The 80807-nt window shown below is 42.0% G+C and carries 58 protein-coding genes and 1 pseudogene; 22 read left to right on the forward strand and 37 right to left on the reverse strand.

Translation table 11 applies throughout. The features are described from left to right. Positions 1–515: 515 nt before the first annotated feature. Both AB5217_RS18725 and AB5217_RS18730 read left to right on the forward strand, forming a co-directional pair. Positions 516–986: a nucleoside deaminase gene (locus AB5217_RS18725; protein WP_004297398.1), complete on the forward strand. Its 471-nt coding sequence runs from the start codon at positions 516–518 to the stop codon at positions 984–986. A 40-nt stretch (positions 987–1026) separates the two neighbouring features. After that, positions 1027–1833: a fimbrillin family protein gene (locus AB5217_RS18730; RefSeq protein ID WP_032843308.1), complete on the forward strand. Its 807-nt coding sequence runs from the start codon at positions 1027–1029 to the stop codon at positions 1831–1833. 120 nt (positions 1834–1953) lie between these two features. Here AB5217_RS18730 and AB5217_RS18735 read toward each other — a convergent pair whose 3' ends face one another. Further along, positions 1954–3627, reverse strand: coding sequence for an OmpP1/FadL family transporter (locus tag AB5217_RS18735; protein WP_070782589.1), 1674 nt, complete (start codon positions 3625–3627; stop codon positions 1954–1956). A gap of 25 nt (positions 3628–3652) precedes the next feature. After that, the gene (locus AB5217_RS18740; protein WP_032843306.1) at positions 3653–4984 is read right to left on the reverse strand and encodes a hypothetical protein; all 1332 of its coding nucleotides are present in this window, start codon (positions 4982–4984) and stop codon (positions 3653–3655) included. A 152-nt stretch (positions 4985–5136) separates the two neighbouring features. Between AB5217_RS18740 and prmA the strand changes: the two genes are divergently transcribed. After that, positions 5137–5985 (forward strand): 50S ribosomal protein L11 methyltransferase, encoded by an 849-nt coding sequence (prmA, locus tag AB5217_RS18745; RefSeq protein ID WP_032843305.1) that lies wholly within the window; start codon positions 5137–5139, stop codon positions 5983–5985. A 58-nt stretch (positions 5986–6043) separates the two neighbouring features. Here prmA and AB5217_RS18750 read toward each other — a convergent pair whose 3' ends face one another. The 10 genes from AB5217_RS18750 to AB5217_RS18795 all read right to left on the reverse strand — a co-directional run bounded on the left by AB5217_RS18750 (position 6044) and on the right by AB5217_RS18795 (position 20865). After that, positions 6044–6550 (reverse strand): flavodoxin, encoded by a 507-nt coding sequence (locus AB5217_RS18750; protein WP_032843304.1) that lies wholly within the window; start codon positions 6548–6550, stop codon positions 6044–6046. A 12-nt stretch (positions 6551–6562) separates the two neighbouring features. Continuing rightward, positions 6563–8599, reverse strand: coding sequence for a thiamine pyrophosphate-dependent enzyme (locus AB5217_RS18755; protein WP_032843303.1), 2037 nt, complete (start codon positions 8597–8599; stop codon positions 6563–6565). Between the two features lie 37 nt (positions 8600–8636). Further along, positions 8637–9950, reverse strand: coding sequence for a dihydrolipoamide acetyltransferase family protein (locus tag AB5217_RS18760; protein WP_004297390.1), 1314 nt, complete (start codon positions 9948–9950; stop codon positions 8637–8639). A 108-nt stretch (positions 9951–10058) separates the two neighbouring features. Then, positions 10059–10781, reverse strand: coding sequence for a biotin/lipoate A/B protein ligase family protein (locus tag AB5217_RS18765; RefSeq protein ID WP_080706945.1), 723 nt, complete (start codon positions 10779–10781; stop codon positions 10059–10061). A gap of 19 nt (positions 10782–10800) precedes the next feature. Beyond that, entirely contained in the window at positions 10801–12144 is a 1344-nt protein-coding gene (gene lpdA, locus AB5217_RS18770) for a dihydrolipoyl dehydrogenase (protein ID WP_032854671.1), read from the reverse strand. Between the two features lie 76 nt (positions 12145–12220). After that, the gene (locus AB5217_RS18775; RefSeq protein WP_032843718.1) at positions 12221–13114 is read right to left on the reverse strand and encodes a glycoside hydrolase family 25 protein; all 894 of its coding nucleotides are present in this window, start codon (positions 13112–13114) and stop codon (positions 12221–12223) included. 154 nt (positions 13115–13268) lie between these two features. Then, positions 13269–14915: a diphosphate--fructose-6-phosphate 1-phosphotransferase gene (locus AB5217_RS18780; protein ID WP_004307609.1), complete on the reverse strand. Its 1647-nt coding sequence runs from the start codon at positions 14913–14915 to the stop codon at positions 13269–13271. A gap of 206 nt (positions 14916–15121) precedes the next feature. Next, positions 15122–16501, reverse strand: coding sequence for an efflux transporter outer membrane subunit (locus AB5217_RS18785; protein WP_004297381.1), 1380 nt, complete (start codon positions 16499–16501; stop codon positions 15122–15124). After that, a complete protein-coding gene (locus tag AB5217_RS18790) occupies positions 16501–19605 on the reverse strand; it encodes an efflux RND transporter permease subunit (RefSeq protein WP_004297380.1) in 3105 nt (1034 codons plus the stop codon). The genes AB5217_RS18785 and AB5217_RS18790 overlap by 1 nt, the downstream gene beginning before the upstream one ends. A gap of 3 nt (positions 19606–19608) precedes the next feature. Then, positions 19609–20865 (reverse strand): efflux RND transporter periplasmic adaptor subunit, encoded by a 1257-nt coding sequence (locus AB5217_RS18795; RefSeq protein WP_004297379.1) that lies wholly within the window; start codon positions 20863–20865, stop codon positions 19609–19611. A gap of 272 nt (positions 20866–21137) precedes the next feature. Between AB5217_RS18795 and AB5217_RS18800 the strand changes: the two genes are divergently transcribed. Then, on the forward strand, positions 21138–23354 hold the full coding sequence (locus AB5217_RS18800) for a patatin-like phospholipase family protein (RefSeq protein ID WP_004297378.1): 2217 nt from the start codon (positions 21138–21140) through the stop codon (positions 23352–23354). 354 nt (positions 23355–23708) lie between these two features. Here the strand turns inward: AB5217_RS18800 and AB5217_RS18805 are convergent, their stop codons facing one another. The 4 genes from AB5217_RS18805 to AB5217_RS18820 form a co-directional block, all read right to left on the reverse strand. Then, positions 23709–25172 (reverse strand): carboxypeptidase-like regulatory domain-containing protein, encoded by a 1464-nt coding sequence (locus tag AB5217_RS18805; protein WP_004297377.1) that lies wholly within the window; start codon positions 25170–25172, stop codon positions 23709–23711. Positions 25173–25218: 46 nt separating this feature from the next. After that, positions 25219–26436: a hypothetical protein gene (locus tag AB5217_RS18810; RefSeq protein ID WP_004312016.1), complete on the reverse strand. Its 1218-nt coding sequence runs from the start codon at positions 26434–26436 to the stop codon at positions 25219–25221. Positions 26437–26442: 6 nt separating this feature from the next. After that, a complete protein-coding gene (locus tag AB5217_RS18815) occupies positions 26443–27192 on the reverse strand; it encodes a YjbH domain-containing protein (RefSeq protein ID WP_004297375.1) in 750 nt (249 codons plus the stop codon). 414 nt (positions 27193–27606) lie between these two features. Further along, positions 27607–28560, reverse strand: a complete 954-nt coding sequence (locus AB5217_RS18820) for a tyrosine-type DNA invertase cluster 3b (RefSeq protein ID WP_004312018.1) — start codon at positions 28558–28560, stop codon at positions 27607–27609. 860 nt (positions 28561–29420) lie between these two features. On the opposite strand from AB5217_RS18820, the gene AB5217_RS18825 reads away from it, so the two are divergent. From AB5217_RS18825 to AB5217_RS18860, 8 genes are all read left to right on the forward strand, one after another. Next, positions 29421–29690 (forward strand): hypothetical protein, encoded by a 270-nt coding sequence (locus AB5217_RS18825; protein WP_004306027.1) that lies wholly within the window; start codon positions 29421–29423, stop codon positions 29688–29690. A gap of 7 nt (positions 29691–29697) precedes the next feature. After that, positions 29698–30252 carry a 1-acyl-sn-glycerol-3-phosphate acyltransferase gene (locus tag AB5217_RS18830; protein ID WP_004312020.1) on the forward strand — a complete coding sequence of 185 codons (555 nt, stop codon included), beginning with the start codon at positions 29698–29700 and terminating at the stop codon, positions 30250–30252. Between the two features lie 94 nt (positions 30253–30346). Beyond that, positions 30347–31123, forward strand: coding sequence for an amidohydrolase (locus AB5217_RS18835; protein WP_004297370.1), 777 nt, complete (start codon positions 30347–30349; stop codon positions 31121–31123). 148 nt (positions 31124–31271) lie between these two features. Continuing rightward, entirely contained in the window at positions 31272–33263 is a 1992-nt protein-coding gene (locus tag AB5217_RS18840; RefSeq protein WP_004297369.1) for a glucosamine-6-phosphate deaminase, read from the forward strand. Between the two features lie 194 nt (positions 33264–33457). Beyond that, on the forward strand, positions 33458–36367 hold the full coding sequence (locus tag AB5217_RS18845; RefSeq protein ID WP_032843725.1) for a xanthan lyase: 2910 nt from the start codon (positions 33458–33460) through the stop codon (positions 36365–36367). 79 nt (positions 36368–36446) lie between these two features. Next, positions 36447–36764, forward strand: a complete 318-nt coding sequence (locus AB5217_RS18850; RefSeq protein ID WP_004297365.1) for a hypothetical protein — start codon at positions 36447–36449, stop codon at positions 36762–36764. Further along, the gene (locus AB5217_RS18855) at positions 36764–36988 is read left to right on the forward strand and encodes a sulfurtransferase TusA family protein (RefSeq protein ID WP_004306023.1); all 225 of its coding nucleotides are present in this window, start codon (positions 36764–36766) and stop codon (positions 36986–36988) included. Before AB5217_RS18850 ends, AB5217_RS18855 begins: the two co-directional genes overlap by 1 nt. 106 nt (positions 36989–37094) lie before the next feature. Then, on the forward strand, positions 37095–38981 hold the full coding sequence (locus tag AB5217_RS18860) for a YgiQ family radical SAM protein (protein ID WP_032843728.1): 1887 nt from the start codon (positions 37095–37097) through the stop codon (positions 38979–38981). A gap of 286 nt (positions 38982–39267) precedes the next feature. On the opposite strand, the gene mfd is transcribed toward AB5217_RS18860, so the two are convergent. Next, positions 39268–42642 (reverse strand): transcription-repair coupling factor, encoded by a 3375-nt coding sequence (gene mfd / locus AB5217_RS18865; protein ID WP_008774907.1) that lies wholly within the window; start codon positions 42640–42642, stop codon positions 39268–39270. Positions 42643–42828: 186 nt separating this feature from the next. Between mfd and AB5217_RS18870 the strand changes: the two genes are divergently transcribed. The 4 genes from AB5217_RS18870 (at position 42829) to AB5217_RS18885 (ending at position 46421) form a co-directional block, all read left to right on the forward strand. Continuing rightward, positions 42829–43572, forward strand: coding sequence for a polyprenol monophosphomannose synthase (locus AB5217_RS18870; RefSeq protein ID WP_004306020.1), 744 nt, complete (start codon positions 42829–42831; stop codon positions 43570–43572). Then, the gene (locus tag AB5217_RS18875) at positions 43569–44906 is read left to right on the forward strand and encodes a dihydroorotase (RefSeq protein ID WP_042994289.1); all 1338 of its coding nucleotides are present in this window, start codon (positions 43569–43571) and stop codon (positions 44904–44906) included. The genes AB5217_RS18870 and AB5217_RS18875 overlap by 4 nt, the downstream gene beginning before the upstream one ends. 25 nt (positions 44907–44931) lie before the next feature. Then, entirely contained in the window at positions 44932–45840 is a 909-nt protein-coding gene (locus AB5217_RS18880) for a vitamin B12 dependent-methionine synthase activation domain-containing protein (protein ID WP_004297356.1), read from the forward strand. A gap of 68 nt (positions 45841–45908) precedes the next feature. Next, complete coding sequence (locus tag AB5217_RS18885; protein ID WP_004297355.1) at positions 45909–46421, forward strand: RNA polymerase sigma factor; 513 nt, start codon at positions 45909–45911, stop codon at positions 46419–46421. A gap of 72 nt (positions 46422–46493) precedes the next feature. On the opposite strand, the pseudogene AB5217_RS18890 reads toward AB5217_RS18885, so the two are convergent. From AB5217_RS18890 to AB5217_RS18900, 3 genes and pseudogenes are all read right to left on the reverse strand, one after another. Further along, positions 46494–46538, reverse strand: a pseudogene (locus tag AB5217_RS18890) (hypothetical protein); the annotation flags it as partial. 509 nt (positions 46539–47047) lie between these two features. Beyond that, positions 47048–49915, reverse strand: a complete 2868-nt coding sequence (locus AB5217_RS18895) for an AAA family ATPase (protein WP_004325556.1) — start codon at positions 49913–49915, stop codon at positions 47048–47050. Beyond that, the gene (locus AB5217_RS18900; RefSeq protein ID WP_032848579.1) at positions 49912–51165 is read right to left on the reverse strand and encodes an exonuclease SbcCD subunit D; all 1254 of its coding nucleotides are present in this window, start codon (positions 51163–51165) and stop codon (positions 49912–49914) included. The genes AB5217_RS18895 and AB5217_RS18900 overlap by 4 nt, the downstream gene beginning before the upstream one ends. Positions 51166–51285: 120 nt before the next feature. Here AB5217_RS18900 and AB5217_RS18905 point away from each other — a divergent pair, with 120 nt between their 5' ends. After that, positions 51286–52044 (forward strand): lysophospholipid acyltransferase family protein, encoded by a 759-nt coding sequence (locus AB5217_RS18905; protein ID WP_004297350.1) that lies wholly within the window; start codon positions 51286–51288, stop codon positions 52042–52044. A 98-nt stretch (positions 52045–52142) separates the two neighbouring features. On the opposite strand, the gene AB5217_RS18910 is transcribed toward AB5217_RS18905, so the two are convergent. The 3 genes from AB5217_RS18910 to AB5217_RS18920 form a co-directional block, all read right to left on the reverse strand. Continuing rightward, positions 52143–52619: a hypothetical protein gene (locus AB5217_RS18910; protein WP_004306016.1), complete on the reverse strand. Its 477-nt coding sequence runs from the start codon at positions 52617–52619 to the stop codon at positions 52143–52145. A gap of 165 nt (positions 52620–52784) precedes the next feature. After that, positions 52785–54539 (reverse strand): hypothetical protein, encoded by a 1755-nt coding sequence (locus tag AB5217_RS18915; RefSeq protein WP_032848791.1) that lies wholly within the window; start codon positions 54537–54539, stop codon positions 52785–52787. A gap of 42 nt (positions 54540–54581) precedes the next feature. Further along, the gene (locus AB5217_RS18920; RefSeq protein ID WP_004306014.1) at positions 54582–55316 is read right to left on the reverse strand and encodes a DUF4369 domain-containing protein; all 735 of its coding nucleotides are present in this window, start codon (positions 55314–55316) and stop codon (positions 54582–54584) included. A gap of 157 nt (positions 55317–55473) precedes the next feature. On the opposite strand from AB5217_RS18920, the gene AB5217_RS18925 reads away from it, so the two are divergent. From AB5217_RS18925 to AB5217_RS18935, 3 genes are read left to right on the forward strand one after another with little or no spacing between them, the layout of a single operon-like run. Further along, entirely contained in the window at positions 55474–56718 is a 1245-nt protein-coding gene (locus AB5217_RS18925; RefSeq protein WP_004297342.1) for an anaerobic sulfatase-maturation protein, read from the forward strand. A gap of 32 nt (positions 56719–56750) precedes the next feature. After that, positions 56751–58910, forward strand: coding sequence for a S46 family peptidase (locus AB5217_RS18930; RefSeq protein WP_004306012.1), 2160 nt, complete (start codon positions 56751–56753; stop codon positions 58908–58910). Beyond that, the gene (locus tag AB5217_RS18935) at positions 58911–61067 is read left to right on the forward strand and encodes a S46 family peptidase (protein ID WP_004325553.1); all 2157 of its coding nucleotides are present in this window, start codon (positions 58911–58913) and stop codon (positions 61065–61067) included. 86 nt (positions 61068–61153) lie between these two features. Here the strand turns inward: AB5217_RS18935 and AB5217_RS18940 are convergent, their stop codons facing one another. After that, the gene (locus tag AB5217_RS18940; protein WP_004297339.1) at positions 61154–61336 is read right to left on the reverse strand and encodes a type II toxin-antitoxin system HicB family antitoxin; all 183 of its coding nucleotides are present in this window, start codon (positions 61334–61336) and stop codon (positions 61154–61156) included. Next, positions 61333–62460 carry a glycosyltransferase family protein gene (locus tag AB5217_RS18945; protein WP_004297338.1) on the reverse strand — a complete coding sequence of 376 codons (1128 nt, stop codon included), beginning with the start codon at positions 62458–62460 and terminating at the stop codon, positions 61333–61335. Before AB5217_RS18945 ends, AB5217_RS18940 begins: the two co-directional genes overlap by 4 nt. Positions 62461–62628: 168 nt before the next feature. Here AB5217_RS18945 and trxA point away from each other — a divergent pair, with 168 nt between their 5' ends. Then, positions 62629–62928 carry a thioredoxin gene (gene trxA, locus AB5217_RS18950; RefSeq protein ID WP_004306008.1) on the forward strand — a complete coding sequence of 100 codons (300 nt, stop codon included), beginning with the start codon at positions 62629–62631 and terminating at the stop codon, positions 62926–62928. 17 nt (positions 62929–62945) lie between these two features. Further along, on the forward strand, positions 62946–63410 hold the full coding sequence (locus tag AB5217_RS18955) for a thioredoxin domain-containing protein (protein ID WP_004306007.1): 465 nt from the start codon (positions 62946–62948) through the stop codon (positions 63408–63410). Positions 63411–63519: 109 nt separating this feature from the next. On the opposite strand, the gene AB5217_RS18960 is transcribed toward AB5217_RS18955, so the two are convergent. From AB5217_RS18960 to AB5217_RS19015, 12 genes are all read right to left on the reverse strand, one after another. Next, positions 63520–64155 carry a SagB/ThcOx family dehydrogenase gene (locus AB5217_RS18960; protein WP_004306006.1) on the reverse strand — a complete coding sequence of 212 codons (636 nt, stop codon included), beginning with the start codon at positions 64153–64155 and terminating at the stop codon, positions 63520–63522. Between the two features lie 94 nt (positions 64156–64249). After that, complete coding sequence (locus AB5217_RS18965; RefSeq protein ID WP_004297333.1) at positions 64250–64810, reverse strand: NADH peroxidase; 561 nt, start codon at positions 64808–64810, stop codon at positions 64250–64252. 22 nt (positions 64811–64832) lie between these two features. Continuing rightward, positions 64833–65261, reverse strand: a complete 429-nt coding sequence (locus AB5217_RS18970) for a Fur family transcriptional regulator (RefSeq protein ID WP_004315958.1) — start codon at positions 65259–65261, stop codon at positions 64833–64835. A gap of 209 nt (positions 65262–65470) precedes the next feature. Further along, entirely contained in the window at positions 65471–65950 is a 480-nt protein-coding gene (locus AB5217_RS18975) for a lipocalin family protein (RefSeq protein WP_032843748.1), read from the reverse strand. Between the two features lie 20 nt (positions 65951–65970). Beyond that, positions 65971–66780: a DUF1573 domain-containing protein gene (locus tag AB5217_RS18980; RefSeq protein ID WP_032843759.1), complete on the reverse strand. Its 810-nt coding sequence runs from the start codon at positions 66778–66780 to the stop codon at positions 65971–65973. A gap of 14 nt (positions 66781–66794) precedes the next feature. After that, entirely contained in the window at positions 66795–68882 is a 2088-nt protein-coding gene (locus AB5217_RS18985) for a subtilase family N-terminal domain-containing protein (RefSeq protein ID WP_032843750.1), read from the reverse strand. Between the two features lie 49 nt (positions 68883–68931). Beyond that, positions 68932–70923 (reverse strand): BACON domain-containing protein, encoded by a 1992-nt coding sequence (locus tag AB5217_RS18990; RefSeq protein WP_368112791.1) that lies wholly within the window; start codon positions 70921–70923, stop codon positions 68932–68934. Positions 70924–70940: 17 nt separating this feature from the next. Further along, positions 70941–73655 (reverse strand): DUF4458 domain-containing protein, encoded by a 2715-nt coding sequence (locus tag AB5217_RS18995; protein ID WP_032843754.1) that lies wholly within the window; start codon positions 73653–73655, stop codon positions 70941–70943. A 17-nt stretch (positions 73656–73672) separates the two neighbouring features. Continuing rightward, complete coding sequence (locus AB5217_RS19000; RefSeq protein ID WP_032854669.1) at positions 73673–75274, reverse strand: DUF5003 domain-containing protein; 1602 nt, start codon at positions 75272–75274, stop codon at positions 73673–73675. Between the two features lie 21 nt (positions 75275–75295). Next, complete coding sequence (locus AB5217_RS19005) at positions 75296–76201, reverse strand: DUF4984 domain-containing protein (protein ID WP_032844261.1); 906 nt, start codon at positions 76199–76201, stop codon at positions 75296–75298. Between the two features lie 17 nt (positions 76202–76218). Continuing rightward, positions 76219–77754 (reverse strand): RagB/SusD family nutrient uptake outer membrane protein, encoded by a 1536-nt coding sequence (locus tag AB5217_RS19010; RefSeq protein WP_032844262.1) that lies wholly within the window; start codon positions 77752–77754, stop codon positions 76219–76221. A gap of 17 nt (positions 77755–77771) precedes the next feature. Then, positions 77772–80708, reverse strand: coding sequence for a SusC/RagA family TonB-linked outer membrane protein (locus AB5217_RS19015; RefSeq protein WP_032844263.1), 2937 nt, complete (start codon positions 80706–80708; stop codon positions 77772–77774). Between the last annotated feature and the right edge of the window lie 99 nt (positions 80709–80807).

The raw sequence follows: 80807 nt of genomic DNA on the forward strand, positions 1-80807 counted from the left end.
GCTTCCGTGAATGAGATAATTGCATATTTATGCTAATTATCGTTAACCGTAGTCAGTTTTCGTATTATAGTTCATAACTCTATTTTTTATGTTGCAAAATTACTTGATATAGAGTTATTTACAGTTATGAAAATTATAGCGGAACAAAGAATAAAACCCCGGATGCCGGTAACATAACCTGTATTTCCATGAAAAACGGAAAAAAACGGTTATCTTTACGGGCAAAATATAGGGTTCTTTGCATGGTGAACGGTAAAACCGCAGGTGGTCAAGCGTTATTTTGCCGGATTATCCGGGGCTAAAAAAGGCAACGGATAAGTAGCAAATCTTTCTCTTAACCTTTCATTATCCTGCATTTTAGCGATTTGGAAAGGCATAGAAGAATTTGGCTTAACTCTCCTCAATACCAAACACTTACTTTATTTATCCAAATTTTGCCGTTTTTTTGCGAGTTCTTTCTATCTTTGTAAAAAGAAGCAAAGGGAAAATGAAACTAACAATATATTTTTTGTGCCATGACTAGAGAAGACTTAATGCGGAAAGCAATCGAGCTCTCCAAAGAAAATGTTGAAAATGGTGGAGGTCCTTTCGGTGCTGTGATTGCCACGAAAGAGGGGGAAATAGTTGCAACAGGAGTAAATCGTGTTACGGCATCTTGTGACCCCACTGCTCATGCCGAAGTGAGTGCGATACGTGCCGCAGCTGCCAAACTCGGTACTTTTAATCTTAGCGGATACGAAATCTATACTTCCTGCGAACCTTGTCCCATGTGTCTCGGTGCGATTTACTGGGCGCGATTGGATAAAATGTACTATGGAAACAATAAGACCGATGCCAAGAATATTGGCTTCGACGACTCTTTTATCTATGACGAACTGGAACTGAAGCCTGAAGACAGAAAGCTTCCTTCCGAAATCTTATTGCATAATGAAGCCCTTACTGCCTTCAAAGCCTGGGCGGCCAAAGAAGACAGAGTAGAATATTAAAAAACCTCTCACTATTATTAACCTATTAATTACCCCTCAAATGAAAAGAAAAAGCCTTTTATTTGTTATGGCATCAGTATGCCTGTTCAGTTGTCAACAGCAAGAAGAACTGCAAGATCCCAGTAAAGAAGTGATCGACTTTTCTACTTCTATTGACCAAAGTATCAACAATGCTCTTACTCGTAACAGCAGCAGTTTGACACTTCCGTTAAAGAACAATTTCGCTGCCGGAGATGTCATCTCAATGTCCGTTGCCGAGCAGGATTATCATCCGTTTGCCATAGGTATGGATAGCCAGACCTGGAACGAGGCTGGCACCGATTCCGAAACGGTTACTTTCTATGCTCATTATCCTGAATTGACCGGCGAAGCAGCTACTACCAGATCATTAAGCAGCCGCTACCGTGAAATCAAGGGTGGCTTAGAATATTTGTTCGGTACAGCTCAAGCCAACAAAGGTGCTAGAAATGTTGCTCTTACATTCAAGAGAATGACAACGCCCGTCGTTCTGCTTGACGAAAACAACCAGCCGTACGAAGGTAGAGCTATCGTTAAACTTTTCTTGAAAAACAAAGGTGTACAAGACCTGTTCAGCGGTAAAATTGAAGTTGCCCCAAATGCCAAACCGGAATACATCGATATCCGGAAAGTATCTGAAGGAATTCTGACTAACTTGATTCCGCAGATCATCAAAGCCGGCGAGAAAATAGGAACAGTTATCTTGGACGGTAAAGAAGAGCCTATTATCGCGGATGAAGATATTACCATAGAAGCCGGAACCCCTGTTGCTGTAAGAATGTATGCAAGACGCGGAATCATTGACGAACGGACTCCACTATTCAGATAAAATAAAGAATAAAAAGTGATACTAATAAAAATCCCCGGAACCGCTGTAGACACTCAGCATTCCAGGGATTTTTTACACACAAAAGTTATTATTGAAATTGAAAACTGTCTCTTTATTAGATTAGAAGCGCATACCTACGGTAAACAACACCTGACTACGCGTGTTGGTAACTTTCGTTGCTTCCGGTGAACCAATAGTTACACCACCATCTTCATTTGCATATCCATTCACAAACGGATAAAAGTCTTCCTTATACGTAGAGAATTTATAGGCTAGATCGGCATAGAACATTGATCCGCGATAACCAATACCCAATGTATAATTACTCATTGATTTAGAATTGGCAAAGTCTGTATCTGTCTGAATAGAGTTAATAGCCAAATCTTTGAAAGCATCTTGATGGAAAGCCGCAGTACTATAATTATATCCTGCCCTAAAAGCAAACTGTGGAATCACTTTATACTCCAAACCAAGACGAACAGTACTAACCCCTTTCAACATAGATGTCGTACTATTTTCAAATTCATAAGCAGAAGAATTACCTTCGGTATCTTTAAATTTCATGGAAGAATAATCTTGATACTCATACTCTGCTCCCAAAGCCAAACTCTTACCCACCGTATATCCTAAACTTACATTATAAGTCCAAGGAGTTTGAAAATCGAAAGGAAGAATCATATCCCCTTTTCCCGGAAGATTATCCCATGATCTCACGTCATATCCTTTTATTTCTCCAGTTACAACATCCATCACATCCGATATAACTTGTGCACTCGTTTTATAATCCAAACTATAGAATATTGGCGTATGTATAGCTAATCCAACTCGAAAAGGCGAATATTCAAAAGGACGAATAATAGCCCCCAACTTCACGTCAAAGCCAGACCCCTTTATTCTATTCCAACTCTGCAAACTATATCCTTCATCGTTTCCATAATCCTCATCATAAAAAGTATACTTATTATAATCTACAGAATAAGCACCCAGCGTCAACCCTAAATATACCCGATCATTAAAATTAAACGATACATTAAAATCATATTGGTCAATTCCTCCGCGTTCTTCCGAACGAAAATTTGCATATCCATTATCTAACATTCCTTCAAAATGTCCAGGAGAGATATAAAGAGGATTACCATTTATATCCTTATACTGTACCTCCTTCCCTTGTTCATCCTTATAGGTATAAGGAATATTGTTTACCCCTCCTGTTTTGTCATGTATTGTAATATCTCTAATCAGCCCAGCATCAGCTCCAAGAATAGAAAGCCACCCAATACCATTATCCGTATAAGGCGAATCTCCCCATTTTTCAATGCCAGCTGCTTGAGATGCCATTAGATAGGTTTGGGAGTAAAGCCCCAAATTACCTTCCATGCGCATGTTGTTATTAAATGATTTCGCTTTATGATAGTTAAAACCGAAATTCACAAAACGCAGCGGAGTTTCATTACCAATCTTCGAAGAAAACACAAACCCGATGTTATTAAAATCTCCTTTAGTTAAATCGGAATTAAACTTTTTCCCCAAATACTGACTTTCATTCCCATAAAGAGAAAACCCAAATGAAGTCATTACATCACTACTACGATAAAGGCCAATACCTGCCGGATTAGTCCCCATTGTAGATATGTCTCCTCCAAGAGCTCCCATAGCTCCACCCATACCCACAAATCGAGCAGTTCCATTTAAATCTTTTCCTGTTAATTTGGCACCATCATATATCGTTTGTGCCATTCCCCAAGGCGCTATCATCAACATCCCTAGAGCAATTAAAACACTTATCTTTTTCATTCTTGTAAAACCGTTTAATTAATACTTATCTTCTGGCACTGCCACTACGAGAGGAGCCTCCACCTGATGATGACCTAGAAGAACCACCACTCGAATAACTGCCCCGAGAACTACTACCACCTGACGAAGCTGGAGAATAACTACGTGAAGAAGAACGAGAAGTACCATAGGAAGAAGAACGGGTATTACTATTACTCGCTGGAGAATAACTACGCGGTGCTTCTGAACTACCACGACTATAAGTTGATCTTGCACTACTGCTCCTAGTAGTGGTTCCGGACGAACGCGAATAACCAGAAGAACCAGTCGAACGGGAAGATGAAGAACTTCCGCTACTTCTAGTACTACTTGGACGAGAATAAGTAGCACTGCTACGACTACTTGAGCCACTGCGTCCACCTGAAGTCCGTGTACCCACTACACGCCTGGAAGTAGTTCCCCTGCTATAAGTAGAACCAGAAGAACGAACAGAACTACCTTCTGAACGAACTGCAGAGCCTCCCCGAACAGAAGAACCGCTGGAACGAACGGCACTCGAACCATAACGACGAACAGTGGAAGGATTCCTGTAACTGCTTTGTCCAGAAGAACGACGGTTTGTATAGGTAGGACCTGTCCAATGACCGCTTCCACCTCCGCCCCAGCCCCAGCTAGGACCACCGTGCCAGTGGTGGTGATGTCCCCAATAACCGCCGCCATACCAGCCACCCCAGTAGCCGCCATACCAGCCGCCCCAATAACCCGGAGAATATCCCCAAGCGTAGTAAGGACGATTCCATCCCCAGCCATAGTTCCATCCCCAGCCGTAAGAGCCATAACGCCAATCCCACCAAAGTGGATTACTGAATGTCGGGAACGCATAAGCATACATACCGTCGGTATATACGTTCCAGTCCCATGAATTCGGACCGTAAACTACATCCCAATACAACGGGCTGCTGATGCTGATAGCAAAACGCGGATTGCGGAAACGGATGATACGTTCAGCGTATTCATAGTCGTCTTCCGTACCATTGAATTCGCCTGTCACCCATTCTCCGTCCAAATCCGGATTAGATTTTTCTTTTATATATAAGGTATCATTATCCATTACGAATTCATTATCACGTGCATCGTAACGGCGGTTATATTCATCCACATCCCGTGTTCTTCCCTTACGGTCCTGAACCACTACTGTAGTACCCGGTGAAGTATAGATGTTGGTCACCTGTTTCTTCGTTTCCTTCTTAACCGGAGTTTCTTTCTTCTCCTGTTTGTCTTTTGAAGGAATGAAGTAAAGGTCGTCATCAACGCTTTGTGCCATCAAGCCTATCGGGAGGCACAAGGCAAATAGCAAGAAATAAACAATCTTTTTCATATCATCTCGGTTTATGTAATTACTTAAACTTATTCATGTTACAAAGATAAGGAAGAGATTTTTCGTCCGAGGGAGATTTTCCCCAAAGGATAATAGGGAAATCCCTATTTCTAACTATCTTTGTCCATTATTCACCAGAATTAAAAACAACTATGAAGTATTTTGAGTTCACATTCCGCACCCACCCTTGCACAGAAATCGTCACTGACGTACTAGCTGCCGTACTGGGTGAAGTCGGGTTTGAAAGTTTTGTTGAGTGTGAAGGCGGACTGACCGCATATATCCAACAGACAATCTGTGATGAAAACGCCATCAAGATTGCCATCACCGAGTTCCCCCTACCCGATACGGATATTACTTATACATACACCGAAGCGGAAGATAAGGACTGGAATGAAGAATGGGAAAAGAATTTCTTTCAACCCATCATTATCGGAAACCGATGTGTGATTCACAGCACTTTCCACCAAGATGTTCCCAAAGCGGAATATGACATTGTCATCAATCCTCAAATGGCCTTCGGAACAGGACACCACGAGACTACCAGCCTCATCATTGAAGAATTGTTGGACAGCGAATTGAAAGATAAATCTCTGCTCGATATGGGCTGCGGAACTTCAATTCTTGCCATCCTCGCACGTATGCGGGGCGCACGCCCCTGTACAGCCATCGACATTGATGAATGGTGTGTACGAAACTCCATCGAAAATATCGAATTGAACCACGTAGACGATATTGCCGTTTCACAAGGAGATGCCTCGTCGCTTACAGGAAAAGGACCTTTCGACGTTATCATCGCCAACATCAACCGGAATATATTACTGAATGATATGAAGCAATATGTTGCCTGCATGCATACGGATTCCGAACTCTATATGAGTGGATTTTACGTAGACGATATTACCGCCATCCGCGAAGAAGCGGAAAAGAACGGATTGACTTTCGTTCATTATAAAGAGAAGAATCGCTGGGCAGAGGTGAAGTTTGTTTATAAAGGATAAGAGTCCTGATGGATGTAGAACAAATAGTGACGGTATCTTATAAGGAGAAACAAAGTTGTTATGCGAACTCTTTCTTTACCTGTTGACACCATGCTTTTATTTTCTTTTCCGCCTGCTCGGACTGATTATCCAAATCGACAACTAAACCGCACCACTGCTCACCACGCAAAGCTTTGGAACGTTCGAAAGTATAACCTTCGGAAGAAGTAAAACCAACTAAAGTAGCCTCATCTTCTTCAAATACCTCCGCCAACAGACCGATTCCATCTGCAAAATTCTCCGGATAACGTATCTGATCTCCCAAACCGAAAATTGCAACCTTCTTACCTTTTAATTTCATTGTCCGGAGTTCCGGCAACAGTTCGTCCCAATAAGTAGGAAGTTCTCCATCAAACCAAGTGGAAGCACCCACAATGAAGCAGTCATAAGCAGCAAAGTCATTTTGCCAAGCCTGTTCAATAGGCACTGTCTCTATCTTTTCCTTATCGAATTCTTTCTGTATTTTCTCTGCCACCCAACTCGTTCTTTCGGCTTTGGTAGCATAGAATAAACCTATCTTTTTCATAATCCACACTATTTAATATTCCAATAATCTCCGGGCAGCCTCGTATATCTTGGCCTCATCCGGCAGAATTTCCTTTTCCAAAATCGGATTAAAACCGACAGGAGTAAAAGTAGAACCGACACGCTGCACCGGTCCATCGAGATAGCGGAACATCTCTCCACTAATCATAGCAGCAAGCTCCGCACCAAAACCGGAGAATACTTTATCTTCATGAACCACCAATGCCTTGCTCGTTTTCTTGACCGATTCGAATATCGCCTCTTTATCCAACGGAATCAAGGAGCGAATATCAATGACTTCCACTTTCCAGCCACCTTCTTTTTCCAATCGTTCTGCTGCGTGCAGACAGAAATGGGTGGTATTGCCATAGGTAATAATGCTTAAATCTGATCCCTCACGACGAATACGTGCTTTTCCGAAAGGTACTTCAAAATCTTCCGGCACTACTGCCGCTGCTTCTACCGAATTATACAATGCTTTCGGTTCGAGGAACAGCGTGAAGCCTTTGGATCGCATACTGGTACGAAGTAATCCGGCAGCATCATCCGCAAAAGACGGGCAGACAATACGTGCCCCCGGTAAAGTGGTCAAAGCTCCCTCCAGGTTTTGAGAATGATACAAGCCTCCACCGATATAGCCACCGGAAGCCAGACGCAGAGTTATATTCGGAGCGAATTTCCCATTGCTACGCCAGTACTCATGTGTACACTCCACATATTGTTCTACGGCAGGCCAGAAATAATCGGCAAACTCCGCTCCCTCAATCACCACATGAATTTTAGGATCAAAGCGACTCATTCCATTGGCGGTGCCTACAATATAATCTTCCGCAATCGGTGCACTGAATACACGGGCTTCGCCGAATTCCTGCTGCATACCTTTGGTTACATTAAACACGCCTCCTTTTTCCCTGTTTGCCACATCCTGTCCCCAAATAAAGGTATCGGGATTATAGCGGAATTCAGCTTTCAATGTTTCATTAATGGCATTGACCAGAAAAGTCTTCTCCCCTTCCGCCTCATGTGTACCATCTTTATATTTCTGTGGCTGATAAGGTTCGGGCATTACAAAATCATAAATGCTTTTAGGATCGGGAGCGGGAGCAGCCAAAGCCTTCCGGTTGGCAGCAGACAATTCTTTCTTTGCATCAGTTTCTATTTGTTGCAGTTCTTCCTCGGTCAGACGTTTATAACGCAGCAGCATCCGGCGGAACTTCATCAAGGGATCAGCATCTTTCACATATTCCAATTCATTCTCATCCCGATACAAGGTGTGCTTATCTGAATTGGAGTGCGAACCGATCCGGACACAATTCGCCTGCACAATAACCGGATTACGGGTACTGATAGCATATTCCCGCGCTTCGGTCATAGCATTCATCGAATCGAATACATCCTTTCCGTTACAATAGATAATTTTCAGGTTCTTGAAGCCCGAGAAGTTCTCGGCTACTTTACGGTTGGCAGTCTGTTCCGATTTGGGTACGGAAATACCATACCCATTATCTTGTATTACAAAAATCACCGGAAGACGTTCGAGGCTGGCACCATTGATAGCTTCGTAAACGAATCCTTCGGAAGTAGCCGACTCTCCGTGAGAAGTGATGGCTACGCCTTTATGTCCATAATATACCATTGCTCTGGCCACACCTGCTGCGTGAAGGTCGTGTGTGCCAGTAGCAGAGGAGATGTTTTCAATATGCCATTCCGGTTTGGCGAAATGGTTCGACATGTGACGTCCTCCGCTACCTGGGTCCGTTGCTTTGGAAATACCGTTCAGGATAACTTCTTCAGCGGTCATTCCGGCGGAAAGCACGGTTAACATATCCCGGTAGTATGGAAACAGGAAATCTTCACCGAGAGTGAATACCTGACCGACAGCAAGTTGAATACCATCATGCCCTGCATAGGGAGCATGATAAGACCAACCCAAAGATTGCAACAGGTAAGACGGTGCCTTTTCGTCCAAGGCACGCCCCAATGTCATCAGATGATACCACTTTTTCAGGGTTTCTACATCTGTAGTCTTTATATCATATTTCTTTTTCATGAGTAATGAAGTTCTTAATGAATGAAACAATCAGTTATCAGCCTTTCCAATTTTCGAGATAGTCGGCTATAAAATGCAGGAAGTTACCTCCCAACATTCCGTCTACTACCCGATGATCGTAAGACAAAGACAAATACATTTTATGCCGGATTGCAATCGTATCACCCTCCGGAGTTTCTACAACAGCAGGTTTCTTCTCAATATACCCTACTCCCAAGATAGCAACTTGCGGCTGATTAATGATTGGCGTACCGAACAGGCTCTTGAATGTACCAAAATTGGTTATCGTAAATGTACCCCCATCAATATCTTCCGGCATTAATTTGTTATCCCTTGCTTTCAAGGCCAGAGAATCGATGGCAACAGCCAACCCGTTCAGATTCAGATGATCGGCATCATGCACCACAGGAACAATCAGATTTCCATCATTCAAAGAGACGGCAATACCGACATTAATATGCTTTTTGAAAAGAATATTGTATCCATCTACCGATACATTCACCTGTGGATAGGCAGCCAATGCTTTTGCCACGGCTTCCGTTATCACAGGCATATAAGTCAGTTTCACTCCTTCGCGACGGAAGAAAGCGTCTTTATTCTTTTCACGCCAACGTACCAATTTGGTAACGTCTACTTCTACTACATTGGTCACGTGAGGAGATACTTTCTTAGACATAACCATGTGGTCGGCAATAATCCGGCGGACACGATCCATCTCTTTTACTTCGACTCCAGGCATTGCTACAGGAGCAACCTTCGGACTTGCCTGTTCAGAAGAAACAGCAACTGATGGTTTGCTTGCGGCCGGAGCAGCAACAACAGATGCCGGCTTCGGTTCAACACTACCTCCTCTTTTCTTCTTTTCAATATAATCTTTTATATCTTTCTTACTCAATCGCCCTTCATAACCAGTTCCTTGTATAGCATCCAGCTCTTCTTTCGGAATTTTAGCTTCCCGCGCCAACTGAATCACAACAGGAGAGTACCAACGTTCTTCCTCTACAACAACAGGTTTCGATGCAGTATTCGCTGATTCGTTCCTAGCAGTTTCCGCTAACGATGGTGATGTTTCAGAAACATTTATCGGCTCCGTTCCTGAAGATTCTTCTCCATCCAAATCAATTATAGCGACTACTGTTCCTACAGCAACCGTATCGCCCTCCTTATATAAAATCTCCACCACTTTTCCCGCTACGGGAGAAGGGATCTCCGCACTTACTTTGGCAGTATTCACTTCAAAAAGCACATCGTCTTCCTGAATCATATCACCTACCTTTACAGACCAAGAGACGATTGTCCCTTCGGTTATACTCTCGCCCAACTTAGGCATTTTTATTTCGAATTTTGACATAGACAGTAAATTTATTATTCAACCTTGATATATTACAACAACGGGCTGAAATAGAAAGTTTTAAGTTAAGTAAATTTTAACCGGATGCTGACAAAGCCAGCCCGGACATCAACGACTATATATCCACTCTTTCTGAATATATTTCCCTTCCCGGAGCTGATTAACAGCCTCTATTTCCTTCCCGGTAAAAGCACTGACAGATTGGGACTTACTGAAATACTGAAAAGCCTTCTCTTTAAAATCAGTTACAGTTCCCTCCGGTAAATAACTCCGAATATTGGTTACCTCACTCCAAACGGAAGGAACGGCATATACTGACGATAAAGTTTCATCATCAACCATCGGTTCCGGATTCAAAGCTTTATGCAATGCTGTCAGATCCGTATCATACAATAAAGTGCAATGATACAACACCCGATTCTTATGTACGCATTGCGCACTCCCTGATATTTTCAATCCATTCAGATAAATCCCCAGTCGTTCGCCTCCTTTTGCCATCAGGCCTATAGAGTTCAGGAAATCCAATGTCCGTTGCAAGTACGTAACAAATTCCGGCAATCGGGGAGCCGTTTCTATAAAAGTCAGATTGATATTGCCCAAATCATGGTACACCGCTCCCCCACCCGAAAAACGACGGGCAATATGTACTCGTTCCTGTTCCGCCCATTTCTTATCGACTTCCGACCGCAACCGCTGATGCTTACCTATTACCACAGAAGGAGTATCCTGCCAAAGCATGAAAATATCTTCATTTCCCTGCTTCAACAGATACTCTTCTGCTGCCAAGTGAAAGTAAATATCAGTAAACGGACTATAGATACATCGAATCATAGATCAAGCGGAATAAGAGTTAAAACATAATTTCGTGATAGATCTCTCCAACCGTAGGATGTGGAAACACAGTCTTCTGGAATTCCTCCACCGTGTACCCTCTCTGAATAGCAATACCTACTATCACAATAAGTTCTGATGCAGGATTTCCCAACATGTGACAACCGATAATCTTCCCATCTTCATCCTGAATCAGCTTACAGAGTCCGTTTCCCTGTTCATTCTCCGCAACGAACCGTCCGGAATAAGCCATCGGTAATTTTGAAACACGGTAAGGAACTCCTGATTTTACCAGTTCTTCTTCCGTCTTTCCCACTCCCGCCACTTCAGGGTTGGTATAAACGACTCCCGGAACACAATCGTAATTCATCCGGTCTTCCACTCCTAAAATATGATTGATAGCAACTTCCGCTTCACGGATAGCAGTATGCGCCAATAAAGAGTAGCCTGTAATATCACCACACGCATATACACGAGGATGCGAAGTCAACAGATGTTCGTCTACTTTCACTCCATTCCGATGCAGTTCTATATTTAGCTTGTCCAGTCCTACCTTGGATAGATTTGCCTTACGTCCTACACTAAGCAAGATCTTCTCCGCTTCAATAGCAGACATCTTGCCTTCTTTTTCTATCACAACTCCATGAGGATTTACTTCCACCACTTTCGTATTCAAATAGAAAGTGACTCCCCGTTTGGCATATTCGGCACGAAGCATACCACTGGTTTCCTTATCCATCGCTCCCAGAATCTCCGGCATCATTTCTACCACATGTACTTTCACGCCCATACTGTTGAAGAAAGAAGCAAACTCCATCCCGATCACCCCGCCACCAATAATAACCAGTGTCTTAGGGAGTTCCTTTATCTCCAATGCCTCCTTGGAAGTCCAATAACTGATTTCTGACAGTCCCGGTATAGGAGGAATCACTGTATCAGAGCCGGTACATACCAGCAAATATTTCACGGAATAGGTTTCTCCGTCACAAGTGATTTGTATTTTCCCCTCTTTCTCTCCTTCTATCAGAGCTTCCTTTTCTATAATAGTCACTCCGTAAGAACTCACAGTCATCTTCACACCGCCCGTCAACATTTTTACTGTTTTATCTTTACGGCTCATAATCTTGGATAAATCGAACGAAGGAGATTCGGCAGAAACGCCGTATTTGGAAGCACTCTTGATGCTATCCAGTATTTTAGCAGAATATAACAAAGTTTTAGTAGGAATACACCCCTCATTGAGACATACTCCCCCCATTGCCTTTTTCTCAAAAAGAACAGTTTTTAATCCGTTGGCCCCTGCCCGTTCGGCAGCTGTGTACCCGGCCGGACCACCACCAATAATAGCTATATCAAAGTTCATAATCGTATCTTTTTTAGTAATAATACGATTATAACAAATGAGAGAAGAGATAAGTTGTTGGGAAAAGAAATACCCGTTACTTAATTGTCAGCTTTTTAAGTTCCTCTAACGAGCCATTAAACACATTCAAATCTACGTCTTCTTTAATGCCAGGGACACTTCCTACATCCGTATGTTGCCAAAAGTGCCATTTCCCCTGATACCTTACAGAGTCAACATAATAATGAGCAATCCAATAAGGATACGTATTGAAGATGGAATCGTCCAGATAACGGGTTTTAAATTTATAAGAAGTGTATAGAATAGGCTTCACCCCATAATGAGATTCCACCCGGTCCAGCCAGCGTTTGATGCCTTGCTGTAATTCCTTTTTTTCCTTCCGCCCGGTCACTTCCACATCAAGTACGGGAGGTAAATCACCGGAAACAAGTTTTACCGTGCGAATAAAGAAGTCCGCCTGTTTCAAAGCATCCGTGCTCGGAATATAAAAATGATAAGCGCCACGGATAAATCCATGATTACGGGCATTGGCAAAATTTGCCTCAAATGTGGTATCGTTATGATCTCCTCCTTCTGTGGCCTTCATAAAGACGAAATGTAAAGGAGTAGCCGTCTCCTTATTCTGCAACAGCTTCTTCCAGTCAATCTTTCCCTGATAGTGAGAAATGTCAATACCATGAATATCATATCCGTCAGGGATGCAGACACCATATTCCTTTAAGCCATGGCAAGGTTTCCATCGATAAGCATAAGGGCGGATAAAGAAATAATAGAAAGCGACGGAGAAACAACCGACAATTATCACTGCCAGAATATTACGAAGCCAGGTAGGCATCACAGTTCGATGCTTCACCTGTTCCTTTTTTGAGGTACGGGAAGTCTTGGAAGAAGAAGTCGTTCCCTTTCTTTTGGTAGTGGAAACAGTTCTTTTCTTCTGTACGGCAGACATCGGGTTGTTGCGTTGCGGCATTTACTTTAAACGATCAATGTTTTTAGAGATAGGCACGGATTACACGGAATACAGGGTTATAAGAAATAACTAAAAACCGTATTAATCCGCGTAATCCGTGCCTGAAAGAACCCTTCATTGCAGCTGTTGTATTAACAACTACTTTGAAGTGTATTTATTTAGCTTGTTCCAGTTGCAAAGTCTTAGTTGCCTGGTCGCAAACTTCTGTAGGACCGAAGTATTGGATCGGACCCGGATATACATAATCCGTTTCGATAGCCCAACGTTCGCGCTGTGAAGCAAATGCTTTGAAAGGAGCACCATCCAGTTTTACCAATGCTTTCTGGATAACCGGCTTCATTTCACCGTGACGACGTTCCATGTTCATCATCATAGTAATAGGCACACCACCAGCAATCCATTCGGCAGCAGGAGCTGTTGTGTTACGTACAGAAGACATATAACCAGTCTTACCGTTAGCAATCAACATAGAAGCTGTGTAACCCAAAGAGTAGCAATAGTCAGCGTCAAAGTTTGACGGAGCAGCACAACGTCCTTCATAACCGAAGAAGTGGTGTTGAGCAGCAAATTTACCAACATACTTGCCTTCTTCTTTCCATGCAGCCAACTTAGTAGCTACCATTTCAGACAACAGTTTTTCAGTTTCGATCAATGATACCTGAACGTTTCCGTGCGGGTCACGATCCAAAGTCAACTGACGGGCAACACCTTCCGGCAGACTAGCATAAATAGCAGAGTTTTCCGGAGAAAGTTTGCGGATGATATAATCACGTTGGTGAGATTTCTTAATCTGACCGAATTCTTCAGCATTAGCAGCCAGGAAGTCATTCAATTCAGCAATCAGACGTTTCATGGCAGGAATGAACTCTACCAATCCTTCCGGAATCAAAACTGTACCGAAGTTGTGTCCTTGTGCTGCACGGTCTGCTACCACTTTAGCGATAGATGTTACTACATCGTCCAAAGACATATCTTTTGCTTCCACTTCTTCTGAAATGATACATACGTTAGGCTGTACTTGCAAAGCACATTCCAGTGCGATGTGAGAAGCCGAACGACCCATCAATTTGATGAAGTGCCAGTATTTACGTGCAGAGTTACAGTCACGTTGGATGTTACCGATTACTTCAGCATAAGTCTTACAAGCTGTATCGAAACCGAAAGAAGTTTCAATCATATCGTTCTTCAAGTCACCGTCAATTGTTTTCGGGCAACCGATTACCTGTACACCATACTTCTTAGCAGCATAGTATTCAGCCAATACACAAGCATTTGTATTAGAGTCGTCCCCACCAATAATAACCAGTGCCTTGATGCCCAGTTGTTTGATGATTTCAAGTCCTTTTTCAAACTGGCTTTCAGCTTCCAGCTTCGTACGTCCGGAACCGATGATATCGAAACCACCTGTGTTACGGTATTCGTCGATGATATCAGCAGTCAGCTCCATATAGTTGTGATCTACCAGACCACCAGGACCCAGAATAAAACCATATAATTTGTTTTCCGGGTTCAATTTCTTGATACCATCGAACAAACCGGAGATTACATTGTGTCCGCCCGGAGCCTGACCACCGGAAAGAATTACACCTACATTCATAGCGGGAAGAGCAACAGCTTCACCAGCTTCGAATGTAATCAACGGCATTCCATACGTGTTCGGGAATAATGCTTTGATAGCTTCCTGATCGGCTACAGATTGAGTAGCAGCACCTGCTACAGCCTTAACAGCTCCTGATGCCAATGCTTTCGGAAGTTTGGGCTGGTAAGCAGCCCTTGCGATTTGCAATGCACTTTTAGTCATTTTCTTTAATTTTTTATTTAAAGGTGTTAGTAAGTTTCTTGTCAAACTTGAAAAGCGTTGCAAATTTCGCATTTTTTTCCGAATTATAAAAATTCTTCTTCTGTTGTTTTTAAGACAAAAGAAAGAAGAAAGAAAAATTAAGGCTATCTCCCGACGTAGGAGATAGCCTTTACGTTTTCTTCAGCGAGCTAATTTATAATATAATTCTAGGGATTCTGCTCCCAGCCTCCGCCAAGAGCCTTATAAAGTTGAACCACCGCAATCAACTCGTCACGAATGGCATTACTCAATCCGATTTGGGCATCAAAGTATCCACGTTGGGCATCCAACACATCCAGATAGTTGATGACTCCATTGATGTACTGTAATTGTGCCAGGTCCATGTAGCTCTTGGCTGAACGTTCCAGATTGGCACGAAGTTCGTACACTTCCTTAATCTTGTTGAAGTTGACAATCGCATTACGTGTTTCCTTGAAAGCTTCCAGTACGGATTTCTCATAACTATGTACTTCAGCCTCATAAGCAGCCTTTTTCGCTTTCAATGCCGCACGGTTCTTTCCCCAACCAAAGATAGGAGTTAATAAAGCTCCTTCCATAACTGCATAGGGAGATTTCAAGAGTTCCGACAAAGAAGTACTTTCACTACCGAAACCACCTGTCAGGGCAAGACGCGGGAACATATTCGTATAGGCCACTCCTACTTTTGCATTGGCAGCAATCAATTTCTGCTCTGCCTGACGAATGTCGGGACGGCGTTCCAACAAAGTAGACGGCAACCCTACAGGAAGTGTTTCCGGAGAATTAAACTCCTGAAGCAAACGGGAACGGGCTATCTTATTAGGATATTCACCCGCAAGATAAGCAATATCGTTCTCTTTCAGGGAGATTTTACGTTCCAAGTCAGGAACCAAAGTGGCCGTACGTGCCAACTCCACTTGTGCCTGTCGATAGGAAGTCTCGGAAGTCAATCCACCGGCAAACCGGATACGCGCCAGGCGCACCCCTTCTTCACGGGCTTTCAATGTCTGTTTGACAATATCAAGCTCTGTATCCAAAGCTACCAGTTCATAGTAAGCCTGTGCCACTTCAGCCACAATCGTCATCTGCAATGCACGTTGTGCTTCAATAGATTGCAGATACTCGGCAATGCTGGCCGAACGCGCCCAACGCAGATTTCCCCAAAGATCGACTTCCCACGAAACGAGGAATTGTGCTTCAAAGGTATCCGATCTCTTGAAAGCATCTCCTCCATGATTCTCGAGTTCGCGTTCCCCTGTCACTTTTCCTTTAATATCCGGAAGCAATGCAGCCGTAGAAATTCGTTTCTGCGCAGCCATTTCTTTCACACGGGCAGCAGCAATCAGCATATCTTTATTATGATCCAATGCACGCTCTATCAGACTTCTCAATGTAGCATCTGTATAAATATCCCTCCAGTCCTGGTCACCGAAGCTAACCGAATCCTGTGATCTTTCCAAGCTGTCGGGTAAATGAAGATCAGGACGGACATAGCTTTTCCCTACCTTGCAGGAAGTCAGTACTCCGGCAAGTAACAGGATAGCAATATATAGTTTCTTTCGTTTCATTATTTCTTATGTTTTAAGATTTTCGACTTTGTTTTATACACCATCACAAAGAAGAACGGCACAAGAATGATACCAAATACGATGGCAAATATCATTCCGAAAAATACACCTGTACCGATTGCCTGCCGGCTTGCCGAACCCGGACCACTTGCCAGTACCATCGGAAGCATACCGAGCACAAAGGCAAGAGAGGTCATCAGAATCGGACGGAAACGCAATTTGGCTGCGTATATGGCCGATTGCACCAAGTCTTCACCTTTATCTACCTGCACCTTTGCGAACTCTACAATCAAAATTGCATTCTTAGCGGCAAGTCCGACCAACATAACCAAGCCAATCTGGAAATAGACATCGTTTTCCAATCCGCAAACCCATACTCCCAAATAGGCTCCCAAAGCAGCCACAGGTAAAGAAAGCAACACAGCAATAGGCACTGTCCAACTTTCGTATTGTGCAGCAAGGAAGAGGAAAACGAACAAGAATACCAGTGCCATCACCATACCCGTCTGACCTCCCGCCTGCTTCTCCTGATAGGAAAGGCCGCTCCATTCCAGTCCGATATTATCGGGAAGATGATCGCGGGCAATCTGTTCCATGATCTCCATCGCCTGTCCGGAACTATATCCTTGCGCAGCTGCTCCACGAATAACGGCCGTAGTAAACATATTGAAACGTTTGATACTTCCCGGTCCTGTGGTATATGATGCATTTCCCAGAGAAGTCAATGGTACCATCGCTCCATTGGAGGCTTTCACAAAAAACAAATTAATATTGTCTTTGTGTTCGCGATAAGGAGCTTCTGCCTGAATATAAACCTTATATATACGGTTGAACATATTAAAGTCGTTCACATAAACCGAACCGGTATAAGCCTTCATGGTAGAAAACACATCAGCCAAAGGTACACCCAGCATCTTCACTTTGTCTCGATCCACATCAAAATAGAGTTGTGGGATTTCCGACTGCAAAGAAGATGACAAGCCCGCCAACTCTTTGCGTTTGGATGCGTAGTACATTAATGTATCTGTCGCGTCTACCAAATTATCAAAAGTGGCTTCTCCACGAGCTTCCAGCTGCATCTCAAAACCTCCCGAACTACCGAGCCCCGGAATAACCGGAGGAGTGGACAGATAGACTTTACATTCCGGATATTCCTCAAGATGTTTCTCTACCGTATGCATGATCTTCTCAATAGTGGTACTCTTCCGTTCCTCCCAAGGTTTCAGGATCACCGTCAGTTCTGCACGTCCCTGGTTACTTCCGACACGAGGACTACTTCCCGTTACATTCTGTATATACTCAATGTACGGGTTCTTTTCCAGATAAGCAATGGCACGCTCTGTCACGATACGGGTACGTTCCAGAGTAGCCCCTTCCGGCAGTTCCAATTCAATCTTGAAATATCCCTGATCTTCCACAGGTAAGAAACTGGTCGGAATAATGCGATGAATCAACATGATAGCAATCAACACCATACCAAAAGCACTCAAAACTCGACGAGGATGCTTAATTGTACGAGTTACGGCAGCTACATACTTATTACTACCGATACCCAGCCATTCATTAATCTTCCGGAAAACGATATTCTTTTTCTTCCCGCTATCCGGTTTCAGAATCAGCGAACACATCACCGGACTCAATGTCAGAGCCACGACCGTAGAAATAAGCACGGATACTACAATTGTCACCGTAAACTGGCGATACAACTGTCCTGTAATCCCACTTAAAAAGCTAACCGGGACGAACACAGCCGCCAATACCAGCGAAGTGGCAATCAAAGCACTGGCAAGTCCGTTCATCGCTTTTTTCGTAGCTTCATAAGGACTTAGGTGCTCCGTTTCCATGATATGTTCCACACCTTCCACCACCACAATCGCATCATCCACCACAATACCGATCGCAAGGATCAATCCGAGCAATGTCAGGATATTCAATGAGAAACCGAAAATCAACATGAATCCGAAAGTACCGATCAATGAAATAGGCACCGCCACTACCGGAATCAACGTTGCACGCCAGCTCTGCAAGGATAAATAAACTACCAGAACCACCAATACCAACGCTTCAAACAACGTCTTATATACTTCATGGATAGATTCGGAAATATAAGTCGTCATATCGAACGGAATCTCATAGCTCAATCCCTCCGGAAAGTTCTTACTAATCTCATCCATTGCCTCTTTTACTCTCTCGGCCACTTCCATCGCATTAGCACCCGGTAACATATAAATACCAAGCACGGCAGCATTTTCACCGTTGATACCACTCTCTGTATTATACGAAGAAGCTTCCAGCGATACACGTGCCACATCTTTCAATCGAATGATAGAACCATTCGCATTGGCACGTACTACGATATCTTCAAATTGTCCTACAGTGGAAAGACGTCCCTGTGTCGTGATAGGAATCGTGATATCCAATCCTTGTACAGGCTGTTGTCCCAGCACACCCGCTGCTGATTCACGATTCTGATCTTTCAATGCATTCTGCAAATCCTGTACGGTCAGTCCGAAGTTTGCCAGCTTATCCGGCTGCGCCCATATCTGCATGGCATAATAACGGCTACCGATATTGGATACACGTCCCACTCCGGGAATACGGCGAATCACATCGAGCACATTGATGGTAGCAAAGTTACTCAAGTAAATCTCATCGAACTTTGGGTCGGTAGAAGTCAAACAAAGCGTCATCAACTGACTGGGAGCCTGTTTTTCTACCGAAATACCATTCTGAATCACTTCCGCCGGCAAACGGGATTCTGCCAGTTTCACACGATTCTGAATCTCAACAGCTGCCAAATCCGGATCAGCAGATACATCAAAAGTAACTGTTGCCGAAAAACCTCCGGAGTTAGAACTATTTGATTCCATATAAAGCATCCCCGGAGTACCATTGATTTCCTGCTCAATCGGGGTAGCTACTGCCTGTGATACAGTAAGTGCACTCGCACCCGGATAAGAAGCACTAATCTTCACCACCGGAGGAGTAATCTGCGGGTATTGATCCACCGGAAGCATCGTCAGACCAATAATACCGACAATCACAATCACGATGGAGATTACAGCCGAAAAGACCGGCCTATCTATAAAAAAAGTAACTTTCATCGTTTATTCTCCTTTCGCGTTATCCTTCGTTCCGGTAACATTTTCTTTCGCCCCGGCCACTTCATTTTTTGTCGCAGTTATACTATCCTGGGCTTCTGCATCCGGTTGGCTCACCCGTACTTTCATACCCGGAGTCAACTTATGGAACCCTTCTACAACTACCATTTCTCCTTCTGCCAATCCTCTTTCTACCACCACATTATTCCCGACTTCCGGTCCTAATTCGATAAAACGTTTCTCTACTGCATTATCCCTGCGCATGGTATAAATATATGCTCCACCCTTTTCGATGGTAACGGCTTTCATTGGAACAACGAGTGCTCCTTCACGAACATCCAGCAACAATTTCACCTTTGTAAACTGTCCCGGCAACAATACTTGTTTCGGATTAGGCATTTCTGCACGTACAGAGAAAGTGCCGGTTTGAGGATCCACCTGGGGTTCGGCAAAATCCACGTATCCTTTGAATGGATAGACTGTGTTATCTGCCAATGTTATGGTAATATTGGGCTGCCAGGAACGGGTAGAATCCTGCTGTCCCAAATTAATATTTCTTTCTTTACTCTTCAGATAATCGAGTGCCGTCATACTAAAATCAACCAACACCGTATCACTCTTCACAATAGTAGCAAGCAATGATTTTCCCCCGGGTCCCACTAACGTACCCAAATCCACATTTCTTTCACTAATGTGTCCCGACAAAGGCGAACGGACAATGGTGTAGCCCAGCTCCAATTCAGCCTGTGCCAAATCCGCCTCACTCATGGCTACCGTTGCCTCAGCACTTTCATAAGCAGCTTCCGCATTATCCAAATCCAACTGGCTTGCAGCATTCTGCTCAAACAACGGACGGATACGTTTTAAATCACGCTCCGCCTTCAAAGCCTGCGCTTCGTCTTTTTTCAACTGCGCTCTGGCCTTATCAGCTTTGGCACGATACTGGTCCTGATTAATGACAAACAAAACCTGATTCTTATTGACATATGTACCTTCGGCAAAAAGCATATTTTCCAGATAGCCTTCCACCCGGGCACGGACTTCGACGAACTGTTGGGCACGAATACGCCCTACATACTCCCCGTATATCTCTACATCATCTTTCACTACCGGTTCTACAATGACTGTCGGCATTTCCGGCGCAGCCTTCTGAGGTCGGGTCAGTATCCAATACACACCCAACACAAGTACCACACATATAATAGCAGCAATGGTTCTCTTTCTCCTCAGTTTCAACTCATGTTTCGAAAAGAATAATCTCATATCGAATCTTATTATTTAATTTAACTTATGTTTGTTCTATACTCTTTCTTGCAATTAGTATGCCAAAATTCATTACACCTATTATTTACTGGTATTCAGTCTATTATATTTTGCCTTAAGAAATGTAGAAATGTAGAATCCACCAGATAAAATGTAGAAATTATCCACATTTCCGACTTTTGGAACATTTTTTTTAATTCCCATTTCAACAACTAAACAAATTATGCTCTACATTTGTATTATATTAAACATCAATACTAGACCATGTCCTAATGAAAAAACAAATCTTTTCAACATTAGTTTTATCAATTGGCATCTTATTGCCTTTTTCTTTGCATTCTCAGGAACAAAGAAAAAAGGTAGGTGTCGTTCTAAGCGGCGGCGGTGCTAAAGGAATGGCACACATCAAAGCACTGCAAGTGATCGAAGAAGCCGGAATTCCTATTGATTATATAGCCGGCACCAGCATGGGAGCTATCGTAGGCGGTCTTTATGCCATCGGTTATACTCCGGAACAATTGGATAGCATGGTACGAAAACAAGATTGGACATTCCTATTGAGTGACCGTATCAAAAGAAGTGCCATGTCATTAACAGATCGTGAGCGATCTGAAAAATATACAGTCTCTATTCCTTTCACCAAAACTCCCAAAGATGCCGCTACCGGAGGAATCATGAAAGGACAGAATCTGGCTAATCTATTTTCAGACCTTACCGTAGGGTATCATGACTCTATCGACTTTAATAAACTTCCCATTCCTTTTGCCTGTGTAGCAGCCAATGTTGTTAATGGAGAACAAATTGTATTCCATGACGGAATACTCTCTACTGCCATGCGTGCCAGTATGGCTATCCCCGGTGTATTTACTCCGGTACGGCAAGACAGTATGGTATTAGTGGACGGTGGCATTGTAAACAACTATCCGGCAGATGTTGTGAAAGCCATGGGGGCCGATATTATTATCGGAGTAGACGTACAGAATGCTCTGAAGAAGGCTGACAAGCTCAATAGCGTCCCCGACATTCTGGGACAAATTGTAGATATCACCTGTCAGTCTAACCATGAAAAAAATGTAGATCTCACAGATACCTATATCCGTGTCAATGTAGATGGATATTCATCCGCCAGTTTTACTCCAGCCGCCATTGATACCCTGATGCGTAGAGGCGAAGAAGCAGCAAAAGCCCAATGGGGTTCATTGCTTGCTTTGAAAAAGAAAATAGGAATAGCCGAAGATTATACCCCGAAACAACATGGTCCTTATTCTTCTCTTTCTAATGCGCGTACGGTTTATGTGACGGACATCTCATTTTCCGGTGTAGAGGTGGATGATAAAAAATGGTTGATGAAGAAATGTAATCTGAAAGAAAACAGCGATATTTCCACTCAACAAATAGAACAGGCCCTGTATCAGTTACGTGGCAGTCAGTCCTACTCCAGTGCCAGTTATACGTTGAAAGAGACACCTGAAGGTTATCACCTCAACTTCCTGTTACAGGAAAAATATGAAAGAAGAATCAACCTGGGCATCCGTTTCGATTCGGAAGAGATCGCATCTTTGTTGGTCAATGCAACAGCAGACCTCAAAACTCGTATTCCTTCCCGCCTGGCTCTTACCGGTCGGTTGGGTAAACGATATGCTGCCCGCATAGACTATACGCTGGAACCAATGCAACAGCGTAATTTCAACTTCTCGTATATGTTCCAATACAATGATATCAATATTTACGAGGAAGGCGACCGTGCCTATAATACAACTTACAAATATCATCTGGCCGAATTCGGCTTCTCTGATGTATGGTACAAGAATTTCCGTTTCGGACTCGGTCTTCGTTTTGAATATTACAAATACAAAGATTTCTTGTTCAAGAAACCTGAAATTTCCGACCTGAAAGTAGAATCCGAACACTTTCTAAGTTATTTTGCCCAAGTGCAATATAATACCTATGATAAAGGACGTTTCCCTTCTAAAGGAAGTGACTTCAGAGCCGCCTATTCACTCTATACGGATAATATGGCACAATACAACGAACACGCTCCATTTTCAGCACTGAATGCTTCGTGGGCAAGCGTCATTCCTGTAACCCGCCGTTTCTCTATCATTCCTTCCATTTATGGACGTATCCTGATCGGAAGAGATTTTCCCTACCCGCTGCAAAATGCCATTGGCGGTGACGTACCTGGTTTCTATATTCCACAGCAATTACCATTTGCCGGGGTTACCAATCTGGAATTGATGGATAACACCATTATGATTGCATCTATTAAGTTCAGACAACGCATGGGAGCCATTCATTATCTTACACTGACGGGTAACTACGGACTAACAGATAGTAATTTCTTCGATATATTGAAAGGCAAGCAATTATTCGGTATCAGTGCAGGCTATGGAATGGACAGTATCTTCGGGCCATTGGAAATATCATTGGGATATTCCAATCAGACGGACAAAGGAAGTTGCTTTGTGAATTTAGGGTATTACTTCTAATGTAATACAGTATTTTCGAAAAGCAAAAGAGGAGACCGCTTCACAGTGACCTCCTCCTTCTATACTCTATATGAACATGCCCCAAAGGGTTTATTGGAAAAGGAGCATATTCAAAAGGGTTTTATCTTAAAATGAATAATTAAAAACTTATTATACTGCCATCAACTTGACAAACGGTATCAAAGTCATATCAACGATCTTCACAGACAGTTGATATTTGGGGAAATGTGCATCAAAATAAAATCTGATGCATGGGGCCAATTAGGTAAAGAAGTACCTCTGTACTTTTTTCTAATCGACTAAGGCAGGGATTCAATGCTACAAATGAATCTAAGCCCCTTACTATAAAACATCTTAGATACTACCACCCTTACCACCGCTATGTGTCGGATTATAAGTAACCGTTTTATATTGATGGTCCGTACCGGTATAACGAGTTGCTGTAATCGAAACAGACTTTGCAGTACCCTTAAACTTTACATTAGCCGTCAACGTGGTAGTACGGACTTTTGCATAGCAAGTATAACTCATGGTAGTATATCCGTTTACATTTACAGTGTTATAAACACGTTCAGTTTCCGTAATGCCAGATACCGATCCCATTAATGAGAACATACGAGTTTTCATAAAAGCAACCATTGCATTCACCGTTTTTGTATCTTCAGCACTAGCACCAGCTCCTAATTGCGATTTAACTTCAGCAACAAGACCAGCATCATTCTTATCATAGTCCCAACCAGACTTTTCCTTATATTTCAGTTCAATGCCAGCCACCGCTTTAGCATTCTCGCTATTATCACGACTAGCTTGTCCTAGAATATTAGTTGTCACAGTTTCATTACTAATCTTGCTATATACTTTATTCTCTATAGCATAAGCAGAGAAGTGATCGACTTCGGCTGTATATGCAGTGACAGCTCCACTTTCTGTAGTAGAAGATATATTTTTAATTACATTTCCATTATTATCTTTTGCATCCCCCCATTCTCCTGTATTTGGATTCTGATAAGTAAGTATCATATCAGCATCAGCGAATGTTATTCCAGGGATAGGATTAGGAATAGAAATCGTAACAGACTTCTTAAATTTCAAACCAGACGGTTCAAATTTAGCAGCAGCTAAAGGTATGCTTTTAGGTACATCTCTATTCACGTCCTCTGCCTTTACTTCAGTAGTTACTTCTTCAGGAGCAGGAACAAAGGTTGTCACACTAATGTTGACTTTACCATCTTCAACAATTCCTGCTTGTTGTTGAGATGCCTCAATTGCATCTTCCGGTATTGTCAGTTCGACTTTCACGAGCGGTTTATCCTCTACCACTTCTTCCGGAGCAACTTCTCCCGGCTTTTCAATTGCCTGATTCGATTCACTATTATCCTCTACTTTAGTTTCTCCTGTAGCCTCTATTGACACAGCAGTTTTCGGACTCTCCTTTGTCAAAGCCAGAGCTACCGTTACCACACTACGATTCTCTGCATTATTTGCAATGACAACTGACGTTTTCTGTGAAAGATATCCATTAGAAGACGCTTCAATACTATAAGTACCTGTAGCACTTTCTGTAACAGAGAACTTACCATTCGAGTCGGTTGTGTAATTTTTACTACCCACTTTTACCTTTGCCCCATCCATTGCTGCTCCTCCGGAAGTCACCGTCCCCATAATGTAATACTCTACAACCGGTTTCGGAGTTTCAACAACTTCCCCTTCTGCCGGTTTCGGATCGTCATCATCATCGTGACAGGCTACTGTCGCAAAAGTTAACATACCCAAGGCTATCGCCATGGCACCCACATAAAACCATTTTACACTTTTCATAATGTTCAAATTTGTTAAAAATACTAGTTTAAATATCAATCATGTTTCACTTCTCACTCGTTCTAATCAAATAATATCGAATATAATCCGGCTGCCAGAAGTGTGAATTCTCTGCCGACTTAGGTTCAACACTATAACTTTCGCCCAATGAACGATGAGCGTATTCATTCCCGCTACGCATATCATACTGAAAAGCAAAATATTCGGGAAGCATCACCCGTAGCAGATGTCGCCTGCGTTTCTTTCCCGGTAATGGAATAGAGAAATTAAACCCTGCATTCGTTGCTCCATCTGTGTACATACCATATATACCTACAATATATTCGCCGAAATAGCGTGAAAGAGTTCCGCGTACTCCATAATCTCCATAAATAAAGCGGGCCCCTTCTACTTTCACCAAGGTATTCACTTCCGGCACATAATATCCTACGCTAATCTGTCCATTGACTCTTTTCCACTTACTCATTTTCCAGTCACTGCCATAGAAATGGGAAGAACCGGTAATTCCTCCTCCACCTTCTACCGTCCACCTGCCGTTTGCTGAAAAATAGCCGATTCCTGCAGCAAGTCCCTGACGGTCATTAGAGAAACTACCGCCAGTGAGGTATCCTTTCCAATGGTTAGCCAAGCGAAAATCCTGACGCAAAGCCATGAATCCCAAGCGAACGCAGTTCCACTTACCATCTTCATTACTTACAATAGGCAAAGAAACCTGCATCCGTAGCGAAGCTCCTTTCCATAATTGCATTTCCAGGGCAGGTTGCAACTCGAGTGCCGCCTTATACAACTTATAAGTTACATTATTGACTAACATCACGTTGGGATATATCACAAAATCTACCTTACCGAAAGAACTTTCTTTTCGTTTTACACCTTTCAGCTGACGCACAGCAGTTCCGGTAGAAGTAGTCATCCCCATCTTACGATACACTTCATCCAACGTACATTCACCGGACTGACATTTTTGAATCAAATCTGCAGGGATAGTTATACATAATTGTGGTAGGGCATTATCTAATATAAGTAGCTGCAAAGTCGGTATTTCCGGTATAGCAACCAAATGGCGTATAGCAATACCGATTCCATTATAAATACCTCTATAGGCAGAGGTCTCAAAAGCTGCAGTTATCGTGTCCCTTTTCTCCACAACTGAAATATTCTCCATTTCCAATTCTTTCAGTGTCTCACTCACACGAACTGGCTGTGCCTGTAACAAAGAAATACCACAGAGAAAAACAGCAGTCACACTAACAATCCTTTTCATCTTCTTTTAATGTATTAATGTACATTCATACCGCAGACCAGCGGAAACACACGTAAATTCACGAGTAAACACATTGACGGACAAATGCTTCCAAAAGCGCATGGCAGCCCCCATATTCCATCCATGCGTATCATATTCCACCATCAATTTCAATTCTTTGCAAAAAGAAGGCGTGTAACGGACACCTCCGAAAGGTCCTTTATTAAATACCCGGCAATCGCCTTGATGAATATACCATCCGGCTGTGACAGCCAATTGATCTCCTGAACGAAATCCGATAGTCTTTGTCAACACACCATAATAAGCTCCCCAATATGGAGTCTTCTTCTCAGTCAAAAGATCATCTCCACCAATCACAACAGCCGGAAAATAGCGGCTTTCTTTTATTGGACGAATGCGAATCGTATTAGAACGGTCCTGATTATGATAACCCGTTCTGCCTGTGCCGGTTGTCATTTTGAGTAATGTCATCCGATAAGTGAATTCGATAAAAGAGAAAAGAGTCATATCTACAAAATAGTTCATGGTAGGGAAACTGAAAACCGATGGAGTAACCTGTTCTGGTAAGAAATTGACTCCTCCCGTAAATGTACCGGTCTCTTGCATTTCAGCGGTAGGTATCATCAACTGCCCCGTTGTTCCCATGGAATATTGCGCATGAATCAGACCGCTCATCGGAATGAGTATCAGAAATAGAATACTACCTTTTAACGAAATAAATGGCTTATTCCTAAAAGCCGCTTTAGTTTGTTTCATCTTTATTTGTATGTTATACTTTTAAATAGAGATATTCTCAAAACTTTTTTGATTAATCCACTATTTTTACCTTATATAATTCTGTTACTTCTTAGGTAACAGTAAACACACAATCGAGACCAACCGGAATGAGAACAGAGAAAAACATCGACAATTACAGTGAGAGAAGAGCTTTTGCCTTTAGCGAAGGGGAAAATTCTTTTTAAAACAGGACATATAAATCATTGGGCATGAAGATATAATTATTTCATGTTCGGATTTTTTTTTGCCGTATGCATCAGATAAAACGAAAAAAAATGGGAGAATATTTGTTTGCTATTTATATTTTTGTCTATCTTTGCGTCATATTTGATTCCGTTACCTAAGAAGTAACAGATACATTTAAATGCTGATTATTAAAGTTTTGTCTATATATCACCTGCCTGCATTGCAATCTCTAACGTAAGATAAATTCTTTCTATTTACTTCTGTACGTTCTCTTAATCCAAAGCCTTTCAGATATATTTGTGTGGTTTTAATAGATTTGTGCCCCAACGATTCACTTATCATTTCAATAGAAACTCCGCGGTATTTGGCAGTAGTGGCCCAAGAATGTCGGAAAGTATATGAAGTGACAGGCGAATTTAAGCGCAACGCTCTCGCCAAATCCTTCAAACAATTATTAAATCTACGAAGAGCAGACTGATATTCCTTATATGCTTTTTCATCTTTTCGCTTCTTATCACTATGTAAAATATCGAATAAATAGTCGGGACAATCAGGAAGAGCAGGTTTATTGCTTCGAAGCTGATTCATCATCTCCTTTGCACTTTCGAGAATTTCCAGGCTCATTGGTGTTTTAGTCTTGATACGATTATATTGAAGCACATTCCGGTCTAAAGCCGACTTCTCTAAATGCGCCAAATCTGCGAATGACATTCCACAAAACTGAAACATTAAAGCGGCAATCGTCTGCGTACGACGCAAACGTTCGGATTTCGGATCCTCATATAGAAGTTTGTGTAACTCGGTCACAGACAATGCTTTCTTTTGCCGGATATCCACGCCTGTATAAACATCATGAAACAACCGGGGAACATAAGGGGCACTTCCCGCTTCTACTCCCCGATTGTAGATACTACGAAGCATACGCATATAAGTAGAAATCGTATTGAGCTTTAATCCGGACTCGTAAAGATGCTGTCCATAGCAACGTAAACATTCTCGCGTGACTTGCCTGAACGATATGTTCAATGTTCCACAAAACTTACTAAAAGAAAAAAGAGCATTCTTATAAACATGAGCGGTAGAATATCGCCCTTCTTTCCGCAAACGCTCAATGTACGCTCCGGCACATTGGCTAAATCCATTTTTATTAATTTTTTGCATCATTAGTTATTTTAGATTATACAATAAATTAAGAGAAAGAACAAAAATAACCTACTTTATGATTGCAGCTATTATAAAAAAGAAAAATAAGAGAAACACCGTCATTCACGTGAAAGTTATTCTTGTACTTCGGTGAGAAAACAAGTGAAACCGATACAAAAACGAGGGTATCCAAAGAGGGCTGTACAAAGCGCTGAAACGCCTGCCAGTAAAGGGGGAAAAGCCAACGAAAACCAGTAGAGTAAAGTAGAGAAGAGAAAAGTATTATTTCTGTTATAAATAATAGCAATAATATAGGGCAGAGAAAATGGCTTTGGTTGCTACCGCTGTCGGTCCGGATCACTTTGTCGGTGCCGTTTCTATTCCCGTGTCCCTCATGAGTTGTTCGTCCGGCAGATGACCGACTCTCGTCCGGCAGGTTGTTGATGCTCGTCCGGTGGGTAACGGATATTCACACGGTAGATAACGTACGTTTGTCCGTTAGGTAAATTCTATATTATTTCTCGGGCTACCGCTTCACTAAAAATAACATTTGGCTCATACATAACCAACATTGGTTAAGTAAGTGACTTACCCTATCAACTGTTGAACTAAATAAATTATTCATTAGTGATCCGAAATGAACTAAATAGGAATTTATTGAAACGCAGATTAACAAGTAAATCATATAAATACTATTCAGGATCACAATCAAACCGTTATTCCATCAATAATAGCCTGTGAAATTATTTAAATGAAGAGATAGAGTTAAGAAGATGAAGGCCTGAATAATGTTTTTCCCTATATTATTCGCTAGAATCAAAGAAAGTGCCTATCTTTACCGCAAGTATTTTTATTATTCACCATTAAATGTAAAGATTATGGCAAGTAGAAGAGAACTCAAAAAGAACGTAAACTATATCGCAGGAGAATTATTCACCGAGTGTTTAATCAACAGTATGTTTATCCCTGGCACAGACAAGGTAAAAGCAGATGAACTGATGGCAGAGGTACTGAAGATGCAGGATGAGTTTGTCACTCGCATCAGCCACACAGAACCGGGCAACGTGAAAGGTTTTTATAAGAAATTCCGTGCTGATTTTAATGCAAAGGTAAACGAGATTATTGAAGCTATAGGGAAATTGAACTAACAACAGAATGAAAAAAGCAATTTATAGCTTTATCTATTACCGCCTGTTAGGATGGAAGACAAACGTTACGGTGCCTAATTATGATAAATGCGTGATATGTGCCGCTCCACACACAACAAACCTTGATTTATTTATTGGAAAACTATTTTATGGTGCTATAGGCCGTAAGACAAGTTTCATGATGAAAAAAGAATGGTTTTTCTTTCCACTTGGAGTTTTTTTCAAAGCAGTTGGCGGAATTCCCGTCGACCGTAGCCGAAAAACTTCGCTAGTAGATCAGATGGTTCATAATTTTGCTAAATATAAAAAGTTTAATTTGGCTATCACTCCCGAAGGAACCCGCAAAGCGAATCCAAACTGGAAAAAAGGTTTTTATTTTATAGCTTTGAAAGCACAGGTTCCTATCGTCCTGATTGGTATTGATTACAGCAAGAAAACGATTTCGGCAACGAAAGCTATCATGCCGTCAGGAGATATTAATAAGGACATGAGAGAAATCAAACTTTATTTCAAGGATTTCAAAGGAAAACATCCGGAGAATTTTGCTCTTGGAGAAATATGATTTAAGTATTAGGTATTAAGTATTAATCGTAGCTTTTGATATACTTATCCGCACGGCTTAATACTTAATACTTATTACTTAATACTTAGTTATCATGGAGTCTATCCGTATTTCTATCATACAAACCGATATTGTTTGGGAAAATAAACAAGAAAATCTCCGTTTGCTCCACGAAAAGCTGCAAAGTCTTCGTGGAATAACGGAGATTGTTGTTTTACCGGAGATGTTTTCCACCGGATTCAGCATGCAGAGTAAAATGCTGGCAGAGCCGAACTCCGGAGCAACCATTACAATACTCAAACAATGGGCTGCCCAATTTCAGCTAGCCATTTGTGGAAGTTATATAGCAACTGAAAACGACCAGTTCTATAATCGGGCCTTCTTCCTGACACCGGAAGGAGAAGAATTCTATTATGACAAACGTCACCTGTTTCGTATGGGAAGGGAAGCCGAACATTTTTCGGTCGGTGACAAACGACTTATCATCCCCTATCGTGGATGGAATATCTGCCTGTTGGTTTGCTATGATCTCCGTTTTCCTGTATGGAGCCGGAACGTAAACAACGAGTACGACCTTTTAATATATGTAGCCAACTGGCCTATCCCCCGCCGTCTGGTTTGGGACACTCTGCTCCGGGCGCGTGCTTTGGAAAATCAATGCTATGTATGCGGTGTCAACAGGGTGGGTATAGACGGATATCAGCTTACATATAATGGAGGAAGTAGAGTTTATTCTGCTTTCGGAGAAGAAATCGGCTCATTTCCAGATGAAAAGGAAGGAATAGCTACTGTGAGTCTTAATCTGAACACTCTCAACCAATTCAGAGAGAAGTTCCCGGTATGGAAAGATGCAGACGAATTCCATCTGTAACATTGGCAAAATAACAAATGTTAAAAACAGATTCTTGCAGCAACAATACCTAGAACTCGGTAGTTAATTATATAGACTTCTTTTGTATCTTTGTCGTGAAAATACAGTCGTAAGGACGCTAATCTTACATAACTTAATTAACAACTTTATGAAAACAAATCTTAGTTCTCAAATCAGTCTCCACCGGGTCTCCCCCAGATACTACAGACCGGAGAATGCATTTGAAAAATCAGTCTTGACAAGACTCGAAAAAATCCCTACGGACATCTACGAATCCGTAGAAGAAGGTGCTAACTATATTGCGCGCGAAATAGCACAAACCATCCGCGAGAAACAAAAGGCAGGACGTTTCTGTGTATTGGCTCTTCCCGGAGGAGATTCACCCAGCCACGTATATACCGAGCTTATCCGTATGCATAAGGAAGAGGGACTTAGCTTCCGCAATGTGATCGTATTTAATATGTATGAGTATTATCCGTTGTCTCCCGATGCAATCAACAGTAACTTCAATGCTTTGAAGAGTATGCTGCTGGATCACATCGACATTGACAAGCAGAATATATTCACTCCCGATGGAAGCATTGCCAAAGATACCATCTTCGAATATTGCCGTCTGTATGAACAACGCATTGAAAGCTTCGGAGGTATTGATATTGCTTTGTTAGGGATTGGTCGTGTAGGTAACATTGCGTTCAACGAACCGGGTTCCCGACTGAATTCTACCACTCGTCTGATTTTGTTAGATAATGCATCACGAAACGAGGCATCCAAGATTTTCGGAACGCTGGATAATACGCCGATCAGCTCCATTACAATGGGAGTAGCTACTATTCTTGGCGCAAAGAAAGTTTATCTGCTTGCATGGGGTGAAAACAAAGCAGCTATGATTAAAGAGTGTGTGGAAGGTCCGATCACTGACACAATTCCTGCTTCTTATCTGCAAACTCACAATAATGCACATGTAGCTCTTGATCTTTCAGCCGCTATGAACCTGACACGTATCCAACGTCCATGGTTAGTCACTTCTTGCGAATGGAATGATAAATTAATCCGCAGTGCAATCGTTTGGTTGTGTCAGTTGACCGGCAAACCGATTTTGAAGTTGACAAATAAAGACTATAACGAAAACGGTTTGAGTGAACTTCTGGCACTTTACGGTTCTGCGTACAATGTAAATATCAAAATCTTCAATGATTTGCAGCACACCATTACCGGATGGCCGGGCGGTAAGCCTAATGCTGATGATACCTATCGTCCGGAACGCGCAAAACCGTATCCGAAACGTGTGGTCATCTTCTCTCCGCATCCGGATGATGATGTTATTTCAATGGGTGGTACGCTTCGCCGTTTGGTAGAACAAAAGCACGAAGTACACGTAGCTTACGAAACTTCCGGTAATATCGCCGTAGGTGACGAAGAAGTAGTTCGTTTCATGCATTTTATCAATGGATTCAATCAGCTCTTCAATAATAGCGAAGATTTGGTTATCAATGAAAAATATATAGAAATACGCAATTTCCTGAAGGAGAAGAAAGACGGTGATATGGACAGTCGTGATATTCTGACTATCAAAGGTCTGATTCGTCGTGGTGAAGCCCGTACAGCTTGTACTTATAATAATATACCGCTGGAACGTTGCCACTTCCTCGATCTGCCATTCTATGAAACAGGTAAGATTCAGAAAAACCCAATCAGTGAAGCAGACGTAGAAATTGTACGCAACTTGCTCCGTGAAATAAAACCTCACCAGATTTTTGTTGCTGGTGATTTAGCCGACCCACATGGAACTCACCGTGTATGTACAGACGCTGTATTTGCTGCTGTCGATCTTGAAAAAGAAGAAGGTGCCAAATGGCTAAAAGACTGTCGTATCTGGATGTACCGTGGTGCGTGGGCTGAATGGGAAATCGAGAATATTGAAATGGCAGTGCCTATCAGTCCGGAAGAACTTCGTGCAAAACGTAACTCTATCCTGAAACATCAGTCGCAAATGGAAAGTGCTCCGTTCCTGGGTAACGACGAACGTTTGTTCTGGCAACGTAGCGAAGATCGTAACCGTGGTACAGCTACTTTGTACGATCAATTGGGATTGGCTTCTTACGAAGCAATGGAAGCATTTGTAGAATATGTTCCATTATAAGAGTAATCATTCTTAATTAAGAGAATATAAAACAATGAAAGAAGAGTGGGAAGTTTCGATACTTCTCGCTCTTTTTTGTTTATTTTTGCGGGGAAAATTAAACGCGGATTAACGCAGATTTTCGCAAAGAAAAATAGAATAAAACAATCTGCGATAATCCGTGATAATCTGCATTTAGCAAAAAAGCAACAAGTATGAAGAAAATAATAGTATTTTTTCTAGGCCTTACATTCTGTGCAACTTTTCTTTTTGCGCAGGATATTGAAAGAAATGTAAAAGAGCGGCTGACGGATTACTTCAACCAATATACCGCAACAGCCAAAATCAGCACTCCTAAACTGAATAGCTTCGATATTAATTACGACCGTAAGACGATTGCAATCTATGCATCGGAGAGTTTCGCCTACCAGCCTTTCCGTCCGGAAACTGTAGAAAACATTTATAATCAAGTTAAAGAATTGCTTCCGGGTCCCGTTCATTATTACCAACTCACCATTTATGCGGATGGGAAACCCATTGAAGATTTGGTACCTAATTTCTACCGGAATAAGAAAAAGGATAAGGAGCGGTTATCCTTAAATGTAGATTATAAAGGAGCTCCCTGGGTGAAAAACACTTCACGTCCTAATGAAATCTCACGCGGACTACAAGACCGCCACATTGCAATCTGGCAAAGCCACGGCAACTATTTCAAAAATGATAAAAACGAATGGGGATGGCAACGTCCCCGATTATTCTGCACCACAGAAGACATGTTCACTCAATCTTTTGTCCTTCCTTATGTAATTCCAATGCTGGAAAATGCAGGAGCGATTGTCTATACTCCCCGCGAACGAGATACACAAAAGAATGAAATCATTGTAGATAATGATACCCCCAATGCTTCCCTTTATTTGGAAATGGGGGGTAAAAAGATTAATTGGGCAAATGCTCCGGTAAGAGGATTTGCTCAGAAGAAAACAATCTATAAAGATGGAGAAAATCCTTTCACTGACGGAACCTGTCGTTTTATTCCGACAGAGAGAAAGAAAAAGAAGAATAAAGACCAGGTATTTGCCGAATGGGTGCCTACTCTACCGGCAACAGGCAAGTATGCAGTTTATGTTTCCTACCAAACATTGCCCAACAGTGTAAGCGACGCCAAATATCTGGTATTCCATAACGGAGGAGTAACCGAATTTAAAGTTAATCAGAAAATAGGTGGAGGCACATGGGTTTACCTCGGAACTTTTGAATTCGATAAAGGGAGCAACGACTACGGCATGGTGGTACTTAGTAACGAGAGCAGCGAACATGGGGTTGTATGCGCCGATGCAGTACGTTTTGGAGGGGGAATGGGAAACATTGCCCGTGGAGGAAAAATCAGCGGGCTACCGCGTTACTTGGAAGGAGCACGCTACTCTGCTCAATGGGCGGGAATGCCATACGAAGTATATGCCGGACGAAAAGGTGAAAACGACTATACAGACGATATCAACACACGCTCTAACGTTATCAATTATTTATCGGGCAGTTCCGTCTATAACCCACAACAGTCGGGTCTGGGCGTACCTTTGGAAATGACGATGGCATTGCACAGTGACGCCGGATGTAGCAAAACAGACGAACTGATTGGATCACTCGGCATTTACACCACAGATTTCAATAATGGCAAACTGAATGCAGGAACAGACCGGTATGCCTCACGTGATCTGGCAGACATTCTGCTGACACAAATTCAGAAAGATATTTATTCAAGCTATAGCTTGCCTTGGATACGCCGCAGCATGTGGAACCGGAATTATAGCGAAACACGTCTTCCGGCTACACCTTCTACGATTATTGAATTACTCTCCCACCAGAACTTCGCAGATATGCAGTTAGGACATGATCCGAACTTCAAGTTTACAGTGGGGCGTGCCATTTACAAAGGTATTTTGCAGTTCATTACCAACCAGCATGATAAAGAATACATAGTTCAGCCTCTACCTGTGAGCAATTTCGCCATTCAATTCGGAAAGAAAAAGAATACATTAGAACTTTCATGGAAAGGCGAAGACGATCCGCAAGAACCGACTGCACGACCACGGGAATACATTGTATATACCCGCATCGGTTATGGAGGTTTTGACAATGGCACTTTAGTCAGCAAAACGTCCCACACCGTTAAGATAGAACCGGGACTTGTTTATTCATTCAAAGTAACTGCTGTAAACCGGGGTGGGGAAAGTTTTCCTTCTGAAATCCTCTCCGCTTATAAAGCCAAACGTGAACAGGGAAAAGTAATCATCATCAATGGCTTTGACAGAATCAGCGGTCCGGCGGTCGTTAACACTTCTGATAAAGCTGGATTCGATCTAATGCAAGATCCCGGCGTTCCGTATATATCGAATATTTCATTTTGCGGAGCACAAACCGGCTTCGACCGTACACAAGCCGGTAAAGAAGGAAAAGGAAGTCTGGGACATAGCGGAAACGAATTAGAAGGAATGAAAATTGCAGGAAACACGTTCGACTATCCTTTTATTCACGGAAAAGCAATTCAGGCAGCCGGAAAATATAGTTTCGTATCATGCAGCGACGAAGCAGTAGAGAACGGGTTGGTTACATTAGAAGATTATCCAGTAGTAGATTATATTTTGGGACTGGAAAAAGAAGATCCTGCAAGTAAAGCATATTACAAGACATTCTCTTCGGCTATGCAACGGATTATGACCAGTTATTGCCAAGCGGGAGGTAACCTGTTTGTCAGTGGTGCTTATGTAGGAAGTGATATGAGTGGAACACAAGGAAACCGGGAGTTTACAGAGAAAATACTGAAATATGGTTATCAAGGTAGCCTGACGGATAAGAGTTCGAATCAGATTAAAGGATTGGGCCGTACTATTACAATCCCACGTCTGCCTAATGAAAGCAGTTATGCTGTACCTGCTGCCGATTGTATTGTTCCCGTAGATACTGCCTTCCCCGTATTTACGTATGCACCCGGCAATCAGAGTGCAGGTATTGCCTACAAAGGAAACTACCGTACTTTTGTATTGGGCTTTCCTTTTGAAAGTATCCAGTCCGAAGCAGACCGGGCAACCATTATGGCAGGCATCTTGGGATTCTTTACTCAAAAATAAAAAATATCCTTTTTTTTAATCCGTTTCTCATTTTAAATTCTATCTTTGCTACTATAATAACCTTTAAAACTAAAATACAATGTATACTATACAAGCAAATCCCAGCGGTACACGCAGCATAGAAGTATCTAATGAAAACTTGAGAACGATTGAAAAATATGCTCTGTTCCGTCATCTTATCGACAGTACCGGTATTGTAGATGAAGCAGTTCTGGATAAGTTGAAACTTAATATCCGCTCCCTTATCGCCAGTCAGGAGGAAGACAGTAAAGACTTGCTGGACCTTTGTATCGACGTGATTTATCACAATAATATGAAGGCATTCGGCTTGCAACAGCTCATCAAGCTTTATCTTACCTGGCTCTCCAGTCCGGAAGCGGAAGAAGAGGAGGAATAATGATTACGGTAGATACCTGCGGAATAACAGCATACAGTCCGCTGATTCCTGCAATAAAAGCGATGTGCACTGCCTCTCCGGGTGAAACGATAGAGATTATCATGAACCATGCTGATGCGTTTCAGGATCTAAAGGAATATCTGTCCGAGCAAGGTATCGGCTTCCGTGAAATCTATGACGGAGAACAAATGACATTACAGTTCACAATCAACGGGAAGTTTTAAGAAAACACTCCAATGATTGGAAGAAAACATCCTGATGATTGAAGTTAAACATCTCAATGAATAAAAAAATCATTGGGATGTTTTTTATTATCCGTATCTTTGCAGCATGAAAGAATATCAATTGACCGACTGGTTACCCACTACCAAAAAAGAAGTAGAACTTCGCGGATGGAATGAATTGGATGTCGTTCTATTCAGTGCTGATGCTTATGTGGATCATCCTTCTTTTGGTGCTGCCGTTATCGGACGCATTCTCGAAGCGGAAGGTTTGAAAATAGCCATCGTTCCCCAACCTAACTGGCGTGACGACCTGCGCGACTTCAAGAAGTTGGGACGTCCACGGCTATTCTTCGGTATCTCCGGCGGATGCATGGACTCAATGGTTAATAAATATACCGCCAACAAACGCCTACGCAGTGAAGATGCTTATACTCCGGACGGCCGACCGGATATGCGCCCGGACTATCCTTCTACAGTTTACAGCCAGATACTAAAGAAACTTTTTCCGGATGTTCCGGTAGTCATTGGAGGAATCGAAGCTAGCTTAAGGCGATTGAGTCATTACGATTATTGGCAGGACAAAGTACAAAAGAGTATTTTGTGCGACAGCGGAGCAGATCTGCTCATCTACGGAATGGGAGAAAAGCCTCTTGCAGACCTGGTGAAAAATATGAAAAGCCTGCTCACCACTGAAGAACCTGTACTGACAAGCAGCAAATTTAGAACAATTATCGGATCTGTGCCCCAGACAGCCTATCTTTGTCGTGCAACAGAATGGATATCTGCCGAAGACGATCTTCAACTTTATTCACACGAAGAATGTCTGGCAGATAAAAAGAAACAGGCTAGTAATTTCCGACATATCGAAGAAGAATCCAACAAATATTCGGCTTCACGAATCACACAAGCAGTAGGAAATAAGATAGTCGTAGTCAATCCTCCCTATCCTCCGATGAGCCAGAAAGACCTCGATCATTCGTTTGATTTACCATATACCCGCCTGCCTCATCCAAAATACAAAGGGAAACGGATTCCGGCATACGATATGATTAAATTTTCCATCAACATTCACCGAGGATGTTTTGGTGGCTGTGCATTCTGTACCATTTCCGCCCATCAGGGAAAGTTTATTGTCAGCCGAAGCAAAGAGTCTATACTGAAAGAGGTAAAAGAAGTTATTCAGTTACCCGATTTCAAGGGATATTTAAGTGATTTGGGCGGTCCTTCCGCTAATATGTATCAGATGAAAGGAAAAGACGAAGCTATTTGCAAGAAGTGCAAACGACCGTCATGTATCCATCCGAAAGTTTGCCCGAATCTAAATACCGACCATCGCCCCTTACTGGATATTTACCGTGCAGTAGATGCCTTGCCCGGAATAAAAAAATCGTTTATCGGTAGCGGAGTACGCTATGACCTGTTACTTCATCAAAGCAAAGATGAAACTACCAACCGTAGCACTGCCGAATATACCCGTGAATTGATAGTCAATCACGTGAGTGGCCGGTTAAAAGTGGCTCCGGAGCATACCAGTGACCGGGTATTATCTATAATGCGCAAACCTTCTTTTGAGCAATTTGAAACATTCAAAAAGATATTCGACCGCATTAACCGGGAAGAAAATCTGCGTCAACAACTGATTCCGTATTTTATCTCTTCGCATCCCGGATGCAATGAAGAAGACATGGCGGAACTTGCCGTTATCACTAAACGTCTGGACTTCCATCTGGAGCAAGTGCAGGACTTCACTCCTACTCCGATGACAGTGGCTACTGAAGCCTGGTATAGCGGATTCCATCCATACACGCTAGAACCGATATTCAGTGCCAAAACCCAACGGGAGAAACTTGCACAACGACAGTTCTTTTTTTGGTATAAACCGGAAGAACGAAAAAACATCATCAATGAGTTGAGACGTATCGGACGTTCAGATTTGATAGACAAGTTATATGGAAAAGGAAAGGACATGGAAAGAGGGAAAGGAAAAAGATAGAATGAAATAAATTATAAATCAAGCATAAGGCATGATTATGAATCAATTATAACTTGTGATCTTATTGGCTACTTTTAAGTTAGCGCTCTCCAATTGATATGTATTTGATTACCTAGTAAGTTTTCGTTTGAGAATAGTCAAACGATAGTTCAACTATTGTCGGGCGTTAGTTCAACAACTGTCAAACGAAAACTCATTAGGCAATCGAGAAAATAATATAGGTAAGAGAAAGAAATAAAAGCTACATAGTAATGAGTTGTTGCCAATGATAGCATCTTCAACTCATTTATGCTTCCTTTACCGGCAAAGCCACAATCTCCTGCAACACACTGACCGCCGTTTCCACATTAGTAACATCCTTAATCAGCATACTCCGTCTGCCGTTCTGTTCACGCAAATCACAACGACGAGTATATTTCATCATATAGTCTATCACTTTACCAAAAGCCTTACTTTGATAGAACGGACTATCCGGATTGGAAACAAAAAACAAGGTCATCCGCCCACCTTTCAGGAAGATTTTCTCTGCACCCAAACGGGCTGCAAGACGGCGTAGAGGCACAATACGGAGTAGTTCTTCCGTTTCCCGGGGAACTGGTCCGAAGCGGTCTTCCAGGCGAGCACGGAAAGCTTCCACATCTTTGTCCAATGTCAGTCCATCCAGTTCACGATAGAGCAACATACGTTCGCTGCTGCCTGTTACGTAGTTGGCAGGTAACAATAGTTCGAGGTCGCTTTCTACCTGACACTCGTCTACAAACTCTTCTCCACTAATTTGTCCTTCGCCCTTGATTTCATCCGCATACAGTTCAGCAAACTCGTCTGTCTTTAACTCATGGACAGCTTCAGTAAGAATTTTCTGATATGTCTCATATCCCAAATCAGCAACAAATCCGCTTTGTTCGGCTCCAAGCAGATTTCCGGCTCCACGAATATCCAAATCCTGCATGGCGATATGAATACCACTTCCCAAATCACTAAAGTTTTCAATTGCTTGAAGACGTCGTCTTCCTTCGGCTGTCAAACTACCTAACGGAGGAGCCAACAAATAACAAAAAGCTTTTTTATTACTACGTCCTACCCGTCCACGCATCTGATGGAGATCACTCAATCCAAAGTTTTGCGCCTGATTGATAATGATAGTGTTGGCATTCGGAATATCAATACCACTTTCAATGATTGTAGTTGCCAAGAGTACATCATAGTCGTAGTTGACAAAATCCAGAATAATCTTCTCCAGCTCTGTCGGTTCCATCTGTCCATGTCCAATCGCTACACGGCAATCCGGGATATGACGTTCGATCATCGCTTTCAATTCCGGCAAGTTCGCAATCCGGTTATTGACAAAGAAGACTTGACCATTGCGGCTCATCTCAAAATTGATGGCATCCGTTATCACTTCTTCATTAAAAGTATGCACTTCGGTCTGAATCGGATAGCGGTTGGGTGGCGGAGTAGAAATCACACTCAAGTCGCGTGCACCCATCAATGAAAATTGAAGGGTACGGGGAATTGGAGTAGCAGTCATAGTCAGTGTATCCACATTCACTTTCAACTGGCGCAGCTTTTCTTTGACAGAGACTCCGAATTTCTGTTCTTCGTCCACAATCAACAATCCCAAGTCTTTAAACTGGACATCTTTTCCCAAGATACGGTGGGTACCTATCAGAATACCGACATCTCCATCTTTCAATCCCTTCAATACAGCTTTGGTCTGTGCGGCAGTACGTGCGCGGCTTAAATATTCCACCCGACACGGCAAGCCTTTCAGACGCTCACGGAAAGTCTGAAAATGCTGGTAAGCAAGTACTGTTGTCGGAACCAGAACGGCTACTTGTTTATTATCGGCAACAGCTTTGAAAGCCGCACGAATCGCAACTTCTGTTTTTCCAAATCCTACATCGCCACAGACTAGACGGTCCATCGGGCGGTCACTTTCCATATCTGCCTTGACATCAATCGTCGCCTTACTCTGATCCGGTGTATCTTCATAAATAAAGGATGCTTCCAGCTCACGCTGCAAGAAACTATCGGGACTGTAAGAGAAACCTTTTTCCTGACGACGCTGCGAATACAATTTTATCAAATCGCGGGCAATGTCCTTGATTTTACTCTTCGTACGTTCTTTCAGTTTCTCCCATGCACCTGTACCTAATTTGTTAAGCCGGGGAGCCTCTCCTTCTTTACCTTTATATTTGGAAACCTTATGCAAGGAATGAATAGAAACGAACACCACATCTTCATTTTGAAACACCAGTTTCAAAACCTCTTGCGTAGTATCACCGTTCGGAATACGTACCAAACCGGAAAAACGTCCGATACCATGATCCGTATGCACCACATAGTCTCCCGGAGTGAACTGATTCAGTTCTTTCAAGGATAGTGCCACTTTTCCCGAACGGGCTTTATCACTTTTCAGATTATATTTATGAAAACGATCAAACAACTGATGGTCTGTGAAGATACAGAGCCGCAGTGTGTTATCTACAAAACCTTCATGAATAGTACGTTCTACGGGAGTAAAATTAATCTTATCACCCCGATCCTCAAAAATCGCTTTGATACGATCTGTTTGCTTCATGCTGTCACTGCAGATATAAAGCGAATAGCCCTTTTCCAGATAATCCTTGAAAGAAGAAGCTACCAGATCGAAATTCTTATGAAAAATAGGCTGGGCAGATGTATTGAAAGTAACGCTGGCATTGGGCGTTCCGGTCGGTTTATTACCAAATTCCAACCGGCGGAAATCAAGTGCCCGCACAGTAAACTCGCTGCCGTCTATCAATTTCCCTTCCAATGTAATGCCACCATTCTCTTCGGCCTCCTGAACGGCTATTGCCTGTGGAGTCAGCGCCTCATCGTGTACCACCTGGATTCGCTCGCGCAACCAAAGAAAATCACGCATTGCCAAAGTAGTCTCTTTCGGGATAAAATCCAGAAAAGAAGTCGTTACATCTCCTGTCACCGCCAAATCGGGAACGATAGACACTCCATCTTTCTTCTCACGGGATAGTTGAGATTCCACTTCAAAGGTACGGACACTTTCCACTTCATCACCAAAGAAATCGATGCGATAAGGATATTCCGAAGCAAAAGAGAAAACGTCGATAATACTACCGCGAACAGCATATTGTCCCGGCTCATATACGTAGTCTACATATTCAAAACCATAACTATGCAACACATCGGTGATGAAAGTGGTATCCACTTTCTCTCCTACATTCAGCTTCAGCGTTTTATTACTCAATTCCTTGCGCGACACCACTTTCTCCGCCAATGCATCCGGGTACGTAACGATACATAATCCCTCTTCCCCCTTTTGCAAGCGGCTAAGTACTTCTGTACGCAAAATCTCATTGGCCGCATCTTTTTGTCCATACTTGATGGAGCGACGGAATGAAGATGGAAAGAACAACACTCTTTCCGTACCCAATATCTGCGTCAAGTCGTGATAGAAATATCCGGCTTCTTCAAGATCGCCTAAAATAAATACAAACGGGCAACCACCCTCTTGCACCAGTACAGAAGAAAAAAGAGAAGCGGCGGATGCACACAGTCCTCCGCAAAAAACAGTCTGAACGGAAGTGTCCTTCAACAAGCGCTTCATTACTGCCATATTGGGATGGGCAGCATATTGTTGTTGCAACTCAGTTATTGTCATACCTATAAAATTTCCCCGCAAAATTACAAAAAAGATTGGGAGTATGCACCCAAAGAACAGAAGTATTATAATAAGGTATCTGCCGTCTTATTCCGCATGGGGCATGAAACACGTTAAATTTTCCTTAGTTCAGCTATAACTAAAGGAAAAAGAACTACTTTTGTTTCTAAATTTTATAGTATCTATATGCAGACATCGGATAGCATTGTAATTATCCCCACCTATAATGAACGGGAGAACATAGAAAATATCATCCGTGCCGTTTTCGGCCTTCCCCAAGTATTCCATATTCTGGTCATAGAAGACGGCTCTCCGGACGGAACGGCAGCCATCGTAAGAAAACTGCAACAAGAATTTCCCGAACAGCTTTTTATGATAGAACGTAAAGGAAAACTGGGACTGGGTACTGCCTACATTACCGGATTTAAATGGGCACTGGAACACGCATACGAGTATATTTTTGAAATGGATGCAGACTTCAGTCATAATCCGAATGATTTACCCCGTTTGTATCAGGCTTGTTCGGAACAAGGAGGAGATGTATCCATCGGTTCCCGTTATGTCAGCGGAGTGAATGTAGTGAATTGGCCGATGGGACGGGTATTGATGTCATACTTCGCCTCTAAATATGTGCGGTTTATCACCGGAATACCTGTACATGACACCACTGCCGGATTTGTTTGCTACCGCCGTCAGGTATTGGAAACGATCGATTTAGATCATATTCGCTTTAAAGGATATGCCTTTCAGATTGAAATGAAATTCACTGCTTACAAGTGTGGTTTCAAAATTATCGAGGTTCCCGTTATCTTTATTAATCGTGAATTAGGGACTTCTAAAATGAATAGCAGCATCTTTGGAGAAGCCATATTTGGTGTGATAAAATTAAAAGTAAATAGTTGGTTCCATAAATTCCCACAAAAGAAATGAAACGTACACTGATTCAAAACGCCGTTATTGTCAACGAAGGAAGAAAAGTTCTGGGTTCAGTAGTAATCGAGAATGAAAAGATAGCCGAAATATTGGTTGGTGAAGAAAACGCAACTGCCCCCTGCGACGAGATAATAGACGCAACCGGGTGTTATCTTTTGCCGGGTGCCATCGACGAACATGTGCATTTCCGCGATCCCGGACTGACTCATAAGGCAGATATCACCACAGAAAGTCGTGCTGCGGCAGCAGGAGGTGTCACCTCTATCATGGATATGCCCAATACCAATCCGCAAACTACCACATTGGAGGCTTTGGAGGAAAAATTTGTTCTGTTGGGTGAAAAGTCAGCAGTCAACTATTCCTGCTATTTCGGAGCAACGAATAATAACTATACCCAGTTTGCACAACTGGATAAACACCGGGTTTGTGGAGTGAAGTTATTTATGGGTTCAAGCACCGGCAATATGCTGGTAGACCGGATGGCCAGTCTGCGTAATATATTCGGTGGAACCGATCTGCTCATCGCTGCTCATTGCGAAGATCAGGGAATTATCAAAGAAAACACGGATAAATATAAGAAAGAATACGGAGACGACGTACCTTTGGCTCTTCATCCGCTCCTTCGTTCGGAAGAAGCTTGCTATCGTTCATCCGAACTGGCAGTGCAGTTGGCACGTGAGACAAACGCCCGCCTGCACATCATGCATATTTCCACAGCTAAAGAGTTGAGCCTGTTTTCTAACGTACCTTTGGTACAAAAAAAGATCACGGCAGAAGCCTGTGTTTCTCATCTGCTCTTTACGGAAGAGGACTATCAGACACTGGGTACCCGCATCAAATGCAACCCTGCCATTAAGACAGCGCAAGACCGGAAAGCTTTGCGAGAGGCTGTCAATAGCGGTTTGATTGATGCTATTGCCACAGATCATGCCCCACATTTACTTAGCGAAAAAGAAGGCGGTGCCTTAAAAGCAATGTCCGGAATGCCGATGATTCAGTTCTCACTCGTCAGCATGTTGGAGTTGACAGAAAAAGGAGTGTTTACTATCGAAAAAGTAGTAGAAAAGATGGCTCATGCTCCTGCGCAGATGTATGAGATACAAAACAGAGGATTCATTCGCAAAGGCTATCAGGCTGACCTGGTATTAGTCCGTCCCGGAAGCGAATGGACTGTAACAACCGATTGTGTTCTAAGCAAATGTAAATGGAGCCCATTAGAGGGACACACATTCGACTGGAAAGTAGAGAAAACATTTGTAAACGGACATCTGTTATATAACAACGGAGAAATAGACGAGACTTATCGCGGACAGGAATTAAGATTCAGATAAACAGCAGCTCGCCTTCAACAAGCCTATGAGTACCATTTTATCTTATAAAATACATACAGTCACTCCCTACATCAACTGGATTTACTTTTTCCACGCATGGGGGTTCCAGCCACGTTTTGCAGCCATCGCCAACATTCACGGATGTGATGCCTGCCGTGCTTCGTGGCTGACAACTTTCCCGGAAGAAGAACGTAATAAAGCTTCCGAAGCAATGCAGCTATTCAAAGAGGCCAACCGGATGCTCGATCTGCTTGACCGGGATTATGAAGTAAAGACCATCTTCAAGCTTTGCAAGGCAAACTCTGACGGGGATAACCTGATTATTGAGAAAGAAAAAGACCGGTTCATCACTTTTCCTTTACTGCGCCAGCAAACGCCGAAAAGAGACGGTAGTCCTTTTCTTTGTCTAAGTGACTTTATCCGCCCGATCTCTTCCGGCATCCCGGATACCATCGGTGCTTTTGCCTCTTCCATTGATGCGGACATGGAAGGATTGTACGAACAGGACCCTTATAAACACCTGCTTGTCCAAACCCTCTCCGACCGACTGGCAGAAGCAGCAACAGAAAAGATGCATGAATATGTGCGCAAAGAAGCGTGGGGATATGCCAAAGACGAGAATTTAGGCATAGCGGACTTACTGGTCGAAAAGTATCAAGGCATTCGCCCTGCTGTCGGTTACCCGTCTTTACCGGATCAATCCGTCAACTTCCTGTTGGATGAACTGTTGGACATGAAGCAGATAGGCATTTCGCTGACCGAAAACGGAGCTATGTACCCGCACGCTTCTGTTTGCGGACTTATGTTTTCACATCCGGCTTCCGAATACTTCTCCGTCGGAAAGATTGGAGAAGACCAATTGGAAGATTATGCCCGCCGTCGGGGAAAAAGTATCGAAGAAATGTGTAAGTTTCTGGCAGCTAATCTCCAATAGTCCTTATTCCCCTGTGATTTTTCTCCTTTTCTCACGACTAACTAACCAGAAAAGTAATCATAGATTCCATGAGAGAACAAACAGCAGAGGTTAGCGCCCCTATTGAACAAGAGTTTTTGTCGGTGATCCGCGAATATGAACGGGTGATCTACAAGGTATGCTATCTGTATGCCAATCCCAATGCTCCTCTCAATGATCTGTATCAGGATGTGGTATTGAACCTTTGGAAAGCCTATCCCAAATTCAGAAAAGAATGTAAGGTTTCCACCTGGATTTACCGTATTGCCCTCAACACCTGTATCAGCTTCTATCGTAAAGAAAAGAATGTGCCGGAAATAGTCAGCCTCACCAGAGATACCGACTGGGCCATAGAAGCACACGACCCGATCAACGAAATGTTGAAACAGCTTTATCAGATGATTAACCAACTGGGACAACTCGACAAATCAATTATCCTGCTTTATCTCGAAGACAAAAGTTACGAGGAAATAGCAGAAATCACCGGACTGACGGTTACCAATGTAGCGACCAAACTAAGTCGCATCAAAGACAAACTTAAAAGAATGAAAAAGGAGGAATAAGATATATGGAACTGGAAGAACTGAAAAAATCTTGGAATGCCCTGGATGAACACTTGAAAGACAAAGAGTTCATCAAAGAAGAAGAGCTTGAAAAGCTGATAAGGCATGCGGACAAAGGTATCCATGCCATTGCCAGACTGAACATCAAGCTTATTCTGATTTCTCTGCCGATACTGATCTTATTTTTAGCGGAGGTACTGTTACATAACAGATTGAACCCGATCTATATCATTATCATTTTCGCATGGATTCCTGCCCTTTGCTGGGATATCGTCACCACCCGTTTCCTCCAACGGACACAAATAGACGAGATGCCTTTGGTAGAAGTAATCAGCCGCGTGAACCGTATCCATCGATGGACCATCAGGGAACGATTGATTGCTATTGCCTTTCTCCTAGTCCTGGCTATACTTTCATTTATCTACTGGCAAGTGTGGCAATATGGAATGGGCATGATTGCTTTCTTCATCCTGTTATGGGGCGGAGGACTGGGATTGATCTTATGGATTTACCGCAAGAAGTTCTTAAATCGTATCCACGAAATCAAAAAGAATTTAAGCGAACTGAACGAATTAATGTAAAAGAATCCAACCTGAATAATTCATACTAAGTAGTAAGGAGTGTGCTTACCCCACCACGGTAAGCACACTTTTTCCATTCACTTTCTTATGTACCTGCACCTGAACAGAAATCCGTTCACTCATCTCCTGCACATGAGAGATTACTCCTATTTTCCGCCCCTGCATCTGTAATTGTTCCAATGCTTCCATCGCTGTACGCAAACTTTCCGCATCCAAAGAACCGAAACCTTCATCAATAAAAAGAGATTCAACTTTCAGATTATTACTTGACAAGGAAGACAAACCTAAAGCCAGTGCCAAAGAAATCAGGAACGATTCACCTCCTGAAAGAGAGTACACGGTCCGTATTTCATCACACATATCGCAATCTATTACCTGAAGTGCCAACGTATCGGGTACCTGTTGCAGCTTATAGCGTTTAGAGAGATAGGATAAATGTTGATTGGCATGAAGCAGCAACAAATTCAAAGTATAACTTTGAGCAATCACTTTAAATTTCGCTCCATCCGCACTGCCAATCAGTTTATTCAATTTTGCCCAACGTTCGGCAACAGTTTGTTTCTCTGCCAGTTCCTTCGCAATCTGTTCCACAGTCAGTTTATTCTTTGCTTGTTGTAGCAGGCAGGCTTCCATAGTAGAAAGGGCACGTTCTATATTCAGGTTTTCTTCCTGTTGCTTCTTTATTATTTCAGGAAGCAGTTCGGGAGACTCTATCTTTTTATACTGTTCTTGCAACTCTCCTATAGCCAGTGCAATTTGCTTCATCTCTCCTTGCAAACCGGAAAGCCGGTTGTGTACCGCCTCTACTTCTTTACGTGCTTTCTCCAAAGCGAGATTCAGTTCTTTCTCTCTTTTTGCTACGGCAGCTTCCGCTTCATCCGCGCTTTTTCCTTTCAATAGCTGAGAACGTTCCTGACGAAGCACATTCAGCGCTTTCTCTATCACTTCAAATCTCTTTAGTTCGGCCGAAGCAGCATTCTGTAAGATTACCAGCTGTTCTTTGGCAGACGATACTTTCTGCATAGCCAAACGACAGAGAGAAACATTCTCACGGAGGGCTTCACAATGTGCACGCATCTTTTTAATTTCTTCATCGCTGCGCTGCCATTCTGCATAAAGATTGCGATATTCCAAAATACGTATTGCCAGTTCCGCCAAACGACGTTGTATTTGCTCTTCGTTTCCGGCTTCAATCCCTGCTTTATATAATGCTGCCAACTGTTCCGCGATCTGTCCGTCCACCGTTTTTTGATGCGCCAAATCACGTTGCAGAGCAATGCTCCGGTTATTCATCTGCTGATAGTTGGTTGATGCTACATTATACTCCTGCTCTATACTCCGGAAAAGAGTATCTACCACCTCCTGTTCCTGATGATAAGGATGCGCTGTGCTACCGCAAACCGGACAAGCCTCCCCTTCCTGTAATTGCCGGCGCAATGCTTTCACGTCTTTTCCCACTGCCATACGTGCATTTTCGTAAAGACGTTGAGTAACTTTCAATGCGGTTTCTTGCTCCGTCAATTGTTTCAGACAATTGGCCACTTCTTTCTCCAGTCTTTCTATTTCCGTCTTTGCTTTCGTCTGCGTTTCCGTTAATTGCCGGATATTCTGCTGACGAGTCAACTCTTTTTGCAACTTCACCTGTTCTTCGGCCAATAACGGATATCCGAAAGAATTTAAGCGCAACAAACGTTCCTCATTCGTACTGGTAGCGGCAGCCAGTTTACTTTCTTCTTGCCGTAGAATCTCTTCCACCTGTTCAAGTTGCAGTGCTTCTTCTATCCCTACATGGCTTAATAAGCGGTTCAGAGAAGAATAAGACACCTGTAATTGTTCCGCAGCCACTCGCATTTTTTGTTCCTGCTCCGCCACCTGCCTGTTAGCCGCTTGTAAAATCTGCTGCGACTGTATATAGCTGCTTTGTTGAGACTGTATCTGTACATCCAATTGACGTGCTTTCTTCAAGTCTGGCTGTATGGCCTCCCATTGTGCCTTAAAATGCACCAATCCTTCCTCTTGGGAAGCCAATGCACCCTGCAATACTTTCTCCCTGGCCTGTTCCTCCTGTTCTTCCTGCTGCTTTTTCTTCCAAAGTTCTTCCTGTATTTTTAATGAACGAACCACATTCAGTTGTTCATTCTGTTCTGCCAGCAGTTTAATCCCTGCCGCGCGCTTTTCAATTGATAGTTCTTTCTCTTTTTGCAGAGCAAGCAGCTCTTCTTCCGGCATCAATTCGATCACATTCATTCGATTCTGAATCAAGGTCACCTCCTCTTGTGCCGCCTTATTCCGGGCATAGACCTCTTGAGAAATCCGGGAATACACGCCGGTTCCTGTCAACTTCTCCAGTAATTCTGCTTTTGCCGCCCCTTTTGATTTCAGAAATGTAGCAAAATCATTTTGTGCCAATAATACTGTACGGGTGAACTGTTCATACGTCAGGCCAACCAACTCCACCAACTGAATCAACAACTCTTTCTTGGTACCTTGAAATTCTTTCTCCGTATCCAGTTCTTTCACTTCCAGCGTTTGTGGCTGCAAAGAACCGTTTATCTTGTTTCTTGTCCGCCTCACCGACCAACGAGAACGGTAACGCCGTCCGTCAATACCTAAAAAATCGACTTCCGCATAACCGTCACTTGTCCCCCGACGCAGCAAATTTCTAACATCAGACTGATTAATCTGATTGTCTCCCACATCTGCCAGGTTCACATTTTCCACTGAAGTTGCAAAGCGGGGAGCCTTATCATACAATGCCAGGCATAAGGCATCTAATAAAGTAGACTTACCTGCACCGGTAGGTCCTGAAATGGCAAAGATACCTGCAGAATGTAATGGTTCTGCCATAAAATCCACTTCTACCGTTCCTTCTATCGAGGTCAGATTCTTCAATCGTATAGCTAGTATTTTCATTCTTCTTCCTCCTCTTCTTTACGGGTAGCAGCCAAATAGGCCTCTTCAAACAAACCTGTCAGTTCTACAGGCATTTCCACCTGATAAATCTTCTCAAAGGCAGACTGTGCAATCTGCAAGGGAGACATTTCCTGCAACCCCCTCTTCCAGTTTTCATTTTCTTTCGTCGTATTTCCAGTTTCAGTGCGATAGGTAGAAACAATACGCGCCAACCGATAGTTTTTATCTGCCAGTGCATCTTCAATCTCCTGCCGAAGCATGGGTTCCGGTTCCTCCAACAATACCTTTACTTCCAGATATGGGGCTACGGCTTCTGTCTCGGGTAGTTCCTTCAAGGCTTCCAAGACGGCTTCCGGTGAAACAGGTTCTCCGTTCGGGACACTCAACAAAGGTATTAATTTCGGGCATTCCAACCGTTCAATGTCCACCGCACAACCTCCGTCGAAAGTCACCATCACGACTCCATGATGATAATGTTTCTCGGCAAAAGACATCGGAATGGGACTTCCGGCATACCGCACATTCTCTCTTCCGGACACTCGCTGCGCTTTATGTATATGTCCCAATGCCGTATAAGCTATCTGTTCGGAAAAAGTTTCCGGAGATACGCACTCCAGCCCACCAATCACGGTACGCTCGCTATAATCCTTCTCTGCAATTTCCGATCCTGTAGCCTGCAAATGACCGATGGCAAGAATCGCCTGATTCTCCGTCCTTCGCTTCCATAGCCTTTGCAAAAGTTGTGCATAAAGTTCGCGAACTCCCTCCGCATACGGATTGCCTTCCGTTTGCACGGCCGGATAATCTCCCTGACGCAGAAAAGGAACTGCCATGCAAAGCAATTCCACTTCCCCTCTCCGGTTCTTCAGTTCCACAGTCAAATGGTCATAATCGATTTCTCCGCCTTCGAGCTTGCGAACTACCCCTCTGACTTCCGTCCGCATAGCTTGCAACAGAGGCAAAGGAGCCTCCAGGCGTGCTGCCGAATCATGGTTGCCGGCAACAATGACAATCTGCAAATACGGATTCTCTGCTGTCACCCGATAAATAAACTGATAATACATGCTTTGGGATGCTGCGGAAGGGTTGGAAACATCAAAAACATCTCCGGCTATAATCAATGCATCAATCTCTTTCTGACGAATTTCTTCTGCCAGCCAATTCAGGAATACTCCATGTTCTTCCGTGCGATCATAACCAAAAAAGGTTTGTCCCAGATGCCAGTCGGCAGTATGTAATATACGTATCATAATTTTGTAACTATCTCTAATAACAAGAGGCAAAAATAACACAATCAAAAAGATTATATCACATCTGCCTCTCTTTTTTACCAATAATCATGTATATTTGCAGGATAAAAATCCAACCCTATGAAGATACTGTATTATATTTATCAGATTTGCATCGCTTTGCCTATTTTATTAGTGTTGACCATCCTCACGGCAATCGTCACTATTGTAGGTTCTCTCTTGGGAGGAGCCCACATCTGGGGATATTATCCGGGGAAGATTTGGTCACAATTAATTTGTCTGTTTCTATTGATTCCCGTGAAGATTGAGGGACGTGAAAAGTTGCATGACAAGACTTCCTATATTTTCGTCCCTAACCATCAGGGTTCATTTGATATTTTCCTTATTTACGGCTTCATCGGAAGAAACTTTAAGTGGATGATGAAAAAAAGCCTGCGCAAACTGCCGTTTGTAGGAAAAGCCTGTGAAAGTGCAGGACATATCTTTGTAGACAGATCTGGTCCTAAAAAAGTATTGGAAACAATCCGGCAGGCAAAAGACTCATTGAAAGATGGGGTTTCTCTCGTAGTCTTTCCTGAAGGAGCGCGTACATTTACAGGACACATGGGATACTTTAAGAAAGGCGCTTTCCAGTTGGCTGATGATTTACAGTTGGCGGTTGTACCCGTCACCATTGACGGCTCATTCGAGATTCTGCCACGCACAGGCAAATGGATACACCGTCATCGCATGATTCTGACTATTCACGAGCCTATTCCTCCCAAAGGGAAAGGAATGGAAAATATCAAGGCAACCATGGCAGAGGCCTACGCTGCGGTTGAAAGCGCCCTGCCGGAACAATACAAGGGAATGGTGAAAAACGAAGATCAAGACCGATAGTCAGTACATAATCTTATATAAATATGGGGATGCTCACGCACCCCCATATTCCTAACCAGTTTTATGCATCAAACTATTAAATTAAGAAATTCAGATATTTAGATGTTTTGCAAGGTTATAGTTTGGTTTGACATCATTTGTAATTCTTGAAAAGTCAAATTAAAACTTTTATAAATTTCCTTTTCTAAATTCTCTAATGAGAAAGATTCATTTCTGACACCATTAATCTTCCCTCTAAACCGATTGTTATAATGCTTGCGGAATGTATCCGGAGTAACCAGACCTCCCAAGCCATAATCACCCACTACAATCACCGGCTTTCGGCGCAATACCCCTTCGTAAGCGGTAATCCCTGCACCAATAATCAAGTCGGCTTCTTCAATCAGTTTACCGATCTCACTCTCGGAGGATATATAATCCACCTGATACTCTGAATATTTACTTAATAGAATTCCTATCCGTAACCTGGTGCGAGAATTTGCTATTCCGACAACAATGCTGGCTTTTTGTTCTATTAACTGCAATTCGTCACCTCTCAAAGAAGAGGCGGCAGATAATTCATTAGGATTTTTCATATAGCTATTTGGTTTTTGTTGTGTCAAAAGTACAGCATGCATCCGAAAACACAAAAAAAGTCACCCGGACAAAATCAGTGCGCCTGATTTTTCGTAAACACTTACATTTCAATCAAATACAGATTAGCGTTCTATTAATGACCCGGACAATTCATTTTTTATTTATCAAAAATCCCTTAAAAACACATTCAAATCTTCTTGTGGAGAAATGCCTAATCGACCTTTCAGCCTTCCTTTTGCTTTGGTAACAGAATCGGAAGAGGTCTGAAAAATACGCGCCAGTTCTTCATTGGTCAGTCCAAATTTAAGAAAGCAACAGATCTCAAGATCATGTTTAGTTAATAAAGGAGTTTTGTCAAGCAACCGGGTAACGTAATTAGAATAGAGTAAATCAAACAGGCTAAACAATTTATAGCGTTCTCCATTAGACAATTTACCTCTTAATGTTCCCTCTTTGATAGCAAGCAGCAGACGAAAAGCGGATATGTACTGTTCAGAAGAGGGTCCGACAGTTAATTCTCCTCCCAGTTCTTTCAATAGTCCCGATAAGTTTTTGTTCTGCATACTTAGAAGTACAATCTTTCCATTCAACTCGCCCACCTTCATTCGATTTTCTTCCAGTATGCGGTTCTCTTCCAGTACTTGATCTTTCAACTCCTGGATTTCTTCCATCTCCTGCTGATATCGCTTTATCTCCTCTTCATTATCTCTAATCTGGGATTCGATTTCGGCAATCTTCTTCCTGTGATTTTTACTTTTGTAGTAGTAATAACACATATAGAAGGCCACAATCAGGAAAATAACCGTACCGCAAAATATAAAAACTGTACGGTCCACTTTCAGTTGTAGATTATCATTCCGGAGTTTCTCGTTCTCGTATTGCTTTTGCAGTTCTGTTATCAACTCCTGCGAATCGACTTCATCCAATACATTCACGATAGAGTCCGCTTTTTCATGGTAGATAATCGCTTCTTCAAAATTATCAATATCTTTTTCAAGAAAGTATAAATTGTTATATGCATCAATACGGGTATATTCTTTAGAAGAATTGATACTCATCTTAAAATATTTCCGGGCATTCTCTACATCGCCCATCTGTATATACAAATAGCCGAGAGACATACACTCCACGTATTTCCTTTCTTCATCCGTTTCTTTTTCATAAGCAGCAAGAAAATAGCGTTCTGACTTTTTCAGTTCTCCCATGGAACGGTACAGTATCCCCAACTCATGTAAAATGGAAACTTCAGACGGATATTGCTTTTCCCTGGCTAGTTCTAAAGCGTAAGTATAATAGAAATAGCAGCTATCCCATTTATTCTGAAACAAATAAGCCCGGCCTATATTTTGCCCGGCTCTGACAAGACTCAAAGAATCTTTCAACTCTTCATAGATCGTATATGACTCCCGAAAATTCTTCAACGACTCCTGATACAATTTCTTTTTCCGGTTAATCATCCCTATCTCATCAGTAGCCATTGCAAACATCTTACAACATTGAATATTCCCGAACATTTCTTTTGCCGAAGATAAAAACGTCAAAGCCTCTTCATCTTTGCCCAATTCACGCAGCACTCTTCCATAATAATACTGTGCTTTAGCACGCGTAACTGAGTCACCATGCTCTACAGTATAGTAATTCAGCGCCAGTGCAATCAATGAGTCAGAAGTAAACTTCACATAGTTCTGATCCATCGCCTGCGTCAATAAAAGTGCATAATCCGCCTGCAACTTTCCACGCAATTTTTCAATATGAGGTATTGACTTTAATAGATACAGAGCTGTATCCGGAAGAGATTCCATGCACATTTCAATCCTCTGGAATGCCGCATCGGGGGCCTCCGAATCTCTATGACAAGAAACCGATAAGACTAAAATAAAAAAGAAAGCGGCGTATACCGAAACAGTAGTCGTTTTCACTTTACTTGAGTTTTGTGCAAAAATACACAAAAAACTCAAGTATTACTTATTTGTTGAAGCATTTTGTTCCAATCGTTGATGTTCTTCTATCAACTTCATGTTTTCTCTTGCTTTAGACAGGAACTCTCTAACCAGTTTATTATCTTTAAAAGAATAAGGAGCATCCTTGATTATATCATCAATCTGCGGAGTCATAATGGGATAGGGCAAAGAGCTGCAGAGCATCATAAACACACTGGGTCCCAGCACATTTTCGTAATTATCGGAGATGAACGTTTTCACATACTGATTCATCGCTTTCATCAGTGAGTCTCCTTCCACCACCAACTGACCGTGAATCTCATCCAGATCGCCTCCATCCAGTACCATACGGGTTTCCTTCTGCTCCAGTTCACCAATGCTTTCTTCCAATTGGTTTCTTTTGCTGATAAACTCATACAGTGCATTATTTAAAGATGTTCCGACTGCCTTGAGGTCCGTGTTGCTAATGGTTACTGTTATCTTCCCACTTTCCAGCACAATCGGCATAATGCTTTCTTCATCCATATAAAGTGTCACCATCTGTACGGAATCTATTTTCCCTTTCATTGAGAACAGACCATGCACTACTTCAGCTGAATCCAGCTTCACCCACTCTCCATCACGAAGGGACTTAAGATACAACATCTTTCCATCCAGACTATTCACTGAAGAGGTTCCTTCAATCTTGTACTTACTGGTGCAGGAAGCCAAAAACGGAAGCAAAAGCAAAAAAGGCAAAATTTTATTCACGTTCATCTATTCATTAAATTCTGGGTACAAAGGTACAACTGATTCAGAATTCAAAGAAACATTTTATCAATATTTAAATCTTGTAAGACTCTTTTCTTTAATAATCCTTATAAACATAGGTGTAAGGCTATTTTTTTCATTTAGTTTATCTAATTTTGCAGTCATGAAAACATCAACATTTGCCCCTTTTGCCAAACCGCTTTATGTAATGGTAAAGCCTGTAGGTGCCGTATGTAATCTAGCATGCGATTATTGCTATTATTTGGAAAAGGCCAACCTATACAAAGACAATCTGAAACACGTAATGAGCGATGAACTTCTGGAAAAATTTATCGACGAGTACATTAACTCACAAACCATGCCGCAGGTGCTTTTCACCTGGCACGGAGGAGAAACGCTGATGCGACCGCTCTCCTTCTATAAAAAGGCGATGGAACTACAAAAAAAGTATGCCCGCGGACGAACGATCGACAACTGCATCCAAACCAACGGAACCATGCTCACCGACGAATGGTGCGAGTTCTTCCGTGAAAATAATTGGCTGGTAGGAGTCTCTATCGATGGTCCCCAGGAGTTTCATGACGAGTATCGCAAAAATAAAATGGGAAAACCCTCTTTTGTGAAAGTGATGCAAGGCATCAATCTTTTGAAAAAACATGGGGTGGAATGGAATGCGATGGCAGTTATTAATGACTTCAATGCCGACTATCCACTAGACTTTTATCGTTTCTTCAAAGAAATCGGTTGTCAGTATATCCAGTTCGCTCCTATCGTTGAACGTATTCTCTCACATGAGGACGGTCGTCACCTCGCTTCTCTTGCAGAAAATAAAGCCGGAACCCTTGCCGATTTTTCGATCACTCCGGAGCAATGGGGCAACTTCCTTTGTGCTCTTTTCGACGAATGGGTGAAAGAAGATGTAGGCAAGTACTATGTACAAATATTCGATTCGACTTTGGCGAACTGGATGGGCGAACAGCCTGGTATATGCACAATGGCAAAGACCTGCGGTCATGCCGGCGTGATGGAATTCAACGGAGATGTTTATTCATGCGACCATTTTGTATTTCCCGAATATAAATTAGGTAACATTTATAGTAAAACTCTGGTGGAAATGATGCATAGCGAGCGTCAGCACAATTTCGGGAACATGAAATATCAGTCTCTCCCTACTCAATGCAAGGAATGTGAGTTCCTGTTTGCCTGCAACGGAGAATGCCCGAAAAATCGTTTCAGCCAAACGGCAGAAGGCGAACCGGGATTGAATTACTTATGCAAAGGCTATTACCAGTTCTTTAAGCATGTAGCTCCTTATATGGACTTTATGAAAAACGAACTGATGAATCAACGTCCGCCTGCTAATATCATGGAAGCACTGAAGAACGGAGATTTGAAAATTGAATACTAACCAATCATATATTTTAATTTTATCATTAAATAATGAACAGACTAAGACTTTATCTATTAGCGCTGGCTGCGCTTTTTGTATGTTCCGTTAAAGCGGATGAGGGTATGTGGCTATTGCAACTGATGCAACAGCAACACTCCATAGACATGATGAAAAAACAAGGATTAAAACTGGAAGCACAGGACCTATATAATCCGAATGGAATTTCTCTTAAAGATGCCGTAGGTATATTCGGAGGCGGATGTACCGGAGAAATTATCTCACCCGAAGGTTTGATTCTGACCAATCACCATTGTGGCTACGCCTCCATCCAGCAACATAGTAGTGTTGAGCACGATTATCTGACTGATGGTTTCTGGGCTACTTCCAGAGACAAAGAACTCCCTACTCCGGGATTGCAATTCACATTTATCGAACGTATCGAAGATATTACGGATATTGTCAATGCCAAGATTGCGGCGAAAGAAATCACCGAATCCGAATCATTCAGCAATATATTCCTTCAAAAGCTGGCTCATGATCTTTATTTTAAAAGTGACCTGGCAGACAAAAAGGGAATTGTTCCGCAAGCTCTTCCGTTCTATGCCGGAAATAAATTCTATCTTTTCTATAAGAAAATATATCCGGATGTACGTATGGTAGCCGCTCCACCCTCTTCTATCGGTAAGTTTGGTGGTGAAACAGACAACTGGATGTGGCCGCGTCATACCGGCGACTTTTCCATGTTCCGTATTTATGCAGATGCAAATGGTGAACCGGCAGAATACAGCGAGAGCAACGTCCCACTGAAAACCAAGAAACATTTGTCTATCTCTATCAAAGGATTGAAAGAAGGAGATTATGCAATGATTATGGGATTCCCCGGAAGTACGAGCCGCTACCTGACTGTATCAGAAGTAAAAGAACGTATGGAATCGGAAAACGATCCACGTATCCGTATTCGTGGTGCACGTTTGGCTGTCCTGAAAGAGGTAATGAATGCCAGTGACAAAATCCGTATTCAGTATGCTAACAAATATGCAGGTTCCAGCAACTATTGGAAAAACTCCATCGGCATGAATAAGGCCATCATCGATAATGATGTATTGGGAACAAAAGCTGCACAAGAAGCCAAATTCGCAGAGTTTGCAAAAGCACAAAACAATGCTGAATATGCAGCGGTAGTGAAGAACATTGATGACCTGGTAGCTAAGACAACTCCTCTCAACTATCAGTACACCTGTTTGAGAGAGACTTTCTTCGGAGCTATCGAATTTGGCAATGTGATGTTGACTAAAACACGCGAAGCATTACTTGAGAAAAACGATTCTGTAATCGAAGCACGCATGAAAGCCTTGGAAAGCACTTACGAAAGCATCCATAACAAAGATTACGATCATGAAGTAGACCGCAAGGTAGCGAAAGCCTTGTTCCCCTTATATGCTGAAATGATTCCGGCAAACCAACGTCCTTCTATTTATAAGGTTATTGAGCAGAAATATAAAGGCGATTATAACAAATTCGTTGATGATATGTATGACAACTCTATTTTTGCCAACCGGGCAAACTTCGAGAAGTTTACAAAGAAGCCTTCAGTGAAAGCGATTGACAATGATCTGGCACTACAATACTGCCAGTCTAAATACGACTTGATGGATACACTGGCTTCCCAGCTCAAGGATATGGATCAGGAACTAGCTTTGCTGCACAAAACTTATATCCGTGGTCTGGGGGAAATGAAGTTGCCTGTACCTTCTTATCCGGATGCAAACTTTACCATTCGTCTGACCTATGGTAACGTGAAACCTTATGATCCGAAAGACGGTGTACACTACAACTACTATACGACCACCAAAGGTATTCTTGAAAAAGAAAATCCGGAAGACCGTGAATTCGTTGTACCTGCCAAACTGAAAGAACTCATCGAAAAGAAAGATTATGGCCGTTATGCTTTGCCAAATGGTGATATGCCTGTCTGCTTCCTGTCAACCAACGACATCACCGGTGGTAACTCCGGCAGCCCGGTACTGAATGAAAACGGAGAACTGATCGGTTGCGCTTTTGATGGCAACTGGGAATCATTAAGCGGTGACATCAACTTCGACAACAACCTGCAACGTTGTATTAACCTGGATATCCGTTATGTCCTGTTCATTTTGGAAAAGTTAGGAAACTGCGGACACCTAATCAATGAAATGACAATCGTAGAATAAATGAGAAAACAAATCCTATTTGTCCTATTTTCACTGGCAACTCTTAGCATCCACGCCGACGAAGGCATGTGGATGCTAACCGATCTGAAAGCACAGAACGCTGTTGCCATGCGCGAACTTGGCCTCGAAATTCCGATAGAGGAAGTATACAACGCAAATGGCCTTTCTCTAAAAGACGCTGTTGTACACTTCGGAGGAGGATGTACGGGAGAAGTTATCTCTTCCGAAGGACTGGTACTGACTAACCATCACTGTGGTTATGGAGCTATCCAGCAACATAGTAATGTAGAACATGACTATCTGACAGATGGTTTCTGGGCTATGAACCGTGATGCGGAACTCCCTACTCCGGGATTGACCGTCACTTTTATCGACCGGATTCTCGATGTGACGGATTACGTCAACGAACAACTGAAAAAAGATCCGGACCCGGATGGTGTTAATTATCTATCTCCAAGTTATCTTGGCAACGTAGCAGAACGTTTTGCCAAAGCCGAGAATATAGAAATAACTCCTGCAACAAAGTTGGAGCTCAAGGCTTTTTATGGAGGAAACAAATATTATCTGTTCATCAAAACAGTATACAGTGATATTCGTATGGTAGGGGCTCCTCCTTCTTCCATCGGTAAATTCGGAGCTGATACCGACAACTGGATGTGGCCTCGTCACACAGGCGACTTTTCTCTCTTCCGTATTTACGCGGACAAGAATGGAAAACCGGCAGAATATTCTAAAGACAACGTTCCTCTGCAAGTGAAAAAACATCTGAAGATCAGCCTCGCCGGAGTTCAGGAAGGAGATTTCACCTTTGTCATGGGATTCCCCGGACGTAACTGGCGGTATATGATTGCCGACGAAGTGGAAGAACGGATGCAAACGACCAATTTCATGCGCCAGCATGTACGCGGAGCCCGTCAGAAAGTACTTATGGAGCAAATGCTGAAAGATCCGGCAGTGCGTATTCATTATGCAAGCAAATATGCTTCTTCGGCCAATTATTGGAAAAATGCAATCGGCATGAATGAAGGACTGATACGCCTCAATGTACTGGATACCAAACGTGCACAGCAAGAAGAACTATTAGCCCGCGGCCGTGAGAAGGGAGATGATTCGTATCAGAAAGCCTTTGATGAGATTCGCTCTATTGTATCTCACCGACGCGATGCGCTATATCATCAGCAGGCTATCAATGAAGCATTGGTCACCGCCCTTGATTTTATGCGTATCCCTTCCACGACAGAATTGGTTACCGCTCTGAAATCGAAAGATAAAGAGCAGATAAAAGAAGCAAAACTAAAACTGAAGAAAGAAGGTGATAAGTATTTTGCTTCTGTCCCTTTCCCCGACGTGGAACGGATGGTAGCGAAAGAAATGCTGAAGACTTATGCCAACTACATTCCTGCAGAACAACGAATCAACATCTTCGAAATCATCAATTCTCGTTTCAAGGGAAGTATTGACGCCTTCGTTGATGCCTGTTTCGAACATTCCATTTTCGGCAATCCTAAAAACTTTGAGAAGTTTATCAAGAAACCAAGTTTGTATAAAATAGGATATGACTGGATGGTATTATTCAAATATTCTGTTACCGACGGAATTCTGAAAACAGCCATTGCCATGAAAGAAGCCAATCAGAACTATGACGCAGCTCATAAAGTATGGGTGAAAGGCATGATGGACATGAGACAGGAAAAAGGAACGCCGATTTATCCGGATGCGAACTCTACTTTACGATTGACATACGGCCAGGTACTTTCTTATGAACCGGCTGACGGTGTGGTATATGATGCTCATACCACCCTCAAAGGTGTGATGGAAAAAGAAGATCAGGGAAACTGGGAATTCGTAGTGCCTCAAAAGCTAAAAGAGTTATATAAATCCCAGGATTATGGACGTTATGGCAAAAACGGTGAAATGCCTGTCTGCTTTATCGTAAACACCGACAATACAGGAGGAAACTCCGGTAGTCCGGTATTTAACAGCAAAGGTCAGTTGGTTGGAACTGCTTTCGACCGCAACTTTGAAGGCTTAACAGGAGACATTGCTTTCCGTCCTTCATCGCAGCGAGCCGCTTGTGTTGACATCCGCTATACCTTGTTTATCATCGATAAATACGCAGGAGCCTCTCATATCATCGACGAACTTAGCATTGAGTAAGTTGAGAGTTGAGAATTAAAAATTGAGAAATATAATGCCAGATGGCATAACTTTTATTTCTCAATTTTTAATTCTCTATTTTCAATTTATATAAACTCTTCCACCATATACATCTCGTCAATCATCTCATTCATTATATTCTGTAAATTCTGAACTGCTTCTTCAGGAGATTCCCCATAAGCATTACATTGCATATTTACAGTCAACCAGGCATAGTAGCCACCATCTGATGCGCGTTCAAGCACATAATCCGTTCTGTTTAGTTTCATATTGGTAAATAATTAGTGAATGTTGGTATTGAAGTTATTTCTGAATGTGAAGCTGCCAGTTTCTCCAGTTCACGGATCATCCGACGTTCACAGCTACGAACCCAATAAACGAAATGACGGTTCGGAGTATATTCTCCTGCAAAACGAAGCAACGGCTGCAAATCAAAGGAATCACTGATTATTCCTGCCCCCGCTTTCATTGCATCATAGGCATTGCAGTCTTGTTCAATATGTGCCGGAACCATTAATACAGGTTTTCCAAGATACATTGCTTCGCAAATAGACTCGAAGCCTGCCGTACTGGCATAAGCCTTACAACCCGCCATAGCATTAAGAAACTTCACATCATCTATTTGATGGAAACTCAATGTTTCGTCAATCCGTGTCACCTCTTCAGCATCCGATCTATCCCAGAAAAAAGTTAAAGGAACTTCCGGATGTTTCGCATGAAAACTCTCCACGCTATCAGCAAACCCGGAATTAACCATATATCCATGAATATAATCACCCTTTTCCGGACGGATAGCGGTCACTTCCTGACGAATCAATGGAGGAACGGTCACTATTTGATTCATATCATCCTGTTCCATTTCCAGGAAAGACAAAGCCAGTTTCTTCGAAGATCTTAGAGCGGTCATCCGGGTAAAGAAACGCAGCATCCATAACTGGCACGAATTTTTATCCGGAAACTCGAAATCACGATGTAAAAACAGATACTGATGCCCAACACAAATATACGGAACGGAGGGACGGAAGAGTGCATAGGTAAGTCCGGTTAAAAGCTCGTAGAAGTTGATGACAACTTCCGCCCCTGTCTCCCTGATCCGCTGATTTATATAATACATGCTACGAAGATACTCCGGTAATCTTAATAAATTGTATGCAAAGCTTTTCGTCAGGTTCGCCCGTTTATTATCTGCCGTAGGCAGAAAGTTCGGACTAATGAATCGCTTCACCGGTGCATGAATACTCCGATTGAAAAATCCCGGCAAAGTACGTGTCGAGCTTTTCCCGACTAAGACTTCCACTACTTCATGCCCATTGCGCAATAACATTTCTTCGAGAGTGATTGCCTGTGTAAAATGCCCTCTCCCCTCACCTTGAACAATAAATAAAAATTTCATAGTTCCATTATTTTTAGATACGCAAAATTCCCTCTTTCACATTACAAGATGATGACTCTATGATTACTATTTCATGAACAAAATCAGCTTTTTCTCGTTATATAATAAAATAGAAATTATATTTGCGGTCTTCAAAGACTGCTTTTTAACTCTAAGAAAGAAAAGATTATGGAAAAATTTGAAGATTTAATACAGTCACCAGTGCCCGTTTTAGTTGATTTCTTTGCAGAATGGTGTGGACCTTGCAAAGCAATGAAACCGGTTTTAGAAGAACTAAAACTTATTGTGGGAGATAAAGCACGTATTGCAAAGATAGACGTTGACCAGCATGAAGACCTGGCTACTAAATATCGCATACAAGCTGTACCGACCTTTATACTGTTCAAGAATGGAGAGGCTGTCTGGAGACATTCCGGCGTAATCCATAGTAGCGAACTGCAAGGGGTTATCGAGAAGCATTATACATAAAAAGATAATAATAACGAATGAAGAAAGTATTAGTAATGGTAGCCCTCGTCATGGCAAGCGTAATTGTATACGCATTCAATGACAGTAGGGAAACTAATCAAGGTAAAAAAGAGGTAACAGGTAACGGTGAAGTCGTCGTAATGGACAAAGAAATGTTTCTGAAAGACGTCTTCGATTATGAGAAATCAAAGGAGTGGAATTATAAAGGTAATAAGCCCGCCATCATCGACTTATATGCAGATTGGTGCGGACCATGTCGCCAGACAGCTCCTATCATGAAAGAATTGGCAAAGGAATATGCCGGAAAAATTGTCATCTACAAAGTCAATGTAGATAAACAAAAAGAACTGGCAGCTTTATTTAATGCAACAAGTATTCCATTGTTTGTATTCATTCCCATGAAAGGAGATCCACAGCTTTTCCGTGGAGCTGCTGACAAGGCAACTTACAAAAAAGCAATTGATGAATTTCTCTTGAAGTAAAGAAGAAAATATAGTGACGCTATCCGGTCGGGATAGTAACGCTATAATAGGAAAAGAGTGACGGTATCCTTGCAGGATACCGTCACTCTTTTGTATATCTTGCCAATCCTTATTTGAAGTATCCCACAGGATGATTCATCATTGGCATTTGGCTATCTTTCAATTTCAAAACTTTCTTCAATTGTTCATTGTCCATCGAAGCGCGTGGCACTGTTGCTATGTTAGCAGCGGAACAGAATATTGAAATATTTTGAGAAACGATGCCGGAATCCATAGCCCCCATCAACTGGCTGCGTGCACTCTTCGCATCTCCAAATCTGGAAAGATCACTGATTAACACCAAGGACACCGGAGCTGTTTTCACAAATGCCTGTCCACCGGCTACTGCTCCACGATGATCTCCTTCAGCAACCAGAGTCAACTGATGATTTTTAGCATCATACAGATAACTTCCTTCAGGTAATACTACATATACATCCACATCCTGCTTATTCAACGCCGACGGAGCTGTTCTCATTCCGGATTCCTTACGGTTTATCCCATTAGCAGCCCATAACAAATCAGACAGATCCGACAGACTCAATGATTTAGAAGCATACTCGCGAGTTGAATGTCGTTCAGACAATGCCTTCATCACCGCACCGGTACGGTTTAAATTAGGCTTCGGCAATTTAATCACTTTGTCAGCAGCAAAAGCAGCCACCGAAAGCATTAAACAAACTAACAATAGTTGTACTTTTCTCATAACTGTGGTATTTAAAAATTGATAGACAAATATAAATAAAAAAGGTCTGTATTCGTTGCAGAATACAGACCTTTTAAGAGTTTATTAGGCTTAATTATTTCTTATCACCGAAATAACGGTTGTACAATCCTTCAAAACCTTTACCGTGACGAGCTTCGTCTTTGCACATTTCGTGTACAGTGTCATGGATAGCATCCAGATTCAGAGCTTTAGCACGAGTTGCGATACGTTTTTTGTCTTCGCATGCACCTTGTTCAGCATCTTTACGTTTCTGCAGGTTCGTTTTAGTATCCCATACGCAGTCGCCCAACAATTCCGCAAACTTAGCAGCATGTTCAGCTTCTTCCCAAGCGTAACGTTTGAAAGCTTCAGCTACTTCAGGATAACCTTCGCGGTCTGCCTGACGGCTCATGGCCAAATACATACCAACTTCAGTACATTCTCCCATGAAGTGATTGTTCAGGTCCTTAATCATTTCTTCGTCACAACCTTTTGCCACACCGATAACGTGTTCGTCAGCAAAAGACAATGCGCCACCTTCTACTTCAACAACTTCTACGAATTTGCTGGCAGGAGCCTTACACAATGGACATTTCTCAGGAGCTGCGTCACCTTCATGAACGTAACCGCATACAGTACATCTAAATTTCTTCATTTTCTTCTCAATTTTAAATTAATTAGTCAATACGTGTTTCTTTATCTTTACTTAAGCAATTCTTGCAAATACCTTTATAATAATAATGAACTTCCGATACCTGATGACCATCCATTTCCAGATTTTCCACTTGTTTAATCGCTTCCGGACATTTCAAATCATAAATATGTCCGCAACGTTTGCAAAGGAAATGAGAATGTACAGAAGTATCCGCATCAAAGTTTGTATTCTTTTCGTCAATCGTAAGCATTAATGCCGCCCCCTGTTCGGAAAACAATTTCAAAGTATTATAAACCGTGGTCTTTGAAAGTGTCGGCATTGAAGGAGACAATGCAGTGTAAATATCATCAGCCGACGGATGAATCGGATGCTCCATCAAATATTCCATGATAGCGATGCGTTGCATAGAAGGCTTGATATTATGCTCTAATAATCGATCGTATGGTTTCATCATCTTCCTTTCTTTTCAAAGTTGTATTCATTACAATTATAAATCCAATGCAAAGATAGAAATCCTTAATCTTATTTCCAAATAATTCATGACTTTTTTTTTGTGACATGACTAGCATTATTAGGTAAAGAGATAAATCAGTATAAAAAAAGGATCCACTCCATTTACTGAATGGCGTGAATCCTCTTTTTCTTTCCGTAAATTAAAACTTAATTATCCGTATCAGCTCTCGCTTCTTCTACAATCTTAGAAGGAACCTCGTCACAGCGAACATATTTAGATACATCTCCCGCATCATCTTTCGCTGTCCAAATCATAGAACCGGCTTCCAATAAATCGGTTACGATATAATCATTGTTCCATTCACCGTTGCCGAAATCATATTCACCACTAATCACATATCCCAAATAAGGATCTTTTTCAATGCTAAAATCGCCAGTGATATAACGCGCGTACATGCTGTCAAACTTCTGGTAAATTTCAAAAGTTTGTTCCTTACGGTTAAAGGTTATGTAGCAATACGTACCTTCGGCAAGAGATTGTCCGTTCCATTCGGCCAGTTGCCACGTACCGTTCAAGTTGGCCGGAGTGACCGGCAATGTCGGAATATCCGTCTTCTCATCGTCATCACAAGAAGTGAAACAAAGTACGAAGGCGAATAATGCTATCAAATTAAATATATTCTTCATATTTTCTTTTATTTATTACGTTACTCAATACGATTTACTCTAATATTCAATGTACGGTCAGACTGCGGTCCATCTATTCCTTCTATTATAATAGGAAAGGTAAACGAACTGCCTTTTCCTGAAGGAATCTGTGATGTATCTATCGTAACCACTATATCAGCTTCTCCCGCCGGACTGATAACCTCCGGTTCCGTACGAAAAGTTGCAAACTTGGGAACACCGGAGGCTGACAAACGTAACTCTTGCTCTCCGCTATTACCACAGAGAATTCGTTCTGACAAGCGTTTCCCGGAAATTTTAAATTCCATCCGGTTTTGTTTGAGCCGCAATTTCCCCATTATATATGGATACCGCGCCCATTCATCTGCGCCGGGCAGCACATTACCTCTTAATGTGAGTCGTGCCACAGGTTTTTCGTCAGAAAGCGACAAATAAACGAAAGCATTTGCATCTATCGTTCCGGGATGGTTATTCGGATTATAAGTCAATCCGATAACCTTTGTTTCCCCCGGTAATATATCTCCGGATTGAATATCCGCAACCACGCATCCACAAGTCGTTTTGATCCGGGTTAAATTCAAGGTCTCACCACTTACATTAGTACACATGAAACGATATGTCTTCGGAGCATCATCTTCGGTTAATGTTCCGATATTTATTAATGTACTGTCGAAATGCAGTATTTGTCCGGCCTGCTTTAACAACGGCGGATTTATAAGTGAATCAATTCGTACCTGTGGAGCTGAACAACCAATCCTGGCTTCGAGCATCCGGCAATGTCCAATGACTGCACTTAATAAAATTAGCCGTATCAGAGTAAATGGTTTCATTAAAATATCAGCATTTACATCCAACCGTTATCATTCGCATTCTTACGCACGGTAACTGTAATGGTCTGTTCGTTTCCGTTACTTACTTTCACCAGAATGCGAGTCGCACCGGTTTTCAATCCAGATACTTTCATTAGTGTACCTTCAACAGTTACCGTAGCAACCGATGTGTCACTCGATGTACAGATGTAAGTCAGGTTCTCTCCTCCCACATAATAGTAAGCCAAATTGAGAGTCGATTCCGCACCTTCCGCCACATACACATTCGGCACTACCATGTCCGAACCTTTACCTTCGATATTATCAAGCAAAAGTCCTGCATCTACAAGACCAGCCCCCATCTTACCAATGTATTTCGACAAATTTATTTGGGTAAGAGAAGCACCTACCGATAGATGGTTGCGATAATATTTTTTCACCTTTCCATTGCCATACCAACTATCCAACGGTTTTACAGAAGCCTTTAGCAGCTCAATGAATTCACTAGCTTTAAAGTGACGACGTTGCTGATAAGCGTATGACAAACCTAGTGCTGCAACTCCCGATACATGCGGACAAGCCATAGATGTACCATCCATAAATCCGTATGTAGCTGTACCATTTTGTATCCATGTAGACAAAATAGAACCGGAATATATTCCCTCCGACCAACTTTCGGGATCATCCTGTCCCACCTTATTATAATATTCCGTATCACCACCAGGAGCGGAAATAGTCACCTCTTTACCATAGTTTGAATAAGAAGCGGGAGTAAAATCTGCCGCCACTGCACTCACTGATATACATTTGGAATAAGCAGCGGGAAACGCGGCCATTCCTGCATATTCGTTACCAGCAGCAAAGATTGCCAATCCACCGTCAATCACTCCGTTAGGAGAACCGGCGTTATTGATGAAATAATCTAATGCTTCTTTTTCCAGCGGATACATATTTTCCCATTCCTCCTCCGAACCCGGTCCGGGAGAATATCCTTCAATCATATTGGCCAAAGAAGAGTTATATCCCCAACTACATTGCAAAATAACAGCACCATTATCCGCAGCATATTTAATAGCTTTGGCTTCTGCGTCCAAAGTGACACCATTTATACCTGAAAAGACCTGACAGGACATTATTTTCACTCCCGAATTTTCTCGACCGTCACCACCGGCAATACCGCAAACACCTTCACCATTACCATTCACAGCAGCAATAGTTCCTGCAACGTGTGTTCCATGTCCGGAATCTTCAGCCTCCATCCACGAGATAATACCTGTATCACTTACGAAATTGTATCCATACTTGTCATCTTTATATCCATTACCATCTTTATCTGTATCGGCATAAAGTTCTTCTCCTTCGTTCATCCACATATTATCTCTTAAATCGGGATGACTATGCATCACTCCTTCATCCAACACAGCCACAATAATAGCAGGATCGCCAGTACATTTCTTCCAAGCTTCCGTACAACCTACATCGCATCCAGCTTCCGAACCATTATTAAGCCCATTTTTATTATCGAACTCATTAGTACCACTGTTGATGTAATGCCACTGATAAGGTAATCCGGGATCAGAGAATCTACCGCTTGCTGTTACAGCACGTATAGCTGATTTTTGTTGTAACGCAGCTTCGCTTATATAACTCCTGTAACCTTTAGTGTTATAAGCACGTTTAATATGACCATTAGCCTGTACTTTGGATATCTCGCCCAATTTAGCAAGACGACTGGCAGCCTCCTTCAAATCTGTATTTTCATCGAACTTTACCCGATACCAGAGATGTAATCCGGCAGAACGTGTACGCTCCTCATTCTTAACATCTACCGGGAATATACGTTCAAAATGATATGCTCCTAAAATATCCAATACTTCATCCGTAGATGGAATACCGGAACGAGTCGCTGCCCCTCCGCTTCTTGTCGCCACTTTAAGAGTCCGATCAAGAATTTCGGTCATTTGAGGATCGAATTTAATTAGCAGTTCACCGGAAGTAACATCAGCCGGAAGCTGAACTTCCGTCCCCCCTACAGGGGTAGACGGTTGTTCAATAAGTTCTTGTTCCGAGCATGAAGCCAATATCATAGCAAACAGTGCTGTATATAAGAATTTTTTCTTCATTGTTCCTTTTTAAATTATTCTTGTTAATGATATTTATGCCACAATTAGCCTAGTCAGTTGTATCCGATAGTACGAATTTTCTGAAATATAACGGATAAGCTACACCATCCACAACTGTATCGTTCCCCGGATCTTCTTTTCCATAATAATAAGAATAATCGTAGTTAACCAAATCCACATTACTAAATCCAACCACGGTTCCACTTGAATTCTTACCATTCTCCTGTTGATTGAATACCATGGTTTCCGGATACCAATATGCAAAATAAGGATGGAATAAAATCCAATTCGGCACAGCACCAGTCAGGAAGTTCAAGCTGAAATGAACATTACGGGCAAATGGCAATACACGCGGTATTTGTTGCCCATTTACCGTAGTTTTGGTTTTCTTATATTCCACAGGCTGATCTGTTGTCAACAACCATTGGCAAGTGTCTTTTGATATCTTACTCTGGTATACAGACGGCGTAGCTGTCAGTTCCTCTTTAGTAAAGAAATCATCAGCCTTATAAGTCAGCGGTTTTCCCGCCGCTCTCAAAGCTTCGGTTACTTCTTCATCTGTAGGAAGTTCACCCTCTATAAAATTGTATGACATTTGCAGTGAAAGCAGATTATCCCAAGTCAGCAATTTCAAGAAAGCCTCCCGTTCCAGTTGCCCTTTAGAAATATTCACATACAATCCGACCTCTCTACCATTGTATTTAGTGCCTTCAATCAGGCTTAAATCGCTCAGCGTTTCCGTAGCACGGCAGCCGGTCAATGTCAGATATTTCAATTTCGGGAAATTGTTCTGGTTTACTTTTTCAGTAATCACTGACAATGTCTTGAAATTATTGCTTGCTAAATCCAATTTCTCCAGTTTCTTACCTAATTTAACAAAATTATTAGGGAAGTCTTCAATTCCAAGAGAAAATACAGTGAGATTCTTTAAATATTCCAATTCACAGATTTCCTCACCCAAATGAACAGTACGTGTCTGTCGGTTCGCATTACTTTGAATAGAGAATGATTCCAGATATTTCAAGTAACGGATTTCCTTCGGTATGGAATCACCACTTTGCAAATCAATCATGGCATAACTTACCGAACGCACACGTCCTATTGCTTCCTCAGGAACTTCGTTATTTTTAATCTCCTTATCAGTAGCCTCCCAAAGCGTCACAAAATCCCAGTTAGTCATATTTTCACTAGTATCGAAACTCATCATGGTCTGGAGTTTGCTATTAATAGTGATTACAGCCAACGAGTCTCCCGAACGGTTATCTTCAATTTTCATTGCAGCCTTCTGTGTTACAGTCAACACAACAGCATCAATTTCATTACCGTCATCATCTACTAATTGGTCTGTTTCCGGATGTGCCGGAACTAAACGTACTTTTGCGACACGAGTATAAGGAGCCACATTCATTCCCCAACGGAAATCAACCTTCAAAGTACGGGGACGCGCACCCCTGTCAAGATCAACCTTTAAATCCTCCTTTTTCGGCGATGTCAGCCAACCAGTACGTTCTCTCTCCACTTCCGCTTTCTCCTCAGCGGTCATTGTAGCCTCTTCGGCAAAAGAATAATCTACTTTATCGATCACAAATTCAACATTCGTAGAGATGGTAGTTTCAAAATGACGTTTTTTGTGAGTATCGGAACTGGGAATTTCCACTTCCGGTTCTCTCACTATAATTTGCTTACCGAAGCCAAACTGCGTAACAGTAACCAATTTAGATTCACCTCCATTCATAGAAAAGCGTATCTTTGCCGTGCGCACAGTATTTCTCAGTGTAGAGTCTATGGCAAGAACACAATCTGCCGAACCCAGACCATTTGCCGGTGAAACGGTAATCCAAGGATCAGAATCAGATACACGTGCCACCCATTGATCATTAGACGAGACGGATATCCTCTCAGTACCTCCTTCGGCACCGATAGTAATCTCTTCCTTATCTACCGAGATACCATTGATTCCCGCTTCATCATCATCCTTGCACGATGAAACGAATCCCATACAAAGAATCAGTCCTAATGTTATTTTATTTAAATATTTCATTAATAGCATCTTTTTTATTATCGTTCAATATCCAAAGCATCACAACCACGAATATCCTGTGTCTTATCATATATAAGCGCATACATACCTGCTTCAATATAAGGACATACGCTTGTCACATCAATAGATATATTGGGATTGTCTGCAATATCTAAAATCCAAAGTTTCGAAGTCAGCGTTTCGGTAACCTTACGGATGTCATTCGAACCGATTTGCAATTGAATCAAACTCGGACAAGTAGTAATACCTGTAGGCCATTCACGCAAAATACGGTTACCTTCTGCATCACGCTGGTGGCGGATACCAAAAGCTTGCAACTGACTACTGTTCAGCGGCTGCGTCGGGAATTTAGAAAAACAGTTGAAGCCGACATCCATATTACTCAAGTAAGGTAAAGTGGTCGCCCGGAAATCATCAGACAAACTTGTGAGTTTATTAAAACGCAAGTCTATAGTAGTCAGCAGATACGTATTCTTATAATTACCCTCTTTCGGTTTCAGTGAATATTCCGGAATCGACGTCATCTTATTATTGCTCAGATCGATAGTAGAAATAGGAGATCCTGACGCAAACAATTCTGTCGGGAATTTCTCTATCTGATTATAGGATAAGGTAATCGTACTGGCATTGATACCCTTGAACTCACTCATTCCACATTTTATATTTTTACCTTCCGAACCAATTTCATTGTATGAGAAATCTACAGAACCCATTACATAAACCGATTTGGCATTGAATATATTCGGAATATACTTCAACTTGTTATGTGAAAATCCCAAGCCTTCCACCTGATCGGTAAACGCACAGAAATCATCCGGAATTTCTTCTATCTGATTGTAATCCAGCTTAAGAGTTGTCAGTTTGACTTCCGTACCGAAAGGATTCAAATCTTTAATATTATTATGCACACAATCCAGCAAACCAAGCTTTACCATCTTCTTCAATGAATCGTGTGGTGGGAATGCTTCCAGATTGTTGTAGCCCATATATAAGATCTGAATCTTCGGACCTGTATCTTCATCGTCCGCCAATTTTTGCCAATCAGTCAATATATCGCCAGATTCAATACCTCTATTGCAAGCAATATTAAGCAACTGTAAATCCGGAAGATCAAATATAAATTCCGGAAGACGGGTCATATTAGGACAATTATACAGTTCCACATCTGTCAATGACTCCATTTTGCTCCAGCTCAGGTCCTCATTCATATATTGTTTGGCATATTCGGAATCCTCTTTTGCCCACTTGGTTGCGATGTCATCTTGAGTGAAAGGCGAATTGGCAAAAAACAGCGCCTGCAATTTAGTCAATCGCATAATAGCTTTCGATACAAACCTAATATCGTTAGTTAAAGTTCCTATTTGTGTATCCTTCAATGTAATACGACTGTTTTTCTTGATCGGTTTCATTTTCGGATTCCTATTGATAGCATCTTGTATAAGTTCCGACATATTCAGACGCGGGTCGTAATCAAGGAATGTTCTCTTATAATGCATACGTATCCGCTGTTTCTGTTCCTCACTCATATCTGGTGTCAGTTCGTCTTCACCAAACTTTCTTCCGCTCAGCGTCTCGCTATGTGTACCGAAAGACAATGTTCTCAGTTCTGTTAACTGTCCGATAGCATCAGGAACAAAGCCTTTGGCTCCAAAGCCGGCGACTGAAAGTCCGGTAACACGCCCGTTGTTATCCAAATCAACACCGGGCTGGTCGCCCCACATGTCCATTTCTTTATTGAAGTTCCAATTTGAGCTGTGCACAGAATTATCTACTGAACCTCCATAATATTTCCAATTTTCACCACCTAAAGCTTTCCAAATTTCTTTCAGTGCTATATAGTCCTTGATATACTCTGCAGTTTCCTTCAATTGGATAGGCACATTAGCATCTTCTGTCAACTCATTATCTTTCACAACGAAAGGTTCGCCTCTGACGGGTTGCGTTTCCAGTTCCTTTTTTGTACTACCGCTTTTTGTGTAAGTGGTGTAAGCTACTACCTGATAAGTTCCGGCAGGAAGCCATACGGCAGAGTCGCAGGTCGCTACACCTATATCCATATACTTGTTATCAGGATTACCAGAAATCTCATTCTTTTTAGAATCTTCTTTATAGGTGACTTTCATATCCTTCAGTTCAGTAGTGACCCTATTGAAGGTATTCATCACTGTGACATTGATAAAGCGAATATCACTAAACAGATATTCACCGGCAGCACGAGTAGCTGGAAGCCATTCTTTTGTCAATTTGAAAGTTACTGTTCCGCGAGGCACGGCATCTACTGCCAATGCTTTCTCTTGAAGTCCGCCACCAACAACAACGAACTCATTGTCATCTCCACCAGGACCTGCCAACAACACTATATCCTGTTTGTCATACAGATAATAACCGATAACTTTATAAGTACCGACAACTAACTGCAATTTTTCACTACGCATACCATATTCTGCATTATTTTCATTGTATGCGTTCAAAGGTAAAGTCTGCGAAACGGTTGTACCGTTATGCTCCATTACCACCTTTATCTTCTGTGCACTCGATAACGATTCAAGTTTGTCTGTCGCACGAGTAGTTGCTCCTTCAAACGACGCGCTTTTGAAAAGTCGGAACTGCACATAACCATACTGGCTTTGCAGTGCTTCATCATCGTCGGAACAACCTGTTACCAACCCTATCGTCAGTATGCTGACGATAAGGGGTAAGAGGTATATTGAGTATAATTTTTGTAGATTCATTTACAAAATAAACTAAGTTAATTAATATCCGGAGAAATTACTAAAGCTTTCTTGAAAACGTTGTCTGTTCCCTTAAAAACAATAATCAAATCATCATTAAATACATTCGGGACAGTTATTCCAAAATACATACCTTCTCCATCCATTGAAGTCTCTGTCTCTACATTAACCTCCTCATCACTACTATTAATAACATACGCTGCACCAGTCCATTCACTTTCTGACAATAACGGATGAATTACAAAAGGATCTCCTGCACTAGCAGATATAGAATAAACGTTATTACCATCTATATTATAATTGCCTTCAAGCAAATTTAAAATAGAAGTATCAGTAGTTTTAGTCGGCGTTACATCCAAATATCCCATTTTTTTAATTTTGAAACTTTGACTTCCTCCTTCTTCTTTCACTTCTTTTTGAGTAAATCCAATTAAAAGATTGTTCTGCTCATACTTATAATCTATTTCTCCATTTACAACAATAGCTTCCTCAAGATTATCTTTTATCTTTTCATAGTCTGCACGTGAAAATGCTAGAACATATCCACTTCTCTCATCAGGGTCACCATTCATTGTGTTCGGAATGTAGTCATCAACAATTAAGTTTAAATTTCCTCCATCCTTTTCATAATGTATCCATTCGTAAGTAAAGAAATCATACATAGAACCTTTTAAATGGATATTATCGTCCCATCCTTTACTTAAAAATACAATTTCAAAATCATCTTTCAGAGTCTTTACTGTAAATGGCATTCTTTTCTTCACCACTACTTCACCTGTACTACCACCTGTACTTTTTTGGGTAAATGTTTTTCCATCCATTGATACAACCCAATCTGTAGCATAACTTGAGGGGCGTTTCAGTTCCATTTTTCCTGGTGTCATACCCTCATAAGCTAGTCTGATAGTATGGAATGCTCTTCCCTCTTCATCAGAGAATGTGATCACATTTTCGTCACTAGCCGAAACAGGATATTTTTCACGACTTTCGTTTTCGATTATTCTCAAACCACCTTGTACTTTCTTATTAACTGCACCTACAAGGGAACCACCTTCCAATTCAACCCATCCCGGAAGATTAGTGGCAGCAAAGCGGAAGTTTGCTTCCACATCAAAACGGAGATATTCCTGATAACCTACTTTAAGAACTCCGTCTTCAGTGATATCATTACCTTCCTTATCATATATCTTCAGTTTATAATCTACTTTCGAACGGGTCACTTCACCGATTACAATCGTCTGACCACCCATTGTCAGTTCCAATTTAGCTACACTAACGTTGCCCACCTGCATATTTTCATCAGTGATCACAAGTGTTACCGTCTGCGTACCAGCCGTACCGGACAGAACAAATTCTTCTTCATCGTCGGTCTTGAACTTACACCAAATAGCAGAAGACGCCAAACTCCAATTTGTATTAGCGGTGAAAGTAAACTCTCTTGTATCATTAGAATTGCAGATGAGATTCTGCTTTTCCGGAAATATCGGAGTCTCTGCATTATCATCGTCGTCCGAACATGCCGCAAGGCAGAAAGCCATAAGTAAGCCAATAAAGAGCCAGCTCTTGCATAATGTCTTCATGCACGAATCTCCTAGTGGTTTTAAACTAAACTTTTTCATATCTTTATCTATTGCTATTTTTTAATATCCTTGTTCTTTTAATTTTTCAGCTTCCGCTTCGCTTATCCACTCGAGTACATTGACAAATGTTCCTACCGTACCGTAGTATGAGCCGTCTTTATTATTCACACTCATCGTAACATACTGCAAGATAAAATTCTCATTTGTACTGTAGAACGAAGTATAAGCCGTAGGCTGATTTAACCGTAACTTACCATCGCCATGAATCGTATTGAATGCCTCTCCGGTAGAGCCACAAATCTGTTCTTCCATTTCTACGAGAGGTTCCAAAACATCTTTCCGGTTGAACTTTATTTCCATATCGTAACCGTCAAAATAAAGACCATGGACTACAATCGTGTTTTCTTTACCTTCCACAATATCAGAAGTCACTAATCGCAAATCTACTTTCTTCGGATAGTAATCGGAAGACAAATAGCTGGAAGTCACTTTGCAATAGCCCTTAAAGTTTTTGATATCAAACGGACAAATCTTTTGCATCACAACCTTTGCCTCGTTCTTGTATAAACTCCATTGTTCAGTATCAGGGATTACCAACCGCAAAGCGAATCCTAGCGAATCAGTAATACCTATATTCTTATAAAGACCTTGTACCTTAACATCAGTACTCATCTCACCGGCTTTTATAGTAACGGTATTCGACAAGATTTTGTAGTGCTTTCCTTCAACAGCATTACTCTCCTTATCTATGACTTCGACACCAAAAGTGCGGTCATAGTCGGCAGGCACAGTGGCAGAAACAGGCACATTGAATATCTCATTGGTTTCTTGCACGGCATAAGTATAAAGCGTGTCAGAAAACATAAGATAATTGGGTCCGCTGTACACCACCTTGTCCTGATCGCATCCGGAGAAAGCTATCAGAGCAGCAACGGCTGCCATACATCCTATTAATAATTTCTTCATTATCGTATGTTTTAATCTTATTTATTACTTTCATTCGGTTCTATTTGCGAGCCGGGAGCGTCTAGTTCGTGCTGCGGAATAGGCCATACAAATAAAGGATCGTCTGCTTCTACCTTCAATCTATCGCCAGTTGACAAAGACTGGTCTTGCGGCTTGCGCTCGAAACCTTTGTGCCAACGTTTCAAATCATGAAGACGGAAACCTTCCATATAAAGCTCTTTCACGCGTTCGGACTCGATAACCTCCATTGCATTAGCCTCGCTCATGGGAGTTGATCCACCATAAGAGGAATATCGTGCAGTACGCAGTGTCGTAATATCTTTTCCCGCACGGCCATAGTCCGGCTGTTCCTTTTGCACATAAGCCTCAGCGCGTATCAGATATTGTTCTGACAGACGCAAAACTTTAGGCATGGAAACATGAAGAATATTAGCGGCTATGAAATCTTGATTACCGGCATACTTAATCAGCAAAGGCCAAGAAAGATGATGGCTAAAACTAGTTGTATGCGATTCGAAGAAAGTAGAGGCACGCAAATCATTCATATCATAAGCATTGAGCACCCAAGTAGCCGGGACATAGTCCGGGCGATAATTCACATGGTCGTAATTTAAGAAAATCAATCCCAGTTTGCCTCCATAAGAATTGACGGTGAAGCCCACTTTCCAAATAGCTTCTGTAGCCATGTCGTTTGTCCACATATACTTATAATAGCTGACTCCGGAGGAAATTGCACGAGTGCAACTAGCCAACAGATAATATCCGCTATCTATCACTTTACTGGAATATTTGATGGCTTCATCCCACTTCTTCATATAAAGAGCAACACGTGCACGCAAAGCGTATACAGTATATTCGTTGAAGTAAGTAGCATTGTTAAATAAAGCCACATCTACAGACGGATCATAGTCTTTATCCAACTCCAACAACTTAGCAGCCCGGTCAAGATCTTCAAGAATAAACTCATAAGAAGCTTTCAACGAAGAACGTTTCATTTCTTCGTCGCCTTGATAATGTTTCGTCAGGATAACCCCTAGCTGATTAGCAGCATCTTCATCACTTTCGTAGGCTTTACAGAAAAGCTTTACCAATTCCGAGTAAGCAAGTGCGCGGGCAAAATAAGCTTCACCACAATACTGGTCAAGCTTGTCCAAATCATTATCATCGGTTGTATTGTTTCTCACTCCGTCTACACGATCGAGCATGAAGTTACAACGATTGATCACATCGTAAAGTCCGGCATAAACAGCCTCGATACTTGTATTTGTTGCCAGAATGTCTTTCCAGCGCCAGATATCTCCGTATGTATTCGTATTTCCGTTGATCCCATACACAAGATCGGTCTGCAAATCAGGAAGTATCGTGAGATTACCGGAATACAGAGCACTATTCTTGAATGCGTCGTAAATACCGATAACTGCCAGATTTACATCATCCACCGTCTGAATGGCATCATCAAAAGGAATAGAGTCTTCCGGCATCTTATCCAAACAGGAAGTGGCGGAAAGAGCCACAGCAGCCATCAGGATATATAATTTAAATTTCTTAATCATCTTTCTTTATTATACTATTAGAATGAAATGTCAATACCCAAAGTAAACTGACGTGAAGCCGGGTACTGTGCCCTATATACATTAGATGCCACTTCCGGATCAAGTCCTGTAAAACCTGTCCAAGTAAACAAATTCTGTCCCTGCAAATAGACACGTGCTGACGTGAAGAAATGAGTTTTATTCAACAATGATTGCGGAAGCGCATAAGCCAGTGTCAGGTTCTTTAAACGAAGGAATGATGAGTTCTCAAGAAAACGGTCGTCCAGCTGAGCTGTCACTCCGTAACGGGGAATATCCGTAATGTCACCCGGTTTTTTCCAACGATCATACAATAGTCTTCTTGATTGATTGTAAGCACTATACAGTCCGTTACTTTCTTCGAAGAAGCGGTCATTATTCATCACATATCTTTTAGCCATCCAGCTGAACTGGGCCGATAATGAAAGCCCTTTCCACATCAGGGTTGTGCCGAAGCCGCCTGCCCAGGGGGAGTCGAAGGTTTTACCGGTCATTACTTTGTCTTCTTCACGGTATTCTGTTGTCAGTTCTCCGTCAGCAGTGTACCACAAAGCATCACCATTAGCCGGATTCACTCCTGCATAACGGTTCATGTAGTATTCATGAACAGGATGTCCTACTACGTATTTCAATCCGGTAGTGGAATTTACATATTCTTCCACACCATTATAAAGTTCCAATAGTTTATTCTTATTATAAGATACGTTTGCGCTCAGATTCCAAGTGAAGTCTTTTGTACGGATCACATCTCCGTCCATTGCAATTTCCACTCCTCGATTCATCATAGCACCAATGTTGTCCCACCGATTACCGACACCGGTAATAGCATACGATTGAGGAACTAACATTAACATATTAGTCGTCTTTTTATGATAAAAATCGACGTTCAAATTGACTCTATTGAAAATGCCCAAAGTCAAACCGATATTGTTTGCCCAAGTTTGCTCCCAGCTTAATTCTTCGTTCCCGCTTTGTTTGGGATATATACCAGCTTCATCATTATAGTTGGCATCACCGGCAACCAATGCCAGATGATCATAGTAAGGAATTTCCGAATTTCCGGAAGTACCTGTACTTAACTTAATCTGTGCATTCGTGAGCCATTCTATATCTTTCAGGAAAGCCTCGTTCTTGATATTCCACATAAAGCCTAACGACCAGAACATTCCCCAACGGTGGTCTTTACCAAAACGGGAAGAAGCGTCTGTACGTGCAGCAACTTCCGCATAATATAACTCTTTATAATTATACTCTCCACGAAAGAAAAAAGACAGGTATGCATAAGCACTATTTGAGTCCGGCCACGAGATCGCACGAGTTCCGGAAAGCAGGTTGGTCAGACGGTCATTGTTCTGTCCTTGTGTAGTTACCTGAAATCCGGTTGAACGATAGTCTATACCTTCTTGTCCCAGCAAAAAATTCAATGAATGATTATCATTCAAAGCCCATCGGTAATTGGCTGTAAGAGTTTCACTCAAACTAAGAATATCCGATGAACTACGCCCGGCTTTACCTGATTTATTATTAATGATATAACTTGGAAAAGATTGCATGAAAGCTGTAGAATGTGCATAATCTACAGCAAACTGTGCACGAATGGTTAAATCCCGAATCGGAGTAACTTCCGCGAAGATAGTAGACAACAATTTGTATTTTTCATATTTTACAGGATTGTTCGCCATCCATTCTATCGGGTTCTGTCCGGTTCCTGTCCAGGTTCCATCGTTTTCGGAAGCCAAAGAGCCGTCAGCATTATAAGGATTCCAGTAAGGCAACATAAAACGCGAACCGGAAATAGGTGTATAAAGTGCCGGTTCTCCCTCTTCAGCCTGTGCTATTTCTTCGTATGCCATCATCGTATTAGTACCTATTTTCAGCCAGTTGCTAGCTTTCACTTCCGCATTAGCACGCATATTATAACGACGAAAATTAGAGCTCTGGGCAATACCTTCCTGATCATAGAATCCTCCGGAAACAAAATAATTCAAACGGTCGGTAGCACGATTAACAGACAATTCATAACTCTGCAAAGGAGCGCGGTCATTGAATACTTCATCCAGCCAATTTACATTCGTACGAGACAACAAGTTATAATCCTTTCCCGTATCTAAACCGATTTCTTTTTCAAACTGGATACGTTCCGGAGTATTCATCACTACCCAATTGTCGTCTGAAGCCAATTGTGAAAAACCCCATTGCGCACGCATGGTTACTTTCGCCTTGTCAATCGCCAAACCACGTTTGGAAGTGATTACTACCACACCGTTCGCTGCACGGGCACCGTAAATAGAGGTGGATGAAGCATCTTTCAACACAGAGATAGACTCTATATCGCCCGGACTGATTGTATTAAAATCAGCACTGGAAATAGGCACACCATCCAAAATAAATAACGGAGATGTACCCGAATTGATAGAATTGGTACCTCGAAGCTGGAAAACAGCCGCCTTACTTGGTTCCCCCGAATTAGAGATTACCGTTAACCCGGGGGTCTGTCCCTGCAATGATTGGTCGAAACCGGCCGCAGGTACATTTTCCATTTTTTCTGCCTTTACAGTAGATACGGCACCGGCAATCGTTCCTTTCTTACGTGTACCATAGGCAACGACCACCACTTCCTCTACCATCTGCGCATCGCTCTCCATCTTCAAATCAATACGAGTGGCAGCAGACACCTGCTTTTCCATCGTTTTCATTCCAATGTAAGAAAACTGCAAAATAGCGGGGGATTTCGTCACTGTGATACTGTAATTACCATTCATATCGGTAATTACTCCGTTCGTCGTACCCTTCTCCAAAACAGACACACCAATCATCGGCTGATTATCTTCCGCCGAAATAATATGTCCGGTTACCTGATATCCACCCTGCGCAAAAAGCAACAGGGGGATACTTGTCAGAGTAAAGAGTACAAACAAGAGAATTGATTTTCTCATCTTTGATACTTGAATTAAAATTAGGTGGGTTCTATCAATTCCATTTTTTATTTCTTGCATAAGGCAGCAGAACCCTTTAACTGTCTTGAGCAAGATAAT

Origin of the sequence: Bacteroides sp. MSSM.1001136sp1_RTP21357st2_D2_RTP21359_211015 (genome assembly GCF_040913205.1) — a bacterium.
GTDB lineage: Bacteria > Bacteroidota > Bacteroidia > Bacteroidales > Bacteroidaceae > Bacteroides > Bacteroides ovatus.

Excerpts from the sequence above, each read along its gene's own strand:
- AB5217_RS18765 (WP_080706945.1), bottom strand. The coding sequence starts at position 10,781 with ATGATTCGATGTATCTATAGTCCGTTTACTGATATTTACTTTCACTTG.
- AB5217_RS18750 (WP_032843304.1), bottom strand. The coding sequence starts at position 6,550 with ATGAAAAAGATAGGTTTATTCTATGCTACCAAAGCCGAAAGAACGAGT.
- AB5217_RS18785 (WP_004297381.1), bottom strand. The coding sequence starts at position 16,501 with ATGAAACGAAAGAAACTATATATTGCTATCCTGTTACTTGCCGGAGTA.
- AB5217_RS18895 (WP_004325556.1), bottom strand. The coding sequence starts at position 49,915 with ATGAAAATACTAGCTATACGATTGAAGAATCTGACCTCGATAGAAGGA.
- AB5217_RS18800 (WP_004297378.1), top strand. The coding sequence starts at position 21,138 with ATGAAAAAACAAATCTTTTCAACATTAGTTTTATCAATTGGCATCTTA.
- AB5217_RS18815 (WP_004297375.1), bottom strand. The coding sequence starts at position 27,192 with ATGAAACAAACTAAAGCGGCTTTTAGGAATAAGCCATTTATTTCGTTA.
- AB5217_RS18870 (WP_004306020.1), top strand. The coding sequence starts at position 42,829 with ATGCAGACATCGGATAGCATTGTAATTATCCCCACCTATAATGAACGG.
- AB5217_RS18760 (WP_004297390.1), bottom strand. The coding sequence starts at position 9,950 with ATGTCAAAATTCGAAATAAAAATGCCTAAGTTGGGCGAGAGTATAACC.
- AB5217_RS18845 (WP_032843725.1), top strand. The coding sequence starts at position 33,458 with ATGAAGAAAATAATAGTATTTTTTCTAGGCCTTACATTCTGTGCAACT.
- AB5217_RS18830 (WP_004312020.1), top strand. The coding sequence starts at position 29,698 with ATGAAAAAAGCAATTTATAGCTTTATCTATTACCGCCTGTTAGGATGG.
- AB5217_RS18780 (WP_004307609.1), bottom strand. The coding sequence starts at position 14,915 with ATGACTAAAAGTGCATTGCAAATCGCAAGGGCTGCTTACCAGCCCAAA.
- AB5217_RS18860 (WP_032843728.1), top strand. The coding sequence starts at position 37,095 with ATGAAAGAATATCAATTGACCGACTGGTTACCCACTACCAAAAAAGAA.
- AB5217_RS18900 (WP_032848579.1), bottom strand. The coding sequence starts at position 51,165 with ATGATACGTATATTACATACTGCCGACTGGCATCTGGGACAAACCTTT.
- AB5217_RS18925 (WP_004297342.1), top strand. The coding sequence starts at position 55,474 with ATGAAAACATCAACATTTGCCCCTTTTGCCAAACCGCTTTATGTAATG.
- AB5217_RS18970 (WP_004315958.1), bottom strand. The coding sequence starts at position 65,261 with ATGAAACCATACGATCGATTATTAGAGCATAATATCAAGCCTTCTATG.
- mfd (WP_008774907.1), bottom strand. The coding sequence starts at position 42,642 with ATGACAATAACTGAGTTGCAACAACAATATGCTGCCCATCCCAATATG.
- AB5217_RS18920 (WP_004306014.1), bottom strand. The coding sequence starts at position 55,316 with ATGAACGTGAATAAAATTTTGCCTTTTTTGCTTTTGCTTCCGTTTTTG.
- AB5217_RS18980 (WP_032843759.1), bottom strand. The coding sequence starts at position 66,780 with ATGAAACCATTTACTCTGATACGGCTAATTTTATTAAGTGCAGTCATT.
- AB5217_RS18875 (WP_042994289.1), top strand. The coding sequence starts at position 43,569 with ATGAAACGTACACTGATTCAAAACGCCGTTATTGTCAACGAAGGAAGA.
- AB5217_RS19015 (WP_032844263.1), bottom strand. The coding sequence starts at position 80,708 with ATGAGAAAATCAATTCTCTTGTTTGTACTCTTTACTCTGACAAGTATC.
- AB5217_RS18795 (WP_004297379.1), bottom strand. The coding sequence starts at position 20,865 with ATGAGATTATTCTTTTCGAAACATGAGTTGAAACTGAGGAGAAAGAGA.
- AB5217_RS18725 (WP_004297398.1), top strand. The coding sequence starts at position 516 with ATGACTAGAGAAGACTTAATGCGGAAAGCAATCGAGCTCTCCAAAGAA.
- AB5217_RS18880 (WP_004297356.1), top strand. The coding sequence starts at position 44,932 with ATGAGTACCATTTTATCTTATAAAATACATACAGTCACTCCCTACATC.
- AB5217_RS18735 (WP_070782589.1), bottom strand. The coding sequence starts at position 3,627 with ATGAAAAAGATAAGTGTTTTAATTGCTCTAGGGATGTTGATGATAGCG.
- AB5217_RS18775 (WP_032843718.1), bottom strand. The coding sequence starts at position 13,114 with ATGCCGCAACGCAACAACCCGATGTCTGCCGTACAGAAGAAAAGAACT.
- AB5217_RS18965 (WP_004297333.1), bottom strand. The coding sequence starts at position 64,810 with ATGAAGAAATTTAGATGTACTGTATGCGGTTACGTTCATGAAGGTGAC.
- AB5217_RS19005 (WP_032844261.1), bottom strand. The coding sequence starts at position 76,201 with ATGAAGAAATTATTAATAGGATGTATGGCAGCCGTTGCTGCTCTGATA.
- AB5217_RS18905 (WP_004297350.1), top strand. The coding sequence starts at position 51,286 with ATGAAGATACTGTATTATATTTATCAGATTTGCATCGCTTTGCCTATT.
- AB5217_RS19010 (WP_032844262.1), bottom strand. The coding sequence starts at position 77,754 with ATGATTAAGAAATTTAAATTATATATCCTGATGGCTGCTGTGGCTCTT.
- AB5217_RS18840 (WP_004297369.1), top strand. The coding sequence starts at position 31,272 with ATGAAAACAAATCTTAGTTCTCAAATCAGTCTCCACCGGGTCTCCCCC.
- AB5217_RS18855 (WP_004306023.1), top strand. The coding sequence starts at position 36,764 with ATGATTACGGTAGATACCTGCGGAATAACAGCATACAGTCCGCTGATT.
- prmA (WP_032843305.1), top strand. The coding sequence starts at position 5,137 with ATGAAGTATTTTGAGTTCACATTCCGCACCCACCCTTGCACAGAAATC.
- AB5217_RS18910 (WP_004306016.1), bottom strand. The coding sequence starts at position 52,619 with ATGAAAAATCCTAATGAATTATCTGCCGCCTCTTCTTTGAGAGGTGAC.
- AB5217_RS18885 (WP_004297355.1), top strand. The coding sequence starts at position 45,909 with ATGAGAGAACAAACAGCAGAGGTTAGCGCCCCTATTGAACAAGAGTTT.
- AB5217_RS18940 (WP_004297339.1), bottom strand. The coding sequence starts at position 61,336 with ATGAAACTAAACAGAACGGATTATGTGCTTGAACGCGCATCAGATGGT.
- AB5217_RS18995 (WP_032843754.1), bottom strand. The coding sequence starts at position 73,655 with ATGAATCTACAAAAATTATACTCAATATACCTCTTACCCCTTATCGTC.
- lpdA (WP_032854671.1), bottom strand. The coding sequence starts at position 12,144 with ATGAACTTTGATATAGCTATTATTGGTGGTGGTCCGGCCGGGTACACA.
- AB5217_RS18935 (WP_004325553.1), top strand. The coding sequence starts at position 58,911 with ATGAGAAAACAAATCCTATTTGTCCTATTTTCACTGGCAACTCTTAGC.
- AB5217_RS18810 (WP_004312016.1), bottom strand. The coding sequence starts at position 26,436 with ATGAAAAGGATTGTTAGTGTGACTGCTGTTTTTCTCTGTGGTATTTCT.
- AB5217_RS18975 (WP_032843748.1), bottom strand. The coding sequence starts at position 65,950 with ATGAAGAATATATTTAATTTGATAGCATTATTCGCCTTCGTACTTTGT.
- AB5217_RS18930 (WP_004306012.1), top strand. The coding sequence starts at position 56,751 with ATGAACAGACTAAGACTTTATCTATTAGCGCTGGCTGCGCTTTTTGTA.
- AB5217_RS18985 (WP_032843750.1), bottom strand. The coding sequence starts at position 68,882 with ATGAAGAAAAAATTCTTATATACAGCACTGTTTGCTATGATATTGGCT.
- trxA (WP_004306008.1), top strand. The coding sequence starts at position 62,629 with ATGGAAAAATTTGAAGATTTAATACAGTCACCAGTGCCCGTTTTAGTT.
- AB5217_RS18755 (WP_032843303.1), bottom strand. The coding sequence starts at position 8,599 with ATGAAAAAGAAATATGATATAAAGACTACAGATGTAGAAACCCTGAAA.
- AB5217_RS18990 (WP_368112791.1), bottom strand. The coding sequence starts at position 70,923 with ATGAAATATTTAAATAAAATAACATTAGGACTGATTCTTTGTATGGGA.
- AB5217_RS18730 (WP_032843308.1), top strand. The coding sequence starts at position 1,027 with ATGAAAAGAAAAAGCCTTTTATTTGTTATGGCATCAGTATGCCTGTTC.
- AB5217_RS18835 (WP_004297370.1), top strand. The coding sequence starts at position 30,347 with ATGGAGTCTATCCGTATTTCTATCATACAAACCGATATTGTTTGGGAA.
- AB5217_RS19000 (WP_032854669.1), bottom strand. The coding sequence starts at position 75,274 with ATGAAAAAGTTTAGTTTAAAACCACTAGGAGATTCGTGCATGAAGACA.
- AB5217_RS18805 (WP_004297377.1), bottom strand. The coding sequence starts at position 25,172 with ATGAAAAGTGTAAAATGGTTTTATGTGGGTGCCATGGCGATAGCCTTG.
- AB5217_RS18740 (WP_032843306.1), bottom strand. The coding sequence starts at position 4,984 with ATGAAAAAGATTGTTTATTTCTTGCTATTTGCCTTGTGCCTCCCGATA.
- AB5217_RS18960 (WP_004306006.1), bottom strand. The coding sequence starts at position 64,155 with ATGAGAAAAGTACAACTATTGTTAGTTTGTTTAATGCTTTCGGTGGCT.
- AB5217_RS18790 (WP_004297380.1), bottom strand. The coding sequence starts at position 19,605 with ATGAAAGTTACTTTTTTTATAGATAGGCCGGTCTTTTCGGCTGTAATC.
- AB5217_RS18850 (WP_004297365.1), top strand. The coding sequence starts at position 36,447 with ATGTATACTATACAAGCAAATCCCAGCGGTACACGCAGCATAGAAGTA.
- AB5217_RS18820 (WP_004312018.1), bottom strand. The coding sequence starts at position 28,560 with ATGCAAAAAATTAATAAAAATGGATTTAGCCAATGTGCCGGAGCGTAC.
- AB5217_RS18825 (WP_004306027.1), top strand. The coding sequence starts at position 29,421 with ATGGCAAGTAGAAGAGAACTCAAAAAGAACGTAAACTATATCGCAGGA.
- AB5217_RS18955 (WP_004306007.1), top strand. The coding sequence starts at position 62,946 with ATGAAGAAAGTATTAGTAATGGTAGCCCTCGTCATGGCAAGCGTAATT.
- AB5217_RS18945 (WP_004297338.1), bottom strand. The coding sequence starts at position 62,460 with ATGAAATTTTTATTTATTGTTCAAGGTGAGGGGAGAGGGCATTTTACA.